Source organism: Micromonospora sp. DT46, from assembly GCF_049841735.1.
Lineage (GTDB): Bacteria > Actinomycetota > Actinomycetes > Mycobacteriales > Micromonosporaceae > Micromonospora > Micromonospora reichwaldensis.
Map to the genome: position 1 here is coordinate 1 of NZ_JBNCKW010000010.1, position 114,534 is coordinate 114,534.

100 protein-coding genes, 3 pseudogenes and 1 riboswitch (1 of these 104 only partly in view) are annotated in these 114,534 nt (G+C 74.9%); of the genes and pseudogenes, 70 read left to right on the top strand and 33 right to left on the bottom strand.

All coding sequences use genetic code 11. The features are described 5' to 3' along the window. Window positions 1-160 precede the first annotated feature (160 nt). Together ACLQ20_RS25620 and ACLQ20_RS25625 are read left to right on the top strand one after the other, a co-directional pair. The gene (locus ACLQ20_RS25620) at window positions 161-1,000 is read left to right on the top strand and encodes a DUF4081 domain-containing GNAT family N-acetyltransferase (protein ID WP_151456564.1); all 840 of its coding nucleotides are present in this window, start codon (window positions 161-163) and stop codon (window positions 998-1,000) included. Between the two features lie 181 nt (window positions 1,001-1,181). Beyond that, window positions 1,182-4,820: an ATP-binding cassette domain-containing protein gene (locus ACLQ20_RS25625; RefSeq protein WP_425857913.1), complete on the top strand. Its 3,639-nt coding sequence runs from the start codon at window positions 1,182-1,184 to the stop codon at window positions 4,818-4,820. 61 nt (window positions 4,821-4,881) lie between these two features. Here the strand turns inward: ACLQ20_RS25625 and ACLQ20_RS25630 are convergent, their stop codons facing one another. The 4 genes from ACLQ20_RS25630 to ACLQ20_RS25645 all read right to left on the bottom strand — a co-directional run bounded on the left by ACLQ20_RS25630 (window position 4,882) and on the right by ACLQ20_RS25645 (window position 9,170). Then, window positions 4,882-5,946: an NADH:flavin oxidoreductase/NADH oxidase gene (locus ACLQ20_RS25630; protein ID WP_425857914.1), complete on the bottom strand. Its 1,065-nt coding sequence runs from the start codon at window positions 5,944-5,946 to the stop codon at window positions 4,882-4,884. Between the two features lie 75 nt (window positions 5,947-6,021). After that, on the bottom strand, window positions 6,022-7,326 hold the full coding sequence (locus tag ACLQ20_RS25635) for a dicarboxylate/amino acid:cation symporter (RefSeq protein ID WP_425858005.1): 1,305 nt from the start codon (window positions 7,324-7,326) through the stop codon (window positions 6,022-6,024). A gap of 262 nt (window positions 7,327-7,588) precedes the next feature. Then, window positions 7,589-8,212, bottom strand: a complete 624-nt coding sequence (locus tag ACLQ20_RS25640) for a DUF998 domain-containing protein (RefSeq protein WP_425857915.1) — start codon at window positions 8,210-8,212, stop codon at window positions 7,589-7,591. Next, complete coding sequence (locus ACLQ20_RS25645; protein ID WP_425857916.1) at window positions 8,205-9,170, bottom strand: glutathione S-transferase family protein; 966 nt, start codon at window positions 9,168-9,170, stop codon at window positions 8,205-8,207. The genes ACLQ20_RS25640 and ACLQ20_RS25645 overlap by 8 nt, the downstream gene beginning before the upstream one ends. A 106-nt stretch (window positions 9,171-9,276) precedes the next feature. Here ACLQ20_RS25645 and pcaF point away from each other — a divergent pair, with 106 nt between their 5' ends. The 9 genes from pcaF (at window position 9,277) to ACLQ20_RS25690 (ending at window position 23,089) form a co-directional block, all read left to right on the top strand. After that, entirely contained in the window at window positions 9,277-10,482 is a 1,206-nt protein-coding gene (gene pcaF, locus ACLQ20_RS25650; RefSeq protein WP_425857917.1) for a 3-oxoadipyl-CoA thiolase, read from the top strand. A 287-nt stretch (window positions 10,483-10,769) separates the two neighbouring features. Beyond that, complete coding sequence (locus ACLQ20_RS25655) at window positions 10,770-11,588, top strand: SAM-dependent methyltransferase (RefSeq protein WP_327030796.1); 819 nt, start codon at window positions 10,770-10,772, stop codon at window positions 11,586-11,588. A gap of 4 nt (window positions 11,589-11,592) precedes the next feature. Further along, window positions 11,593-13,770: a putative bifunctional diguanylate cyclase/phosphodiesterase gene (locus ACLQ20_RS25660; RefSeq protein WP_425857918.1), complete on the top strand. Its 2,178-nt coding sequence runs from the start codon at window positions 11,593-11,595 to the stop codon at window positions 13,768-13,770. Next, window positions 13,767-14,267: a DUF456 domain-containing protein gene (locus ACLQ20_RS25665; RefSeq protein WP_425857919.1), complete on the top strand. Its 501-nt coding sequence runs from the start codon at window positions 13,767-13,769 to the stop codon at window positions 14,265-14,267. The genes ACLQ20_RS25660 and ACLQ20_RS25665 overlap by 4 nt, the downstream gene beginning before the upstream one ends. A gap of 615 nt (window positions 14,268-14,882) precedes the next feature. After that, window positions 14,883-16,244 carry a glutamine synthetase family protein gene (locus tag ACLQ20_RS25670; protein ID WP_151456925.1) on the top strand — a complete coding sequence of 454 codons (1,362 nt, stop codon included), beginning with the start codon at window positions 14,883-14,885 and terminating at the stop codon, window positions 16,242-16,244. A 19-nt stretch (window positions 16,245-16,263) separates the two neighbouring features. Then, window positions 16,264-17,619: an aldehyde dehydrogenase family protein gene (locus ACLQ20_RS25675; RefSeq protein WP_327030799.1), complete on the top strand. Its 1,356-nt coding sequence runs from the start codon at window positions 16,264-16,266 to the stop codon at window positions 17,617-17,619. A gap of 4 nt (window positions 17,620-17,623) precedes the next feature. Then, a complete protein-coding gene (locus tag ACLQ20_RS25680; RefSeq protein ID WP_151456923.1) occupies window positions 17,624-18,391 on the top strand; it encodes a 3-oxoacyl-ACP reductase in 768 nt (255 codons plus the stop codon). Next, the gene (locus ACLQ20_RS25685) at window positions 18,388-19,101 is read left to right on the top strand and encodes a gamma-glutamyl-gamma-aminobutyrate hydrolase family protein (RefSeq protein WP_151456922.1); all 714 of its coding nucleotides are present in this window, start codon (window positions 18,388-18,390) and stop codon (window positions 19,099-19,101) included. The genes ACLQ20_RS25680 and ACLQ20_RS25685 overlap by 4 nt, the downstream gene beginning before the upstream one ends. 319 nt (window positions 19,102-19,420) lie before the next feature. Continuing rightward, window positions 19,421-23,089 (top strand): SpoIIE family protein phosphatase, encoded by a 3,669-nt coding sequence (locus tag ACLQ20_RS25690; RefSeq protein ID WP_425857920.1) that lies wholly within the window; start codon window positions 19,421-19,423, stop codon window positions 23,087-23,089. Window positions 23,090-23,132: 43 nt separating this feature from the next. Here the strand turns inward: ACLQ20_RS25690 and ACLQ20_RS25695 are convergent, their stop codons facing one another. Beyond that, window positions 23,133-23,450 carry an STAS domain-containing protein gene (locus ACLQ20_RS25695; protein ID WP_327030802.1) on the bottom strand — a complete coding sequence of 106 codons (318 nt, stop codon included), beginning with the start codon at window positions 23,448-23,450 and terminating at the stop codon, window positions 23,133-23,135. Window positions 23,451-23,545: 95 nt separating this feature from the next. Between ACLQ20_RS25695 and map the strand changes: the two genes are divergently transcribed. Continuing rightward, a complete protein-coding gene (map, locus tag ACLQ20_RS25700; protein ID WP_425857921.1) occupies window positions 23,546-24,403 on the top strand; it encodes a type I methionyl aminopeptidase in 858 nt (285 codons plus the stop codon). Further along, window positions 24,400-25,116, top strand: a complete 717-nt coding sequence (locus ACLQ20_RS25705) for a VIT1/CCC1 transporter family protein (RefSeq protein WP_132232798.1) — start codon at window positions 24,400-24,402, stop codon at window positions 25,114-25,116. Before map ends, ACLQ20_RS25705 begins: the two co-directional genes overlap by 4 nt. Window positions 25,117-25,167: 51 nt before the next feature. Here ACLQ20_RS25705 and ACLQ20_RS25710 read toward each other — a convergent pair whose 3' ends face one another. The 7 genes from ACLQ20_RS25710 to ACLQ20_RS25740 form a co-directional block, all read right to left on the bottom strand. Then, window positions 25,168-25,893 (bottom strand): nucleotidyltransferase domain-containing protein, encoded by a 726-nt coding sequence (locus ACLQ20_RS25710; RefSeq protein ID WP_425857922.1) that lies wholly within the window; start codon window positions 25,891-25,893, stop codon window positions 25,168-25,170. 9 nt (window positions 25,894-25,902) lie between these two features. Further along, on the bottom strand, window positions 25,903-26,403 hold the full coding sequence (locus ACLQ20_RS25715) for a nitroreductase/quinone reductase family protein (protein WP_151455952.1): 501 nt from the start codon (window positions 26,401-26,403) through the stop codon (window positions 25,903-25,905). 28 nt (window positions 26,404-26,431) lie between these two features. After that, window positions 26,432-29,134: an FtsX-like permease family protein gene (locus tag ACLQ20_RS25720; protein ID WP_425857923.1), complete on the bottom strand. Its 2,703-nt coding sequence runs from the start codon at window positions 29,132-29,134 to the stop codon at window positions 26,432-26,434. Beyond that, the gene (locus tag ACLQ20_RS25725) at window positions 29,131-29,889 is read right to left on the bottom strand and encodes an ABC transporter ATP-binding protein (RefSeq protein WP_192581482.1); all 759 of its coding nucleotides are present in this window, start codon (window positions 29,887-29,889) and stop codon (window positions 29,131-29,133) included. Before ACLQ20_RS25725 ends, ACLQ20_RS25720 begins: the two co-directional genes overlap by 4 nt. Then, entirely contained in the window at window positions 29,886-30,473 is a 588-nt protein-coding gene (locus ACLQ20_RS25730; protein WP_151455950.1) for a PadR family transcriptional regulator, read from the bottom strand. The genes ACLQ20_RS25725 and ACLQ20_RS25730 overlap by 4 nt, the downstream gene beginning before the upstream one ends. Before the next feature lie 64 nt (window positions 30,474-30,537). Next, window positions 30,538-30,984 carry a ferritin-like domain-containing protein gene (locus tag ACLQ20_RS25735; RefSeq protein WP_151455949.1) on the bottom strand — a complete coding sequence of 149 codons (447 nt, stop codon included), beginning with the start codon at window positions 30,982-30,984 and terminating at the stop codon, window positions 30,538-30,540. Beyond that, window positions 30,981-31,430 (bottom strand): hypothetical protein, encoded by a 450-nt coding sequence (locus tag ACLQ20_RS25740; protein ID WP_151455957.1) that lies wholly within the window; start codon window positions 31,428-31,430, stop codon window positions 30,981-30,983. The genes ACLQ20_RS25735 and ACLQ20_RS25740 overlap by 4 nt, the downstream gene beginning before the upstream one ends. 229 nt (window positions 31,431-31,659) lie before the next feature. Here ACLQ20_RS25740 and rimP point away from each other — a divergent pair, with 229 nt between their 5' ends. The 10 genes from rimP (at window position 31,660) to ACLQ20_RS25790 (ending at window position 40,507) form a co-directional block, all read left to right on the top strand. Then, the gene (gene rimP / locus ACLQ20_RS25745; RefSeq protein ID WP_151455948.1) at window positions 31,660-32,361 is read left to right on the top strand and encodes a ribosome maturation factor RimP; all 702 of its coding nucleotides are present in this window, start codon (window positions 31,660-31,662) and stop codon (window positions 32,359-32,361) included. Continuing rightward, on the top strand, window positions 32,358-33,401 hold the full coding sequence (nusA, locus tag ACLQ20_RS25750; RefSeq protein ID WP_358117128.1) for a transcription termination factor NusA: 1,044 nt from the start codon (window positions 32,358-32,360) through the stop codon (window positions 33,399-33,401). Before rimP ends, nusA begins: the two co-directional genes overlap by 4 nt. 16 nt (window positions 33,402-33,417) lie before the next feature. After that, window positions 33,418-33,750 carry a YlxR family protein gene (locus ACLQ20_RS25755; protein ID WP_132232814.1) on the top strand — a complete coding sequence of 111 codons (333 nt, stop codon included), beginning with the start codon at window positions 33,418-33,420 and terminating at the stop codon, window positions 33,748-33,750. 93 nt (window positions 33,751-33,843) lie between these two features. Then, on the top strand, window positions 33,844-36,858 hold the full coding sequence (infB, locus tag ACLQ20_RS25760) for a translation initiation factor IF-2 (protein ID WP_327030808.1): 3,015 nt from the start codon (window positions 33,844-33,846) through the stop codon (window positions 36,856-36,858). 87 nt (window positions 36,859-36,945) lie between these two features. Continuing rightward, complete coding sequence (locus ACLQ20_RS25765; protein ID WP_091620728.1) at window positions 36,946-37,239, top strand: DUF503 domain-containing protein; 294 nt, start codon at window positions 36,946-36,948, stop codon at window positions 37,237-37,239. Between the two features lie 158 nt (window positions 37,240-37,397). Next, on the top strand, window positions 37,398-37,898 hold the full coding sequence (gene rbfA / locus ACLQ20_RS25770; RefSeq protein WP_358117123.1) for a 30S ribosome-binding factor RbfA: 501 nt from the start codon (window positions 37,398-37,400) through the stop codon (window positions 37,896-37,898). Then, entirely contained in the window at window positions 37,895-38,977 is a 1,083-nt protein-coding gene (locus ACLQ20_RS25775; protein ID WP_425857924.1) for a DHH family phosphoesterase, read from the top strand. The genes rbfA and ACLQ20_RS25775 overlap by 4 nt, the downstream gene beginning before the upstream one ends. 87 nt (window positions 38,978-39,064) lie before the next feature. Next, the gene (locus ACLQ20_RS25780; RefSeq protein WP_132232822.1) at window positions 39,065-39,472 is read left to right on the top strand and encodes a hypothetical protein; all 408 of its coding nucleotides are present in this window, start codon (window positions 39,065-39,067) and stop codon (window positions 39,470-39,472) included. Then, a complete protein-coding gene (locus ACLQ20_RS25785; protein ID WP_192581395.1) occupies window positions 39,472-39,681 on the top strand; it encodes a DUF6186 family protein in 210 nt (69 codons plus the stop codon). Before ACLQ20_RS25780 ends, ACLQ20_RS25785 begins: the two co-directional genes overlap by 1 nt. Window positions 39,682-40,276: 595 nt before the next feature. After that, on the top strand, window positions 40,277-40,507 hold the full coding sequence (locus ACLQ20_RS25790; RefSeq protein ID WP_327030811.1) for a hypothetical protein: 231 nt from the start codon (window positions 40,277-40,279) through the stop codon (window positions 40,505-40,507). Between the two features lie 383 nt (window positions 40,508-40,890). On the opposite strand, the gene ACLQ20_RS25795 is transcribed toward ACLQ20_RS25790, so the two are convergent. Then, the gene (locus tag ACLQ20_RS25795) at window positions 40,891-41,520 is read right to left on the bottom strand and encodes a TetR/AcrR family transcriptional regulator (protein ID WP_151454673.1); all 630 of its coding nucleotides are present in this window, start codon (window positions 41,518-41,520) and stop codon (window positions 40,891-40,893) included. Between the two features lie 61 nt (window positions 41,521-41,581). Between ACLQ20_RS25795 and ACLQ20_RS25800 the strand changes: the two genes are divergently transcribed. From ACLQ20_RS25800 to ACLQ20_RS25825, 6 genes are all read left to right on the top strand, one after another. After that, a complete protein-coding gene (locus ACLQ20_RS25800) occupies window positions 41,582-41,884 on the top strand; it encodes a hypothetical protein (RefSeq protein WP_151454672.1) in 303 nt (100 codons plus the stop codon). Next, complete coding sequence (locus ACLQ20_RS25805; RefSeq protein ID WP_425857925.1) at window positions 41,881-42,864, top strand: ATP-binding cassette domain-containing protein; 984 nt, start codon at window positions 41,881-41,883, stop codon at window positions 42,862-42,864. The genes ACLQ20_RS25800 and ACLQ20_RS25805 overlap by 4 nt, the downstream gene beginning before the upstream one ends. Further along, window positions 42,861-43,688, top strand: coding sequence for an ABC transporter permease (locus ACLQ20_RS25810; RefSeq protein WP_151454670.1), 828 nt, complete (start codon window positions 42,861-42,863; stop codon window positions 43,686-43,688). The genes ACLQ20_RS25805 and ACLQ20_RS25810 overlap by 4 nt, the downstream gene beginning before the upstream one ends. A gap of 73 nt (window positions 43,689-43,761) precedes the next feature. Beyond that, complete coding sequence (locus ACLQ20_RS25815; protein ID WP_425857926.1) at window positions 43,762-44,325, top strand: SAM-dependent methyltransferase; 564 nt, start codon at window positions 43,762-43,764, stop codon at window positions 44,323-44,325. A gap of 233 nt (window positions 44,326-44,558) precedes the next feature. Beyond that, window positions 44,559-45,509 (top strand): DMT family transporter, encoded by a 951-nt coding sequence (locus ACLQ20_RS25820; RefSeq protein ID WP_327030813.1) that lies wholly within the window; start codon window positions 44,559-44,561, stop codon window positions 45,507-45,509. A gap of 46 nt (window positions 45,510-45,555) precedes the next feature. Then, window positions 45,556-46,881: an MATE family efflux transporter gene (locus ACLQ20_RS25825; RefSeq protein WP_425857927.1), complete on the top strand. Its 1,326-nt coding sequence runs from the start codon at window positions 45,556-45,558 to the stop codon at window positions 46,879-46,881. Between the two features lie 3 nt (window positions 46,882-46,884). On the opposite strand, the gene ACLQ20_RS25830 is transcribed toward ACLQ20_RS25825, so the two are convergent. From ACLQ20_RS25830 to ACLQ20_RS25840, 3 genes are read right to left on the bottom strand one after another with little or no spacing between them, the layout of a single operon-like run. Next, on the bottom strand, window positions 46,885-47,967 hold the full coding sequence (locus tag ACLQ20_RS25830; protein WP_425857928.1) for a hypothetical protein: 1,083 nt from the start codon (window positions 47,965-47,967) through the stop codon (window positions 46,885-46,887). Window positions 47,968-47,977: 10 nt separating this feature from the next. After that, complete coding sequence (locus ACLQ20_RS25835) at window positions 47,978-48,277, bottom strand: hypothetical protein (RefSeq protein WP_151454666.1); 300 nt, start codon at window positions 48,275-48,277, stop codon at window positions 47,978-47,980. A 17-nt stretch (window positions 48,278-48,294) separates the two neighbouring features. Continuing rightward, a complete protein-coding gene (locus ACLQ20_RS25840; protein ID WP_327030816.1) occupies window positions 48,295-49,308 on the bottom strand; it encodes a hypothetical protein in 1,014 nt (337 codons plus the stop codon). A gap of 234 nt (window positions 49,309-49,542) precedes the next feature. Between ACLQ20_RS25840 and truB the strand changes: the two genes are divergently transcribed. The 7 genes from truB (at window position 49,543) to ACLQ20_RS25875 (ending at window position 57,397) form a co-directional block, all read left to right on the top strand. Next, complete coding sequence (gene truB, locus ACLQ20_RS25845) at window positions 49,543-50,427, top strand: tRNA pseudouridine(55) synthase TruB (protein ID WP_327030817.1); 885 nt, start codon at window positions 49,543-49,545, stop codon at window positions 50,425-50,427. A gap of 56 nt (window positions 50,428-50,483) precedes the next feature. Beyond that, complete coding sequence (locus ACLQ20_RS25850; protein ID WP_132232840.1) at window positions 50,484-51,413, top strand: bifunctional riboflavin kinase/FAD synthetase; 930 nt, start codon at window positions 50,484-50,486, stop codon at window positions 51,411-51,413. Between the two features lie 181 nt (window positions 51,414-51,594). Continuing rightward, a complete protein-coding gene (rpsO, locus tag ACLQ20_RS25855) occupies window positions 51,595-51,864 on the top strand; it encodes a 30S ribosomal protein S15 (protein ID WP_121396038.1) in 270 nt (89 codons plus the stop codon). A 226-nt stretch (window positions 51,865-52,090) separates the two neighbouring features. After that, a complete protein-coding gene (locus ACLQ20_RS25860; protein WP_327030818.1) occupies window positions 52,091-54,475 on the top strand; it encodes a polyribonucleotide nucleotidyltransferase in 2,385 nt (794 codons plus the stop codon). 49 nt (window positions 54,476-54,524) lie between these two features. Beyond that, complete coding sequence (locus tag ACLQ20_RS25865) at window positions 54,525-55,949, top strand: M16 family metallopeptidase (protein ID WP_327030819.1); 1,425 nt, start codon at window positions 54,525-54,527, stop codon at window positions 55,947-55,949. A 132-nt stretch (window positions 55,950-56,081) separates the two neighbouring features. Beyond that, window positions 56,082-56,855, top strand: coding sequence for a 4-hydroxy-tetrahydrodipicolinate reductase (dapB, locus tag ACLQ20_RS25870; protein ID WP_151454661.1), 774 nt, complete (start codon window positions 56,082-56,084; stop codon window positions 56,853-56,855). A 47-nt stretch (window positions 56,856-56,902) separates the two neighbouring features. After that, window positions 56,903-57,397, top strand: coding sequence for a GNAT family N-acetyltransferase (locus ACLQ20_RS25875; protein ID WP_327030820.1), 495 nt, complete (start codon window positions 56,903-56,905; stop codon window positions 57,395-57,397). Window positions 57,398-57,402: 5 nt separating this feature from the next. Here the strand turns inward: ACLQ20_RS25875 and ACLQ20_RS25880 are convergent, their stop codons facing one another. Together ACLQ20_RS25880 and ACLQ20_RS25885 are read right to left on the bottom strand one after the other, a co-directional pair. Beyond that, on the bottom strand, window positions 57,403-57,783 hold the full coding sequence (locus ACLQ20_RS25880; RefSeq protein WP_151454659.1) for a VOC family protein: 381 nt from the start codon (window positions 57,781-57,783) through the stop codon (window positions 57,403-57,405). A 229-nt stretch (window positions 57,784-58,012) separates the two neighbouring features. Then, a pseudogene (locus ACLQ20_RS25885) lies at window positions 58,013-58,585 on the bottom strand (GNAT family N-acetyltransferase); the annotation flags it as partial. 35 nt (window positions 58,586-58,620) lie between these two features. Between ACLQ20_RS25885 and ACLQ20_RS25890 the strand changes: the two are divergent. Beyond that, entirely contained in the window at window positions 58,621-59,928 is a 1,308-nt protein-coding gene (locus ACLQ20_RS25890; RefSeq protein WP_151454658.1) for a glycosyltransferase 87 family protein, read from the top strand. Here the strand turns inward: ACLQ20_RS25890 and ACLQ20_RS25895 are convergent. Continuing rightward, window positions 59,827-60,378, bottom strand: a complete 552-nt coding sequence (locus ACLQ20_RS25895; protein ID WP_151454657.1) for a GNAT family N-acetyltransferase — start codon at window positions 60,376-60,378, stop codon at window positions 59,827-59,829. The two genes, ACLQ20_RS25890 and ACLQ20_RS25895, sit on opposite strands and share 102 nt — an antisense overlap. A gap of 77 nt (window positions 60,379-60,455) precedes the next feature. On the opposite strand from ACLQ20_RS25895, the gene ACLQ20_RS25900 reads away from it, so the two are divergent. The 5 genes from ACLQ20_RS25900 to ACLQ20_RS25920 all read left to right on the top strand — a co-directional run bounded on the left by ACLQ20_RS25900 (window position 60,456) and on the right by ACLQ20_RS25920 (window position 66,395). Next, window positions 60,456-61,685 (top strand): winged helix-turn-helix domain-containing protein, encoded by a 1,230-nt coding sequence (locus ACLQ20_RS25900; protein WP_151454656.1) that lies wholly within the window; start codon window positions 60,456-60,458, stop codon window positions 61,683-61,685. Further along, window positions 61,682-62,374 carry a DUF2752 domain-containing protein gene (locus ACLQ20_RS25905; protein WP_425857929.1) on the top strand — a complete coding sequence of 231 codons (693 nt, stop codon included), beginning with the start codon at window positions 61,682-61,684 and terminating at the stop codon, window positions 62,372-62,374. Before ACLQ20_RS25900 ends, ACLQ20_RS25905 begins: the two co-directional genes overlap by 4 nt. Before the next feature lie 563 nt (window positions 62,375-62,937). Beyond that, window positions 62,938-63,681 carry an FAD-dependent thymidylate synthase gene (gene thyX / locus ACLQ20_RS25910; protein WP_151457408.1) on the top strand — a complete coding sequence of 248 codons (744 nt, stop codon included), beginning with the start codon at window positions 62,938-62,940 and terminating at the stop codon, window positions 63,679-63,681. A 46-nt stretch (window positions 63,682-63,727) separates the two neighbouring features. Next, a complete protein-coding gene (dapA, locus tag ACLQ20_RS25915) occupies window positions 63,728-64,654 on the top strand; it encodes a 4-hydroxy-tetrahydrodipicolinate synthase (protein WP_425857930.1) in 927 nt (308 codons plus the stop codon). A 52-nt stretch (window positions 64,655-64,706) separates the two neighbouring features. Beyond that, window positions 64,707-66,395, top strand: coding sequence for a ribonuclease J (locus tag ACLQ20_RS25920; RefSeq protein ID WP_425857931.1), 1,689 nt, complete (start codon window positions 64,707-64,709; stop codon window positions 66,393-66,395). A gap of 175 nt (window positions 66,396-66,570) precedes the next feature. Here ACLQ20_RS25920 and ACLQ20_RS25925 read toward each other — a convergent pair whose 3' ends face one another. The 4 genes from ACLQ20_RS25925 to ACLQ20_RS25940 form a co-directional block, all read right to left on the bottom strand. Then, complete coding sequence (locus ACLQ20_RS25925) at window positions 66,571-67,644, bottom strand: LPXTG cell wall anchor domain-containing protein (RefSeq protein ID WP_425857932.1); 1,074 nt, start codon at window positions 67,642-67,644, stop codon at window positions 66,571-66,573. Window positions 67,645-67,799: 155 nt separating this feature from the next. Then, entirely contained in the window at window positions 67,800-68,633 is an 834-nt protein-coding gene (locus ACLQ20_RS25930) for an isocitrate lyase/PEP mutase family protein (protein ID WP_358117080.1), read from the bottom strand. Between the two features lie 79 nt (window positions 68,634-68,712). After that, window positions 68,713-70,359, bottom strand: a complete 1,647-nt coding sequence (locus ACLQ20_RS25935) for a YbjN domain-containing protein (RefSeq protein WP_425857933.1) — start codon at window positions 70,357-70,359, stop codon at window positions 68,713-68,715. Then, window positions 70,356-70,835 carry a YbjN domain-containing protein gene (locus tag ACLQ20_RS25940; protein WP_151457194.1) on the bottom strand — a complete coding sequence of 160 codons (480 nt, stop codon included), beginning with the start codon at window positions 70,833-70,835 and terminating at the stop codon, window positions 70,356-70,358. The genes ACLQ20_RS25935 and ACLQ20_RS25940 overlap by 4 nt, the downstream gene beginning before the upstream one ends. A gap of 114 nt (window positions 70,836-70,949) precedes the next feature. On the opposite strand from ACLQ20_RS25940, the gene ACLQ20_RS25945 reads away from it, so the two are divergent. Continuing rightward, entirely contained in the window at window positions 70,950-73,400 is a 2,451-nt protein-coding gene (locus tag ACLQ20_RS25945) for a DNA translocase FtsK 4TM domain-containing protein (protein WP_425857934.1), read from the top strand. A 96-nt stretch (window positions 73,401-73,496) separates the two neighbouring features. Here the strand turns inward: ACLQ20_RS25945 and ACLQ20_RS25950 are convergent, their stop codons facing one another. Further along, window positions 73,497-73,739, bottom strand: a complete 243-nt coding sequence (locus tag ACLQ20_RS25950; protein WP_425857935.1) for a hypothetical protein — start codon at window positions 73,737-73,739, stop codon at window positions 73,497-73,499. Between the two features lie 90 nt (window positions 73,740-73,829). Next, window positions 73,830-74,144, bottom strand: coding sequence for a DMT family transporter (locus ACLQ20_RS25955; RefSeq protein ID WP_132232868.1), 315 nt, complete (start codon window positions 74,142-74,144; stop codon window positions 73,830-73,832). Between the two features lie 64 nt (window positions 74,145-74,208). Then, a riboswitch (guanidine-III (ykkC-III) riboswitch) is annotated at window positions 74,209-74,274 on the bottom strand. 89 nt (window positions 74,275-74,363) lie between these two features. Between ACLQ20_RS25955 and ACLQ20_RS25960 the strand changes: the two genes are divergently transcribed. The 7 genes from ACLQ20_RS25960 (at window position 74,364) to pspM (ending at window position 80,695) form a co-directional block, all read left to right on the top strand. Further along, window positions 74,364-75,287, top strand: coding sequence for an ornithine cyclodeaminase family protein (locus tag ACLQ20_RS25960; RefSeq protein ID WP_327030828.1), 924 nt, complete (start codon window positions 74,364-74,366; stop codon window positions 75,285-75,287). A gap of 73 nt (window positions 75,288-75,360) precedes the next feature. Beyond that, on the top strand, window positions 75,361-76,860 hold the full coding sequence (gene rimO / locus ACLQ20_RS25965; RefSeq protein WP_327030829.1) for a 30S ribosomal protein S12 methylthiotransferase RimO: 1,500 nt from the start codon (window positions 75,361-75,363) through the stop codon (window positions 76,858-76,860). A gap of 77 nt (window positions 76,861-76,937) precedes the next feature. After that, window positions 76,938-77,531, top strand: coding sequence for a CDP-diacylglycerol--glycerol-3-phosphate 3-phosphatidyltransferase (gene pgsA, locus ACLQ20_RS25970; RefSeq protein ID WP_192581643.1), 594 nt, complete (start codon window positions 76,938-76,940; stop codon window positions 77,529-77,531). A 114-nt stretch (window positions 77,532-77,645) separates the two neighbouring features. Continuing rightward, on the top strand, window positions 77,646-78,233 hold the full coding sequence (locus ACLQ20_RS25975; protein ID WP_151457871.1) for a CinA family protein: 588 nt from the start codon (window positions 77,646-77,648) through the stop codon (window positions 78,231-78,233). 145 nt (window positions 78,234-78,378) lie between these two features. After that, window positions 78,379-78,813 (top strand): helix-turn-helix domain-containing protein, encoded by a 435-nt coding sequence (locus ACLQ20_RS25980; RefSeq protein ID WP_151457765.1) that lies wholly within the window; start codon window positions 78,379-78,381, stop codon window positions 78,811-78,813. Between the two features lie 206 nt (window positions 78,814-79,019). Beyond that, window positions 79,020-79,892, top strand: coding sequence for a PspA/IM30 family protein (locus ACLQ20_RS25985; RefSeq protein ID WP_327030831.1), 873 nt, complete (start codon window positions 79,020-79,022; stop codon window positions 79,890-79,892). Between the two features lie 23 nt (window positions 79,893-79,915). Next, window positions 79,916-80,695, top strand: a complete 780-nt coding sequence (gene pspM, locus ACLQ20_RS25990; RefSeq protein ID WP_327030832.1) for a phage shock envelope stress response protein PspM — start codon at window positions 79,916-79,918, stop codon at window positions 80,693-80,695. A gap of 188 nt (window positions 80,696-80,883) precedes the next feature. Here the strand turns inward: pspM and ACLQ20_RS25995 are convergent, their stop codons facing one another. After that, window positions 80,884-84,528, bottom strand: a complete 3,645-nt coding sequence (locus tag ACLQ20_RS25995) for a hypothetical protein (RefSeq protein ID WP_425857936.1) — start codon at window positions 84,526-84,528, stop codon at window positions 80,884-80,886. A 266-nt stretch (window positions 84,529-84,794) separates the two neighbouring features. Then, window positions 84,795-85,736 (bottom strand): zinc finger domain-containing protein, encoded by a 942-nt coding sequence (locus tag ACLQ20_RS26000; protein ID WP_425857937.1) that lies wholly within the window; start codon window positions 85,734-85,736, stop codon window positions 84,795-84,797. A 110-nt stretch (window positions 85,737-85,846) separates the two neighbouring features. Between ACLQ20_RS26000 and ACLQ20_RS26005 the strand changes: the two genes are divergently transcribed. Continuing rightward, complete coding sequence (locus tag ACLQ20_RS26005) at window positions 85,847-87,052, top strand: hypothetical protein (RefSeq protein ID WP_425857938.1); 1,206 nt, start codon at window positions 85,847-85,849, stop codon at window positions 87,050-87,052. 111 nt (window positions 87,053-87,163) lie between these two features. Here ACLQ20_RS26005 and ACLQ20_RS26010 read toward each other — a convergent pair. After that, window positions 87,164-87,736: pseudogene (locus ACLQ20_RS26010) on the bottom strand (SAM hydrolase/SAM-dependent halogenase family protein); the annotation flags it as partial. Window positions 87,737-87,994: 258 nt separating this feature from the next. After that, window positions 87,995-88,360, bottom strand: a pseudogene (locus ACLQ20_RS26015) (GNAT family N-acetyltransferase); the annotation flags it as partial. Window positions 88,361-88,506: 146 nt separating this feature from the next. Here ACLQ20_RS26015 and ACLQ20_RS26020 point away from each other — a divergent pair. Beyond that, window positions 88,507-89,103 (top strand): hypothetical protein, encoded by a 597-nt coding sequence (locus tag ACLQ20_RS26020; protein ID WP_358117063.1) that lies wholly within the window; start codon window positions 88,507-88,509, stop codon window positions 89,101-89,103. A gap of 9 nt (window positions 89,104-89,112) precedes the next feature. Here the strand turns inward: ACLQ20_RS26020 and ACLQ20_RS26025 are convergent, their stop codons facing one another. Beyond that, a complete protein-coding gene (locus ACLQ20_RS26025) occupies window positions 89,113-93,708 on the bottom strand; it encodes an ATP-dependent helicase (RefSeq protein WP_425857939.1) in 4,596 nt (1,531 codons plus the stop codon). A gap of 172 nt (window positions 93,709-93,880) precedes the next feature. Between ACLQ20_RS26025 and ACLQ20_RS26030 the strand changes: the two genes are divergently transcribed. The 10 genes from ACLQ20_RS26030 (at window position 93,881) to ACLQ20_RS26075 (ending at window position 104,246) form a co-directional block, all read left to right on the top strand. Beyond that, a complete protein-coding gene (locus tag ACLQ20_RS26030) occupies window positions 93,881-94,267 on the top strand; it encodes a hypothetical protein (protein ID WP_425857940.1) in 387 nt (128 codons plus the stop codon). 256 nt (window positions 94,268-94,523) lie between these two features. Then, window positions 94,524-97,358 carry a Na+/H+ antiporter subunit A gene (locus ACLQ20_RS26035; RefSeq protein WP_425857941.1) on the top strand — a complete coding sequence of 945 codons (2,835 nt, stop codon included), beginning with the start codon at window positions 94,524-94,526 and terminating at the stop codon, window positions 97,356-97,358. Beyond that, window positions 97,355-97,834: a Na(+)/H(+) antiporter subunit C gene (locus ACLQ20_RS26040; protein WP_425857942.1), complete on the top strand. Its 480-nt coding sequence runs from the start codon at window positions 97,355-97,357 to the stop codon at window positions 97,832-97,834. The genes ACLQ20_RS26035 and ACLQ20_RS26040 overlap by 4 nt, the downstream gene beginning before the upstream one ends. Window positions 97,835-97,859: 25 nt before the next feature. Further along, window positions 97,860-99,365 carry a Na+/H+ antiporter subunit D gene (locus ACLQ20_RS26045; RefSeq protein WP_151453929.1) on the top strand — a complete coding sequence of 502 codons (1,506 nt, stop codon included), beginning with the start codon at window positions 97,860-97,862 and terminating at the stop codon, window positions 99,363-99,365. Continuing rightward, window positions 99,362-99,943, top strand: coding sequence for a Na+/H+ antiporter subunit E (locus ACLQ20_RS26050; protein WP_151453930.1), 582 nt, complete (start codon window positions 99,362-99,364; stop codon window positions 99,941-99,943). The genes ACLQ20_RS26045 and ACLQ20_RS26050 overlap by 4 nt, the downstream gene beginning before the upstream one ends. Next, a complete protein-coding gene (locus ACLQ20_RS26055) occupies window positions 99,940-100,209 on the top strand; it encodes a monovalent cation/H+ antiporter complex subunit F (protein WP_151453931.1) in 270 nt (89 codons plus the stop codon). The genes ACLQ20_RS26050 and ACLQ20_RS26055 overlap by 4 nt, the downstream gene beginning before the upstream one ends. Further along, complete coding sequence (gene mnhG / locus ACLQ20_RS26060; RefSeq protein ID WP_151453932.1) at window positions 100,209-100,574, top strand: monovalent cation/H(+) antiporter subunit G; 366 nt, start codon at window positions 100,209-100,211, stop codon at window positions 100,572-100,574. The genes ACLQ20_RS26055 and mnhG overlap by 1 nt, the downstream gene beginning before the upstream one ends. 167 nt (window positions 100,575-100,741) lie before the next feature. Then, window positions 100,742-102,091, top strand: coding sequence for a hemolysin family protein (locus tag ACLQ20_RS26065; protein ID WP_151453933.1), 1,350 nt, complete (start codon window positions 100,742-100,744; stop codon window positions 102,089-102,091). Next, entirely contained in the window at window positions 102,088-103,152 is a 1,065-nt protein-coding gene (locus ACLQ20_RS26070) for a hemolysin family protein (RefSeq protein ID WP_151453934.1), read from the top strand. Before ACLQ20_RS26065 ends, ACLQ20_RS26070 begins: the two co-directional genes overlap by 4 nt. Before the next feature lie 167 nt (window positions 103,153-103,319). Beyond that, window positions 103,320-104,246, top strand: coding sequence for a sporulation protein (locus tag ACLQ20_RS26075; RefSeq protein ID WP_327030844.1), 927 nt, complete (start codon window positions 103,320-103,322; stop codon window positions 104,244-104,246). Between the two features lie 91 nt (window positions 104,247-104,337). On the opposite strand, the gene leuE is transcribed toward ACLQ20_RS26075, so the two are convergent. Together leuE and ACLQ20_RS26085 are read right to left on the bottom strand one after the other, a co-directional pair. Continuing rightward, window positions 104,338-105,006, bottom strand: a complete 669-nt coding sequence (leuE, locus tag ACLQ20_RS26080; protein WP_311414232.1) for a leucine efflux protein LeuE — start codon at window positions 105,004-105,006, stop codon at window positions 104,338-104,340. After that, window positions 105,003-106,247 (bottom strand): bifunctional pyridoxamine 5'-phosphate oxidase family protein/GNAT family N-acetyltransferase, encoded by a 1,245-nt coding sequence (locus tag ACLQ20_RS26085; RefSeq protein ID WP_327030845.1) that lies wholly within the window; start codon window positions 106,245-106,247, stop codon window positions 105,003-105,005. The genes leuE and ACLQ20_RS26085 overlap by 4 nt, the downstream gene beginning before the upstream one ends. Window positions 106,248-106,281: 34 nt before the next feature. Between ACLQ20_RS26085 and ACLQ20_RS26090 the strand changes: the two genes are divergently transcribed. Together ACLQ20_RS26090 and ACLQ20_RS26095 are read left to right on the top strand one after the other, a co-directional pair. Then, a complete protein-coding gene (locus ACLQ20_RS26090; RefSeq protein WP_151453938.1) occupies window positions 106,282-107,622 on the top strand; it encodes an aminotransferase class I/II-fold pyridoxal phosphate-dependent enzyme in 1,341 nt (446 codons plus the stop codon). A gap of 148 nt (window positions 107,623-107,770) precedes the next feature. Beyond that, window positions 107,771-108,475 (top strand): UdgX family uracil-DNA binding protein, encoded by a 705-nt coding sequence (locus ACLQ20_RS26095; RefSeq protein WP_151453939.1) that lies wholly within the window; start codon window positions 107,771-107,773, stop codon window positions 108,473-108,475. Between the two features lie 25 nt (window positions 108,476-108,500). Here ACLQ20_RS26095 and ACLQ20_RS26100 read toward each other — a convergent pair whose 3' ends face one another. Continuing rightward, complete coding sequence (locus ACLQ20_RS26100; protein ID WP_327030847.1) at window positions 108,501-108,857, bottom strand: nuclear transport factor 2 family protein; 357 nt, start codon at window positions 108,855-108,857, stop codon at window positions 108,501-108,503. A 220-nt stretch (window positions 108,858-109,077) separates the two neighbouring features. Here ACLQ20_RS26100 and ACLQ20_RS26105 point away from each other — a divergent pair, with 220 nt between their 5' ends. The 6 genes from ACLQ20_RS26105 to ACLQ20_RS26130 form a co-directional block, all read left to right on the top strand. Continuing rightward, entirely contained in the window at window positions 109,078-110,220 is a 1,143-nt protein-coding gene (locus tag ACLQ20_RS26105; RefSeq protein WP_425857943.1) for an acyl-CoA dehydrogenase family protein, read from the top strand. A 78-nt stretch (window positions 110,221-110,298) separates the two neighbouring features. After that, complete coding sequence (locus tag ACLQ20_RS26110; RefSeq protein WP_425857944.1) at window positions 110,299-111,606, top strand: MFS transporter; 1,308 nt, start codon at window positions 110,299-110,301, stop codon at window positions 111,604-111,606. Window positions 111,607-111,610: 4 nt separating this feature from the next. After that, a complete protein-coding gene (locus ACLQ20_RS26115; protein ID WP_151453943.1) occupies window positions 111,611-111,811 on the top strand; it encodes a DUF3046 domain-containing protein in 201 nt (66 codons plus the stop codon). A 184-nt stretch (window positions 111,812-111,995) separates the two neighbouring features. Next, window positions 111,996-113,042 (top strand): recombinase RecA, encoded by a 1,047-nt coding sequence (gene recA, locus ACLQ20_RS26120; protein ID WP_311414238.1) that lies wholly within the window; start codon window positions 111,996-111,998, stop codon window positions 113,040-113,042. 14 nt (window positions 113,043-113,056) lie between these two features. Continuing rightward, entirely contained in the window at window positions 113,057-113,752 is a 696-nt protein-coding gene (locus ACLQ20_RS26125; protein ID WP_358117038.1) for a regulatory protein RecX, read from the top strand. Window positions 113,753-113,984: 232 nt separating this feature from the next. Next, window positions 113,985-114,534, top strand: the 5' portion of a protein-coding gene (locus ACLQ20_RS26130; protein ID WP_425857945.1) for a 3-keto-5-aminohexanoate cleavage protein. The gene runs 164 nt beyond the window's last position; 550 of the gene's 714 nt are visible here — the first part of the coding sequence; its start codon is at window positions 113,985-113,987; its stop codon lies off the right edge, out of view.

Below are 114,534 nucleotides of genomic sequence, written 5' to 3' on the forward strand. Positions count from 1 at the left end.
TGTTCGAGGAGCACGGCTTCCGCGACATCAAGATCTCGGTCAAGCACAACGACCCGGTGGTGATGATCCGGGCGTACGCTCCGCGTCGCCGCCACGGTGCAGGCGTCCCACTCGTCACTCGACCGGCGCGGCACGGGGCGGATCTGGCAGGCTGGTATCCGTGCTGACGGTGCCGGTACGCCAACTGGGGGAGTCGGAGCGCCGCGCGGTCGAGCGGCTGCTCGACCTCGACCCGTTCGCGGGCGCGCAGGTCGCCGAGCGGATCACGGCGCGTGGCCTGGCCTGGTGGCGTGCCGAGGGACGGGTGCTGGGCTACGGCAGCCGCCGCAACCTGGAGTCGATCTGCTGGCTCGGCGGCAACCTGACCCCCGTGCTCGCCACCGAGCCGGCCGTCGCCGCGTACGCCGACCTGCTCGCCGGCGAGGAGCGGCTCTGCTCGTCGATCGTGGGCCGGGCCGACGCGGTGCTCGGGCTCTGGGACCGCCTCTCCGCCGTCTGGGGGCCGGCCCGGGACGTACGCCCCAACCAGCCGTTGCTGGCGACCGACGCGCTGCCGGCGCTGCGGGCGGACCCGGAGGTGCGGCGGGTGCGCGCCAGCGAGGTCGACCGGCTCTTCCCGGCGGCGGTGGCGATGTACACCGAGGAGGTCGGCGTCTCGCCGCTCGCCGACGACGGCGGGCGCGGCTACCGGCGGCGGGTCACCGACCTGGTCCGGACCGGGCGGGCGTACGCCCGGTTCGTCGACGGCCGGGTGGTGTTCAAGGCCGAGCTGGCGGTGGTGACCCGCCGGACCGCCCAGGTGCAGGGCGTCTGGGTGGCCCCCGAGTGGCGGGGCCGGGGCATCGCGTCGGCGGCCATGGCGGCGGTGGTGCGCGACGCGCTGCTGCGGGTCGCCCCGACCGTCAGCCTCTACGTGAACGACTTCAACACGCCCGCCCGCCGGGTCTACGAGCGCTGCGGGTTCCGCCCCGTCGGCACGCTCGCCACCGTGCTCTTCTGAGCCACCCGTGCGGCGTCCGCTCTGAGTCACCCTTCGCGGCGTCCGCGCGGGGCGGCTCCCGGCCGGCGCGGCCCACGCACCGGCCTCCGGCCAGGTGAACGGCCGGTAAATGCGTTGAGCCGGCCGGCTCCACCGACCAGGCTGGATGCTCCGCCCCGGTCTGCGGAGAAGGGACTCCGTCATGCGTCTGCTCCGGGACCTGTGGGCCACCTCGCCCCGCCGAATGTCGATCGTGACCTGCCTGATCGTGCTCGGCGCCGGGGGTCAGGCCGCCGCCGCCGCGCTGGCCGGCCCCGTCCTGGTGCACCGCGCCGCCGGGTTCTTCGCGCTGCTCGCCGTGGCGCTGGTCGCCGCCGTCCTCACCGACCTCGCGGTGAGCCTGCTGATGGCCGGGCTGACCGCCGACTGGTCCGCCGACGTGCGGCGCCGGCTGTGCCGGGTCGCGCTCGGGCAGGACCTGCCGACCCTGGAGACCACCCCGGTCGGCGAGCTGCTCGACCGCATCGACGGCGACGTCTACCAGGTCGCCGCGGCGGTGCGCAACCAGGGCGTACGGATCGCGCAGGGCCTCGCCGCGGGCGTGCTGTCGACCGTCGTCGCCCTCGCGGTGTGGTGGCCGGCCGGCCTCGGGATGCTGCTGCTGACCGTGCTGCTGGCCGTCGGCCTGCGCAAGCCCACCGCGCGGATCGGCCCGGCCCGGATGGCCGAGGAGGAGGCCTGGTCCGACCTCGCCGCGGTGATGGAGGAGGCCATCCACGGCCAGGACGACGTACGCACCAGCCTGGCCCGGCCGTACGTGCTGCGCCTCTACGCCCGGCGGGCCGCCGAGGTGCTCAGTCGCGGGGTGCGCGTGTGGCGGATGTCCGCCCAGGTCACCACCGTGGCCGCCGGCGTCATCCGGGCCGGGATCGCGGCCGTGGTGCTCGGCGGCGCGTGGGCACTGGTCACCGGCCGGGTCGACGGCGCCCGGCTCACCGCGATCTGGCTGCTGGCCATCGGCTTCGGCATGACCGTCGAGCACGTCAGCCGGATGGTCCCCGAACTCCAGTACGCCCTCGGCGCCTGGGGGCGGGTGCAGCTGCTGGCGGGCTCCCGGCAGGAGCCCGTGGGCGGGGCCGCCCCGAACGAGGGCGACCTGGTGGTGCGGGGCCTCACCTTCCGCTACGGGGGCGCCGACGACGGGCGCGGCCCCGCGCTGCACGACGTCGACCTGACCTTCACCCGGGGCCGCTCGTACGCGCTGGTCGGCCGGACCGGCTCCGGCAAGTCCACCCTGGCGAAGGTGCTCACCCGGGCCGTCGACGTGCCGCCCGGCACGGTCTTCCTGGCCGGCGATGACGTGTGCGACCTCGACGTCGAGGCGCTGCGCCGGTGGATCGCCGTGGTGCCCCAGCGCACCGAGATCCTCGCCGGGACCCTCGCCGAGAACGTCGCGTTGTTCGATCCGGACCTGCTCGACGCCGCCGCCCGGGCGCTGCGCGAGCTGGGGCTCGACGGCTGGATCGCCGAGCTGCCCGCCGGCCTGGACACCCGGCTGGGCGACGGCGGGCACGTGCTCTCGGCGGGCCAGGAGCAGCTGGTCGCCTTCGCCCGGATCCTGGTGCGCGACCCGCACGTGGTGATCCTCGACGAGGCCACCGCCCGCCTCGACCCGGTGACCGAGGCGCGGGTGCAGCAGGCCACCGAACGGTTGCTACGGGACCGGATCGGCATCGTCATCGCCCACCGCCTCTCCTCCGTACGCCGCTGCGACGAGGTGGTGGTGATGGCCGACGGCGCGGTCGTGGAGGCCGGGCCGCTGGACTCCTCGGAACGCTTCGCCGAACTGCTCGCCACCAGCCACGCCACCGCGTACGCCCACGCGGCGCCGGGCGGTCGTTCCGGCGGGGTCGACCTGCTGACCGGCCCGTCGGACCCGTGGCCGACCACCGACCCGGACGAGGCCCTCCCACCGGCGACGCCCCCGGTCGGCCCGCCGGCCGTTCCGTCGGCCACGCCCACGGCCGTGCCGCCGGTCGGAGTCCCGGCCGCGCCGCCGGTCGGGGCGGTTCCCGCGACCCCGACGGAGCCGGTCGGGTCGGCCGACGGCCGGGCGGGTCAGGGCGGGTCCGCAGCCCCCGGGGAGCCGGAGACGACGTCCCCGCGGGGGCTGCGCGGACTGCGGGAGATCCTGCGGCTGTGCCTCAACGACGCGCGCTACGGGCTGGCCTCGCTGGCGTTGTTCCTGCTGCTCGTGCTCCTCGGGCTGGAGGGGCCGGTGCTGCCGTGGCTCTGGGCGGACGTGGTCGACGGCACCGGCGACCCGTGGAAGCCCGCGCTGGGGATCGTCGTCGGCCTGCTGGTGACCCTGCCGGTGCCGTACCTCAACGGACTGCGCTTCCCGCAGTGGTGGGTCCGGCAGATGCTGCGGATCAGCCTGCGCCTGGTGCACGGCCAGACCGGACCGCGCCGGGTCAGCCGGCACACGCCGGCGGAGGTGGTGGCCCAGGGCGGCGACACCGAGCGGGTGGTGCAGCTCGCCGACAACCTGATGGACCAGGGGCTCTCGCTGCTGCTCCTGGTCACGATGACCGCCGTCACCGGCAGTGTGGTGCCGGGGCTCTTCTTCGCGGGCACGATGCTCGTCTCCGGACTCGCCGCCACGCTGTTCGGCCCCCACCTGGAACGGTCGGCGCGGGCCACCGTCGCGGCGCGGGCCGCGTTCGCCACCGCACTGGTCTCCTCGCTGTCGGCCGCCCGTACGGTCAAACTCGCCGGGGCCACCCGCCCGGTGCTGGCCCACCTGGCCGACCTCGACGTGGTGCGCAGCGACCGGCAACGCCGGGAGATCTCCGTGCAGGTCTGGTCCCGCTCGACCCCGTCGCTGGTCAGCGGCCTGCTGCCGATCGGCGCGTGGGCGCTCTTCCTGGCCGGGCAGCTCTCGGCCGGCGCCACCCTGGTCGCGGTCGCAACCCTGGCCGCCGCCCGCTGGTTCGCATGGACGACGGCCTCGCTGATCTCGCAGATCCCGTCGGCGCGGGTGTGGACCCGGCGGACGGTGGCGATGACCGGCGTGGAGGCGTACTCGGCGGCGGTGCCGGGGGTGGACCTCGGCGCGGGGACCGCCCCGGCGCCCGTCGTGCCGCCCCGGCACCCGCTGCGCCGGCTGGAGCTGACCGGCTTCGGCGTCCGGCACAGCGACGGGACGGTGGCCGTACGCGACGTCGACCTGACGGTGGAACGCGGCCAGCTGGTGCTGGTCGTCGGGCCGGTCGGCTCGGGCAAGTCGTCGCTGCTGCGGGCGCTGGCCGGCATCGCCCCGCACACCGGCCGGCTGACCTGGAACGGCGACCCCGTCACCGAGCCGGAGCTGTTCCTGCGCCCCCACCAGGTGGGCTACGTCGGCCAGCTGCCCCGGGTGCTCTCCGGCACGGTGGCCGACAACATCACCCTCGGCCACCAGGTGGACGCCGCGGCGGCGGTGTCGACCGCCCAGCTCGACCACGACCTGGCGGCGGCCGGCGGCGGGCTCGGGCTGCTGATCGGGCACAAGGGCACCCGGCTCTCGGGCGGGCAGTTGCAGCGCCTCGCGCTGGCCCGGGCACTCGCCCCCCGTACCGAGCTGCTGGTGGCCGACGACGTCTCCTCGGCGCTGGACGTCACCACCGAGCTGGCGCTGTGGCAGGCGCTGCGCGAGCACGGCGTGACCGTGGTGGGTTCGACCTCGAAGCGCGCCGCCCTGGTCCGGGCCGACCACGTCGTGGTCCTCCGCTCCGGCACGGTCGCCGCCCAGGGCCCCTGGCGCGACCTGGAACCCCACTGGTCCCACCTGGCCGGCTGACCCACCCGCCCCACCCCCACCTGACGGACCGGGGACGGGGCGGGGGTGAGAGAGGGGCAGGTCAGGCGCGGGCGTACTGGGCGGGCCAGGTGGGGGTGGCGCCGAGCTTGGCGGCGGCCCGGTGCGGCCAGTACGGGTCCCGCAGGAGTTCCCGCCCGAGCAGGACCAGGTCGGCGTCGCCGGACGCGACGATCTCCTCGGCCTGCTCCGGCTCGACGATCAGGCCGACCGCGCCGGTGGCCACGCCCGCCTCCCGGCGTACCCGGGCGGCCAGCGGCACCTGGTAGCCGGGGCCGACCGGGATGGTCGCGGTGGCCGACGCGCCGCCCGACGAGCAGTCGACCAGGTCCACCCCGGCGGCGGCCAGTTCGCCGGCGAGCACCACGCTGTCCTCGGCCGTCCAGCCCGTCGGCTCCCAGTCGGTGGCCGAGATGCGGGTCAGTACGGGCACGTCCTCGCCGACCGCCGCACGGACCGCCCGCGCCACCTCCAGGGTGAGCCGCATCCGGCCGGCGCGGTCCCCGCCCCAGCCGTCGTCGCGGTGGTTCGTCAGCGGGGAGAGGAACTCGTGCAGCAGGTAGCCGTGCGCGGCGTGGATCTCCACTGCCGCGAACCCGGCGTCGACCGCCCGGCCGGCCGCCGCCGCGAACGCCTCGACGACGCCGGCGATGCCCGCCTCGTCCAGCGCGGTCGGCACCCGGTAGTCGGGCACGAACGGCGCGGACCCCGGGCCGACCGGGGTCCAGCCGCCCTCGGCGTCGGGCACCCCGCCCCGCCGGGACGCCCACGGGCGGTACGTCGAGGCCTTGAACCCGGCGTGCGCGAGCTGCACGACCGGCACCGCGCCGTGCGCGGCGACGAAGGCGGTCACCGGCCGCCAGGCGTCGACGTGCGCCCCGGACCAGAGCCCGGTGTCCTGCGGGCTGATCCGCCCCTCGGGCAGCACGGCGGTGGCCTCGGTCATCACCAGACCCGCGCCGCCGACCGCGCGGGCTCCCAGGTGCACCAGGTGCCAGTCGGTGGGCAGGCCGTCCGGGCCGGCGGTGTACTGGCACATCGGCGCCAGGGCGATCCGGTTGGGCAGGGTCACGCTGCGCAGGGTCAGCGGGGTGAACAGGACACTCATGCGGTCATCCTCTCGGACGCGGGGAGGACCCCGGGGCGGGGTCCTCCCCGACTCGTCGGGGCGCGCCGGGGTGGCTCAGGCCGGGACGGGGCTCAGCTCCTCAGCGCGGCGCGGGCCGTCGCCGTCGGCGTCCGCCGGGGCGAGCGGCGACCGTCGGCCCGCCGAGTCGTACGCGGCCCGGTCCAGGGTGCCCTCGCGGGCGGCGACGATCGTCGGCACCAGTGCCTGGCCGGCGACGTTGGTGGCGGTGCGGATCATGTCCAGGATCGGGTCGATCGCCAGCAGCAGACCGGCGCCGGCCAGCGGCAGGCCCAGCGTGCTCAGCGTCAGGGTGAGCATCACGATCGCGCCGGTCAGGCCGGCGGTGGCGGCCGAACCGACCACCGAGACGAAGGCGATCAGCAGGTAGTCGGTGACGCCGAGGTTCACCCCGAAGACCTGGGCGACGAAGATCGCGGCCAGCGCCGGGTAGATCGCCGCGCAGCCGTCCATCTTCGTGGTGGCGCCGAACGGCACCGCGAAGGAGGCGTACTCGCGGGGGACACCGAGGCGCTCGACCGAGCGCTGGGTCACGGGCATCGTGCCCACCGAGGAGCGGGAGACGAAGGCCAGCTCGATCGCGGGCCAGGCGCCGGCGAAGAAGCGCACCGGGTTGAGCCGGCCGGCGCCCACCAGCAGCAGCGGGTAGACCACGAACAGCACGATCGCGCAGCCGACGTAGACGGCTGTGGTGAACTTGGCGAGCGGGGCCACCAGGTCCCAGCCGTACGAGGCGACGGCGTTGCCGATCAGGCCGAGGGTGCCGATCGGGGCGAGCCGGATGACCCACCACAGGGCCTTCTGGACGATCTCCAGCAGCGCGCGGTTGATCGCCACGAACGGCTCCGCGGGCTCGCCGACCAGCAGCGCCGCCGCGCCGACGACGAGGGCCAGGAAGACGATCTGGAGCACGTTGCCGTCGACGAACGCGCCGACCGGGTTGGTCGGCACGATGCCGGTGAGGAAGTCGGTCCACGAGCCGGTCCTCGTGGGCGCGGTGGCGCCGGCGGTGTCGAGGGTGACGCCGCGGCCCGGGTCGGTGAGCAGGCCGAGCCCGATGCCGACGCCCACCGCGATCAGCGCGGTGACGCCGAACCAGAGCAGGGTCTTCAGGGCCAGCCGGGCGGCGTTGGCCACCCCGCGCAGGCTGACCACGCTGACCACGATGGCGGTGAAGACCAGCGGCGGTACGGCCAGCTTGAGCAGCTGGACGAAGAGGCCGCCGACGGTGTCGAGGGTGCTGGTGAGCCAGCTCAGGTCGTTGGCGCGGGCGAGGAAGCCGAGCGCCACGCCGAGGACGAGGCCGAGCAGGATCTGCACGGAGAAGGGGATCTTGCGCAGGGCGGAAGCCATGAGGGTGTGTCCCAGGGTCTGGAGGTCGGAACGGGGCAGCGTCAGGAGAGCGGCTGCGCCGGACAGACGCCGCTGGCCTGCAGTCGGAGGTCGACATACAGGCGCACGGTCAGGTGCCAGACGTTGGTCATCGCCGCCGAGGATAACGCCGGCCGTCGATGCTGCGGAAGGAGTGCCCTCGGTGACGCTCCTTACAGCAGGTGCACGAAGGGACCGATGCCCCATCTCAGGCGCTGCGAGGTGCCCCGGCTCACCGGCGGAGAGCGACGGCGGTCGCGGCGGCCGTGCCCCACAGGACGGCCACCAGCAGCAGCAGCCGCTCCAGGACGGCGATCAGGCCGCCGCGCCCCACGAAGAGCATGGCCACGGCGGTCGCGCCCGCCAGCGGAAGGGCCGCCGCCAGGGCCACCGCGGCCAGCCGGCGCAGCGCCGACGGCGCTGCCCGGGTGAGCATGATCGCCAGCATCGCGAAGACCACCGCGGCCACCGCGAGGATGCTCGCCGCGCCGTGCACCAGGTCCGCCGTGGTCGCCCGCTCGAACGGCGGCAGCGGGCAGCCGGCGCTGCACGACACCGCCCCGGAGACCAGCGCGAAGACGCTCCCGGCCGCGAGCAGCCCGGCCGCCGCCCGCAGCACCGGGGGCAGCGCCGCCGCGAGCAGCAGCAACCCGGCGGCCAGGGCGAAGACCCCGATCCGGTACGCCGGGGCGTACGCGCTGTCGGTGACGCCCGCCTCGCTGACGTACCCGGTCAGGCCCGGCCCCGGACCGGCGACCACGGCGACGGTCACCGCGACCGCGCCCGCGACGACGCAGGCGGCGGAGGCCGACGCGGCGGCGGCCCGGGGCGGGTCGGTCCGGCGCGGCTCAGCCACGCCCGTGCGGCGTGGTCCAGCCGGAGATGTCGGGGCCGAGCGGGACGATCCCCGTCGGGTTGATCGCCGCGTGGGTGCCGTAGTAGTGCCGCTTGATGTGGTCGAAGTCGACCGTCTCGCCGAAGCCCGGCGTCTGGAACAGGTCCCGCGCGTACGCCCAGAGCACCGGCAGTTCGGTGAGCTTCTGCCGGTTGCACTTGAAGTGACCGTGGTACGCCACGTCGAAGCGGACCAGGGTGGTGAAGAGCCGCACGTCGGCCTCGGTGATCGCGTCGCCCATCAGGTAGCGCCGGCCCGCCAGCCGCTCGGAGAGCGCGTCGAGCCGGGCGAACAGCGCGGTGAACGCCTCGTCGTACGCGGCCTGCGAGGTGGCGAAGCCGCACCGGTAGACCCCGTTGTTGACGTCCCGGTGGATCTCCGCCATCAGCGCGTCGATCTCCGGGCGGAGCTCGACCGGGTAGAGGTCCGGCGCCCCCGGCCCGTGCAGGCCCCGCCACTCGGTGGACAGGTCCAGGGTGAGCTGCGGATAGTCGTTCGTGACCACCCGGCCGGTGCGCGTGTCGACCAGCGCCGGCACCGTGACCCGCCCGGTGTAGTCGGGGTCGGTGGCCAGGTACGCCTCGGAGAGGAAGCCGATGCCGAGCACCGGGTCGAACCCGTCCGGGTCGAGGGCGAACCGCCAGCCCCGCTCGTCGCGGATCGGGTCGACCGTGCCGAGGGAGATCGCGTCCGCCAGGCCGAGCAGGCCGCGCACGATCCGGGCCCGGTGCGCCCACGGGCAGGCCCGGCACCAGATCAGCCGGTAACGGCCCGCCTCCAGCGGCCACCGGCCCTGCGCGTCCGGCCCGCCGCCGGGCGGGGAGTCGGAGTCCTGGGTGACCCGACCGGTGAACCGGTTGGGCTGGCGGACGAACTCACCGCCGCCACTGGTCTCTGCGCTGAACTGGGCCCGGGCCATGCCGCCAACCTATCCGCTGCGCGCGCGGATATCCTGGCGGCCGGGCGTCCCCGCGACCCGGAACCGCCCGCCCCCGCCCCTTCCCACCCCCCGAAGGATCGCGCTGATGACCGTGGCATACCTGGTGGCCGGTGTCCGCACCCCGATCGGCCGCTACGCCGGCGCCCTCGCCGGCGTCCGCCCCGACGACCTGGCCGCGCACGTGATCCGCGAACTGGTCGCCCGACACCCGTCGGTGGACTGGGCGCGGGTGGACGACGTGATCCTGGGCTGCGCCAACCAGGCCGGCGAGGACAACCGCAACGTGGCCCGGATGGCGGCGCTGCTCGGCGGGCTGCCCGAGGAGGTGCCCGGCAGCACGGTCAACCGGCTCTGCGGCTCCGGCCTGGACGCCCTCGCCACCGCGGCCCGCTCCGTCGTGGCCAGCGAGGCGGACCTCGTGGTGGCCGGCGGGGTGGAGAGCATGAGCCGCGCCCCGTTCGTGATGCCGAAGGCGAGCACCCCGTTCTCCCGCACCGCCGAGGTCTACGACACCACCATCGGCTGGCGGCTGGTCAACCCGCTGATGAAGAAGCACTGGGGCATCGACTCCATGCCGGAGACGGCGGAGAACGTCGCCGCCGCGTACGGCGTCGGCCGCGCCGAGCAGGACGAGTTCGCGTACCGGTCGCAGCAGCGGGCCGCGAAGGCACAGGCCGACGGCCGCTTCGCCGAGGAGATCGTGGGAGTGACCGTGCCGGCGGGGCGGCGCGAGACCAAGCTCGTCGAGGTCGACGAGCACCCCCGGGAGACCTCGCTGGAGAAGCTTGCCGCGCTGCCCACCCCGTTCCGCGAGGGCGGCACGGTGACCGCCGGCAACTCGTCGGGCGTCAACGACGGCGCGGTGGCGCTGCTGGTCGCCTCCGAGGCCGCCGTGGCCCGCTACGGCCTCACCCCGCTGGCCCGGGTCGCCGGCGCCGCCGCGGCCGGCGTACCGCCGCGGGTGATGGGCGTCGGGCCGGTGCCGGCCACCCGGAAGCTGCTCGACCGCCTCGGCCTCGGCCTCGACGCGGTCGACGTGATCGAGCTGAACGAGGCGTTCGCCGCGCAGTCCGTCGCGGTGCTGCGTGAGCTGGGCCTGCCGACCGACGCCGAGCACGTCAACCCGAACGGCGGGGCGATCGCGCTCGGGCACCCGCTCGGCGCCAGTGGCGCCCGGCTGGCGCTGACGGCCGCGCTGGAGCTGCGCCGCCGGGGCGGCCGGCGGGCGCTGGCCACCATGTGCGTCGGCGTGGGGCAGGGCATCTCGCTGCTGCTGGAGTCCGCCGGCTGACCCGGGGTCGGCCAGGGCGCCGCCGCTGCCCGCCCGGTCCGGGGGCTCCGATGCCGTGGGCGACGAGGGCTTGTCACCGGCGGGGGCGGAGCCGTGCCGGCGGCGGGTCCGTGACGGACATCCGACGGGCCGACGAAGTGGGTCATGGGACCTCCCGGAGCCGGCAGTACGCGGCCTAGAGTGGTGAGCACCACACGACCCGCGGGTCGGCCGGTGCCTCGCGTACCCCCACGTGACCGCGGCACCGGCTCCCTCCCGCACCGCGGCGACGACCATGAGGTGCAGCAGTGCAGATGCCGGACGGACTTCCCGCCGAGATCGACCTCTCCCGGCCGAGCGCGGCCCGGGTGTACGACTACTTCCTCGGCGGGGCGCACAACTTCGAGATCGACCGGCAGCTCGCCGAGCAGATCGCCGGCATGACCCCGAACCTGGCGGCGACCATGCGCGCCGGCCGGGAGTTCCTGCGTCGCGCCGTACGCACGCTGCTCGACGCCGGCATCGACCAGTTCCTCGACATCGGCTCCGGCATCCCCACCGTGGGCAACGTGCACGAGGTCGCCCAGACGGCCAATCCGAAGGCCCGGGTGGTCTACGTCGACATCGACCCGGTCGCGGTGGCGCACAGCCGGGAACTGCTCGCCGGCGACGAGCTGACCGGGGTGATCCACGGCGACCTGCGGGAGCCGGAGCGGATCCTGGCCGCAGCCCGTGACCTGGGGCTGCTCGACTTCAGCCGGCCGCTGGGCATCCTGCTCGCCGGGGTGGTGCACTTCGTCCGGGACGCCGACCGCCCCGGCGAGATCCTGGCCACCCTCCGGGCAGCCGCGGCCCCGGGCAGCCACCTGGTCGTCTCACACTCCACGTTCGAGGACCAGCCGCAGGAGATGCTCGACGCGCAGCGCCTCTCGGCGCGTACCGACACCGAGATCACGCTGCGCTCCCGGGCCGAGGTGACGAGCTTCTTCGGCGGCTGGACGCTCCTGGAGCCGGGTGTGGTGCACATGCCGCTGTGGCGCCCCGACTCGCCCTCCGACGTCGACGAGCACCCGGAGCGGTTCGGCGCCTTCGGCGGCGTCGCCCGGTACGACCAGCCCACCGCCTGAGCCCATGGCCGCCGTCCCGGAGCCCGGCGGCGACGACCTCAGCCGGTCGGGCGCGCAGTGGTACGCGGCCGAGTGGGCCAGGGCGGTGCGCCGGCTCGGTTTCGTGCCCCTCAGCGCGGCGGAGACCGAGCGCCTGCTGCACCTGCACACGGTCCGGCTGGCCCAGGCCCTGCTCGCCGAGCCCTTCTCGCCCCTGCCGGCCGAGGAGGTGGGGCGCGCGCTGGTCGAGGAGCACCTGACCGAGCCCCGGGTGCTCGACTGGTCGGTGCGGGCCCTCGGCGACCGGTTCGCCGCCCGGGTGGTGCCGGGCCGGGCCGACGGGGACGGGACGGCGCAACGGGTCGCGGCGTTGCAGGGCGCACTCGCCGCCGGCTTCGCCCGCGCCCTGCGCGACCGCACCTTCGCGCAGCAGGAGCGGATCGCCCGCTCGGCCTGGCAGGCCCGCGACGACGTGGAGCAGGCCCTGCGCGACAGCGAGGCCCGGTTCCGGGCCGTCTTCGTGGGGGCGGCCACGGGGATCGGCATCGCCGGTGTCGACGGCCAGATCATCGACGTCAACCAGGCGTTCGCGGACATGCTCGGCTACTCCATCGAGGAGCTGCGCGAGACCAACGTGGCCGCACTGTTCCATCCCGACGACGCGGCCGGGATGTGGGAGCTCTACCAGGAGCTGATCGAGGGCAAGCAGGACCGGGCCCGGGTGGAGAAGCGCTACTACCGCAAGGACGGCAGCGTGGTCTGGACGGACCTGTCCGTCTCGCTGATCCGCCACGACGACGGCCGGCCCCGGTTCACCGTCGCGATGATCGAGGACATCACCGAGCGGCACGAACTCCAGCAGCGGCTGCGCTTCCAGGCGCTGCACGACCCGCTCACCGGCCTGCCCAACCGGACGCTGTTCTTCGAGACGCTGGGCCGGGTCTTCGACGTCGCCGACGTCGCCCGACGGGTCGGGGTCTGCTTCCTCGACCTGGACGGCTTCAAGGCGGTCAACGACAGCCTCGGCCACGACCTCGGCGATCGGCTGCTCGTGGTGATCGCCAAGCGGCTGGCCGACTGCGTCGCGGGCCGCGGCCACCTCGTCGCCCGGATGGGCGGGGACGAGTTCGTCATCCTGGTCGACGACGGCGCCGGGATCGACGACGCGGTGGGTGTCGCCGAGCTGGCCCTGGCGGCGGTCTCCGCCCCGGTCCGCATCGGCGAGCAGCAGCTCGCGGTGTCGGCGAGCGTCGGGATCGTCGAGTGCCCGGTCGGCGGGACGAGCGCCTCGGAGCTGATGAAGGCCGCCGACACCACGCTCTACTGGGCGAAGGCGGAGGGCCGGGGCCGGTGGGCGGTCTACGACCCGGAGCGCGGCGCCCGGGACCTCGCCCGTTCCGCCCTGGCCGCCGGGCTGCCGGCCGCGCTGGACCGGGGCGAGTTCGTCGTGCACTACCAGCCGATCGTGTCCCTGGTCGAGGGCTCGATGCTGGCCGTGGAGGCGCTGGTCCGGTGGCAGCACCCGGAGCTGGGGCTGATCGGGCCGGACCGGTTCATCGGGCTCGCCGAGGAGACCGGCCTGATCGTCCGGCTCGGCGAGTGGGTGCTGCGGCAGGCCTGCCGGGACGCGGAGGCGTGGCGGCGCGAGTTCCCCCGGGCGCAGCTGGTGGTCAGCGTCAACCTGGCCGCCCGGCAGGCCGACGACCCGGGGATCGTGGACACCGTGGCCGACGCGCTGGCCTCCACCGGGCTGCCGGCGGATCTGCTGCAACTGGAGCTGACGGAGAGCGCGGTGATGGGCACCGCCGGGGAGCCGCTGCGGTCGCTGCACCGGCTGGCCGCCCTCGGCGTACGCATGGCGATCGACGACTTCGGCACCGGCTACTCCAACCTGGCGTACCTGCGCCGGCTGCCGATCCACTGCCTCAAGCTGGCCGGGCCGTTCGTCGAGGGCATCCGGGGTGAGGACGCCGAGGCGGTGCCCGACCACCGGGACGAACGGATCGTGGACGCGCTGGTGCGGCTGGCGCACGCGCTGGAGCTGTGGGTGACCGCCGAGGCGGTGGAGACCGGGGTGCAGGCCGAGCGGCTGCGCGCGCTGCGCTGCGACACCGGGCAGGGGCGCTTCTTCGGCCCGCCCGCACCGGCGGCGGAGATCACCGCCCGGCTACGTGGCGACGACGACCGGGGAGCGACGGCATGAGCCTGACGGACAGCGAGGCGGCGGTCGCCGTACTCGCCGGGTTGGCGATCCTCGCCGGGCTCGCCGGGGTGGTGGTGCCCGGCCTGCCGGCGCTGCCGCTGTGCTGGGGCGGGGTGCTGGTCTGGGCGATCTTCGGTGGCGCCGGGCCCGGCCGCTGGGCGGTGCTCGCCGCCGCGACCGTGGTCGCCGCGGGCGGCACCGTCGTCAAGTACGCCTGGCCGGGGCGGAACCTGAAACGCACCGGGGTGCCCACCTCGTCGCTGCTCGCCGGTGGGCTGCTGGGCCTGGTCGGCTTCTTCGTGGTCCCGGTGATCGGGCTGGTGCTCGGCTTCGTCGGCGGGGTGTGGGCGGCGGAGCGGCTGCGGTTGGGCGACTCCCGGCTGGCGTGGCCGGCGACGAAGCAGGCGGTCGCGGCGGCCGGCCTGTCCATGCTTGTCGAGTTCCTCGCCAGTCTGCTCGTCGCCGCGCTCTGGGTCGCCGGGCTGCTGCTCACCTGAGCAGACGCGGGCGGCCGCGCAGGATCGGACTAGTGCGGGGCCGGGCCGGTCGCTCGGTTCGTGCCGATGCGGGTGTGGTGCGGGCGGCGCGGGGCGGGCGTCGGGTACGGCGCAGCGCCGTACGGTGAGAGAGAGGTGACGTGCCCCGCGCCGCCGCGTGCCGGGCGGTCCGAGCGCCCGGCGGTGGCCCGTCGCGATCGGGCCTGGTCACGGGCTCAAGCATGCGGCGCACGCGCCGGCACGGCAACGCAATTTGCCCGGCTCGGCCGGCCTGCCCACCCGCGGTGGCGGCCTGCCCACCCGCGCGGTGCCGCCCTGCCCACCCGCGCGGTGCCGCCCCGCCCAGTTGCGGGCGCCGGGCGTGCCGGCCGGGGCCGCCGTGTGCCGTCTGGCCCCCTGTCGAGCTGCCCCACCGCACGGGGCAGCTCGACAGGGGCCGGTCGGACAGGGTGGGCGGCAAGGGCGGGCGGCAAGGGCGGACGGACAGAGACAGGGCGCAGGGGCGGACGCTGCGAGGCGGGCCCGGGTGCGTTCCGGGGCGGTTGCCGGGATGCCCGGCGGGGCATTGACGGTCGACCGGTTCAGCCAGTAGACCTTGGTGATGGAGGCCCGCCGATGAGGAAAGCTCCGCTCACGTTGGAACAGCTGCGGGTCGCCGTCGCAGAGGATGAGATCGACACCGTGGTGCTGGCCCTGGTCGACATGCAGGGCCGGTTGCAGGGCAAGCGGTTCCACGCGCCCTACTTCCTCGACCAGGTGGCCGCGCACGGCAGCGAGGGCTGCAACTACCTGCTCGCCGTCGACGTCGACATGAACACGGTCGACGGGTACGCGATGTCGAGCTGGGAACGCGGCTACGGCGACTTCGCCATGGTGCCGGACTTCGACACCCTGCGCCGGGTGCCCTGGCAGCCGGGCAGCGCGCTGCTCCTGGCCGACCTGGCCTGGTTGGACGGGTCCCCGGTGGTCGCCTCGCCCCGGCAGATCCTGCGCCGGCAGCTCGACCGGCTGGCCGCGCACGGGCTGACCGCGTACGCCGGCACCGAGCTGGAGTTCGTGCTGTTCCGCGACTCGTACGAGGAAGCCTGGCAGCGCGGCTACCGGGATCTGACCCCGGCCAACCAGTACAACGTGGACTACTCGCTGCTCGGCACCGCCCGGGTGGAGCCGCTGCTGCGCCGCATCCGGCGGGAGATGGCCGGGGCGGGGCTCACCCCGGAGAGCGCGAAGGGGGAGTGCAACCTCGGCCAGCACGAGATCGCCTTCCGCTACGACGAGGCGGTGGCCTGCGCCGACCACCACGTGATCTACAAGAACGGGGCGAAGGAGATCGCCGCCCAGGAGGGCATGTCGATCACCTTCATGGCCAAGCCGAACGCGCGCGAGGGCAACTCCTGCCACATCCACTTCTCGCTGCGCGACGCCGACGGCCGCTCGGCGATGCTCGGCGACGGGCCGGCGCACCTGTCGACGACCGGGCAGCGGGTGCTGGCCGGGCTGCTGGCCACGATGCGCGAGTTCAGCCTCCTGTTCGCCCCGAACATCAACTCGTACAAGCGCTACCAGCCCGGGTCGTTCGCCCCCACCGCGCTGCGCTGGGGCACGGACAACCGCACCTGCGCGCTGCGGCTGGTCGGGCACGGCCAGGGCATGCGGGTGGAGAACCGGGTGCCGGGGGCGGACGTGAACCCGTACCTGGCGATCGCGGCACTCGTCGCCGGCGCGGTGCACGGCATCGAGCGCGAGCTGGAACTGGGCGAGGAGTGCACCGGCAACGCGTACGACGACCCGGCCGCCGACCGGGTCCCCGGCACGCTCCGCGACGCCCTGGCCCTCTGGGAGGGCTCGACGGTGGCCGCCGAGGCGTTCGGCGACGAGGTGACGGCCCACTACGCCAACCAGGCGCGGATCGAGCTGACGGCCTTCGACGCCGCCGTGACGGACTGGGAGCTGATCCGTGGCTTCGAACGCCTCTGACGAGGGAGAGGGGTCAGGCTTGAGTGAGGTGGTGGATCCGGCCACCGGGGAGGTCGTGGGGTCCGTGCCCGCCACGTCGGTCGGGGAGGTCGACGCGGCGATCGCGCGGGCGGACGCGGCCTTCCGGCGCTGGCGGGCGGTGGCGCCGGGGGAGCGGGCGCGGGTGTTGCGGCGGTTCGCGGCGGTGGTCGACGCGCACCTGGAGGAGCTGGCGCGGCTGGAGGTGCGCAACTCCGGGCACACCATCGGCAACGCGCGGTGGGAGGCGGGCAACGTCCGCGACGTCCTCGACTACTACGCGGGCGCGCCCGAGCGGCTGACGGGGCGGCAGATCCCGGTGCCGGGCGGGCTGGACGTGACGTTCCACGAGCCGCTCGGCGTGGTCGGGGTGATCGTGCCGTGGAACTTCCCGATGCCCATCGCCGCCTGGGGCTTCGCGCCGGCGCTCGCCGCCGGGAACACCGTGGTGCTCAAGCCCGCCGAGCTGACCCCGCTGACGGCGCTGCGTCTGGCGGAGCTGGCGCGTGAGGCGGGCGTGCCCGACGACGTGTTCACCGTGCTGCCGGGCGCCGGGTCCGTGGTGGGGGAGCGGTTCGTCACCCATCCCGCCGTCCGCAAGGTCTGTTTCACCGGCTCCACGGAGGTGGGCACCCGGATCATGGCGGGCTGCGCCGCGCAGGTGAAGCGGCTGACCCTGGAGCTGGGCGGCAAGAGCGCCAACCTCGTCTTCGCCGACGCGGACCTGGAGCGGGCGGCGGCCACCGCCCCGTACGCCGTCTTCGACAACGCCGGCCAGGACTGCTGCGCCCGGTCGCGGATCCTGGTCCAGCGGCCGGTGTACGACCGGTTCCTGGAGCTGCTCGAACCGGCGGTGCGCGCGCTGCGGGTGGAGGACCCGGCCCGGGACACGGCCGAGATGGGCCCGTTGATCTCCGCCGCCCAGCGGGACCGGGTGGCCGGGTACGTCGACGGGGCGAAGATCGCCTTCGCCGGCTCCCGCCCCGACGGCCCCGGCTTCTGGTACGCCCCGACGGTGCTGCTCGCCGGATCGACGGCGGACCGGCACTGGCGGGAGGAGATCTTCGGCCCGGTCGTCTCGGTGCTCCCGTTCGACGACGAGGCCGACGCGATCCGCCTCGCCAACGACACCGAGTACGGCCTCTCCGGCTCGGTCTGGACGCGGGACGTGGGCCGGGCGGTGCGGGTGGCACGGGCCGTGGAGGCGGGCAACCTCAGCGTCAACTCGCACTCCTCGGTGCGCTACTGGACGCCGTTCGGCGGGATGAAGCGTTCCGGGCTGGGCCGCGAGCTGGGCCCCGACGCGTTGCACGCCTTCACGGACGTCAAGAACGTGTTCATCGCGACGGAGGAGTGATCAGGTGCGGGGTCGTCTTGAGGGCCGGGTGGCCGTGGTCACCGGAGCGGGCAGCGGGATCGGGCTGGCCACCGTGCGGCGGTTCGCCGCCGAGGGGGCCCGGGTGGTCTGCGTGGACGTCGACGCGGAGGCCGGCGGGCGGGCCGCCGAGGAGGTCGGCGGCGAGTTCGTCGCCACTGACGTCGCCGACGAGTCGGCCGTACGGGACCTCTTCGACGGGGTGGCCGAGCGGCACGGGCGCATCGACGTGGCGTTCAACAACGCCGGCATCTCCCCGCCGGAGGACGACTCCATCCTGACCACGGGGCTGGACGCCTGGGAGCGCGTGCTGCGGGTCAACACCACGAGCGTCTACCTCTGCTGCAAGCACGTCATCCCGCACATGCGCCGGCAGGGCAAGGGCTCGATCATCAACACCGCGTCGTTCGTGGCGCTGATGGGGGCGGCCACCTCGCAGATCGCGTACACGGCGAGCAAGGGCGGGGTGCTGGCGATGACCAGGGAGCTGGGCGTGCAGTTCGCCCGGGAGGGCATCCGGGTCAACGCGCTCTGCCCCGGCCCGGTCGCCACCCCGCTGCTGCTGGAGCTCTTCGCCGCCGACCCGGAGCGGGCCGCCCGCCGGCTGGTGCACGTGCCGATGGGACGGTTCGGCGAGCCGGAGGAGATCGCCGCCGCGGTGGCGTTCCTGGCCAGCGACGACTCGTCCTTCATGACCGCCGCGCAGTTCGTCGTCGACGGCGGTATCACCGGCGCGTACGTCACCCCGCTGTGAGCCGGCCACTGATCGGGATCACGGCGTACGTCGAGCCGGTCGGTTGGGGGGTGTGGCGGGACGTGCCGGCGGTGCTGCTGCCCGAGGCGTACGTCCGGGCGGTCACCGCGGCCGGGGGCCGGGCGGTGGTGCTGCCCCCGGACGACCGCGACGCGGACGTGCTGCGGGTGCTCGACGGGCTGGTCCTGGCCGGCGGCGCGGACGTCGACCCGGCCCGGTACGGCCAGCCGCCGGCGCCCCGCACCGAGAGCCGGCCCGGCCGCGACGCGGGCGAGCTGGCCCTGCTCACCGCGGCGCTCGACACCGACCTGCCGGTGCTCGGGGTCTGCCGGGGGATGCAACTGCTCGCCGTCGCCGCCGGCGGGGCGCTGCACCAGCATCTGCCGGACCTGGTGGGGCACGACCTGCACCGCCCCGCCCCCGGCGTCTACGGCGGGCACGGCGTGCGGTTCGCTCCGGCCAGCCTGGCCGCGACGGTGATGGCCGGGGTGGACCGGGTCAACTCCTACCACCACCAGGCGGTGGCCGACCCGGGCCGGCTGGCGGTGACCGGCTGGTCCGACGACGGGGTGGTCGAGGCGGTCGAGGATCCGCACCGGCCCTTCCTGCTGGGCGTGCAGTGGCACCCGGAGAACGAGCCCGATCCGCGACCGATCGCCGCCCTGGTCCGGGCCGCCCGGGAGGGCCGGGCCGGCCCGGCGCGTCGGTGACACGCTCCCCGCCACCGTAGCGACGGGCGGGTGGCGGTGTCGCACATCACAGTCGCCTCCCGGGGTGGTGTCCGCCCGAGGACGTATCGTCCCGTGCACGGGACTGAAGTGCCGCGCTGGTCCAGATTCGGGTGACCAGCCGTCCTGTGTGGACCCGGCCCGGCGACGCCGCGGTCGGGGGACGGCGGCCCGGTGCGGCGGACGTGAACAGCGCACGCCGGGCGGTATGCGTTACGTTGCTCGTCCGTCGGGGTACCAAGCGGGGCACGGCCGGTCGGATCACCGGGCCGAGGCGGTGACGGCCGGAGCGGGAGGAACTATGAGTTCGGCCCAGGGGGGCGTGGACGAGGGTTGCCCGTCCGAGGTGGGCCAGGAGGTTGATCTTCCCCCGTTGCTGGCTGCCGCCTTCGCCGGTGGCGGCGAGATGGGCGAGTTGATGGGCAGCCTCGACTGGTCCGGCCATCCGCTCGGCACCCCCGACCGGTGGCCACCGGCGCTCTGTTCGGCGATCGGCCTGATGCTCGCCTCCAGCGCGCAGATCGTCATGTTCTGGGGCGAGGACGAGCTCGCCTTCTACAACGACGCCTACCGTCCCACGATCGGTGGCAAGCACCCGGACGTGCTGGGCCAGCCGGCCCGCGAGCACTGGGCGGAGACCTGGAGCGTGCTCGGGCCGCTGCTGGAGGGCGTCCGGCGGGACAGCCGGTCGTACCGCGCGCAGGACCACCCCTTCCCGCTCGACCGGCGCGGCTTCCTGGAGGAGACGTACTTCGACGTCTCCTACGACCCGATCCTGGCCGCCGACGGCACCGTCGCCGGCGTCTTCTGCATCGTCAACGAGACCACGGGCAGGGTGGTCGGGGAGCGCCGGCTGCGGCTGCTGGCCGAGCTGGGCACCGACCTGGCCGAGGTGGACAGCAGGCCCGAGCTGGGCCGGGTCGCGGCGGCGGTGCTCGACCGGCACCGGCCGGACGTGCCGTTCTCGCTGGTGTACCTGCCCGACGAGGGCGGGAACCTGGTCCTGACCGGGTGCGGCGGTGTCGGCCCACGGGCGGTCGCCACGCCCCCGCCGGCGCGGCTCGCCGAGGTCACCGCCACCGGCACCGCCGCCACCGTCGCCGTCACGGACCTGCTCATCGAGGCTCCGGCCGACGCGACCGGTGAGGCGCTGGTGCTGCCGGTCACCGCCGGGAACGAGACCGTGGGCGCGCTGGCCGTCGGCGTCGCCCGCCGACAGCCGCTCACCGACGAGTACCGGGACTTCTTCGACCTGGTCGCCGCGCAGCTCTCCCGGGCCGTCGGGCGGCAGCAGGCGTACGAGCAGGAACGCACCCGCGCCGCCGAGCTGACCGCCCTGGACCGGGCCAAGACCAACTTCTTCGCCAACGTCAGCCACGAGTTCCGCACCCCGCTGACCCTGGTGCTCGGCCCGCTGGAGGACCTGCTGGCCGACCCGGCGCTGCCGGAGGCGTACACCGAACGGCTCGCCACCATGCACCGCAACGCGCTGCGGCTGCTCAAGCTGGTCAACACGGTGCTCGACTTCTCCCGGCTGGAGTCCGGGCGGCTGGCCGCCCGCTACCAGCCCACCGACCTCGCCGACTACACCGCCCGCCTGGCCAGCACGTTCCGGTCGGCCACCCAGCGGACCGGGCTACGCCTGGTCGTGGACTGCCCGCCGCTGCCGGCGCCGGTCTTCGTGGACCGGGACATGTGGGAGAAGGTCGTCCTCAACCTGGTCTCGAACGCGGTGAAGTTCACCTTCGACGGCGAGATCCGGGTGCGGATCCGCGCCGTCGACGGGGCCGCCCGGCTGGAGGTCACCGACACCGGCGTCGGCATCGTGCCGGAGGAACTGCCGCAGATCTTCGAACGCTTCCACCGGGTGCCCGGGGTGCGTTCGCGCAGCCACGAGGGCACCGGGATCGGCCTGGCACTGGTCCGCGAGCTGGTCGAGATGCACGGCGGCGAGGTGGCCGTGCGCAGCCGCGTCGACGAGGGCAGCACGTTCACCGTGACCGTTCCGTTCGGCGCCGGGCACCTGCCGGTCGAGCGGGTCGTAGACGCCGGCTCACCGGCGCAGGTCGAGCTGGCGCAGGCCGACCTCTACGTCGCGGAGACGGCGCTCTGGACCGGCGCCGCCGGGTCGGCCGACGGTGCCGGCTCGGCCCGGGGGACCGGCGCCGCCGGCCGGATCCTGGTCGCCGACGACAACGCCGACCTGCGTGAGCACGTCACCCGGCTGCTCTCCCCGTCCTGGGAGGTGGTCGCGGTCACCGACGGCGTGGAGGCGCTGCGGCACGCCGTCGACGGCTCGTTCGACCTGGTGCTGACCGACGTGATGATGCCCCGGCTCGACGGGTTCGGGCTGGTCGCCGCGTTGCGCGCGGATCCGCGTACCCGGCACCTGCCGATCGTGCTGCTCTCCGCCCGGGCCGGCTCCGCCGAGGAGGTCGCCGGGCTCGCGGTCGGCGCCGACGACTACCTCACCAAGCCCTTCTCCGGCCAGGAGCTGACCGCCCGGGTACGGGCCAACGTCGAACTGGGCCAGCTCCGCGGCCAGATCATCCGTGGGCTGCGGGCCCTGGCCGACGCGGCGGTCGCGGTCAACACCGCCCGCTCCACGGCCGACGTGCTCCAGGTCGCCGCGCGGCACGCCCTGAGCCTCGCCGAGGCCGCCCGGGTGGTGGTCTCCGCCACCGGGATGCGCTTCGAGGCCGACGGCGGCGGGCTGGCCTCGATCGAGCCGTCCTTCGTGCTGCCGCTGACCGGCACCGCCGGCGAGCGGCTCGGCGAGCTGCGGGTCTGGCGTCCGGACGGCGACGGGACCCACACCGACGAGGCCGCGCTCACCCAGCTCGCCCGGCTGGTCGGCGTGCGGCTGGAGAACGCCCAGCTCTACGAGGCCGAGCACCGCATCGCCACCACGCTCCAGCACAGCCTGCTGCCCCGGTCGCTGCCGCAGCTGCCGGGCGCCCTGGTGGCCAGCCGCTACCTGCCGGGCAGCGCCGACGTGGAGGTCGGCGGGGACTGGTACGACGTCGTCGCGCTCGGCGACGACGAGCTGGTGCTGGCGATCGGCGACGTGGTCGGCAAGGGCGTGCGGGCGGCCGCCGCGATGGGCCAGCTCCGCAACGCGCTGCGGGCGTACGTCCTGGAGGGCTTCGATCCCGGCGAGTCGCTGACCCGGCTCAACCGGCTCGTCGGCACCAACGAGGGCCGCTCCTTCGCGACGGTGTTCTGCCTGTGGTTCAGCCCTCGTACCGGCCGGATGCGGTACGCCAGCGCCGGGCACCCGTCCCCGCTGCTGATCCGAGGAGACGACGTGGCGTTCCTGCACGACCGGGCGCTCGGGCCGCCGGTCGGGGCGATCCCCGACACGGCCTACCGGACGGTCGAGGGGGAGCTGGCCGCCGGGAGCCGCCTGCTGCTCTACACCGACGGGCTGATCGAGGACCGGCAGCTCGGCATCGACGCCGCGCTGGCCACGCTGCGGCAGGACGCGGCCACCCCCGGCGAGCACGTGACCGATCTGATCGACGCCGTGGTGGAGCGGATCGCCGGGCGGCCGTTGCGCGACGACGTCGCCGTGCTCGCCCTGGAGGTGGCGGAACTCAACCGGTTCGCGCTGCGGCTGCCGGCCGATCCCACCCGGCTCAGCGTGCTGCGCAAGCGGCTGGAGGACTTCCTCGTCGCGCACAAGGTCAGCGAGACGGACCTGTTCGACCTGACCGTCGCCGTCTCAGAGGCGGCCGCCAACGCCATCGAGCATCCGGTCGAGCCGGCCGAGCCGACGATCGGCGTCGAGGTGACCATCTCCGATCGGACGGTGGTCGCCACGGTGCGCGACAGCGGCCGGTGGCGGGAGTCGACCGGATCGGGCTTCCGGGGGCGGGGACTGTCCCTCATCGAGGCGCTGGGGGAGCTGTCGGTGCACCGTACCGCCGAGGGGACCGAGGTGACGCTGCGCCGGCGGCTGGCGGACTGAGCGCGGCCGGCGGTCCTCCGGCGCGCGACCGGTCGTGCGGGGGTCAGGCCGGGCGGAGCCAGGCCTGGTCGGCCAGGCCGGAGATGTCCAGCACCCGGTGGACCTGCCGCGACGGCAGCACGGTGAGCGCGCCGGGAAACTGCTGGGCCAGCCGGACCACGGCGTGGATGGCCGCCGAGTCGAAGAAGGTGACCGCCCGCAGGTCGAGCGTCACCCGCTCGGCCGGCTCCCGCAGCGCGGTCTGGAACATGACGTCGGCGGTGGCCATGTCCACCTCGCCGGTGACCAGGACGCGGAGGTGGTCGCCGTCGACCTCCGCGGTGGCGGAGAAGACGGGAGACGTGCCATCCCCTTGATCCACGGAGCCACAATTGCACAGCGGACCGGGCACGGCAACAACCGCTCCGGCCGGGCGGTGGCGGGGGTCACCACCGGGCGCGGCGATAAACTCGCGTCATGACCGTCCGTGCGCCGCTGACCCCCGGCACGCTCACCCCGTTGCGGCCCGTGCCCGCCCACATCGTCCGCCCGGAGTACGTGGGCAAGAAGCGTCCCCAGGAGTGGCGCGGCTCCCACGTGCAGACCCCGGAGACCATCGAGAAGATGCGGGTCGCCGGTCGGCTCGCGGCGCAGGCCACCCAGCTCGCCGGCGAGCACTGCAAGCCGGGCGTGAGCACCGACGAGATCGACCGGGTCGTGCACGAGTTCCTCTGCGACCACGGCGCCTACCCGTCGACGCTGGGCTACCGGGGCTTCCCGAAGTCCTGCTGCACCAGCCTCAACGAGGTGATCTGCCACGGCATCCCCGACTCCACCGTGCTCGCCGACGGCGACATCATCAACGTCGACGTGACCGCGTACCTCGACGGGGTGCACGGCGACACGGACGCCACCTTCTGCGTGGGCGAGGTCGACGAGGAGGCCCGGCTGCTGGTCGACCGGACCCACGAGGCGATGATGCGCGGCATCCGCGCGGTCGCCCCGGGCCGCCAGATCAACGTGATCGGCCGGGTCATCGAGTCGTACGCGAAGCGCTTCGGCTACGGCGTCGTGCGTGACTTCACCGGCCACGGGATCGGCGAGGCGTTCCACAGCGGGCTCTACGTGCCGCACTACGACAGCCCCCGCCCCACGGACGTGATGGAGCCGGGGATGACCTTCACCATCGAGCCGATGATCACCCTTGGCACCCACGAGTACGACATGTGGGACGACGGCTGGACCGTGGTGACGAAGGACCGCAGGTGGACGGCCCAGTTCGAGCACACCATCGTGGTGACCGAGGACGGCCACGAGATCCTCACGCTGCCGTGACGGAGACCCCGGCGGCGCTGCGTGAGGCGCACCACGCGGACGTCTCCGGCGGTTGGCTGCGCCCCGCCGTCTTCGGGGCGATGGACGGGCTGGTCACCAACATCGCCCTGATCGCCGGGGTGGCGGGCGGCGGGGTGTCGCCGCGCAGCGTCGTGCTCACCGGCGTGGCCGGCCTGGTGGCCGGCGCCATCTCGATGGGGCTGGGGGAGTACACCAGCGTCCGCTCGGCGAACGAACAGGTCGCGGCCGAGGTCGCCAAGGAGCGCCGCGAGCTGGAGCGGCACCCCGAGGCGGAGGCGCGCGAGCTGGCCGAGGCGTGGGTCGCCCGGGGACTGCCGCCCGACCTGGCCATGGAGGTCGCCCAGGCCGTCCGGCGCAATCCGGAGGAGGCGCTGCGGGTGCACGTCCGGGAGGAGCTCGGCGTCGACCCGGACGAGCAGCCCAGCCCGTGGGCCGCCGCGATCTCGTCGTTCCTGTTCTTCTCGGTCGGGGCGCTGGTGCCGCTGCTGACGTACCTGTTCGGCGCGACGAGCCTGTGGCTGGCGCTCGCGGTCGGCGGGCTCGGGCTCTTCGTGGCCGGGGCGGTGGTCGCCCGGTTCACCGCCCGGCCCTGGTGGTCCGGCGGTCTGCGTCAGCTCCTGCTCGGCGCGGCGGCGGCCGGCGCCACGTATCTCGTCGGCACCCTCATCGGCGTGCAGGGCGGGCTCGGCTGACCTTCCCGCGCCGGCCCTCCCGGCGCCCGGCGGGCGCCGTCCGGCGCGCTGTCAGCCGTCGAGAAGGTCGTCGACCGTGCCGTCGACGGGGCGGCCCCGGGCCGCCAGCTCGGCCGCCTGGCGGGCCAGGACGACGCCCACCTCGGTCATGTCCGCGCCCGCCAGCCCCGTCCGGCGCACCGCGTCGCCCGGGTCGCGGAAGTAGGTGCGGCTGAGCAGGCCGGCGACCGTGGCCGCCGCCAGCCGCGCCTCGCCGAGCATCAGCAGCGCCTGGTCGGTCTCGTACCACTCGGCCAGCCGGGCGGCCCGGGCGTGCGCCGCCCCGCCCCGGTACCAGGCCCGGCGGGCCGCCGTGCTGAACTCGGCCGGCCGGGCCCGGGCCAGCCGGCCCAGGTGCTCGTCGCGCAGGGTGCGCAGCCAGCCGGTGGGGTCGTACAGCGCCCGGGTGCTGACGTAGCGGTCGGCGGTCAACGGCCAGAGCGGGGAGATCACCCGGGCCTGGCGCAGGTAGTCGTCGGCGCCGGCGACGGTCAGGTCGACCAGCACGCCGTCGACCCGCCGCGTCGCCGGGGACGGCCCGCCGCCGGGCCGGTACGTCACCACCAGCAGCCCGACCTCGCCGTCCCCGCCGCCGTCGTCGTCGCCGTGGGCGAGCGGGCCGTGCACCGCGACCGCCAGCACGTCGGCCGGGAACCGCCGGCGCACGGCGTCGGCGACCCGTTCGGCCACCGCCCACCGTGGATCGTCGGGGTGGGGTTCGCCGTCGGCGCCGGTCACCGCACCAGCCTATTCGCGGGCGGTCGGCCCGCCCGGCACGCCGCGCCCGGTGGGCACCAGCCGGAAGACGAGGATCTCCCGGCCGCCGGCCCGCTGGGCGTACGCGCGGTAGGCGGGCCACTCGGTGACCAGCAGCGTCCAGAGGCGGTCCCGTTCGGCGCCGGTGGCGACCTCGGCGCGCACCGGGACGCGGCGGCCCTTGACGGCCACCTCGGCGGCCGGATCGGCGCGCAGGTTCATCGCCCAGCCGGGCTGGTGGGTCTGGCCGAAGTTGGAGCCGACCACCACGTACGCGTCGCCGTCGGGCACGTAGAGCAGCGGATTGCTGCGCGGCTTGCCGGAGCGGCGGCCGGTGGTCGTGATGACCAGCGACGGGATGAGCCCGAGCGCGACCACCCGCCCCCGGGTGAGCCGCCCCACCATCCGGTCGGCGGGGACGAGCAGGCGGACGGCGGCGCCGAACCAGCGGTGGTGACCGACACGGCGGGTCAGGGCTCCCAGTACGGGCACGGCGACCAGTGTGCCCGCTCCCGGCCCGTCAGTCGAGACGTCGCTCGACCGGCAGCCGGGACCGGGTGAAGAAGCCCGCGCCGAGCATCGCGACCAGCGGCACCACCACCAGGACGCCGAGCGTGGTCCAGGGGACCACCACCGGGTACGGCTCCGTGACCGGCCACAGGGCGGCGTACCGGCGGTTGAGGGCGGTCAGGATGATCGACGCGGAGCCGAGGCCGGCGACGATGCCGAGCGCGGAGCCCAGTACGGCGATCACCCCGGACTGACAGAGCGAGAGCAGCCGGCGCAGTCCCGGGCCGGCGCCGACCGCCGCGAGGGTGGACAGGTCGGCCCGCCCCTCGGCCGCCGCCAGCCCGGTGGCGATGGCGGCGGCGCCCAGGGTGATCACCCCGGCGGCGGCGGCCAGCAGGAGCAGCAGCGGCCGCCCCGCGTCGCCCTGCGTGCCCCGGTCGATCTCGACCTGCGCGTGCAGCGGACGTACGGCGGCGACGAACCGGTCCTGCCGGTCCTCGTCGGGCACGCCGTCGGCGGCGATCGCCCAACCGAGCGGGTGGACGTCGAGGCCGAGCCGCCCGGCGGCCGCCGGGGAGAGCAACAGCCGGTCCGCCCCCAGCGCGGTGGGCAGCGGATACCCGGCGACGGTGGTGACGGCCTGGGGGTCGGGCCGGGCCTGCCCGGCGCGGGTCACCCGCACGTCGACCCGCCCGTCGCGCACGTAGCGCGGATCGGTCACGACCGCGCCGCCGGCCCGCAGCACGGCGGTGGCGGCGGCGACGTCGGCGGGGGCGGCGCCGGTGAGCGCCGGCAGGGCCGTCCCGTCGTCCACCAGGACGTGGAAGTACCGGCCGAGGTGCTCCTCGGGTTCCGCGCAGCGGGCGTCGGCGCGGGCGCGGCGCTGCTGCTCCGGGCTGAGCCTGTCGCCCGGCGTCCACGGGCAGACGCGCTCGGCGGGCAGCACCGGCGAGACCACGCACAGGTCGGTGGCCGTCCCGCACCGGGGCTCCGCCAGCGGCGCCACCGTCCGGACCCCCAGGTGGGCGCGCGCGGCCTCGCTGACCCCGGGCAGGTCGGGCAGGGTTTCCCCGTCCGACCCGGTGACCAGCACCGTGGTGGCCGGCAGGGCCGGCAGGTACATCGTGGCCGACCGGGCGTCGTCGCTGGCCAGGTACACCCCGATGGCGACGCTGCCGGCGACCGCGGCCATCACGGCGGAGATCGCGGGCGCGGTCGACGACCGGTTGCGGCTGGCGTCGCGCAGCGCGATCCGGGGCGCCAGCGGCAGCGACCGCCCGAGGCGGGCGAGCAGGCCGACCAGCGTCGGGGTGGCGAAGACCAGGCCCAGCTCGCCGAGGACGAGGCCGGCCAGGATGACCGCCGGCGCCGTCCGGGCCGCCCCGAACGCGGCCACCGCGGCCCCGGCGGCGGCCAGGACCGCCCCGACTGTCAACCAGCGTCGCCGGTGCGCCGGCGGGGTGCGCCGGCCGGCCAGCCCCGCCACCACGTCCTGCCGGGCGGCCGTCCAGGCCGGGGCCAGCGCGGCCAGCACCCCGGCCAGCACCGCGACGGCGGCGATCGCCGCGAGCGCCTCCGGCCACCAGCGGTACGCGCCGAAGCGCGCGCCGAAGAGGTGCTGCTCCACCAGGGAGCGGCCGGCGAACGCGGCGGCGACGCCCAGCGCGACCCCGAGGGCGGCGCCGACGGCACCCAGCACCACGCCGTCGGCCAGCACGATGCGGCGCAGGTGGGCGTCGTCCCCGCCCGCCACGGCGACCAGCGCGAGGTCCCGGCGCCGCCGCCGTACGCCGACCGCGAAGGCCGGCCCGACGAGCAGCACCACCTCCAGCAGCCCCAGCCCGCCGACGAGCACCGAGACGCTCATCCCCTCCACGTCCATGGTGGAGCGGCCGTACGGCGCGAACGTGACGGTGTCCGACGCCGGGGCGGGGACCCGGGCGTGCACCACGACGCCGTGGGCGTTGAGCCGGCGGAACAGCTCCTCGTCGGGGTCGCCGGGCAGGTCGACCAGCCAGCTCGTGCCCGGCTCGGCCTCCATCCGTCCCTCCGACGGGTGCAGCGTCACCACCGGGCCCAGGTCGTCGGGGTACTCGGCCACCCCGACCACCCGCCAGGAGCGGGCGCCGTCGCCGGACGTGACGGTGTCGCCGAGGCGGGCGTCGAGGCGGCGCAGGGCCGCCGGGCTGACCGCGATCTCGTCCGGCCCGGCCGGCGCCCGCCCCGAGTGGAACCGGACCAGCCCCCGCCCGAGCGGGTCGGTGAGGTCCACGGCGCGGCCCGTGAGCGTGTTGTCGACCCGCTCGCCGACCAGAGCGTCGAACGACACCCAGCGGCGCAGCGGGACCACCCGGCTCCCGGCCGGCAGCAGGGCGGCCACCTGCCCGGCGGTGACGGGCCCGGCCGAGGGACCGTCGTCCGGGTCGGTACGCCAGGTCTCGGCCCAGGTGCTCTGCGCGAGGGGGGTCCGCGTCACCCAGTTCAGCTCCGCGTCGGCCGCGCCGAGTTGGCGGTCGGCCCGCTCCACCGGGGTCAGCTCGGACATCCGCCAGCTCACCGCGGTGAAGCTCAGCACCAGCACCGGCAGCGTGATCATCGCGAGCACCAGCGCCGTACGCCCCCGGGCCCGCCGGGCCTCCCGCCGGGCGATCCGCAGCGCGGCCCACCAGGAACCGGCGGCCCGGGCGAGCCGGCCGCCCCGGCTCGCGCTCACCGACCGCTGCCGCTCAGCAGCTGCTCCACGCTGCCCAGCGGGGCCGTCGTGTCGACAAGCACCCCGTCGCGCAGGAAGACCACCCGGTCGGCCCAGGCGGCGTGGCGCGCCTCGTGGGTGACCAGCACGGCGGCGGCCCCGGCGTCGACGCGCCGGCGCAGCAGGTGCAGCACCGCCTCACCGGTCTGCGAGTCCAGCGCGCCGGTCGGTTCGTCGGCGAGCACCAGCCGGCGCTCCCCGACGAGCGCGCGGGCGATGGCCACCCGCTGCTGCTGCCCGCCGGAGAGCTGGTCGGGGAACCGGTCGGCCAGCGCGGTCAGGCCCACCTCGGACAGCGCGTCCAGCGCCAGGCGGCGGGCCCGGCGTACGCCCGTGCCGTCGAGTTCGAGGGGGAGGGCGACGTTCTCCACGGCGCTGAGGCTGCCGAGCAGGTTGAGGTCCTGGAAGACGTAGCCGATGCGGCGGCGCCGCACCTGGGCCAGCCGCCGCCGGTCGAGGGCACCGAGCGGCTCGCCCTCGACGTACACCTCGCCCGCGGTCGGGCCGTCCAGCCCGCCGGCCAGGGCGAGCAGGGTCGACTTCCCCGAGCCGGACGGTCCCATCACGGCGACGAGTTCCCCCGCGCGCACGGCGAGGCTCACCCCGCGCAGCGCGTGCACGGCCGCCGCGCCGGCGCCGTGGGTGCGGTGCACGTCACGCACGTCCAGCACCGGCGTGGTCGGGCTCCCGTCCGCCGGCCGGTTCCCCGTGCTCACCGTCGCGCCTCCTCGTCCGCCCGGTCCACCGCCTCGGCAGGCGTCGTCGGGACGCGGCCGGGCTCCGCCGGACGGTAGCGCACGAGGCTGGTCTCGCAGTGGTCCAGCCAGCGCACCTCGGCCTCGGCCTGGAAGACCATGGCGTCCAGCACCAGCCGCCACGGCAGGTCCTCGGGGCGGTCGCTGGCGTACTTCAACCGGGTCAACTCCTGCAACGTCCGCATGGTCGCGCTGCGCTGGGTCTGCACGACCGACCGGACGTCCACCCCGGGGGTGGTCAGCGCGAGGGCGAGCTTGATCGCCAGCTCGTCGCGGGGCCGGTCGGTGCGGCTGATCGGCGTGGCGAACCACAGGGCCAGGTCCGTCCGCCCGGCGTCGGTGATCTCGTACGGGCGCTGCCCCGTCTCGCTCTCGGGCAGCGACCGGACCAGCCCGTCCCGCTCCAGCCGGGACAGGGTGGTGTAGACCTGACCGATGTTCAGCGGCCAGGTCGAGCCGGTCGACTCCTCGAACGCGGCGCGCAGCTGGTAGCCGTACATCTGGCCGCGTTCGAGCAGGGCGAGCAGCCCGTGACGGATGGACATGGCAACGGAGTATGCATACCTGGTATGCGACCCGCAACCGGAGCGGGCGTCGAGGGTCGGCCGGTCAGGCGGGTCGGCCCGGGAACGGCACCGTCAGCGGGGTGATCCCGGCCGTCCGTCGCCAGCGGGTGGCCCGTACGGCGTACTCGACCAGGGCGGCCAGGGCCCTGTCCCGGTCGGCGCCGCTGGTGGCCGGCACCACCGCCCGCCAGAACGCGGCCGTGCGCTCCTCCACCTCGGCGGCCAGCCGCAGCGCGCTCGCCCGGTCGGTGACCGGGAACGGCAGCGTGTAGCCGGCCCGGTCCGGCGGGACGTTCCCGCCACCGGCGCTCAACTGCACGATCAGGTCGTCGCGGCGGCGCCGGTGCGCGGCCTCCGCCTCCTTCGCGGCGGTCCGGGCGGCGCCGGTGAGGCGTACCCCGATGGGCCCGTACGCCCAGATCGCGGCGTACTCGGCGGAGAGCACCGCGCCCAGCGCCCCGGCCGGCCCCGGCGGTGTGGGCGCGGTCACCTCAGCACCTCCACGTGCGTGGCCCGGGCGGCGGCGATCGAGGCGAGCAGCGCGGCCCGCTCCGCCGGCGCCGCCGCGCAGGCCCGGGTCGCCGCCTCCTGGGCGGCGCGTTCGTCCTCGCGCAGCGCGGCCCGTGCCGCCGCCGGGCCGCCCGGCGCGGCGGGCGTGGCCGCGGCGGACGCCGAGGGCAGCGGTACGCCGATGAGCCGGGCGAGTTCGGCCGCGTGCGCGCGGTGCGCCTCGGCGATCGGCGTGAGCAGGCCGGCGAGCGCGGGGTGCGCGGCGGCGGCGTCCCGGTGCCCGGCGGCGAGCCGGAGCGCCTCGTCGAGCAGCGGCGTGAGCGGATCCGGCCCGGGGGTGGGGTCGTCGTCGCGGCTCAGGAGGCCGCAACCGGTCAGCGGCGCCGCCGCTCCGCCGAGCGCCAGGAGCACCCCGGCGCGCAGCACCTTTCGCCGGGAATGCCCGGTTGCCTCGCCGCGTCGTGTCGTTCTGCCCGTCGCCACCGGACAAGTCAACACCATCACCGGCCGTACGTGGGCGACCGGCGTCGGTGCGCCGCCCGGCCCGCCGCGCGGCAGGCGCGTTACGCTCTGCGCAGCCACCGGCGCGTCAGCTCCGGTGGCGTGCCGGCATGGCGGCCGACCGGGTGCCGTCGATCAGCAGGAGGGTGCGGAGATGACGCAGCGTGGCCGTGCCACGAGGTCGACGGGTCCGGCGGGGAGACCCCGACGCGCCGACGCCCCACGGGGCGGGGAGCGTGCCGGCGGCCCGCGCGGCGACCTCGCCGCCCGGCGGGCCCGGCTGCGTGAGGTGATCGAGCCGGTGGTCGCCGGCGCCGGTTACGACCTGGAGGAACTCTCCGTCTCCCGCGCCGGCCGGCGGCACGTGGTGCGGGTGATCGTGGACGCCGACGGCGGGATCAACCTGGATGCCGTCGCCGAGGTCTCCCGGGCCGTCTCCGCGGCCCTCGACGCGGCCGAGGAGGCCTCCGGCGACCTCGTCGCCGGGGAGTACCAGCTGGAGGTCAGCTCCCCCGGCGTGGACCGGCCGCTCACCCTGCCCCGGCACTGGCGGCGCAACGTCGGCCGGCTGGTGAAGGTGACCGCCCGCGGCGCGGGCGCCCCGTCCGGCCAACCCGCCGGGCAGCCCACCGGCGACCGGCAGGTCACCGGCCGGGTGGTCGAGGCCGACGACGAGCGCGTGGTGCTGGAGACCGACGCCGGCCGCGCCACGTGGACGTACGCAGAGCTCGGCCCCGGCCGGGTGCAGGTCGAGTTCCACCGCCTCGACGAGATCGAGGAGACGGACGGACCCGACGACATGGACGACACCGACGACTTCGACGACGAAGATGATGTGGAGGACGAGGAGAGGTGAACATCGACCTCGCGGCGCTGCGCGCACTCGAGCGCGAGCGGGAGATCCCGTTCGACACGATCCTCGCGGCGATCGAGACCGCGCTGCTGACCGCCTACCGGCACACCGAGGGGGCGGAGTCGCACGCCCGGGTGGAGATCGACCGCAAGTCCGGCGCGGCCCTGGTCTACGCGCAGGAGTTGGACGACGACGGCACCGTCGTACGGGAGTGGGACGACACCCCGCACGACTTCGGGCGGATCGCCGCCATGACCGCCAAGCAGGTCATCCTCCAGCGACTGCGGGAGGCCACCGACGAGGTGCACTTCGGCGAGTACGTGGGCCGCGAGGGTGACCTGGTCACCGGCGTGGTGCAGGCGCACGAGACGCGCACCGAGAAGGGCATCGTCAGCGTCGACCTCGGCAAGCTGGAGGGGGTCCTGCCGCAGTCCGAGCAGGTGCCCGGCGAGCGCTACGCGCACGGCGAGCGGATCCGCTGCGTGGTGGTGCACGTGGCCAAGGGGATGCGCGGGCCGCAGATCACCCTCTCCCGGTCGCACCCGGCGCTGGTCAAGAAGCTCTTCGCGCTCGAGGTGCCGGAGATCGCCGACGGCACGGTCGAGATCGGCGCGATCGCACGTGAGGCGGGTCACCGTACGAAGATCGCGGTCCGCTCCACCACCCAGGGGGTCAACCCCAAGGGCGCCTGTATCGGCCCGATGGGGCAGCGGGTACGGGCCGTCATGAGCGAACTGCACGGCGAGAAGATCGACATCATCGACTGGTCGGACGACCCGGCGACGTTCGTCGGCAACGCCCTGTCGCCGGCCAAGGCCCTGCGGGTCGAGGTGGTCGACCTGGCCACCCGCACCGCCCGGGTCACCGTCCCGGACTTCCAGCTCTCCCTCGCCATCGGCCGGGAGGGGCAGAACGCCCGACTTGCGGCCCGGTTGACCGGTTGGCGGATCGACATCCGGTCCGACGCCGAGCAGTCCGGTGCCGCCGGCCGGGGCGCAGCTGATCACGTCCCGGAGCCGGGCGGCGCGATCTCGGGCTCCTAGGGGTAGACTTTCTCCAGTGGTACGACGCGCGCTGCCGGAACGCACCTGTGTGGGTTGCCGGCGACGTGCGCCGGCCAGCGAATTGCTGCGGATCGTCGCGGTCGGCGACGAGGCTGGTCACAGCCTTCGGCCCGATCCGGCCCGCAGGCTGCCGGGTCGGGGAGCGAACATGCACCCGGATCCGGCCTGCTTCGCGCAAGCGGTGCGGCGACGCGCTTTCGGGCGTGCGCTGCGCCTCACCGGGGTCCCCGACCACGGTGAGCTTGCGGAGCACGTCGATGCGCCAACCACTACGTCCGGTCAGCCCGACCGGGCGAGGGTCGCTAGCAGGGTAGGACGACCGACATGAGCACACGATGAAGTCCCTGAAATGACCAGGCTTCAAGTGCACGAGTGAGGTCGCTGCGGGTGCTGCCCGCACGACCTCGGAGTGAGGAGTGCAGTGGCAGGTAAGGCCCGCGTACACGAGCTTGCAAAAGAGCTCGGGGTCGAAAGCAAGACCGTTCTCGCCAAGCTCAAGGAGATGGGCGAGTTCGTGAAGTCCGCGTCCAGCACCGTCGAGGCGCCCGTCGCCCGACGGCTGCGTAGCGCATTCGTCGCCGGCGCCGGTTCTCCGGCACCAGCCGCCCCACCGGCGGCCGCCCCGGCGCCGACCCCGACCCCGACCTCGACGCCCTCCCCGGCCCCCGGTGGGCCCCGGGTCTCGGCCAAGCCGATGCCGCCCCGGCGGCCGGCCGCGCCGGCGCCCGGTCCCAAGCCCAAGGGCCCGGTGCCCGGTCCGCCGCAGCCCGCGGCCCCGGTCGCCAAGCCGGCGAGTGCCCACGACATCGAGGTGGCGGCCGCCGAGGCGCGTGCCGCCGCGCTGAAGGCTGAGCAGGAGGCGGCGGTCAAGGCCGCCCAGGCCGCTCGGCAGCAGCAGCGTGAGAACGTCCGCCGGGAGCCCCCGGCGGACGGTGGCAACCGTCCCGGTCCCCGACCGGGGCCGGGTGCCATGCCGCCCCGCCCGGGTTCCCCGGCCGCCGGTCGTCCCGGCACGCCGGCACCGGGTCCGGGTGGTCGTCCGGGCGGGCGTCCGCCGGCGCGCGGCGCCGGTAACAACCCGTTCGGCATCCAGGGCAGCCAGCAGCAGCAGCGGCCTCCGGCCGCCGGTCCGGGTGGCCCCCGGCCCAGCCCGGCCGGCATGCCGCCGCGTCCGAGCCCGGCCTCCATGCCGCCCCGTCCGAGCCCGGCCTCCATGCCGAGCCAGCGTCCCGCTACCGGTCGCCCCGGCCCCGGTGGCGCCGGTCGCGGTCCCGGTGGCGGCGCGGGTCGTCCCGGTGGCGGCGGCGGTGGCGGTGGCTTCCGCGGCGGTCCCGGTGGCGGCGGCGGTGGCGGTGGCTTCCGCGGCGGTCCCGGTGGCGGCGGCGGTGGCGGTGGCTACCGTGGCGGTCCCGGTGGCGGCGGCGGTGCGCCGGGCGGCGGTTTCCGTCCGGGTGCTCCGGCCGGCGGCGGCGGTCGTCCGGGTGGTGGCGGTCGTGGCCGTGGCGGCGGCGCCGCGGGTGCCTTCGGGCGTCCGGGTGGCCGGCCGACGCGCGGTCGCAAGTCCAAGAAGCAGCGCAGACAGGAGTTCGACAACCTGTCGGCCCCGACCATGAGCTCGGGTGCCCCCCGGGGTCAGGGTCAGGTCGTCCGGCTCTCCCGTGGCGCCTCGCTGTCGGACTTCGCCGACAAGATCAACGCCAACCCGGGTTCGCTGGTCCAGGAGATGTTCAACCTGGGCGAGATGGTCACGGCGACCCAGTCGTGCTCCGACGACACCCTGCTCCTGCTGGGTGAGCACCTCGGCTTCAACGTGCAGATCGTCAGCCCGGAGGACGAGGACCGCGAGCTGCTCGCGCAGTTCAACATCGACCTCGACGCCGAGGTCGCGGAGGACCGCCTGGTCGACCGTGCGCCGGTCGTGACCGTCATGGGTCACGTCGACCACGGTAAGACCAAGCTGCTCGACGCGATCCGCAAGGCGAACGTCGTGGCCGGCGAGGCGGGTGGCATCACCCAGCACATCGGTGCCTACCAGGTCCACGTGCCGCACGAGGGCGAGGACCGCGCGGTGACCTTCATCGACACCCCGGGTCACGAGGCGTTCACCGCCATGCGTGCCCGTGGTGCCCAGGTCACCGACATCGTGGTGCTCGTCGTCGCGGCCGACGACGGTGTCATGCCGCAGACGATCGAGGCGTTGAACCACGCCAAGGCGGCCGACGTGCCGATCGTGGTGGCGGTCAACAAGGTCGACAAGCCGGAGGCGAACCCGGACAAGGTCCGCCAGCAGCTGACCGAGTACGGCCTCGTCGCCGAGGAGTACGGCGGCGACACCATGTTCGTCAACGTGGCGGCGAAGCCGGGCATCGGCATCGACGAGCTGCTCGAGGCGGTCCTGCTGACCGCCGACGCGTCGCTGGAGCTGACCGCTCCGATCGACGGGCCGGCGCAGGGTGTGGCCATCGAGGCGCACCTGGACAAGGGCCGCGGTGCGGTGGCGACGGTGCTGGTGCAGAAGGGCACCCTGCGGGCGGGCGACTCCATCGTCGCCGGTGGGGCGCACGGCCGGGTCCGGGCGATGCTCGACGAGAACGGCAACCAGGTCGCCGAGGCAGGTCCGGCCCGTCCGGTCCTGGTGCTCGGTCTGACCGCGGTGCCCGGTGCCGGCGACACGTTCCTGGCGGCCGAGGACGACCGCACGGTGCGCCAGATCGCCGAGCAGCGGCAGGCACGGCGGCGGGCGGCGTCGTTCGCCAACTCCCGCGGCCGGGCCACTCTCGAGACGCTCATGGAGCAGCTCAAGGAGGGCGAGAAGACCTCGCTCAACCTGGTGCTCAAGGGCGACGTCTCCGGTTCCGTGGAGGCCCTCGAGGACGCGCTGTTCAACCTCGACATCCCGGAGGAGGTCCAGCTCAGGATCATCCACCGGGGCGTGGGCGCGATCACCGAGAGCGACGTCATGCTCGCGAGCGCGTCGTCCGAACCGGTCACGATCATCGGTTTCAACGTGCGGGCCGCCAACAAGGTCCGCGAGATCGCCGACCGCGAGGCTGTGGAGATCCGGTACTACACCGTGATCTACCAGGCCATCGAGGAGATCGAGGCCGCGCTCAAGGGCCTGCTCAAGCCGGAGTACGAGGAGGTCGAGCTGGGCACCGCGGAGATCCGCGACGTCTTCCGCTCGTCCAAGATCGGCAACATCTCCGGTTGCATCGTCCGGTCGGGCATCATCCGGCGCAACGCCAAGGCACGCCTGCTGCGGGACGGGTCGGTGGTGGCGGACAACCTCACCGTCAGCTCGCTCAAGCGGTTCAAGGACGACGCCACGGAGGTGCGCGAGGGCTTCGAGTGTGGTCTGACCCTGGGTGGTTACAACAACGTCCAGGTCGGCGACGTCATCGAGACCTTCGAGATGCGGGAGAAGGTTCGCGCCTGATCCGCTGAACCACTGATCAAGGGGTTTGCGCCGAAAGGCGTAAACCCCTTGATCATGTGGGGGGTCGTGCGGGTATCGTCCGGGGCGATGTTCACCGGAACCGCGGTCTTCGACCTGCTGCTGCCGGGCGACTCCCGGTCGCTCAAGGCCAAGAGATCATATGTACGGCCGATCGTGGCGGCGCTGCGCCGTTTCGAGGTGTCGGCCGCCGAAGTCGGAGCGCTCGACCTGCACGGTCGGGCCGAGATCGCCGTGGCCGTGGTGGCCGCCGAGGCGTCGCACGTCCGCGAGGTGCTGGACTCCTGCGAGCGCCTGGTGGCCGGCCGGCCGGAGACCGAGTTGCTCTCGGTGCGCCGGCGGCTGCACGGCGAAGAGGACTGACCCGGCGGCACCTGTCCGCCGGGTGGCCGGGACGGTGCCGGCGGCGCGCGGTGCGGGTGGCCGCGCGGGTAGTGTTTCGAGTTGTTGGGCCGTCGGCTCCGGGGCGCTCCGCGTCGCCGGGCGGCGGCCGGGAGCGGTACGCCGTGGAGGTGGCGAAGATGTCGGATCCGGCCAAGGTACGCCGGCACGCGGAGCGGGTGCGTGAACTGGTGGCGTCGGTGGTGCGCAGCCAGATCAAGGATCCCCGGCTCGGCATGATCACCATCACCGACGCCCGGATCACCGCCGACCTGCGCGACGCGACCGTCTTCTACACGGTGCTCGGCGACGCGGCGGCCCAGGCGGGCACGGCGGCGGCGCTGGAGAGCGCCAAGGGCATGCTGCGCAGCACCGTCGGCAAGGCGCTCGGGCTGCGGCACTCGCCGACGCTGACCTTCGTCCTGGACGACGTGCAGGATCAGGTCAAGCACATCGACGACCTGCTCGCCCAGGCCCGCAACGCCGACGCCGAGGTGCAGCGCATCGCCGCCCGGGCCGAGTACGCGGGCGAGCCCCAGCCGTACCGGCTGGACGAGGACGAGGACGAGGACGCCGACGAGGCGCGCGACGCCGACGAGGACGCCGAGGAGACCCCGCCCCGGGGCGGGGACCCGCGGTGACCGAGCCCTCCGGCGGCACGACCGGTGGCGCCCTCGCCGAGGTGCCACCACCGGTCGACTCCGGCCCGACCGAGGCGGATTGGGCCGCCGGCGTCGCGGCCGTACGGGATCTGCCGCCGGACGGGCGGGTGCTGCTGATCTGCCACGTCAACCCGGACGGGGACGCGCTGGGCAGCATGCTCGGCTTCGGGCTCGGGCTGCGTCGGCTGGGTGTGCGGCGGATGCAGGCGACCTTCCCCGGCCCGCCGGAGGTGCCGGAACCGTTCCGGGGGCTGCCCGGGCTCGACCTGCTGGTGCCGGCGACGGAGGCGTACCCGGACCCGGACCTGGTGATCTGCTTCGACGCGGCCAGCGAGTCGCGCCTCGGCGACCTGGTCGACCGGCTGGAGACCGCCGGCGCCGCGCTGGTGCTCGACCACCACGCGTCGAACACCCGCTTCGGCCGGATCAACCTGGTGGACCCGCACGCGGCGGCCACCTCGGTGGTCGCCGAGGGGCTGCTCGCCCGGCTCGGCGTCCCGCTGGACGCCGGGATCGCGGAGTGTCTCTACGTCGCCCTGAGCACCGACACCGGCTCGTTCCGGTTCGAGGCGACCACCCCGGCGGTGCACCAGCTGGCGTCCCGCCTGCTGGCGACCGGCATCCGGCCCGGTGACATCTCCCGCCGGGTCTTCGACACCCGGCCGTTCGGCGCCGTCCGCCTCTTCGGCGAGGTGCTCGGCCGGGCCCGTCTGGAACCCGCCGGGGCCGCCGGGCACGGTCTGGTGTGGACGTACGCGACCCAGGACGACCTGGCCCGTCACGACCAGCGCCCGTACGTGCTGGAGGCGCTGATCGACTCGGTCCGGTGCACCGCCGAGGCCGACGTGAGCTGCGTGGTCAAGCAGACGCCGACCGGCGACTGGGCGGTGTCGATGCGCAGCAAGGGTGCGGTCGACGTCAGTCGGGTGGCGGTCGCGCTGGGCGGCGGTGGGCACCGCTTCGCCGCCGGCTTCACCGGTTCGGGGACGGTCGACGAGGTCGTCGACCGGATCCGCGCGGAGCTCGACGGCGCGCTGACCGGCCCCGGCCGGCTCTGATCGGAAGGGCCCGGCACTCCGAAGATCAGGGAGAGCTCGGGGAGTGTCCGTCTTCCCGGTTGCGGCGAGTACGGGGAGAATCGCGGGATGGAACAGCCCCACGACCTCACCGTCGAGGCGCCCCGCGCCTGGGACCGTCCCGCCGTCACCGTGCCGGTGCTCGTCTGCCTCTCGCTGGTCGGCGGCCGGTTCCCGTCCTTCTCGACCGAGGCCAATCTCTGGACCCTCGGCACCGGCGGGGTGCTGATCTGGTTGGGCCTGAGCAACCGGGTGCCCCGGCGGCCCGCGCCACGCCGGCTGGGCACCCCGGCGGCCTGGTGGGCTCTGCCGGTGGTGGTCTTCGGGGTCTTCGAGGGGACCACGTTCGTGCTGGCGGCGGGGGACGACTTTCCCACCTTCTCGCGGCTGGCCGATCCGCTGCTGGAGGACCAGCTGGTCCGCTCGGCGGTCTGGCTGGGCTGGCTGTCGGCGTTCTGGGGGCTGGTGCGGCGATGATGCGGATGCTGGCCATCGGGGGCTTCCTGGTTTCCCTGGTGCTCTTCGCCGCCGTCGAGTGGGCGGCCCGCCGCGAGGGCTCGCGGATCCCCACGATCGGCGAGGTCTGCGCCTACGTGATGCGCTACGAGGTGGGCCCGGTGCCGGTCGGCCGGATCGGCCTGTTCGGCTTCTGGTGGTGGCTGGGCTGGCACTTCCTGGCCCGCTGACCGCGCCACCGCATCCCGTCGGGGACCCGTGACGCGCGCCGGCTCCGGACGAACGTGAGTCCAAATCGCGGGAACACCGGGCAGCATGTGGAACTGAACGATAGCTTGGGAATCGGCCGGCGTCGTGTGGCGGCGCTGGCCGTGGGCGGTGTCGCCGCACCCGGTGGCGCCTCCCTCCAGGGTCGGACCGACCCGGGCTCTCGCTGCCCACAGCCGCTCCGGTGACCCCGGACCGCTGCCGGGCGCGCAGCACGACCGCCCGTGAGGGCTGCCGCCGGTCGGCGGCCCACGCCCTGGAAGGGGACCACCATGCCGAGCAAGCCCAAGCCGCAGACCACCGACGAGGCCCGCGAGCAGATGCGCCGCGCGCTGCAGACCTCCATGGACACCCGTCAGTGACCGACGCCGACCGGCGGTGACGCCGCCGGCGTCCCGCGCCGACAGCGTCACCGCCCATCCGGCCCCGGTCGCGGCCGTCCGCCGCCCCCGGCCCGCGAGCGGCTTCCCGCCCGCAACGGTAGGTCGGACAACTACGCCGGTGCGCCCGCCGCCCGTCGGCCCCGGAATCGCGCAGCTCGGCCGTCACGGTCCCCGCGTGCGCCGGATCCCGGTCGTCGGCAGCGCGGGCGCCGGTAGGAGCACCCTGTCCCGCGAGGTCGCCCGCCGGCTCGGCCTGCCACTGATCCACCAGGACCGGCAGTACCGGCAGCCCGGCTGGCTTCCACAGATCCACCAGAACCGGCAGTGCTGGCAACCCGGCTGGGTGGCCCCGGGCGACGCCCGCTGGCGGGCCACGGTCGCCGAACCCGCCGACCGGCCGGCGTAGGTGCTGGACGGCGGCCACGAGGCACGCCCGGACTCCGACTGCCCCGTGCCGACCCGCTCGTCTTTCGCGACCTCGGCCGGCTGCTCTGCCTCGGCCGGCTGCTCTGCCGCCGCCGGGCGCACCGCGCCACGGGCCGTCCCGACCGCCCGCAGGCTGGCCGGAGACGACCGACGTCGAGTTCCTCCGGTACGTGTGGCGCTGTCCCCGCCGGTCCCGTCCGCGGCTGCTCACCGCGATCGCCACACACTCGCCGGCGCTCCCGGCTCCGCACCCGCGCCGAGGCGCGCCCGCTGGCTCGACCCCCTACCCCCGGCCTGAGCGTCCGCGTCTCCGGCTTGGTCGTCCAGTCTCCCGGCCCGAGCGTCCGCGTCTCCGGCCCGGCGTCAGTCGCAGAGCTGTGCGCGCAGCGTGTCGTGGGCCCACTGTTGCCAGCGTTCCGGCGTCCATCCCCGGTCGCGGACGAAGAGGAGATACAGCTCGGGACTCAGCAGCCCGAAGAGCACGTCGGCGGCGTCCTCGACGGAGAGCCGCGCCCGGGCTCCGGGTTTGGCCAGGAGGCTGCGCGCCGCGGCGGTCTGGACCTCGAGGCGCGGATCGCTGTCCTGCTGCCACAGGCCGGCCAGGCTCGGGTCCTGCCCGCCGGCGGCACGCAGGACGTCCATGATCGGCGCGACCCGCTGGAGCACCTCGCAGGTGCCGCGCACGTGCGCCCGTAGCTGCGCCTCTGCGGTGTCGGCCGCGACGGCGTCGAGGAACCAGGCTCGCTGCAACGTGGGAACCGGTTCGTCGTCGCCGGCGATGGTGACGTCGACCAGTTCCTTGAGCAGCGAGGGCTTGTTGCCGAAGGCGAAGTAGATGGTCTGCACGGAGACGCCGGCGCGCTCGGCGACGCCCTGCAGGGTCGTCGCCCCGTAACCCTGGTCGACGAACAGTTCGTACGCCGCCTGGAGGATCCGTCGCCGGGTCTGCCGCGACCGCTCGCCCTTCTTGCCGGCGCTCTTGACCAGTTGCATGGCCTTACTGTAACACTAGAGTCGCACTCTAAAAACCAGCTCTAGAGGAAGGCTCAAGGGTATGACTCTCATCCGGACGACCAGGTTCACGGCCGAGCCGGCCGACGCCGACACCGTGCTGGCGCGGCGCGCGAAGCTCCTCGAGGCGATCCGGGCGGCGTACGACGGCCCGACCGAGACCCGACTGGTCCGCGTCGACGAGCGGACCTGGGTGGACATGTGGCGGTGGGACTCGCCCGAGACCCTGCGGGCGGCGCTCGCGGGCGCCCCGGGCCTGCCGGAGGCCGCCGCGGCGTTCGCCGTCGCCCGCGACGTCACCGCCGAGCAGGGCGACCTGGTCGACGAGGACGTCTGGGCCCGATGACGTCCTCAAGCCACCTGGCCGTCGAAGCCTCGGGCCTGGTGAAGACCTTCGGCGCGACGCGGGCCGTCGACGGCATCGACCTGAGCATCCCCGCCGGCTCGGTGTACGGGTTCCTCGGTCCCAACGGCGCCGGCAAGACGACCACCATCCGCATGCTGGCCACGCTGCTGCGCCCCGACGCGGGCACCGCATCGGTGTTCGGCCACGACGTGGTCCGCGACGCCGTCGCGGTACGCGACCGGATCGGCCTGACCGGCCAGTACGCCTCGCTCGACGAGGGCCTCACCGCCCGCGAGAACCTCGTCCTGCTCGGCCGGCTGCACGGCCACCGCCCGGGGGACGCCGCGAGCCGGGCCGAGGAACTGCTGGCCGCGTTCGCCCTGGCCGGGGCGGCCGACCGGCTGGTCAGGACGTACTCCGGCGGCATGCGGCGCCGGCTGGACATCGCCGCCGGCCTCGTCGTGACGCCCGACCTGCTGTTCCTGGACGAACCCACCACCGGGCTCGACCCGCGCAGCCGCAGCGACGTGTGGGGCGTCGTGCGGGCGCTCGTCGCCGAGGGCACCACGGTCCTGCTGACCACCCAGTACCTCGACGAGGCGGACCAGTTGGCCGACCGCATCGCCGTCATCGACCACGGCGCCGTCGTCGCCGAGGGCGCCAGCAGCGAACTCAAGGCGTCGGTCGGCGGCGGGACGCTGCACGTGCGGCTGGCCGACCCGGACGACCGGGTCACCGCCGACCGGCTGCTGACCGAGGCGCTCGGCGGGCCCGTGACGCCGGCCCCCGATCTCGCGGCCCTGACCGTCCAGGTGCCGACGGACACCGGTGCGGCGCTACGCGCGCTGACCGAGCTGGCACGGGCCCGGATCGCGGTGACCGAGTTCGGTCTCGGGCAGCCGAGCCTGGACGAGGTGTTCCTGGCGCTGACGGGCCACCCGAGCACCGTGGACGCGGCCGCGAGGGGGAAGACCGGATGACCGCGCCCGTCGCCGTCGCCGCCGCCCGGCCGTCGCCCGGGGCGCTCGCCAGGCGTCCACGTCCTGCCCGGGCGGGCACGCTGAGCACCTGCCTGACGTTCGGCCGACGGGCCCTGCTGAAGATCAGGCGTACCCCTGTCCAACTCTTCGACGTCGCCGTCCATCCGGTGGTGTTCACCGTGATGTTCACGTACCTGTTCGGCGGCGCGGTCGGCGGCTCGACCGGCAGGTACGTCGGCTACCTGGTCCCGGGGATCCTCGTCATGACGCTCCTGGTGACCACCGCCACCACCGGTGCCGCTCTGAGCGTCGACGTCGCCAGCGGCGTCTACGACCGGTTCCGCACGCTCTCGATCCGGCCCGTCGCCCCGCTCGTCGGGGCCCTCCTCGGCGACGTGGTGCGCTACCTGCTCGCCTCGGCGGTGGTCGTGGGGCTCGGCCTCGCGCTCGGTTTCCGCCCGGGCGGCGGCGTCGTCGGTGTGGCCGCCGCCGTGCTGCTCGTCGTGGCCTTCAGCGTGAGCCTGTCCTGGGTGTGGACGGCGCTGGCGTTGCTCATGCGCTCGCCGGGTGCCGTGCTCGGGGTGACCCAGGCCGTGCTGTATCCGCTCTCCTTCTTCAGCAACGTCTTCATCACCCCGGCGACCCTGCCCGGGCCGCTGCGCGCCTTCGTCGACGTCAACCCGGTCACCCACCTGGTGACCGCCGCCCGGGAACTCATGGCCGGGGCCCTGCCCGGCCGGCAGATCGGCTGGATCCTCGTCGCCTGCGTCGCCCTGACGGCGGTCTTCGCGCCACTGTCGGTACGCCTGCTCCGCACCAGATGATCCGCGCGGGCGAGAACGCCGCACGGTCTGCGGCGTTCTCTCCCGCGCGCCAACCCGAACCGGAAGGCCGTCGATGACCGACCCGAAGAAGACCGACGAGTGTCTCGCGACCGGGGCGACGATCCCCGTGACCCCGATCGGGCGGGTTCACAACGGGCGGGTGGACCCGGGCGAGTCGGACCACTGGGGCGACGTGGTGAGCACCATCGTGGTCGAGCCGCGCTTCGGGGAGGCATGTCTCACCGGGCTCGCCGACTTCTCCCACGTGGAGGCGGTCTTCTTCTTCGACCGCCTCGCCGAACGGGAGGACTACCGGCCGCTGTCGCGGCCTCGCGGCCGGGTCGACCTGCCCGAGGTCGGGGTGTTCGCCGACCGCGGTCCGCGACGGCCCAACCGGATCGGCTGCACCGTCTGCGAAGTCGTCTCGGCAGGCGGCCGAAAGCTGCGGGTACGCGGGCTGGACGCGGTCGACGGCACGCCGGTCCTCGACGTCAAGCCGGTGATGCGGCAGTTCCTCCCGGAAGGTGTCCGGCAACCGGAGTGGGTCGACCGCCTGATGGCGGAGTACTTCGGCGGCCAGCCCGAGCCGCCGACGGGCACCGAAACCCCGGGGCACGCCGGGACGGTGCTGCGCTAGGGTGCGGGCATGAGGCCGTTCCAGGGCGTTCTGCCCCCGCCGCGCTCCTGACCGGAGCGCCCCACCACCGGTCGCGTCCCCGCGTGCGGCGACTGCGGCCGGTCCTCCGCACGGCGGCCCGCCTGACCGGGGCCGCAGAACCCAGGTGGTAACGCCTGCCTCTTCTTCGTCGTGCGTGCGCTCCGACAGACGTCGTCCCCTGTCAGCGTCTCGATCCGCCCTGGAGCGCACCTGTGTCCCGAACGTCTCTGTCTGGCCCCTCCGCGTCCCCGTCCATTCCGCACCCGCGCCGCGGCCCGGCCGGCGTACGCCGAGGGCTGCTGTACGTCACCGGCGCCGCCGTGCTCTGGGGCACCACCGGCGTCGCCGTGCAGCTCGTCCGCGAGTCCACCACGCTCACCCCGACGGCCATCGGGTTCCACCGTCTCGCCATCGGCGCGCTGGTGCTGGTCGCCCTGCTCGCGCGCCGCCTCGGGCCGGTGCTCGCGGCGCTGCGGTCGGAACCGGTCGCCCTCGTCGGCGTCGGGATCGGGCTCGGGGGCTACCAGGCGTTGTACTTCCTCGCCGTCGCGTCGGGCGGCGTCGGGGTGGCCACGGTGGTCAGCCTGGGGCTCGCCCCGGTCCTCATCTTCGGCTGGGAGTCGCTGCGCGCGCGGCGGCTGCCCGGGCGGACGATGCTGGGTGCCCTGGTGGCGGGCGTCCTCGGCCTCGTGCTGATCACGGTGTCGGTCGGGGAGCCGGGCACGACCGCGCCGCGGCCGCTGCTCGGGCTGCTCGCGGCGTTCGGCTCGGGGGTGGGCTACGCCGCCAGCACGGTGCTGAGCCGGCACGCCGCACAGCGCGTCGCGCCGATGACGCTCACCACCGTGTCGGCGGCGGTCGGCGCGTTGGCGCTGGCCCCGATCGCGCTGGCCGAGGGGGTCGGCGTCCCGGCCCGGCTCGCGCCGATCGGCCTGCTGCTCCACCTCGGGGTGGTCACCACGGCGGTGGCGTACGCCCTGTTCTACGCCGGGTTGCGCAGCATCACCGGCAGCGCCGCCGCGCTGGCCACGCTGGCGGAGCCGCTCACCGCCGTGCTGCTCGCGGGCTGGATCGTGGGTGAGTCGCTGCCCGTGCCGGTGCTCGTCGGGGGAGTGCTCCTGCTCGGTGCGGTGACCGTCGTCCACCTCTCTCCTGGTAAGTAACCATGCTGCTTGCGATCCTTACCTAGCCGTGCCAGGATCGGCGGCGATGAGCCAATCCGTCGCCTTTGAAACCCGCGCCGTCGCGCCCCGCCGGATCGCCGCGCTGGCCCTGCCGGCGCTGGTGGTGCTGGCCGCCGAACCCATCTACGTGCTCGTGGACACGGCGGTGGTGGGGCACCTCGGCCGGGTGCCGCTGGCCGCCCTCGCCGTCGGCGGCACGGTGCTGACGCTCATCGCCTGGCTCGGCACGGTGGTCGCGTACGGCACCACGGGGCGGTCGGCCCGACGGTTCGGGGCGGGCGACCGGGCGTCCGCCGTCGCCGAGGGCGTGCAGGCGTCCTGGTTGGCCCTCGGGGTGGGGGTGCTGGTCGCGCTCGGCATGCAGATCGGCGGCGGGGCGTTGGCGCGTACCCTCGCCGGAGGCCCCGGCGAGGTGGCCGACGCCGCCGCGCAGTGGCTGCGGGTCGCGGCGCTCGGCGCGCCCGGGCTCCTGCTCGCCGCCGCCGGCAACGGCTGGCTGCGCGGCGTGCAGGACATGCGCCGCCCGCTGATGTTCGTGCTCGGCCCGAACGTGCTCTCCGCCGTGCTCTGCCCGGTGCTGGTCTACCCGGCCGGGCTCGGACTGGTCGGCTCCGCCGTGGCCAACGTGATCGCGCAGAGCATCGGCGGGGTGCTCTTCGCCGGGGCGCTGGTCGCCGAACGGGTCTCGCTGCGCCCCCGCCCGAGGCTGATCGGGCAGCAGTTGGCGCTCAGCCGGGACCTGCTGATCCGGGGCGTCGCGTTCCAGGCCAGCTTCCTCTCCGCCACCGCCGTCGCCGCCCGCTTCGGGGCCGCCGCCGTCGGCGCGCACCAGATCGCCCTGCAACTGTGGTTCTTCACCGCCCTGGTGCTCGACGCGCTCGCCATCGCCGCCCAGTCCCTGATCGGCGCCGCCCTCGGGGCCGGCGAGGACGCCGCGGCCCGGCACCTGGCCCGCCGGATCGCGCTGCTCGGCGGCGCCTGCGGCGTGGCGTTCGCCGTGCTCGTCGCCGCCGGCGCCGGCGTGGTCCCCGGCTGGTTCAGCTCCGATCCGCAGGTACGCGAGCAGGCCATGCTCGCCTGGCCGTGGTTCGTGGCGATGCTGCCGCTGGCCGGTGTCGTGTTCGCCCTCGACGGCGTGCTGATCGGCGCGGGCGACGTCCGCTACCTGCGCAACCTCACCCTCCTGGCCGCGCTCGGCGGCTTCCTGCCCGCCATCTGGCTGGCGTACGGGCTCGACCTCGGCCTCGGCGGCATCTGGGCGGGCCTCACGCTCTTCGTGGTGCTCCGGCTGGTGGCCCTGCTGCTGCGGCTGCGCTCCGGGGCCTGGGCCGTGGTCGGCGCGGTGCGCTGAGCCTCAGCACCTCGAGGTGGACGCCATCGGGGCGGCCAGGTCGAAGAAGTCGCCCGGATCACCACCCGGCACGCGAGGGCCGTGCAGGTCCGGCAGCCACTGCATCACGTTCACCCAGCCGTCGCGCAGCCAGGCGCAGTCGGCGTTCCAGGTGACGGCTTTCGCGGACGCCAACCAGAGCCCTCGGGACGACGCCGGAACGTCCTTCGGGTGCGGCACCTGCCAGACCACCCGGTCCCGGACCGCCACCAGGCCGGCGCCGGCCGGCGCCCGGCGCATCACGTCGAACGGGTACGCCCAGACGAACTCGGTGGTCACCTCCAGCAGGCGGACTCCGGCCACCGTCCTGGCGCGGTGGCTGATCCGTCCCTGCGCGCGGATGTCGTACTCCCAGTCCGCCTGGGATCCGATCCTCGTGGCGACGTGCAGGAAACGCGAGTTGTCGAAGTGCGGCCGCATCTCCGCGCGGGAGTCTGGCGCCAGCAGGCCGAGGAAGGGTTCGGTGTCGCCGACCAGCATCGCGGTCTCCAGCCGGCTCTCGATGAGCGCCTTCCGTACCGAGTCGAGCGCGGCGCGTACCTGGACCTTGTCGAACGGACCCTGGGCGGTGGCCGCAGGCAGGACGATCGCCTTCTCCCGGAGGGCGAAGGACGCCGCCGGGGTGCCGGCGAAGAGATCGCGTGGGGTGCCGACGGCGCTGATCGGCTCGGGCATCGCGCTCGCGCTCGGTGCGACGGTCGCCGTGCGACGCCAGTCGGCCACCTGAACGACCATCCAGCCGGCCGCGACGATCATCAGCAGCGCCAGTGCGAACGCGAGGCCGACTGCCAGCGGGCCGTTGTGCCGGGCCTGGAAGAAGCGCACCCGGTCCAGCCCGGTCGGCTGGTGTTCCGGCCCCGGCGACCGCATCCAGTCGGGCAGCCGCACCGGCTCGGCCTCGGCGAACAGGACCTCTCGCCGCCCCTCGGCCGCACTGGCGGGAGGCTGCTGGTCGGCGGCCGGCGGCCCGTCGGCGGCGGAGGGGCGTTCGGCCGGCGGCGCCTGATCGGCGGTCCCGGGAGTGCCGGCGTGCGGGTCGGTGTGCATCGGGTCCGCCTCAGAGCGTGTCGCGCAGGGTCAGGTAGAGCCAGTAGAAGAGCCCGGCGACCAGGGCGAACGTCGCCGTCGCGGTGACGAGGAACACGACCACCGAGATCATCGGGCGGGACTCGGTAAGCCTGTCGCGGTCCCGCCACCGCCACAGCGACCGCCGGGCCGCACGCAGCACGGGCAGCCGCTCGACGAGGTCGGTGACGCGACGGCCGAGGGTCCGTCGCGGTGGTGTGGGGTTACGCATCCAGTCCGGGAGGTCGACCCGGGCGTGGTGGTCGTGCGCGCGTCGTGTGTCGGGCGTCATGAGTGCTCCGGTCCGGGTCAGCAGGTGTCTGCGACGTCCAGCGAACGATCGGGGTCGAACACCGCGTCCGGGTCCTCCGTGTCGACCGGAAGGCCGTAGCTCGGGGCGCCGAGATCCAGCAGACCCTTGTCGAACTTCGCGCAGTCCATGTTCGAGGCGTACGAGTCCGCCTCCCAGAGCCAGAGCCCGACGCCCGCCTTCGCGACGTCGTCGGGATGCGGCACGTGCCAGACGACGGTGTCGTGGACGACCACCACACCGGCGCCCGGAGTGGGGTCGAGGGTGCGGAACGCGTACGCCCAGACGAAGTTGGTGGTGATCTCCAGCACCCGGATGCCGTCGCTGTCCCGGGTCGCCCGGTAGGTGACCCGTCCCTTGACCCGGGGCTGGTCGGCGGTCAGCCGGGCACCCGGGGCCAGCCGGGTCGCGTACGTGGCGAAGGAGTCGTCACGGAAGTCGGCTCGCATGCTCGAGCGGGTCGCGGGAGCGAACATCCGCACGAACCGGTCCAGCTCCCCGCCGGCCAGGAACTTCCGGTCCAGCCGGGCGAGCAGCATCGCCGCGCGGACGTCCGCGAGGGCCGCCGCCACCTCGGTGGCGCTGAACGCACCTGTCCGCCGGGCGGGCGGCAGCGTGATCCCGGCCGCCCCCTTGGCGAAGGCCGCCGCCGGGGTGCCCGCGAAGTTGTCGGCGGGCGATGCGGGCGTGGCGGGCTTCGTGTCGCTCGTCGCGGAGACGCCCGGTGGCGGGCTGGTCGTCGGGTAGCCGCGCGGCGTCTCCCCGGCCCGTCGCCACAGGTCGAACCACCCCACGCCGAGCAGGAGTACGAGGACCAGTCCGCCCCCGACCACGGCGGTGACCGCCCGGGTGTGCTCCTCCCAGAACAGGCGGAGCCGTTCCAGGGCGCCGACCGGATGCTCCTCGGCCGGCTGGCGCAGCCACTCCGGAACCTGCCCCGGCTCGTCGCCGGACGCCAGGGGAGCCGGCCGGCTCGGCGGGGACGGCTCGTCCACCGGTGGGGGACTGGTCATCGGCATGTCCTTGGTGAACGGTCCGTCGAGGGCGCATGATCTTCGCACCCGGGCCGCCCGGGACGTGATCCCGTACGCCCCCGCCGCCGTGATCCCGCCCGAGTGGCTGACGGCACATCGGCCGACCATCGGAGGCGGCCTCCGCCGCCGCGCGGAGCGGCGAGCGGCTCCGGTGCCGCTGCGGACGTACGGCGGCGGCGGGGCGTCCGGCCCGGTCTGGCAGGCTTGGGTGTCGTGAGCACAGACGGTCTGATCGTGGTCGACAAGCCCGGCGGCATGACGTCGCACGACGTGGTGGCGCGCATCCGCCGGTTGGCGCGCACCCGCCGGGTGGGGCACGGCGGCACCCTCGACCCGATGGCCACCGGCGTCCTGGTGATCGGGGTCGGCCGGGCCACCCGCCTGCTCACCTACGTGATCGGCGCGCACAAGAGCTACACGGCCACCGTCCGGCTCGGCCAGGCCACCGTCACCGACGACGCCGAGGGCGACGTGATCGCCACCACCCCGGCCGGCCAGGTCACCGACGAGGCGGTCCGGGCGGCCCTGGCCGCGCAGACCGGGGAGATCGACCAGGTGCCGAGCGCGGTCAGCGCCATCAAGGTCGACGGGCAGCGGGCGTACAAGCGGGTGCGCGAGGGGGAGAGCGTCGAGCTGCCCGCCCGCCGGGTCACCGTGTCCCGGCTGGAGCTGCTGGCGGTACGCCGCGACGCGCCCGACGTCGTCGACGTGGACATCGACGTGACCTGCTCCTCCGGCACGTACATCCGGGCGATCGCCCGGGACGCGGGCCTGGCGCTCGGGGTGGGCGGGCACCTGACGGCGCTGCGCCGTACCGCCGTCGGGAACTTCGCCCTCGCGGAGGCCGCCACCCTCGACCAGCTGGAGCAGCGCGCCCCAGAGGTGGTGAACCTACCGCTGGCGGCGGCGGCCGACCGGTTCTTCCCGCGCCGCGACGCCGGCGCCGACGAGGCGAAGGTGCTCTCCCACGGCGGTCCGCTCGACCCGGTGGGAATCGCCGGCCCCTACGCGGTCTTCGGCCCCGACGGCGGGCTGATCGCTATCGTCAGCGAGCGGGACGGCCGGGCCCGCGCGGAGATCGTGCTCGCCCCCGCCTGACGGGAGCGAGGGACGGCGGCCGGTGCGGGCCGCCGCGGAGGCAGGGGAGGAGCGGCATGCAGCGGTGGCGGGGGTACGACGCGGCGCCCGGCGGCTGGGGGCGGTCGGTCGTCACCATCGGCGTCTTCGACGGTGTGCACAAGGGACACCAGGCGACCATCGGGCACGCCGTGTCCCGGGCCCGCGAGCTGGGCGTGCAGTCGGTGGTGGTCACCTTCGACCCGCACCCGGCCGAGGTGGTGCGCCCCGGTTCGCACCCGGCGGTGCTCACCGAGACCGCCCGCAAGGCCGAGCTGATCGAGGCGCTCGGCGTGGACGTCCTCTGCGTGGTGCCGTTCACCCCGGAGTTCTCCCGGCTGCCCGCCGAGGCGTTCGTGCACGACATCCTGGTCGAGCACCTGCACGCCGCGCTGGTCGTGGTGGGCGACAACTTCCGCTTCGGGCACAAGGCCGCCGGCGACGTGGCGCTGCTGGAGCGGCTCGGGCGCACGTTCGGCTTCGCCGTGGAGGGCGCCCCGCTGGTCGCCGAGGCGGGCACGGTCTACTCCTCCACGTACATCCGCTCCTGCGTCGACGCGGGGGACGTGACGGCGGCGGCCGCCGCGCTCGGCCGCCCGCACCGGGTGGAGGGCGTGGTGGTGCGCGGCGACCAGCGCGGCCGCGAGCTGGGCTTCCCCACGGCCAACCTGCTCTGCCACCGGTACGCGGCGGTGCCCGCCGACGGCGTCTACGCCGCCCGGCTGGTGCGCCGGGGCCACGCCGAGCCCCTGGCGGCGGCGGTGTCGGTGGGCACCAACCCGACCTTCTCCGGCCGGGAGCGGCGGGTGGAGGCGTACGTGCTCGACTTCACCGGCGACCTCTACGGCGAGCGGCTGGCGCTGGACTTCGTGGCGCACCTGCGCGGGCAGATCCGCTACGACGCGATCGAGCCGCTGATCGCCCAGATGAACCAGGACGTCGAGCGGACCCGGCGCGTGCTCGGCTGACCGCGTCGCGGCCCTTGACAGGCCGCCGCCCGGCAGGGCTGGTAGTCTGGCGGGGACGTCGGCTGACCGACGTGGGGCCTCGCGTGCCTGCACGACGCCGCGGGTGCGAGGTACCGGTCCGTTTCCGGTCCACTGACCGATCCGACGGACATCATCGAACAACCCACGAAACAGGGAGAACATGGCGCTCGACCAGGAAGCCAAGGCCAAGATCCGCGCGGAGTACGCGACCGCCGACGGCGACACCGGTTCGCCGGAGGTGCAGGTCGCGGTCCTCACCAAGCGGATCGCCGAGCTGACGGAGCACCTGAAGGTGCACAAGCACGACCACCACAGCCGCCGTGGGCTGCTGCTGCTGGTCGGCCGCCGCCGTCGGCTGCTCAACTACGTCCAGAAGAAGGACATCAACCGCTACCGGTCGCTCATCGAGCGGCTCGGTCTGCGCCGGTGACGTGACGGGGGAGTGGCCCGACCGGGCCGCTCCCCCGCTTCGCCGCCACACGAAAACCGGGCCGCGCGACCACCTGAAAAGGGAGCCGGTCAGCGTACCGGTCTCCGGTAGTGGCCCCCGGACACCCCGGCCTCGCGCCGGCCATCCGGGCGCTTCGATCGAAGACCGGCCGTCTGAGCAGCTCCCCGCGTCGTGGGCCCCCGATGCGAAGGAGCACGACAGCACCATGACCGAGACCAACCTCGGCACCGAATCCCGCACCGCCGTGATCGACAACGGGTCCTTCGGCACCCGTGAGATCACCTTCTCCACCGGCCGGCTGGCCCGTCAGGCCGCCGGCTCCGTCGTCGCCCAGCTCGGCGAGACGGTCGTCCTCTCCGCCACCACCGCCGGCAAGCAGCCGAAGGAGCAGTTCGACTTCTTCCCGCTGACCGTCGACGTCGAGGAGCGGATGTACGCCGCGGGCCGCATCCCCGGCTCGTTCTTCCGCCGCGAGGGCCGCCCCAGCGAGGACGCGATCCTCACCTGCCGGCTGATCGACCGGCCGCTGCGCCCGTCGTTCGTCAAGGGCCTGCGCAACGAGGTCCAGGTCGTCGAGACCATCCTCGCGCTCGACCCGCAGCACCCCTACGACGTCGTGGCGATCAACGCCGCCTCGATGTCGACCAAGCTCTCCGGCCTGCCGTTCTCCGGCCCGATCGGGGCGACCCGGGTCGCGCACATCGACGGCCAGTGGGTCGCCTTCCCGACCCTGGAGGAGCTGGCCCGGGCCACCTTCGACATGGTCGTGGCCGGCCGCTCGCTTCCGGACGGCGACGTCGCGATCATGATGGTCGAGGCCGAGGCGACGCCGCACGCCGTGACCCTGATCGCGGGCGGCGCGACCGCGCCGACCGAGGAGATCGTGGCCAGCGGCCTGGAGGCCGCGAAGCCGGCGATCCGTGAGCTGTGCCGCGCGCAGAGCGAGCTGGCCGAGGTGGCCGCCAAGCCCGTCGCCGAGTTCCCGGTGTTCCTGGACTACCAGGACGACGTCTACGAGGCGGTGGCCGACCTGGCCCGCGCCGAGGTCGCCGAGGCCCTCCAGATCGCCGGCAAGGCCGACCGCGAGGAGGCCCTCGACCGCATCAAGGCCAAGGTCGCCGAGGAGCTCGGCGGTCGCTTCGAGGGCCGCGAGAAGGAGCTCAGCGCCGCCTTCCGGTCGCTCACCAAGTCCGAGGTGCGCAACCGGGTGCTGCGCGAGCAGGTCCGCATCGACGGCCGCGGCCCGCGCGACATCCGCCCGCTGACCGCCGAGGTCGGCGTGCTGCCCCGGGTGCACGGCTCGGCGCTGTTCGAGCGTGGCGAGACCCAGATCCTGGGCGTCACCACGCTGAACATGCTGCGCATGGAGCAGATGGTGGACACCCTGTCCCCGGAGAACCGCAAGCGCTACATGCACAACTACAACTTCCCGCCGTACTCGACCGGTGAGACCGGCCGGGTCGGCTCGCCGAAGCGGCGCGAGATCGGCCACGGCGCGCTCGCCGAGCGGGCGCTGATCCCGGTGCTGCCGTCGCGCGAGGAGTTCCCGTACGCCATCCGGCAGGTCTCCGAGGCGCTCGGCTCCAACGGCTCCACCTCGATGGGCTCGGTCTGCGCCTCGACGCTGGGCCTGCTCTCCGCCGGTGTGCCGCTGAAGGCGCCGGTGGCCGGCATCGCCATGGGGCTCATCTCGGACGAGGTGGACGGCAAGACCGAGTACGTGACGCTGACCGACATCCTCGGTGCCGAGGACGCGTTCGGCGACATGGACTTCAAGGTCGCCGGCACGCCGGAGTTCGTCACCGCGCTCCAGCTCGACACCAAGCTCAACGGCATCCCGTCTGACGTGCTGGCCGCCGCGCTGCAGCAGGCGTACGAGGCCCGGCAGACCATCCTCGGCGTGATGCAGGCGGCGATCGAGGCCCCGGCCGAGATGTCGGAGTACGCCCCGCGGGTCACCACCGTCAAGATCCCGGTCGACAAGATCGGCATGGTGATCGGCCCGAAGGGGCAGACCATCAACGCGATCCAGGACGAGACCGGCGCCGAGATCTCCATCGAGGACGACGGCACGATCTACGTCGGCGCCACCAACGGCCCGTCGGCCCAGGCGGCGGTGGACCGGATCAACGGCATCGCCAACCCGACGCTGCCGAAGGCCGGGGAGCGCTTCCTCGGCACGGTGGTCAAGACCGCCGCGTTCGGCGCGTTCATCTCGCTGCTGCCGGGCCGCGACGGCCTGCTGCACATCTCCAAGGTGGGCGACGGCAAGCGGGTCGAGAAGGTCGAGGACTTCCTCAACGTCGGCGACCGGGTCGAGGTCGAGATCGCGGACATCGACGCCCGCGGCAAGATCTACCTGGACAAGGTCCGCCCGGAGGGCGCCGAGGCGCCGGCCGCCGGCGAGGCCGCTGGCGGCGAGCGTCCGGCCGGCCGGGACCGGGACGACCGGGCTCCGCGCGACCGGGGCGACCGTGAGCGCGGCGGCGACCGGGGCGGTCGTGGCCCGGGCGGCGGCGAGCGCGGCGAGGGCGGCGGCGAGGGTGGCGAGGGCGGCGAGCGTCCGCGCCGCCGCACCCGGCGCAGCTGACGCACCGCACCATCGCATCACCCACCCCTCGTCGATCTGGGAGCAACACGTGAGTCGGGCCGTCAGCGCGCCGTTTCCGCCGGATCGACGGGGGGTGGCGTCCGCGCCGGGCCCCGCAGGGGCCGCGCACCGGGGCACCGGGACGGCCCGCTCCGGCGGCGCCTCCCGGGCGGTGACCCGCACCATCAGCGACGACCCGCTGGGCGGCACGGTACGCCGTACCGTGCTGCCCAGCGGGCTGCGCGTGCTCACCGAGGCGATCCCGGCGATGCGCAGCGTCTCGTTCGGCGTCTGGGTCGCGGTCGGCTCGCGCGACGAGACGGGCCCGCAGGCCGGCGCGGCGCACTTCCTGGAGCACCTGCTCTTCAAGGGCACCAACAAGCGCAGCGCGCTTGAGATCTCCGCGGAGATCGAGGCGGTGGGCGGCGAGACCAACGCCTTCACCACCAAGGAATACACCTGCTACTACGCCCGCGTGCTGGACGAGGACCTGCCGCTGGCCATCGACGTCATGTGCGACGCGGTCGCCGACTCGCTGCTCGAGCCGGCCGACGTGGAGACCGAGCGGGGCGTGATCCTCGAAGAGATCGCCATGCACGACGACGAGCCCGGCGACGAGGTGCACGACCTCTTCGCCCGTGCCGCCTACGGCGACCACCCGCTGGGTCGGCTGATCTCCGGCACCGAGGAGACCGTCACGCCGATGACCCGGCGGCAGATCCAGGGCTTCTACCGCCGCCACTACACCCCGCCGCGGATCGTCGTCGCCGCCGCCGGCAACCTCGACCACGCCACGGTGGTCAAGCTGGTCCGCCAGGCGCTGCGCGGCACCCCGCTGGACACCGACCCGGCGACGCCCGCGCCGCACCGGTCGGCCACCCCGGCCGTACGCACGAAGCCCGCCACCACGCTGGTGGAGCCGAAGGAGACCGAGCAGGCGCACGTCATCCTCGGCTGCCCCGGCATCGACCGGCTCGACGAGCGGCGCTTCGCGCTCGGCGTGCTCAACAACATCCTCGGCGGCGGCATGTCGAGCCGGCTGTTCCAGGAGATCCGCGAGCGGCGCGGCCTCGCCTACTCGGTCTACTCCTACGCCAGCCAGTACGCCGACAGCGGCCTCTTCGCCGTCTACGCCGGCTGCGCCCCGGGCAAGGTCGACGAGGTGCTGGAGCTGACCCGGACCGAACTGGCCCGGGTGGCCGCCGACGGCCTGACCGAGGCCGAGGTGGCCCGCGGCAAGGGGATGAGCAAGGGCTCGTTCGTGCTGGGGCTGGAGGACACGGGCTCGCGGATGAGCCGGCTGGCCAAGGGTGAGCTGCTCTACGGCCACCTGATGCCGGTCGACGAGCTGCTCGCCCGGGTCGACGCGGTCACCGTGGCGGACGTCAACACCCTGGCCGCCGAGCTGCTGAGCCGGCCGATGTCGCTGGCCGTGGTCGGCCCGTTCGGCGCGAACGACTTCGCCGCGCGCTGACCCGTCCCGCACTCCTGCCCGGCGCCCCGGATGCGCACGTCCCGGCGGCTGACGGTCCGCCCGGATGCCCACGTCCCGGCGGCTGACGGTCCGCCCGGATACGCGCGTCCCGATTGGGATAGGTTGTGCCCCGTGACTGACGAGCAGGAGAAGAGCCCGGACGAGCTGATCCGGGTCGGCGTGCTGGGCGCCCGGGGCCGGATGGGCGTCGAGGTGTGCCGGGCCGTGGACGCCGCCGCCGACATGGAGCTGGTGGCCATGGTCGACGAGGGCGACGGCCTGTTCGCCGCGTCCGACGCCGGGGCCGAGGTGGTCGTCGACTTCACCACCCCCGACGTCGTCATGGACCACCTGCACTGGTGCATCGACCAGGGCATCAACGCGGTGGTCGGCACCACCGGCTTCACCGAGCAGCGGCTGGAGCGGGTGCGTGGCTGGCTGGCCCACAAGCCCGGGGTGGGTGTGGTGATCGCCCCCAACTTCGGCATCGGCGCGGTGCTGATGATGCAGTTCGCCGCCCGCGCCGCCCGGCACTTCGAGTCGGTCGAGATCGTCGAGCAGCACCATCCCCGCAAGCTGGACGCCCCCAGCGGCACCGCCACGCACACCGCGCGGCTGGTCGCGGCCGCGCGCGCCGAGGCCGGGCTCGGACCGGTGCCGGACGCCACCAAGGACGAGGTCGCGGGCGCCCGGGGCGCCGACATCGACGGGGTACGCGTGCACGCCGTGCGCGCCACCGGCCTCGTCGCCCACCAGGAGGTGCTCTTCGGCACCGTGGGGGAGACGTTGACCATCCGGCACGACTCGTACGACCGGGTCTCGTTCATGCCCGGCGTGCTGCTGGCCGTCCGCGCGGTCCGCACCCGGCCCGGGCTGACCGTCGGCCTGGACGCCCTGCTCGACTGACGGGCAAACTCTTTGCGGCGTATCCGGACGATCCCTAGGATGCCCGGATGATCAATTCTGGACTCTCCGACCGGGCCGGGCGTCAGGTGACCCTGCGCCCGGTGGACGACGACAACTGGCGGGCGGTGGCCGACGTCGCCCCGCGCGACGACCAGCGCGGGTGGGTGGCGGCGCTGGCCGCCCGCTACCTGCTGCTGACCATGCGCTCCGACGTGTGGACCTCACTGGCGGTGTACGCGGACGAGACCGTCGTCGGGCACGTCATGTGGGGCGTCGACGACGACGGGTCCCGGTGGATCGGTGGCATGGTGGTCGACGCTGCCGAACAGGAGCGGGGCGTCGGGCGGGCGGTCGTGCGCACCCTGGCCGCGTGGCTGGGCGCCCAGGACGGCGGTCACCCCGTCCGGCTCTCCTACCACCCCGACAACACCCAGGCCGCCCGCCTCTACACGAGCCTCGGCTTCGTGCCCACCGGGGCGATGGAGGACGAGGAACTGGTCGTCGAGCTCGTTGCGCCCGCCCAGGGCTCGCCGCGCGCCTGACCGGGTCAGCCTTCCTGGATCACCGACAGGATGTTGCCGGCCGGGTCGGTGAACCACGCGATCGTCGGCCCGTTGCCGCGCATGACGCCCTTGTCGTCCTGGGGCATCCCGGGGTAGTGCGCGAACCGCACCCCGCGCGCGGTCAGCTCGTCGACGGCCCGGTCGACGTCGTCGACGGGGAAGTTGAGCACCGTGTGGGCCGCGGGGGTGTGGTCCGCCTTCGGGTAGACCATCACGTCCCGGCCCCCGGCGAGGTGCAACGTCAGCAGGCCGCCCATGGCGTCGTCGCGCGACACCCGCAGGCCGAGCGTGTCGGCGTAGAACCGTTCGGCCCGGCCGGGGTCGTCCACCGAGAAACTGCTCCACGCCATCGTGTCCGCGAACATGTCGATGCCTCCCTCTCGTGGACGCCGCCACCACGACCATGGGGTCACGGTAGGCGACACCCCCGACAGTGTCCGGCGGATCGCCGGCACCGGCGGGCCGGAAAGCGCGGCCCGGTGCGATCCGGGTCGTGACCGTCGGGCCAGGTCAGTCCCCGGGCGTCGCCGGTGTCGGTGACGACGCACCCGGCGTCAGATCCGGGAGCGTCGCCTCGGTGGGCGTCGCGTCCGCCGGATCCGCGTCCCCCGGCACCGCCACGTGCAGCCGCACCTGCGGGACGAGCATGTCCTCCACGTCCAGCGCGCGGGCCGCGCCGTCGAGCTCCCAGCCGGTGCTGGTGAGGAACTTCCGGGTCGCCGCGTCGCCGTCGAAGGCCCAGGCCAGCGCGCGGGTGAACCCGTCGGCACGCCACAGGTCGACGGTCGCGGCGAGCAGCCGGCTGCCGTGCCCCCGCCGGCCCCAGCGCGGCTCCACCAGCAGGTCCGTCACCGCGGCGACGTCCGGCCCGAGGACCTCCGCCGGCTCACCCGGGGCGAGCGCCTCGGCGTCGGCCGGACCGGAGGCGGCGAACCCCACCAGATAGGATTGCTCGGCCTGTTCGACGGCGACCAGCACCCGATGGGCGCCGGAGGGCGGCTCCTGCACGGCCGCGCTCCACCGCCTGGCGAGCCACGCCTCGTCCAGGTTGTCGAGCACGTGCCGGGGCAGGATCCGGCGATAGGCGACCCGCCAGGTCGCGAGTTGGATGCGTGCGATCTCGCCGGCGTCTTCCGGACGCGCCGGGCGGACGTACCCGAGAGCCATGGGACCGAAGCCTACGCAGGGCGAGGGAGGCGATGGTGGCGCAGGGTCCCCCACGGACCGTCCGGCAGGTCGTCGGCGTCGTCACGCTCGCCGTCGCGGTGACCGCCTTCCTGTCCGTCGCGGCCGTCCGGCACGGCTTCTTCGACCTCAAGGTCTACTACGGCGCGCTGACCTGGTGGGTGCACGACGGCGGGGAGATCTACGACTTCCTCAAGCCCGGCACCCAGTACGGCTTCACGTACCCGCCCTTCGCCGCCCTGGTCATGCTGCCGATGGCGTACCTGCCGTGGTGGGCGGCGATCGCGGTGAGCGTGGCCGCCAGCGTGGTGGTCACCGCCGTGCTGTTCTGGTGGCTGATCGACCCGGTCTCCCGCCGCTCCGGCTGGACCCGCTGGTTCGCCCTCGCCGTGGCGCTCTGCCTGGCCGCCGCGTACGAGCCGATGCGCGAGACAATCAACTTCGGCCAGGTCAACATGCTGCTGCTCTTCCTGGTCGCGATCGACCTGCTCCGGCTGCTGCCGGCCGGCAACCGCTGGGCGGGCGTGGGCATCGGCCTGGCCACCGCGATCAAGCTGACCCCGGGCATCTTCATCGTCTACCTGCTGGTCACCCGCCGCTGGCGCGCCGCGGTCACCTCGATGGCCACCGCGGCCAGTGTGACGCTGCTGGCCGCCGCGCTCTTTCCCGACGCCTCGCGGGAGTTCTGGACGGAGGCGCTGTGGAACACCGGCCGGGTGGGTGAGCTGGCGTTCGTCTCCAACCAGTCGCTGCGCGGCGTGGTCGCCCGGCTCAACCCGGAACATCCGAGCACCCTGGCCTGGCTGGCGCTGGTGCTCGCCACGCTGGCGCTGTGGGCCTGGCGCTCCCGTGCCGCCGTGGCCGCCGGCGACGAGGCGACCGGCCTGGCGCTGACGGGCGCGGTGATGTGCCTGGTCAGCCCGGTCACCTGGGTGCACCACCTGGTCTGGCTGCTGCCCGCGCTGATCCTGCTGGTCGACAACGGGATGGCCGCGCCCGCCGGCAGCCGCCGGCGCCGCGTCCTGCTGGGCGCCGCGATCGTCGGGTACGGCTTCCTGATCAGCCGGATCGTCTGGGCCTGGGAGAAGGACTTCACCGGGCTCGACGGCTTCCTCGGCAGCAACACCTACGTCTGGATCAGTCTGGCGCTGCTGGCGTTCCTGCCGGTCCGGCGGGTGGGCGACACCGACCCGGTCGACCGGCCCCGGGAGAGGCCCGCCGGGTCAGCCGTCGAGGCGGCCGGCGTACCGCAGCTCGACCAGCCCGACCGGCGGGCGCCCGCCGGCCAGCGGCACCGGGTAGGTCGACCGCTCACCGTCCGGTGACAACCCGGCCCGCTCGTAGAACCGGCGGGCCCGGTGGTTGGCCTCCAGGACCCAGAGCCGGTAGTCCGACCAGCCCCGGGCGACCAGCCCGTCGCGCGCCGCGGCCAGCAGCGCCCGCGCCGTGCCGTCGCCCCAGCGGGTCGGCTCGACGTACATCGCCACGACCTCGCCGTGCGCGGCGTCGAGGTCGCCACGGTCCTGGTTGTTGCGGTACGGGCCGAACGTGGTGAACCCGGCCAGCCTCTCGTCGACCTCGGCGAGCAGGGTGGTGAACGGGTGTTCCGGGTCGGCGGTGCCGAGGTCCCGGCGGCGCTGCGCCCAGGCCGTGACGTTGAGCCGCCGGAGCACCTCCTCGGGCATGATCCCGGCGTAGCCGGCCTGCCAGCCGTGGATGTGCACCCGGGCGACCGCCTCGGCGTCGTCGGGCTCCTCGCGGCGGATCGTGAGCATGCGTCCGTTCTATGCCCCGGCGGGTGACGGGTCCAGCGTCCGCACCGGTGTCGTACCTGTGGATTAGGGTCCCGACGATGGCCGCACCGGAATCGCTCTCGCTCGCCCAGGCACGTCGGGTGGCGCTCGCCGCCCAGGGCTTCGCCGATCCCGCGCCCACGGGCGTGCCCACCCGCCGGCACCTGCGTCGGGTGCTCGACCGGGTCGGGCTGATCCAGATGGACTCGGTGAACGTGCTGCAACGGGCGCACTACCTGCCGCTCTACAGCCGGCTCGGGCCCTACCCGACCGCGTTGCTCGACGACGCCGCCTACCGCCGCCCGCGGGAGCTGTTCGAATACTGGGGCCACGAGGCGTCGCTGGTGCCCGTCGGGCTGCATCCGGCGCTGCGCTGGCGGATGGCCCGGGCCCGCTCGGAGTCCTGGGGCGGGATGCGGCGGATCGCCCAGGAGCAGCCCGACCTGGTCGCCTGGGTCCGCGACGAGGTGGCCGCCCGGGGGCCGCTCACGGCCGCCGAGATCGAGCACGACGCGCCCCGGGAGACCGGCAACTGGGGGTGGAACTGGTCGGCGGTCAAGCGGGCGCTGGAGTTCCTGTTCTGGGCGGGGGAGGTGACGGCCGCCGACCGCACCACGTCGTTCGCGCGCCGCTACGACCTGCCGGAGCGGGTGCTGCCGGCCGCCGTGCTCGACGCGCCGACGCCGACCGACGCGGAGGCCCACCGCGCGCTGGTGGGCATCGCCGCGCGGTCGCTCGGGGTGGCCGCGGAGCCGGAGCTGCGCGACTACTTCCGGCTGCCGGTGGCGGGGGCCCGGCAGGCCATCGCCGAACTGGTCGAGGCGGGCGAGTTGCTGCCGGTCGCCGTGCAGGGCTGGCGGCGGCCCGCCTGGCTGCACGCCGGGGCGCGGCTGCCCCGCTGGGTGCGCGGCAACACCCTGGTCAGCCCGTTCGACCCGGTGGTCTGGGAGCGGGCCCGCACCGAGCGGCTCTTCGACTTCAGCTACCGCATCGAGATCTACGTGCCGGCGCCGCAGCGGGTGCACGGCTACTACGTGCTGCCGTTCCTGCAGGGGGAGCGGTTCACCGCCCGGGTCGACCTGAAGGCCGACCGGAAGGCCCGTGTGCTGCTGGTGCCGGCTGCCTGGGGCGAGCCGGGCGTCGACCGGGGCGAGACCGCGCTGGCGCTGGCCGCCGAGCTGCACCGCCTCGCCGGCTGGCTGGGCCTGGACGCGGTGGCTCCGCCCGCCGCCGGCGACCTGGCCGCCCCGCTGGCCGCGGCGCTGGCGGGCGTGGCCGGTGTACGGTGAGCGACGTGACGAGCGTTGACGGACCGGCCTCCCCGCCGCATCCGCAGACGGGTGGGCTCGACGCCCCGCCCCAGGCGGGCCCGGCCGCACCGGCCGACGGGCGGCCCACGGACCAGGCGCCGCCCCACCCGGGTCCGCCCTATCCGCCCCACCCGGGTGCGCCCCATCCGGATCAGCCCTGCCCCGGGGCGGCCTATCCGGGTTCGCCCTATCCGGGGGCGGCGGCCTACCCCGTCGCCGAGCCGGACCGGCTCACCCGCTTCGTCGTCCGCCTCTACGAGCGCTCCCCGCGCTGGGCGGTGCCGCTGGCCGCGCTCGGCTGTGTCGCCGCCGGCATCGGCTACGCGCTGATCAGCGACCCCACCCGCTCGGCGCCCGACGCCGCGCCGACCTGCCTGCTCAAGCTCACCACGGGGCTGGACTGCCCGGGCTGCGGCGGCACCCGCGCGCTCTGGTACGTGCTGCACGCCGACCTGCCGGCCGCCGCCCGGCACCACTTCCTCTTCGTCTTCGCGCTGCCCTTCCTGGCCTATCTCTTCGTCGCGTGGGCGGGCCGGCAGGCGTTCGGCTGGCGCCTGCCCGAGCTGCGGATCAGCTCCCGGGTGATCGGCGTCTTCCTGGCCGCCTGGCTGGCCTTCACGATCCTGCGCAACCTGCCCTGGGCACCCTTCACCTCCCTCTACGTCTGAGCCCAGCCGGCCGCCCTGCCCGCGTCACCGGCCGCTCGCCCTGCCTGCGTCGCCGGCCGCGCCGGGCGTCACCGTAGGAGGCCGGGACGCCTCAGCCGTCTCGGGGTGTGCGTCCTGTCGAGCTGAGTCGTTTACGACATCACGCCGCCAAGGCCCTTCGCTCTGCGGTCGGGCCGATTGGCGGCGGGTGTGGCCGGTCGTGGTGCGCGCTGAGGCCGCACTCGGTCGGGCTTGCCGGCGGCGGGGCGTCCGACCGAGGTCGCTCCCGAGCGCCCGCGGTCGGCCCGGCGTTTCCACGACTCGTCGCTGCTCGCCGATGTCGTGAACGATTCAGCTCGACAGCGCGCGGGAGGGGACGCCGGCCGGCCGTGCGCCAGGCCCGGCGTCCGACAGCGGAACGATGCGCGCCCCGCGTGTTCGATCACCCGGCCGCGTGTTCGACAGCTCAGCCGGGTGATCGACAGCGCACCGTCATCGGCATTGCACCGTGATCGACGTTGCACCGGGCGAGCCTGGCTTGGGCGGGCCGGGGCCACGCCACTACAGTCCCAGGAATGCCGGAGATGGTGCAGCCCCAGGTCAAGCTCGTCGCGTGGACGCACTTCGAGGCCCCCGACGACGTGCCGTGGTCGACCGACGCCGAGGGCGGCCAGGCGCTCGCGGAGTTCGCCGGCCGGGCCTGCTACCAGAGCTGGAAGAAGCCGAACCCGGCCACCGCCACCAACGCCGGCTACCTCGCGCACATCCTGGAGGTCGGCCACCTGAGCGTGCTGGAGCACGGCTCGGTCAGCTTCTACTTCAGCGGGGTCTCCCGCTCGTTCACCCACGAGCTGATCCGGCACCGGCACTTCTCGTACTCGCAGCTCTCCCAGCGGTACGTGCCGGAGCGCGACGCCGCCATGGTCGAGCCCTCGGTGATCGCCGACGACCCGGAGCTGCACAAGAAGTTCGTGGAGGCCGCCGAGGCGAGCGTGCGCGCGTACAACGAGCTGCTGGAGGGGCTGGAGCGGCGCTTCGCCGACGTGGAGAACGCCACGCTGCGGCGCAAGCAGGCCCGCCAGGCGGCCCGCGCGGTGCTGCCCAACGCCACCGAGACGCGCATCGTCGTCACCGGCAACTACCGGGCCTGGCGGCACTTCATCGCCATGCGCGCGACGGAGCACGCCGACGTGGAGATCCGCGAGCTGGCGGTGGAGTGCCTGCGCCAGCTCCAGGGCGTCGCCCCGAACGTCTTCGCCGACTTCGTCATCTCGGCCCTGCCCGACGGCACCGAGGTGGCGGCGAGCCCGCACGCCGAGCTGTCCTGAGGGCTTCCCCGGCGGGGCGCCGGTGGTCGTCCGCTAGGTTGGTGGCATGACGCACGACCACCCTGACACGCCCGCCCGGGCGGTGTCCCGCCCCTTCGGGCGAGTCCTCACGGCCATGGTGACCCCGTTCACCGCCGACGGCTCGCTCGACCTCGACGGCGCCGCGCGGCTCGCCAGCTACCTGGTCGACGAGCAGGGCAACGACGCGCTGGTGGTCAACGGCACCACCGGCGAGTCGCCGACCACCACCGAGGCCGAGAAGGAACAGCTGATCCGGGCCGTGGTGGAGGCCGTCGGTGACCGCGCCAAGGTCGTCGCCGGGGTCGGCACCAACGACACCCGGCACACCATCGAGCTCTCCACGGCCGCCGAGAAGGCGGGCGCGCACGGCCTGCTCGTGGTCACGCCCTACTACAACAAGCCGCCGCAGAGCGGCCTGCTGCGGCACTTCACCGCCGTCGCGGACGCCACCGGGCTGCCGGTGATGCTCTACGACATCCCGCACCGGGCGGGCGTCCCGATCGACACCGAGACGATGGTGCGCCTGGCCGAACACGCCCGGATCGTCGCGGTGAAGGACGCCAAGGGCGACCTGACCGCCACGAGCTGGGTCACCAGCCGGACGAACCTCGCCTTCTACAGCGGCGAGGACGCGCTCACCCTGCCTTCGCTGGCCGTGGGCGGCGTGGGCGTGGTCGGCACCTCGACCCACTTCACCGGTGCGCTCACCAAGCAGATGATCGAGGCGTACGACGCGGGGGACACCGCCGCCGCGCTGACCCTGCACCGGCGGCTGCTGCCGCTGTTCACCGGCATCTTCCGTACCCAGGGCGTGATCCTGGTGAAGGCGGGCCTGGCGGCCGCCGGGAAGCCTGCCGGGCCGGTGCGTTCGCCGCTGGTCGACGCGACCGACGACGAGATCGCCCAGCTCCGCGCCGACAGCGCGGCGGCAGGCGTGGAACTTTCCGAATGACCGAACGACACGACGGACGCCGAGTGACGGCGTCGCAGAATGAGGTGGACGCGTGACCGAGGCGCACTTCGAGACGGAACTGCCCCCGCCGCTGCCGGAGGGTGGGCTGCGGATCATCCCGCTCGGCGGGCTCGGCGCCATCGGTCGCAACATGACCGTCTTCGAGTACGACGGCAAGCTGCTGGTGGTCGACTGCGGGGTGCTCTTCCCCGACGTGGAGCAGCCCGGGGTCGACCTGATCCTGCCCGACTTCGGTCCGATCCTGGACCGGCTCGACGACGTCCAGGCGATCGTGCTGACCCACGGCCACGAGGACCACATCGGCGCGGTTCCCTACCTGCTCGCGCACAAGCCCGACATTCCGCTGGTCGGCTCCCAGTTCACCCTCGCTCTGGTCGAGGCGAAGCTCGCCGAGCGGCGGATCCAGCCCTACACGCTGACCGTGCGGGAGGGCGGCCGGGAGCGGCTCGGCCCGTTCGAGTGCGAGTTCTTCGCGGTCAACCACTCGATCCCCGACGCGCTCGCGGTGGCCATCCGCACGCCGGCCGGCCTGGTGCTGCACACCGGCGACTTCAAGATGGACCAGCTCCCGTTGGACGGTCGGATCACCGACCTGGCCGGGTTCGCCCGGCTCGGCGCCGAGGGCGTGGACCTGCTGCTCTCGGACTCCACCAACGCGGAGATCCCCGGCTTCGTCACGCCCGAGCGGGAGATCGGGCCGGTGCTCGACTCGATCTTCGCGAAGGCCAAGGGGCGGATCATCGTCGCGTCGTTCGCCTCGCACGTGCACCGGGTGCAGCAGGTGTTCGACTCCGCGGGCGAGCACGGCCGCAAGGTCGCCCTGATCGGCCGGTCCATGGTCCGCAACATGGGCATCGCTCGCGACCTCGGGCTGCTCAACATCCCGGCCGGGCTGGTCGTCGGGCTGGAAGAGGCGACGACCCTGCCGCCCGAGCAGATCGTGCTGATGTCCACCGGTTCGCAGGGCGAGCCGATGAGCGCCCTGGGGCGGATGGCCAGCGGCGACCACCGGCACATCACCATCGCCCCCGGCGACACCGTGGTGCTCGCCTCCTCGCTGGTGCCCGGCAACGAGACCTCGGTCTACCGGGTGATCAACCGACTGGCCCGGGCCGGCGCTGTGGTGGTGCACAAGGACGTGGCCAAGGTGCACGTCTCGGGCCACGCCCCCGCCGGCGAGCTGCTCTACCTGCTCAACGTGGTCCGCCCGAGCAACCTGATGCCGGTGCACGGCGAGTGGCGGCACCTGCGCGCGCACGCCCGGCTCGGCATCGAGTCCGGCGTCGCCGCCGACCGGGTGGTGCTCTGCGAGGACGGCGACGTCGTCGACCTCGTCGAGGGCCGGGCCAGCCTGGTCGGTCACGTGAAGAGCCGCTACGTCTACGTCGACGGCCTCGCCGTCGGCGACGTCAGCGAGTCGCTGCTCACCGAGCGCCGGATCCTCGGCGACGGCGGATTCATCGCCACCACCGTGGTGGTCGACTCGGTCACCGGCAAGGTGGTGGGCGGCCCGACCCTGTCGGCGAAGGGCTTCTCCGAGGACCCGGAGGCGTTCAACCCGGTGATCCCGCTGGTCACCGAGGCCCTGAACCGGGCGGCCTCCGACGGCATCACCGATCCGCACCAGCTCCAGCAGATCGTCCGGCGCACCGTGGGACGGTGGGTGAACGACGCGTACCGCCGTCGGCCCATGATCGTCCCCACCGTCGTCGAGGTCTGACCCCGCGCCGCCGCGACGCCCGCCCGCACCCCGTGTGCCGGCGGGCGTCGCCGTGTGGCGGGCCGGTCCGGGGGCGCACCCCTGCGGCACCGCGACCGGCCGGCCGCCGACATCCCCGTGCACGTCGGCGACCGACCCGGAGCCCATCCGGAGGACCGGCCCCGGCCAGCGGAACTCAGCGGCGGCCGAGCCGGCGGCGCAGCAGCAGCAGGCCGGCCCCGAGGGCTAGCAGCGCCGCACCGAACAGGGCGTACGTGGTGCCGGCCGGACCGGTGCGGGGCAGCCTGGCCCCGTCCCCGGCGGGCGTCGCCGGAGCCGACGTGGCGCTCGGAGCCGACGTGGCGCTCGGCGTGGACGTGACGCTCGGCGTCGCCGCCGGCGGAGTCGTCGGGGCGCCGCCCCCCGTGCCGCCTGGCACGGGCACGGTGACCGAGGTGTCCTTGTTGGTGTACCGGTTGGTGGGCGCGAGATACAGGCGGATGCTCCCCGCCCTCTCGCTGACCGCGAGGCGGATGTGCACCGTGTCCGTGGCGCCCGCCTTCAGCTCGCCGGACCGGATGATCTCGCAGCCCTTGCCGGCCATCCGACCGCTGTCCGAGCACAGCGGCCAGATCACCTGCACACCCTTCGGGGGGACGAGGTTCAGCGAGTAGCCGCCGAGGGTGAAGGTGCCGGTGTTGCGTACCCGGGCCGTCACCCCCATCGACGCGTCGACGACCGGGCTGGCGGTGGCCCGCAGCCGCAGCGACGTCCGGTCCGGCCAGTTGACGCGGAAGTCGGTGGGGCCCTCCGTGCCACCGGCGGCGTCCCGGCCGGCGACGGATCCCCAGCTGCTCACGCCGAAGACCGGCTCGGCCGCCGTCGCCCTCAGCGCCAGCCGGTACACCTGCCGACCACCGGCCGGCACCTGCGTGCCACCGCAGACCCAGGTCTGGGGCGACCCGGCGCCGCGGCAGTCGCCACCCGAGGTCACGGTCAGCCCGGCCGGCAGACGCAGGACGAAGAAGCCCTTCGCCGCCGCCTTTCCGACGTTGCTGACGGAGACCTCCAGGGGCCCCGCCGGGTGCCACGGGTCGCCGCTGAGGAAGACCAGATCCGGCCGGGCGACGATGGTCGGCTCGGCGGTCGTGGTCGGGGTGGGTGTGGGGTCGTGTGCCGACGCGGGCGGGGCGGGGGCGACCAGCGCCAACAGGGCGGGGGCCAGCAGGGCGGTGGCCGCCACGGCGCCGGCGCGGAACGGATGCGTCATCGTGAACTCCCGGGACTCGGTGTCGGTGATGGAGAGACCACCCGGACCAGCCTCCGGTTGCACGATGTCGGAAGCCCGTCAGGGCGGCTCGGCGTACCCGTCGGCCGCGTCCACGGTCGTGTCGAGCAGGCCGGCGAGTCGCCGGCCGGCCCGCGTCAGGCCAGCAGCGCGTTCAACTCGCCGTAGCCCATCGCGCCGGCCAGCGAGTCGTACGACCCGGAGCGCAGCGCCTCCGTGGCGGCCCGGCGGACCAGCCCGTACGCGGCCTCGGCGAGCGCCGAGCCGAGGCTGACCCGGGCCACGCCAAGCCCCGCCAGCGTGGCGACGGGAAGCCCACCCGGCCCGGTGAGCACGTTGACCGGCCCCTCGATGCCGGCGACCAGCGCGCCGATGGTCTCGGCGTCGGCCACGCCCGGCACGAAGATCCCGTCCGCGCCCGCCGCCCGGTACGCGACCGCGCGGCGCAGCGTCTCCGCCAGCCGTTCCGCCGGGTCGCCCACCGCCCGCAGGAACACGTCGGTGCGGGCGTTGACGAAGAGCCGCACCCCCGCCGCGTCCGCCGCCTCCCGGGCGGCCCGGATCCGGGCGCACTGCTCGTCGACCGGGCGCAGCGGGGACGTCCCGGCCGGCGCGGCGTCCTCGATGTTCACGCCGACCGCGCCGGCGGCCAGCACGCCGGTCACGGTGTGGGCGACCCCGGCCGGGTCGGCGGCGTACCCGCTCTCGATGTCCGCGGTGACCGGGACGGTGACGGCGGCGGCGACCCGGGCGACCACCGCCAGGGCGCGCTCGCGGTCCAGTTCGTCCCCGTCCGGGACGCCCAGGCTCCACGAGACGCCGGCGCTGGTGGTGGCGACCGCCGCCGCGCCGCAGTCGGCCACGATCCGGGCGCTCGCCACGTCCCAGGCGTTGGGCAGGACGAGCGGGGCGCCGGGGCGGTGCAGGGAGTGCAGGAGCAGGGCGGTGCGCTGGTGGTGCGTCGTCGTCATGGTGCCAGTCCAGCAGGGCGGCAGGAGATCGTCCGGCGGGTTTCGGACCTCACCGGTGAGCCGCCGCCCGGCCCGGCAGTCAGGGCAGGGCGGCGACCGCCTCGGCGTACGCGACGGCGGTGTCCACGGCCGCGTCGAGCAGGACCGTGAGCTGGGCCGGGGCCACCCCGTGCGCCAGGTCGGTGGCGACGTGACCGGCCAGCAGCAGCTCGCCCTCCCGCTCGTGCACGTACGCCTTCGGCAGCAGCCGGTCGTGGTTCCAGGCGTTGCAGAAGGCGTACGCCTCCGCGAGCCGGTCGGCCGGCAGCCGGCGGTTCGCCACGGACCGGGCCTGGAGGATCTCGCCCCGCTCGCCGGCGCGCCGGAACTGGATCAGCGCCTCGCCCCACCGGCCCGTGACGGCGCCACGGTCGTCCACCGCGTACCGGTCCCCGCGCCGGTCCAGCTCGGCGGTGATCATCGCCAGGCTCAGCGGGCGTGGCTCCCCGTCCGGCAGGACGTCGTCGGGCGGGTCGTCGGCGTCGTCGGCGTCGTCGTCGGGCGGCAGGGGCACCGGTGCGGCGGCCGGCCGTTCGGCCAGCCAGGACGCGATCCGGCCGGACTGGTGGCCGGTGCCGTTGCGGGCGTCGAAGCTGCCGGCCAGCGCGGTTGCCACCCCGAGCAGGGTGGCGCCCAGCGTGGCCACGTCGAGCTCGGCGGCCGGCCGCACCCCGTACGCCGGGCGGTGCACCGTCCGCCCGCCGAGCCCCGCCTCCACGGCGAGGGCGCAGACCAGCGCACCGGCGGCGGCGAACTCCATCGCGGACAGGTCGTCGTGCGGCCGGTCCAGCCGGGGCAGCTGCTCGGCGAGGACATCGACGCCCCGGGCGGGGTGCCCGGCCAGCGCGCACCACCGCAGGTGGGTCGCGAGCAGCGGGAAGGCGGCCCGCTCCCGCCGGTGCCGCCGGTACGCCCGCACGTGCGCCTCGGCCGCCCGCTCCGGCTGGCCGGCCCGCAGCCACGACAGCAGCCCGGCGACCAGCGTCCGCTCTGGCTGCTCGGTGCAGTCGACGTCGCCGTGCGGGGAGTCGGGCAGGGCGGCCAGCGCGGCCCGGTGGTCGCCCCAGCCGGCGAGCAGTTCCGCCCGTCGGGCCGCCGCGCAGTCCGGGCAGCCGCCGACCGGCCCCGGATCGGCCGTCGACCAGCGGTCGTACCACCGCCGGGCGGTGGGCTCGTCGCCGAGGTGGTCGGCGATGCGGCAGCGCAGCTCGGCGACCACCGCCGGGTCGTCGGCGGCGCGCGCGGCGAGGTCGTCCAGCATGGCCCGGGCCTGGTCCAGCCCGACCCGGGGCGAGCCGAGCAGGGCCTCGACCGCGTACCGCCGGTAGCGTCGCAGCGGCTCGGCCTGGTCTTCGGCCAGCAGGTCGGGGCGGCGCTCCACCGTGGCGAGGCAGCGGCGCACCGGCTCGACCAGCCGCCACCGCTGCCCGTGCAGGAGGTACGCCTCGATGAGCGCGATCCGGGCCGCCAGCGCCGTCCGGTCGTCGCCCGTGGCGTCGGCGTGCGCCGCGATCCGTTCCAGCTCGGTGCTGCGGGCCTCGCCGTCGGGGGTGTCGCGGGCGTCGGCGAGCGCTTCGGCCAGCGCGGGGTCGGACCCCCGGCCCCCGCGCCGCAGCCCGCTCCACCAGCCGGGCAGCCCGAACGGGTCGAGGCCGCGACCGGCCAGGTCACCGCCGCGGCCCGTCACGCCACCACCCCGCCGGGCAGCCGGGCCACCTCGGTGGCGAGCTGGCAGCCGGTGGCGATGCCGCAGTCGAGCAACTGGTCGAGCTGGTGCGCGGTGACGCCGCGTTCCAGGTCGGTGATGACCTCGCCGCAGATCCGGGCCCGCCCGTCGTCCTCGACGTGCACGAAGGCCTTCGGCCAGAGCCGGTCGTGGTTCCACGCGTTGCAGAAGGCGTGCAACGCCGGCACGTACTCGATGGGGAACGCCGGCGCGGTCAGGGTGCGGACCTGGAGCAGTTCCCCGTTGGCGCCGGGGCGCAGGAACCAGATCAGGCTGTCGTCCCAGCGGCCGACCAGGTCGCCGTCGGCGTCGGCCTGGACCCGGTATCCCCGGCTGTGCAGCACGGCGGCGATCAGCTCGCCGGTCAGCGGTTCCAGCGTCCCCGGGTGCCCGGCCAGGTGGCCGTCCCGACCGTCCTCGGTTCCCGGCGACGCCATGGGGGCAACCCTTCTGAGGCAGATATCACGTGACGCGGCGGGGCCCGCGCTGCGACACGCGGACACGACCCGGAAAGGCGGCGATCTGCCGGGTCACGCCATTAGGTTGATGCTATGGCGGGCCGTACCTCTCAGGCGAGCCGGCGGCGCGGCGCGTCGCCGCGTGGCACCACGAACAGTCGTGCCCGTCAGCCGGCGAAGAAGGCCGGCCGGGCGGCACCCCGGCGGCGGCCGGCGGCCCGGTCCGGCCCGGGCCCGATGGTCGGGCAGGCGGTCCGCGCACTGTGGATGGGGATGGCGCACGGTCTCGGCTGGGCGTTCCGGCAGGCCGGCTCCGCCCGGGGGCTCGACCCGGAGCAGCGCCGCGACGGCGCGGGCCTGCTGGTCTTCGGAATCGCCCTGCTCAGCGCGGTGGCCCTCTGGTTCTCCGGCGCCGGCCCGGTGGGCGCGCGGCTGGCCGACACCTTCCGCCTCTTCCTCGGGGCGATCTCGGTCGTGGTGCCGGTACTGCTGATGATCGGCGCCTGGCGGCTGATGCGCGAGCCCGTCGATCCCGAGCACCGCGGCCGGGGCCTGGTCGGCTGGACCTCGATGCTGGTCGCCACCGCCGCGATGCTGCACATCGGACAGGACCCGGCCGACGCGGGCCAGCGCGACTTCGCCGGCGGCCTGGTCGGCGCCGGCGTCGGCAGCCTGATGGAGCGGGCGGTCACCGCCTGGGTGGCCGTGCCGCTGCTGATCCTGCTGCTGGTCTTCGGCCTGCTGGTGGTCACCGCGACCCCGATCAACAAGGTCCCGGAGCGGCTCGGCCTGCTGTTCGGCACCCGGATCGCCCCGCCGGTGGTGGAGGAGGAGACGGACGAGGAGCCCGCCCGGCCGGCGCCCCGTAAGCGCCCGGCGAAGCGGGCGGCCCCGCCGCCGCCCGACCCGGCGGAGTTCGACGACGACCTCGACGGGGTGGACCTCCAGGAGACCCTGGTGCTGCCCCGCAAGCCCCCGGGCCGGGTTCCGGCCACCCGCAAGCCGGCGGAGCCGCCGGAGCACTCGCCCGCCCCGACGCGGGCCGAGCAGCTCGCGCTGACCGGGCTGGCGGGCGACTACACGCTGCCGCCGGCGAACATCCTCGGCAGTGGCGCGGCCCCGAAGTCCCGGAGCAAGGCCAACGACGAGGTGATCGTCGCGCTCACCGGCGTCTTCGAGCAGTTCGGTGTGGACGCGGCCGTCACCGGGTTCACCCGCGGGCCGACCGTCACCCGCTACGAGGTGGAGCTGGGCCCGGGCGTCAAGGTCGAGCGGATCACCCAGCTCTCCCGCAACATCGCGTACGCGGTGAAGTCGCCGGACGTGCGGATCCTCAGCCCGATCCCGGGCAAGAGCGCGGTCGGGGTGGAGATCCCGAACACCGACCCGGAGAACGTGGCGCTCGGCGACGTGTTGCGGTCGCGGGCCGCCACCAGCGACCACCATCCGATGGTGGTGGCGCTCGGCAAGGACATCGAGGGCGGCTACGTGGTGGCCAACCTCGCCAAGATGCCGCACATCCTGATCGCCGGCGCGACGGGCGCGGGCAAGTCGTCCTGCCTGAACTCGCTGCTGGTGTCCATCCTCACCCGGGCCACGCCGGACGAGGTGCGGCTGCTGCTGATCGACCCGAAGCGGGTCGAGATGACGGGCTACGAGGGCATCCCGCACCTGGTCACCCCGATCGTGACCAACGCGAAGAAGGCGGCCGACTCGCTGGAGTGGGTCGTCCGCGAGATGGACATGCGCTACGACGACCTCGCCGCCAACGGGGTCCGGCACATCGACGACTTCAACCGCAAGGTGCGCAACGGCGAGATCAAGGCGCCGCCGGGCAGCGAGCGGGAGATGCGCCCGTACCCGTACCTGCTGGTGATCGTGGACGAGCTGGCCGACCTGATGATGGTCGCCCCGCGCGACGTGGAGGACTCGGTCGTCCGGATCACCCAGCTCGCCCGCGCGGCCGGCATCCACCTGGTGCTGGCCACCCAACGCCCGTCGGTCGACGTGGTCACCGGCCTGATCAAGGCCAACGTGCCGTCCCGCCTGGCGTTCGCCACCTCCTCGCTGGCCGACTCGCGGGTCATTCTCGACCAGCCGGGCGCGGAGAAGCTGCTGGGCCGCGGCGACGGCCTGTTCCTGCCGATGGGCGCCTCGAAGCCGATCCGGATCCAGGGCGCCTGGGTGACCGAGCGCGAGATCGCCGACGTGGTGAAGTTCTGCAAGGACCAGCGCGAGCCGGAGTTCCGCCCGGACGTGCTCGTCGCGCCGGACGCCGGCAAGAAGAAGATCGACGAGGAGATCGGCGACGACCTCGACCTGCTGGTGCAGGCGGTCGAGCTGGTGGTCACCTCGCAGTTCGGCTCGACCTCGATGCTCCAGCGCAAGCTGCGAGTCGGCTTCGCCAAGGCGGGGCGGCTGATGGACCTGATGGAGACCCGGGGCGTGGTCGGCCCGTCGGAGGGGTCCAAGGCCCGCGACGTGCTGGTCAAGCCGGACGAGCTGGAGGAGGTCCTGGTCGGCCTGCGCGGCGGCGAGGACTAGGACTCCGGCCACACACGCGATGGGCCCGCCGGCCGGACACGCGACGGGCCCGCCGGCACGCCGGCGGGCCCGGTCTCCGCTGGGGGAGCGGCGGGGTCAGTTGTTGACGAGGGCGTTGATGAGCAGGCTGACCACGATGGCGGCCACGTTGGCGGCGGCGGCGTACCAGCCGAGCGGCTTGTCACCGAGCACGGCGCCGACGATGCCCAGGACCAGCCCGATCACGCCGAAGATGAGCGGGTTGAGCAGAAGCGCGAGGACCGCGAACACGAAGCCCACGATGGTGCAGATGCGGGCGGCGTTGGTGCGCGGGCGGGCGGTCGAGTGCATGTTGGCCATGTCTGCCTCCGTGGGTGAGAGCCTTTCCGGTGCCAGGCACAGCTCTACCCACTGTGGTCGTCCGTCACGCCTCGCCCCTGTGGACGCCGGTCAGTGGAAGACCTTCAGGCCGACGACGCCGGCGACCACCAGCAGTAGGCAGGCTATCCGGGGCAGGCTGGCCGGCTCGTTCAGCGCGAGCATCCCGACCAGGGCGGTGCCGACCGCCCCGATGCCGACCCAGACGACGTAGCCGGTGCCGACCGGGATCTCGCGCAGCGCGTACGCCAGGCCGGCCATGCTGAGCACCAGGGTCACCACGAAGACCAGCGACGGGACGAGCCGGGTGAAGCCGGCGCTGCGGTCGAGGGCGATCGCCCACGCGGTCTCGAGAAGTCCGGAGACCACCAGCACGATCCAGGCCATGGAAGATCACCTCTGCGTAGGCGCCCGGACCAGCGGGCCGGGAGGAGTGGGTTCGGTACACACACGCGGGGCGTCTTGGCCTGACCGGGTACGCCCACCACTCGTCCGGGGCGACCTCGGGCCGCCACGACCGACGGTAGCACCGGCCGGGCGGCTTCCGGGGTGAGCCGGGCCACCACGGGTTGACGTGAACCTCGCTTCAACTTGCAGTATCGGGGTATGCCGCTGCTCTTCTCCGATCCCGAGGTCGCCGCCGCGCTGGACGCCCCCACCACGGTCGCCGCGATGCGGGACGCCCTGCTCGCCGCGTACGCCGGCCGCCTGGTGTCCCCGCCCCGGGCCGCCGCGCCGCTGGGCGGGGGACGGATGGTGCTCACCGCCGGCCACCTCACCGGCGAGTGGTACGGCTACCGCTCGTACGACACGTTCGGGCACCCGGAGAGCGAGCAGGTGGTCGTGCTGCACGACGGGCGCACCGGGGCGGTCCGGGCGGTGGCGGTCGGCGAGGAGCTGGGCTCCCGGCGTACCGGCGGGCTCGGCGGGGTCGCCGTGGACGCCCTGGCCCGGCCGGACGCCGCCACCCTGGGCGTGATCGGCTCCGGCGGGCAGGCGTGGACCCAGGTCTGGGCCGCCGCCGCCGTCCGCCCGCTGCGCGAGGTCACCGTGCACAGCCGCTCCGTCGCCCGGCGGGAGTCGTTCGCCGCCCGGGTCCGCGCCGAGCTGGGCGTGCCGGCGCGGGCGGTGGACTCGGCGCGGGCCGCCGTCCGGGACCGCGACGTCGTGGTGCTCGCCACCACCGCCGTCGGCCCCGTGCTCGACGCCGCCGACCTGGCCCCCGGCACCCACGTGAACACGGTCGGCTTCAAGCAGGTCGACCGGCACGAGTTCGGCACCGACCTGCTGGACGCCGCCGACCTGCTGGTCACCGACTCGCCGGCGCAGGCGGCCGCGTACGACCCGCCGATGCTGGCGACGCTGCCCGCGTACGCCGGGCGGTTGCGCGACCTGGGCGCGGTGCTGGCCGGCGCCGTCCCCGGCCGGACCGGCGCGGACCAGGTGTCGGTCTTCTGCTCGACCGGCCTGGCCGGCACGGAGGTCTTCCTGCTCGACCGGCTGGTCGGGGTGGGCGCGGCGGCGGTCTGAGCCGGTCGTGGCCACCGGGAGCGCGTGGCGGCCCGCCGTTGGCGGCGGCCGGCCGCGCGCCCGGTACCCTCGGATGGTGTCTGCCACCTCCCCTTCCCCCGCCGACGGCCGCCGTGTCGCCCTGCTGACCCTGGGCTGTGCCCGCAACGAGGTCGACTCGGAGGAGCTGGCCGCCCGGCTGCACGCCGACGGCTGGCAGGTCACCACCGACGGCGAGGGCGCCGACGTGGTGGTCGTGAACACGTGCGGCTTCGTGGAGAAGGCGAAGCAGGACTCCATCCAGACCCTGCTGGCCGCCGCCGACACCGGCGCCAAGGTGGTCGCCGCCGGCTGCATGGCCGAGCGGTACGGCCGCGAGCTGGCCGACAGCCTCCCCGAGGCGCAGGCGGTGCTGAGCTTCGACGACTACCCGGACATCGCCGCCCGGCTGGACGCGGTGGTGGCCGGCGAGCGGATCGGCGCGCACACCCCGCGCGACCGGCGCGAGCTGCTGCCCCTCACCCCCGTCTCCCGGCGGGACAGCGGGGTGTCGCTGCCCGGCCACGGCACCCCGGTCCGGGGCGTCACCGAGACCGACGAGCACACCCCGGCCCACCTGCGCCAGGTGCTGCGCCACCGGCTCGACACCGGCCCGGTCGCCTCGCTCAAGCTGGCCAGCGGCTGCGACCGGCGCTGCGCGTTCTGCGCCATCCCCGCCTTCCGCGGCGCCTTCGTCTCCCGTACGCCGGACGAGCTGCTCGCCGAGGCGGAGTGGCTGGCCAAGACCGGCGTCCGCGAGCTGGTGCTGGTCAGCGAGAACTCGACCTCCTACGGCAAGGACCTGGGCGACCCCCGGGCGCTGGAGAAGCTGCTGCCCCAGCTCGCCGCGATCGACGGCATCGTCCGGGTACGGGCGAGCTACCTCCAGCCGGCCGAGACCCGGCCCGGCCTGGTCGAGGCGATCGCCACCACGCCCGGCGTGGCGCCCTACTTCGACCTGTCGTTCCAGCACTCCAGCGAGCCGGTGCTGCGCCGGATGCGCCGTTTCGGCTCCACCGAGCGGTTCCTGGAGCTGCTGGCGAGCGCCCGCGCGCTGGCCCCGGCTGCGGGCGCACGGAGCAACTTCATCGTCGGCTTCCCGGGCGAGACGCGCGGCGACTACCAGGAGCTGGTCCGGTTCCTGACCGAGGCGCGGCTCGACGCGATCGGCGTGTTCGACTACAGCGACGAGGACGGCACCGAGGCCGCCGGGCTGCCCGGCAAGGTCTCCGCCGCCACCGTCAAGCGTCGCTACGACAAGCTCAGCGCGCTCGCCGACGAGCTCTGCTCGCAGCGCGCCGAGGAACGCCTGGGCTCCACGGTCGAGGTGCTGGTCGACTCGGTCGACGACGGCGTGGTCGAGGGGCGGGCGGCCCACCAGGCCCCCGAGGTCGACGGCTCGACCACCCTCGTCGCCCCGGCCGACGGCGGGGTGGACCTGGCCGCGCTGCGCCCCGGCGACCTGGTGCGGGCGACGGTGACCAGCACCGAGGGAGTGGACCTGGTGGCGGTCCCGGATGAGATGATCTCGGCGGCGCCCGGCGCAACACGGTGACGGCGGGCCCGGACGGAGCGGGGGAGCCACGTGGTGGGGTGCCAGGTACGCCACGGCCGCCGGAGCGGGGCGCGGCGGTGACCGGGGCGACGGAATCGACGCCCGCGCCGGTGGTGGCCGGCGTACCGGTGATGAACGCGGCCAACGCGCTCACCGCGCTGCGGCTGGTCCTGGTGCCGGTCTTCGCGGCGTCCGTGGTCGCCTCCGCCATGGACCACGCCGGCTGGCGGATGGTCGCCTGCCTGATCTTCGCCGTCGCCTCGGCGACCGACCTGGTCGACGGCTGGATCGCCCGCCGGTTCGCCCTCGTCACCTCGGTGGGCAAGGTCGCCGACCCGATCGCGGACAAGGCGCTCACCGGTGCGGCGCTGCTGCTGCTCTCCTGGTACGACCAGCTGCCCTGGTGGGTGACCGCCGTGATCCTCGTCCGCGAGCTGGGCATCACCGCGCTGCGCTTCTGGGTGATCCGCCACGGCGTGATCGCGGCCAGCCGGGGCGGCAAGATCAAGACTGCGCTCCAGATCCTGGCCATCACGTGGTACCTGTGGCCCATGCCGGCCGTGCTCGCCGCCGTCGGCCCGTGGATCATGGCCGCCGCGGTCGGCGTCACGCTGGTCACCGGCTTCGACTACGTCGCGCAGGCCCTCCGGCTGCGCCGCCCCGCCGCCTGACCCGGCGCCCGTACCGCCCGTCCTCTCCCGCCCCGGCCCCGCCCTCTCCCGCCCGGAGCCGCGCCCGTCGGGAAGGATGAGTAGGGCCGGCGGGGCGGGGAAAGGATCCGGGACATGGACAGTGACGCTGACGGAACGCGGCCGGCCGGCAGCCCGGCGGCCGGCGTGGTGCACAGCCTCTCGGAACGGCACGAGACCCTGGCCACCGTCGAGTCGCTCACGGGCGGCCTGCTGGCCGCCTCGATCGTGGAGATCGCCGGGGTGAGCGGCATCTACCGGGGCGGCCTGGTGGTCTACGCCACCGAGCTCAAGTCGCTGCTCGCCGACGTACCCGAGGATCTGCTGGCCGACCGGGGGCCGGTCGACCCGGACGTGGCGGTGGCCCTCGCCGAGGGCGGACGGCGCCGCTGCGGAGCCGACTGGGGCCTGGCCACCACCGGGGTGGCCGGTCCCGAACCGCAGGACGGCAAGCCGGTCGGGCTGGTCTACGTCGCGGTGGCAGGGCCGTCCGGCACCGAGGTCCGGCAGCTCGACCTGGACGGCGGTCGCGACCACGTCCGCTCGGCCGCGGTCGTCGAGGCGTTGCGGCTGCTCGCCGCGCGGATCCACCAGACCGACGCCGCCGGGGCGGCGGGGTCCGACAGCCGGGCAACCGGGGCCGACGGCGGGCGGACCGACGCGGCCGGCGCGGGCCGCCGCTGACGGCCTTCCCAGGATCCGAGGGGCGGGGTGGGATGTCGTGGGGGCCCGCAACGGGTACGGTTGCGGGAAGGCTCCGACGACCGGTCCGGCTCGACGTGCCGGACAGGCCGCCTGGAAGAGTGGTGTCCCTCAGGGGGAGGTGCGAATGGTCCTGCTACGCCGCGTGATCGGTGACGCACTGCGGGCGCGCCGGCAGGGGCAGCACCGCACCCTGCGCGAGGTCTCCTCCGCCGCCAACGTCAGCCTCGGCTACCTCTCCGAGATCGAACGCGGCCAGAAGGAGCCCTCCAGCGAGCTGCTGGCCGCGATCTGCGACGCCCTCGGTGCGCGCCTGTCCGAGCTGCTGCGTGAGGTCAGCGACACCGTCGCCCTCGCCGAGCAGATGCCCGGCGTGCTGGTGCCGGTGCAGGACGAGCCGGCCGCGCCCGTCACCGTCCGCAGGAGCACGGGTCGGGGCGTCCACCAGGTCAGCTCGGACGGCACGGTCGCCGTCCAGGTCCGCCAGGACTCCCCGCTCAAGGCCACCCTGCGCAGCTCCCGGGTCCGGGGCAGCGAGCGCGACGTGGTCTGCGCCGCCTGATCCACTCCCTCTTCCTCGCCACGTGGTCGCCCTCGACGCCGCCGCGTACCCTTGATCGCGGACGGCGTCGGCGCTCGCTTCGCTCGCCGGTACGGATGCCCCGGTGGCGTCCGGCTGGGACGATGGAGCCACTGCCGCGCCGGAGCCGGCCGGGAGCACCCGGCGCGGTCCAGGCGGAGCGACGCTACTGAGGGGACAACGCAAAGATGGCGAACCCGTTCGTCAAGGGGTGGAAGTACCTGATGGCGCTCTTCGGCGCCAGGATCGACGAGCACGCCGATCCGAAGGTGCAGATCCAGCAGGCCATCGAGGAGGCCCAGCGCCAGCACCAGGCGCTGGTTCAGCAGGCCGCCGCCGTGATCGGCAACCAGCGGCAGCTGGAGATGAAGCTGTCCCGTCAGATGACCGAGGTCGAGCGGTTGCAGGCCAACGCCCGCCAGGCCCTGGTCCTCGCCGACCAGGCCCGCGCCCGCGGCGACGAGGCCGAGGCCGGCCGCTACGAGCAGTCCGCACAGGTCCTGGCGACCCAGCTGGTCTCGGCCGAGCAGGCCACGGAGGACCTCAAGACCCTGCACGACCAGGCGCTCGCCGCCGCCGCCCAGGCCCGCCGGGCGGTCGAGAACAACTCGATGATCCTCCAGCAGAAGCTCGCCGAGCGCACCAAGCTGCTCAGCCAGCTCGAGCAGGCCAAGATGCAGGAGAGCGTGGCCCGCTCGCTGGAGTCGATGTCGTCGCTGACCGCCCCCGCCAACACGCCCTCGCTCGACGAGGTGCGCGACCGCATCGAGCAGCGGTACGCCACGGCGATGGGCCGCGCCGAGCTGGCCGGCAACTCCGTCGAGGGCCGCATGCTGGAGATCCAGAAGTCGACCCTGGACTCGGCCGGCTCGTCCCGCCTGGAGCAGATCCGGTCGAGCATGGCCGGCGAGCAGCTCGGCGGCAAGCAGGAACGACCGGCCGCGGAGCAGGCCCAGCCCGCCGCGCCGGCCGCCGACCCGGCGGCCGCCGCCCGGCTGAACGAGATCCGGGCCAGCATGGGCCGGGAACGTGGCACCGGAGACACCACCGCCGCCGGCTGAGCGGCCGGTTCGAGGAGGCAGAGGTGGCAGACGAGCGCACGCGGTACTTCCGGCGCCTGAGTCGGTTGCGGGGTTCCGCACGCCGGTGGAGCGTCACGGCCGGCGGCCTGGGCGGCGCCGCCGCCGTGCTGACCCCGTACGCCGGGCTCGGGCTGCCCGACGCGGCGTGGGCGGCCGGGGCGGGCGGCGCGCTGGTGCTCGCCGCCTGGCGCTGGATCGACCTGCGGGCGCTGGCGGCCCAGCCGGCGCCGCCGCCGCTCGACCCGGCCGAGGCCGCCGCCCGGTCGCGCGCCAAGCTGGTGGCCGCCGTGGAGCGGCTCCCCGTCGGCCCCGGCGTGCTGGCCGAGGTCCGCCGGGTGCGCTCCCGGGTGGCGCTGCGCGGCACCAGCGCCGCCGAGCCGTGGGCCCGGCTGGACCGGGCCGCCCTGACCCTCGCCGGGATGACCGGCCGGCTCACGGGGCTCGCCTCGCCGGCCGTGCTGGAGGCCGCCGAGGCAGACCGGTCGCTGCGGGACCTGGCCGACCGGGTGGCCAGCGTCGAGCGCACCCTGCGGCTCGCCCCGGCCGAGTCCCGGCCGCCGCTGGCCGAGGCGCACCGGGCCCTGACCGCGCAGCTGGAGCAGGGCGTCACCGCGTACGAGCGGCTCGTCGTGGCCGCTGCCGGCTACGTTGCCGGGGAAGCCCACCCCGACGCCGCGCACCCGGCCGCCTCCCGGCTCACCGAGGCGACCGACCTGCTGCACGGCGTCGCCACGGCCCTGACCGAACTCCGCGGCGTCGGCGCCCCCCTCCGCACCCCCTGACCCCGCCCCGCCCCTCCGAGTGCCTCGCCCCTCCGAGTGCCTCGCCCCTCCGAGTGCCCCGTCCCTCCTGCACGGTCGATCATGCAGTTGTGGTGCCGGCTCGGTACCTGTTCGGGCGTTTTGCACCCCACCACAACTGCATGATCGACGCGGCGCGGCGCGGGGACACGGCCGCGGGGGAGCGGGGGTCAGGGGGGTGTGGTCACCGGGACAGGGCCGGTGAACGGGGAGCTGCCGACGACGTTGAACGACCGGATCCGGTAGTGGTAGGTGACGCCGCGCGCCAGCCCGGTGTTGGTGAAGCCCCGGCCGGTGACGGTGAAGGTCGCCACCTCCAGGCCGAACGCCGGGTCCAGCGCCCGCTGCACGATGAACCCCGCGCCCGGTGCGGCCGGCGTGCTCGCCGCCCAGGCGAGGATCACCGTCGCCGTGTCCGGCCCGGGTGCCGTCGCGGTGGCGGTCACCCCCGTGGGCGGGCCCGGCGCCGGCGGGGTGGTCGCCCGGGCAACCGTCGACCAGGCCGACGAGGCGCCGAGATAGGTGGTCCGCACCCGGTAGTAGTACGTGGTGTCGGGGGCGACGGCGATGTCGAGATGGTTGTCGCCGACGCCGATCGCGGTGGTGCCCGGCCCGCTGCTGAACGTCGGGTTGGTGGCCCGCTGCACGTCGATCCCGGTCGCGAAGGAGCGGTTGGCCCAGCGCAGCGCGATCCGCAGCGGCGCGGCCGGCGGGATCGCCGCGGTCAGCCCGGCCGGCGCGGCGAGATGCACCGAGGCCGGCACGCTGTTGGACCACGTGGAGCAGCTCACCGCGTTCTCCGCCCGGATCCGGTAGTGGTAGGTCACCCCGGGGATGACGCTGGCGTCGGTGTAGCGGGTCGCCGTGGCCGCCACCGTGATCGCCGTGAGGCCCGCCGTGAAGGCGGCGTCGGTGGCCCGCTGGAGCTGGTGGCTGGTGGCCGGTGGTCGGCTCCCGTTGCCCGTCCAGGTCAGCGCGATCGCGGGCAGCGCGGTGGCCGAGCCGGGGGCGGGGGTCGCGGTCAGCCCGGTCGGTGCCCGGGGCGACACCCGCAGCACCAGCGGCCGGATCATGCCCTGGTCCCGGTGGCCACCGAGCTGGCTGTGCCAGTGGTACTCCCAACCGAGGTTGACGAGCTGGTTCACCACGACCGCGGGTCGGCCGTCGACCGGGCTGACCGGGGTCGAGCCGGTCCGGGCGCCCGCCGGCCGTAGCGGGTCGAGCAGCCGTACGCTGTCGCCGATCTTGAACGGCAGAGGCGGCGCGACCGGCCGGAGCGCGACGATCACGTCCTCGCGCGGGTCGACCCGGACGACCTGCTTCCAGCCCCGCTCCGCCGGGTGCGGCGGCCGGGTGGCACCGTCCCAGCCGACCCGGCCGACCAGCTGCACGTCGCAGCCGGTGAACCGCACCGGCTGGGTCTGCCGGCTGTTGCCGCGGATCCGCCAGAGTTGGGTGCCGTCGCCGGGCCCGCCCACCGCGACGGCCGGATCGCTGACGTGCAGCACCTCCGTGGCCGGGTCGGTCGGCCCGAGCGGCAGGACGGTGGGAGAGAGCGGCCCGGCGTGCGGGTGCCCGACGCCGAGCCGGCCGACGAGCCGGCCGTGGTCCGGTTCGAAGACCTGCTGCACCGCCTTGACCTCCAGCGGCAGGAGCACCGGGGCGGCGGAGCCGGCCGGGACGAAGCTGACCGTCGCGGCGTGCACCGGGACCACCGTGTCGCGCGCGGTCCGGGTGCCGAACGCCACGTCGTACGCCGGCTGCGGCACGATCGGCGGGCGCTGGCTGGCCGCGTACGCCTCGGGCAGGCGCTCGCGCAGCCGCGCCAGGTCGTACGGCGGCGCCGGGGTGCCGGCGACCCGGAACTGGAGCAGGGTGCGGGTGTTCGGACCGTACCCGGGGCGGGTCGGCGGCGCCCCGCCCTCGGCGCTGCGGTCCGGGGCGCCGGTGTGGTGGTCGGCGCGTGGGTCGAAGCCGGGCAGCGGGGCCGGGCAGTCGTTGTAGAGGATCAGCGTGCCGCCGGGCGCGACGGTGGAGAAGTCCACCAGCACGTCGGCCGCCTCCCCCGGGGCGAGCAGCAGCGCGTGCGCGTCGACGTTGAGCACGGTCGGGTCGCGCCGGTCGTACCGGTAGCTGACCGGCCGGTTCGGCACCACCACCGGCGCGGGCAGCAGGCCGCACTCGTTGCCGATCTGGACGAGCTCCGGGCCGGCGGCGCGCGGGTCCGGGACCCCGCCGTCGCGCCCGTCCGTCGGCCAGCCGGCGGGCCGCTCCGGCGCGCGTACCGCCTCCACCGTCGGCACCTCGCCGGCGTCGGCGTCGGCAAGCCCGCCGTCCGGGTCCCACATCGGCCCGTCGGAGCGAGCCCGGTAGAGCTGGAGGTTCAGACCGCGGTCCAGGCAGGCGTTGAGGATCCGGAACCGGTACGTCCTCGGCTCGACCTCCAGGTACGGGTACGCGATCCCGTTGACCAGCACGGTGTCGCCGAACGCGTCCGGCACCGCCGAGGGGTGCGGGACGCCGGGCGCGAGCGGCGGCTCGTCGGGGTCGGCGACGGGGTCGTGGTGCGGGTTCGGCACGGGGTCCGCCCGGTGCCGCGTACCGCCGTGCTCCCGCTGCCCGGCGTCGTCGCCCGTGCGCGACCACGGACCGTAGTCCCACCGGCCGGTCGGGTTCGTTCCGTCGGCCCGGTGCGGGTTCTGCCGGGGCTGGTAGACGTGCGGGTGCCAGAGGCTGCCCCGGGAGCCCCAGCGGTCCCGGTCCCACGTCGGGTCCTCCCCGGCGAGCTGGGCGTCCTCCGGCACGAACGTCTTGTCCTCGATCACCAGGGGCAGCTGGTCGGCGGGGAGCACCTCGTCGGCGACGAGCCGCTCCTCGGCGGGGTCGGTGAGCAGGTAGAGGGCGACCTGGCCGGAGTAGACGGTGAGCCGGGCCAGGCCGACGGTGTTGTCGTGGAACCAGCACAGCCGCCCGCTCTGCTCGTTCGGGTAGTAGAGCGTGGTGGCGCCCGCGCCGGGCGGCGGCATGTCGGGCACGTGGGTCAGGCCGGGCCCCGTCGGGTAGGGGGTGATCTCCCCGGCCGGCGTCACCCACTGCCAGGGGTTGCCGGCGCTGGTCCAGCCGGTGTGCGCGCCCGCCAGCCGCAGCACCGCCCGGTTCTGCGGGTAGGGCGCCGGGCCGTCGAGCGGGCCGGCCCCGGCGCCGTCGACGGTCGGGTCGACCGGCAGGAAGAGTTCGCCGGAGCGGCCGGTGGGGAGCTGGTTGATGAACTTGACCCGGACCGGCCGGCCGCGCCGGGCCAGGATGAGCGGGCCGAGGTGCCAGGGGCGCCCCGCCGGCGCGACCGTGTTGTGCCCGTGGGCGTCCGTGCCGAGGTTGAGCTGCCGGTAGCCGCGCAGCCGGGTCGCCGGCAGGTCCCGGTGCAGCCGCTGCGCGTACTGCTCCAGGCCGATCTCGTAGTAGTCGCAGCCCGGATAGCTGACGGTGTCCGGCACCGCCACCGGCAGGTGGGCGCCCAGCTCGGTGCGGCCGAGCGCGCCGGGGCGGGGCAGCGCGTCGACGAACTTGCGGATGCCGGTGCCGGGCAGCACGCAGCCGTCGGCGTCGACCACCGGCAGCGGGCTGCGGGCCTGGTTCGGCAGCGGACCGAAGTAGCGCGGGACGGCGGCCGGGTCGAGGCTGGCCGGCGCGGCGACCGGCTCGGCCGCGCGCCGGGCCGCCGGCACGGGACCCGCCCCGGTCCCGTCGGCGTCGTGCTCGGCGCGGGCGCTCGCCCGCTCCGCCCACGGGATCCGGAGTCTGCGGAACAGCTCCATGGCTCTCCCCGGTGTCCGGGCGCGGCGGCCGCCACGTCGGCGTGGCGGACCGGTCGCGCGTCGCTGACGATGCGTGAGGAGTCAACCGCAGCATGCGACCTCGACGCCGATGTTAGGAAGTACCCAATCGTCCGTATCCGTGGCAAGGACGCGACTCGCCGCCCTGCCGGCGGAGTGTCCCGCCCGACACGCCGGCCGGGTGGCTGCGGGTGGCTACCCGCCATGCGCGACGCAGGACACGCGCGTGTCGCACCGGCCCGGCCGGGTCAGTCGGCGGCACGCTCCGGCTGGCAGACCGGGCACCAGTAGGTGACCCGCTCGCCCAGTTCCTCCTTGCGGATCGCGGTGCCGCACCGCCGGCAGGGCTGGGCGCGCCGGCCGTAGACGTAGCTGGTCTGCCCCCGGCGCAGCGATCCGGTGGTGCTCTGCGTCCAGCGGCCCCGGTTCGCCGCGAGCAGCTTCTGCGCGAGGGCGACGGTGCCGGCGAGGTCCGGCACCGCGCGCACCGGGGTCCACGGCGAGACGCCGCGCAGGAAGAGCACCTCGCACTTGTAGAGGTTGCCGACGCCGGCCAGGTTGCGCTGGTCCAGCAGCGCCTCGGAGATGGTGACGTCCGGGTCGGCGGCCAACCGGCGCACCGCCTCCGCCGGATCCCAGTCCGTGCCGAGCAGGTCGGGGCCGAGGTGCCCGACGAGCGACTCCTCCTCGGCGGTCGGCACCAGCGCCAACTCGTGCAGGTGGTAGCCGACGGCGACCGCCCGCGCGCTGCGCAGCACGACCCGGATCAGGTGCGCCGGCCGGGCCGCCCAGCGTTCCCCGGGCGCGTACGCCCGCCAGGCGCCGTCCATCCGCAGGTGCGAGTGCAGCGTCCAGCGCGCCCCGCCGTCGTCTCCCGGGGCTGCGTCCCCGGCCGCACCGCCGCCCTGCGCCGGGGCCGTGCCGCCCTGCGCCGAGGCCGTGCCGCCCTGCGCCGAGGCCGTGCCGCCCTGCGGTGTGATCGGGGCGTCGGGCGGTGGCGTGGCGTGCGGTGGGGCGGTGAGCCGCAGCAGCAGGTGCTTGCCCCGGCTGGCCGACTCCCGCACCGTCCAGCCGGCGAGGTCGGTCGCGGCGAGTTGCGGCACCCGGAAGTCGCTGCCGGTCAGGCGGGCGCCGGCCAGGGCACGGTGCAGTACGCGGGCGGTGTTCCAGACGGTGTCGCCTTCGGGCACCCGTCCATCCTTCCTCGTCCGAGCCGAATTCGCATGTGTCGCTATTTGTATGGTGGTTCCTGTCGATCTACCGACAAGGGCACGATCAGGGAGTTCTGAGGAGAATGCCCATGATTCTGCCCCAACGTCGCGCCCGTACCGCCGCCCTGACCGTCATCCTCGCCCTCGCCCTCGTACCCGCCCCGAGCCCCGCGATCGCTGCCGCTGGCGGCGAACGGTGGAGCACCGACCTCTCCCGCGTCGACGCCGACGACGTCAACGTCCGGCACACCCGCGCCGGGCTCCGCCTGGCCGACCCCCGCCCCGCGCGGTCCCGCGCGCCCCGCAGCGCGGTCGCCGAGGGGATCTTCCTCGCGTCGCCGCGCACCCTGGCCCGGCCGGCCACCCGGATCCGCGCGGCCGTCGACGCCCGCACCGCCGCCGGCGGCACCGCCGAGGCCCAGGTGCGGGGCTGGCGGGCGGCGGGCTGGACCGAGTGGCGCGAGGCCACCGGCGGGGCGGTCTTCGACCGGCCGGTCACCCGCGTGCAGACCCGGGTGGTGCTCACCGCGAGCCGGCCGGGCGCGACCGCGGAGGTGCGCGCCGTGCGACTCACCGCCGACACCGCCGCCGCCGTCGCCGCCTCGCCCGGCCTCACCTACCGGGTGTACGCGACGCGGATCGGGCTGGTCGGCGAGGTGACCGCCAACGGGCACACGATCGTGACCGGGGACCACTTCGTCGCGCTGCCGTCCCGGCGCGCCCTGGCCCCGGCGAACACCGGCGACTACACCGTGCGGGTCTGCACCACCACGGGCAGTCGCTGCGAGTACGCCCCGGTCTGGGACGTCGGCCCGTGGAACACCCGGGACGACTACTGGAACCTCAGCGCCGTCCGGGAGAACTGGAAGGACCTTCCGCAGGGCCGGCCGCAGGCACAGGCGGCCTACCAGGACGGCTACAACGGCGGGCGGGACCAGTTCGGGCGGGTGGTGTTGAACCCGGCCGGCGTCGACCTCGCCGACGGCACCTTCTGGGACGGGTTGCAGCTCACCACCAACGCCTGGGTGGACGTGGCGTACCTGTGGACCGGCGGCGGCCCGCGTGGCGTGGTCGGCGACGGTCCGCTCAACATCCGCGCAGGCGCCGGCACGGGGTACGCGGTGCGCGGCCTGGCCGCCCGGTACGCCAACGTGCCGATCGAGTGCTACGTGACCGGGCAGACCGTCGCCGGCCCGTACCGGACCACCAACCGGTGGAACCGCCTCACCGGCGGCCAGTACGTCAGCCACGCGTACGTCTCGGCGGTCTACGGCGGCACCGTGCCGCTCTGCTGACCACCACCCGCGTACGCCCGCCGGGCCGGCTGGCTCCGGTCCGGCCCGGCGCCCGGGTCGCCCGTCCGACACCTCGTCCGGCCGACCCGCTGCTCAGCCGGCCGTGATGTGCAGCAGGTCGGCCGGCGCCGCCAGTTGGACGTTGCCGAAGTGGTCGACGGTCAGCACCTCGGCCGTGAACCCGTCCGCCTCGCGCCGGAGCACCGGCGCCGGCAGCCGAACCAGGGACTCCGGGTCGACCGCCGGGCCGACCCCGGACAGCGGTGCGCCGAGCGCCAGCCGCGCGGCGACCGGCGCGAAGACGTCCCGGCCGTGGAACGTGCGGGACACCTCGGGTGCGAGCCACTCCGGGTCGGTCAGCCCGACGGCCGCGGTCACCCCGCCCAGCGCCTCGGCGGCCTCCACCAGCAGGCCGTTGTCCGGCCCCACCAGCAGCCCGCGGGGCGTGGCCAGCGCGACGCCCCGCCGGCTGGTGCCCACGCCCGGGTCGACGACGGCCACGTGCACCCCCTGCGGCAGGTGCGGCACGGCCTGCGCGAGCACCGCCGCGCCCCGGCGTACGTCGGCCGGCGGGACAAGGTGGGTCACGTCGACGACCCGGGCCTCCGGCGCCAGCCGCGCGATCACCCCGTGGCAGGCGGCGACGAATCCGTCGGCGAGGCCGTAGTCGGTGGTCAGCGAGATCCACGGGGCGCGGGCGGTGCCGGCGGGCGGGCCGGCGACGACCTGCCGACCGTGGACCGGGCGGCCGGCGGCGACCCGTCCCTCGGCGGTGAGGGGCAGGTCCGGGACCGGTCCGTCGGCGGTGAGGGGCAGTTCCAGGACCAACTCGTCGTGCAGCGGGATGCCGTCCTCGCCGACCACCGGGATGCTCGGCTTGAGCCGGCGGGCCCGGTCCACCGCGCCCCGGTCCACGCGCACCAGCCGCAGCCCGCGCCGCTGGTAGAAGCGCAGCGCCCGCAGGTTGTCGTTCGTGGTGACGAGCCAGAGCCGGGCCCGGCCGCCGGCCCGGGCCACCTCGCCGGCCGCCGCCAGCAGCGCCGTGCCGACGCCGCCGCCGGGCGTCGCGGCCACCACGCTGACCACCTCCAGCCCGTCGGCGTCGTCGTGGTGGGCGAGCACCCCGACGACCGCCCCGGCCCCGTCGGTCGCCACCAGCGCGGGCAGCGTACGCAGGTCGTACCGGGTGTCGTGGGCGACGACGTACGGCCCGCCCCACTCGCGTTCGTGCAGCGCGTCCACGGCCGCCCGGTCCCCGGCCCGCGCCGGCCGGACGGTCACCCCGTCCGCCCCGTCCACCACGGTCATCGTCGGCTCCCCTCGTCGACCGGTCGGGATCGTACCGACGCCGGCAGACCGCCCCGGTCGACCGGGGCGGTCTGGCAGAAATGGGACAGCCGCACTGACCGACCGGCCACTGCCGGGACGGGATCCGGTTGGGCAGACTGCCAGGGGTGACCAACCGGAGCCTGCCCGCCGTCGCGGTGCTCGTGATCGCCGCCGCCCTCACCGCCGCCTGCGGCGACGACGCGGAGGACCGGCGCGCCGCGCCGCCGGCCGCCACGGCGTCGACCCCGGCCGACGTGCCGACCCCGGGCCCGACCGGCGCGGCGGAGGCCACGGCGACGCCCGCCGCCCCGCCGAGCGCCCGGCCGACGGGGGCGGGTCCGGCGGGTCCGAGCGCCGGCGGGCCCACCCAGCGCCGCCCCGCCAGCCCGCCGCCGGTCCAGCTGCCGGTCCGCCCGACCGGGACGCCCGGCGCGCGGCAGGTCGTCGACGCGTTCAAGGCCGCCGGGCTGAAGGTGCCGAACCCCCGGGACCGGTCGGTCGAGTGCGGCCCGGACGGGCTCGGCCTGGGCTGCTCCGAACTGGTCGCGACCGACGCCGTCACCGTGTACGTCTTCCCCGACGAGACCAGCGCCAGCGACATCGCCGAGACGTGGGGCGGCCAGTCGTTCCGGCGGGGCACGGTGGTGCTCAACTACCTGGAGGCGAAGACCCCCGCCGCCGATCGCGCCAGGTACGAGAAGGTCCTCACGGGCCTGCGCTGACGGCGCGGGTCAGCCGCGCAGGCGCAGGCCGCGCGGGGTGGCCCGGAAGCCGGCGGCGGTGAGGGCGTCGCGCAGCGGCGAGGAGCGCACCGCCTCGCCGTCGGCCCGCTCCACCGACATCGCGCCCAACGCGCCGGAGTGGACCGCGTCGGCGAGCGCCTTCCCGGCCGCCGTCAGCAGGTCGGTGTCGTCGGTGAAGGAGAGGATCGTCCGCCCGCCGCGTTCGACGTAGAGCACCAGGTCGCCGGCGACCAGCACCACCACGGCGCCGGCCTTGCGCCCCGCCCGGTGCCCGGTCGCCGGGGCCGCCCCGTCGCCCGAGTCGACCACCCGCTCCGGCCAGGACAGCGCCGCACCGTACGGGCTGGCCGGGTCGGTCGCGGCGAGCACCAGGGTGGGCCCGCCACGCCCCCGCCCGCCGTCGGCCGGCTCGGCCAGCGCCCGGATCCGGTCCACCGCCCCCGGCACCGCGAACTGCGCCGCGCCCAGCCCCTCGACGAAGTAGCCCCGCCGGGCCGCGCCGCGCTCCTCCAGCGCGGAGAGCACCGGATAGACCGCGGCGAAGCCGCCGGTCACCTGCTCGGCCATGACCGCGCCCCGGGTCACCACGCCGTGCCGTTCGAGCAGCACGTCGGCCAGGGCGGCGGCGCGCCGGGTCGGGTCGGTGTCGCGCTCCGGCAGGCGGGACCAGCGGCCGGCCACGGTCGGCGGGCCCCCACGCGTCGGCAGGGCCACCCGCCCGGGGCGCCGGTAACGGGTGCGCGGCGCGGTGGCACGGGACCGGTGCGCCCCGCCGCCGCCGAGTGCCGCGCGCAGCGGCGCGAGGGTGTCGTTGGTGAGGTGACCGGCCCACACCAGGTCCCAGACGACGGCGGTCAGCGCGGCGTCGTCGGTCGAGCCGACCCGGTCGGAGAGCGACCGGAAGAACAGCGCCTGCCCGTCGCCGAGCGCGTCCAGCACCGCGTCGTGCAGCGGGGTGCGGGTGAGCGCCTCGTCGGGCGGGGCGAGCAGCAGCGGCGCGACGTCCGCGTAGGCCAGGGTGACCCAGCCGTCCCCGCCGGAGATGGCCCCGGAACCGGCCCAGAGCACCTCGCCGCTGGCGCAGAGCTCGTCGAGCTGGGCGGGGGAGTAGTCGGCGACCCGGCCGGGCAGCACCAGCCGTTCCAGCGCGGACGCCGGCACCGCTGCGCCCTGCAACTGCTCCACGGCGGCGGCCAGCGCCTCCACCCCCCGCGCGGACGAGCCGACCTGCTGCCAGCGGGGCAGGAACGCGGCCAGCGCGCGGGGCGGCACCGGCTCGATCTCCCGGCGCAGCGCGGCCAGGGACCGGCGGCGCAGCAGCCGCAGCACCTCCGCATCACACCACTGGCTGCCGGCAGTGTCGGGGGTGAACTCGCCGGCCACCACCCGACCGGTGGCGGCGAGCCGGCGCAGCGTCTGCTCGACCACGAAGACGCCGAGCCCGAAGCGGGCCGCGCAGGTGGCGGCGGCGAACGGCCCGTGCGTACGCGCGTAGCGGGCGACCAGGTCGCCGAGCGGATCGGCCACCGGGGCCAGGTAGGCCTCGGCCACCCCGACCGGCAGGGCCACGCCGAGGGCGTCGCGCAGCCGGGCCGCGTCCTCGACGCCCACCCAGCGCTCCTCGCCGGCGACGCGTACGCGCAGCACCCGGCGGGCCGCCGCCAGCTCGGTCAGCCACGCGGGGGAGGCGCCCCGCTCGGCCAGCTCCGCCTCCGACAGGTCGCCGACCACGCGGAGCAGCTCGACCACGTCCTCCGCGTCGCGCGGGCGGCGCTGCTCGGTCAGCCAGCGCAGCTGCCGCTCGGTCTCGGCCAGCACCGCCGGATCGAGCAGCTCCCGCAGGTCGACCCGGCCGAGCAGCTCGCCGAGCAGGGTCGAGTCCAGCGCCAGCGCGGCGGCCCGGCGTTCGGCCAGCGGCGCGTCGCCCTCGTAGAGGAAGGCGCCGACGTAGCCGAAGAGCAGCGACCGGGCGAACGGCGACGGCTGGGCGGTCTCCACCTCGACCAGGCGCACCTTGCGGGCGGCCAGGTCGCGCATCAGCTCGGCCAGCGCGGGCTGGTCGAAGACGTCCTGGAGGCACTCCCGGGCGGCCTCCAGGGTGACCGGGAAGTCGGCGTACTCGCGGGCGACGTCGAGCAGCTGGGCGGCGCGTTGCCGCTGCTGCCACAGCGGCTGGCGGCGGCGCGGGTCGCGGCGGGGCAGCAGCAGCGACCGGGCGGCGCACTCGCGGAACCGGGACGCGAAGAGCGCGGACGTGCCGACCGACTCCTCGACGAGCTGGGCGATCTCCTCGGGCTCGAAGACCACCACGTCGGCGCCGGGCGGCTCGTCCGCCGTGTCCGGCAGGCGGACCACGATGCCGTCGTCGGACGGCATCACCTGGGCGTCCACGCCGTAGCGCTCGGCGAGCCGGCGGCCGATGGCCAGCGCCCACGGCCCGTTGACCCGGGCGCCGAGCACGCTGTGCACGGCCAGCCGCCAGTCGCCCAGCTCGTCGCGGAACCGCTCGACCACGACGGTGCGGTCGTCGGGCAGGGACCGGGTGGCGGCGCGCTGCTCGCGCAGGTAGGCCATCAGGTTTCCCGCGGCCCAGTCGTCCAGCCCGCCGGCCCGCAGCGCGGCGACCGCCGTCTCGTCGCTCTGCCGCAGCAGCGAACGCACCCGGGCGCCGATGGCTCGGCCCAGCTCGACGGGGCGGCCGAGCTGGTCGCCCTTCCAGAACGGCATCTTCGCCGCCTGCCCGGGGGCCGGGGAGACCAGCACCCGGTCGGGGGTGATCTCCTCGATCCGCCAGGACGACGAGCCGAGCAGGAAGACGTCGCCGACGCGGGACTCGTAGACCATCTCCTCGTCCAGCTCGCCGACCCGGGCGGCCCGCTCGGCCCCCGCCAGGAAGACGCCGAAGAGGCCCCGGTCGGGGATCGTGCCGCCGCTGGTCACCGCGAGCCGCTGCGCGCCGGGACGGCCGGTGAGCGTGTCGGTGGCGCGGTCCCAGACCAGCCGGGGCCGCAGCTCGGCGAACGCGGTGGACGGGTAGCGGCCGGAGAGCATGTCGAGCACGGCGTGCAGCGCCGAGTCGGGCAGCTCGGCGAAGGGCGCCGCCCGGCGTACGAGCACGGCCAGGTCACCGACGCGCCACGGCTCCAACGCCACCATGGCGACGATCTGCTGGGCCAGCACGTCGAGCGGGTTGCGCGGGTGGTGCAGCTCCTCGATCGCGCCCTCGGCCATCCGCTCGGCCACCACGGTGCACGACAGCAGGTCACCCCGGTGCTTGGGGAAGACCACCCCGCGGGAGACCGCGCCGACCTGGTGCCCGGCCCGGCCCACCCGTTGCAGGCCGGCGGCCACGCTGGGCGGCGCCTCGATCTGCACCACCAGGTCGACGGCGCCCATGTCGATGCCCAGCTCCAGGCTGGAGGTCGCCACCACGGCGGGCAGCTGGCCGGACTTGAGCGCCTCCTCGATGTGCTTGCGCTCCTCCCGGGAGACGCTGCCGTGGTGGGCGCGGGCGATCACCGCCGGCGCGCCGGTCGCCGCGCCGGCCTGCGCCATCAGCTCCGCCGGCGTGCGGCCGACGCGCACCGGCCCTTCGGGGCCGCCCCACTCCTGCGCGCCGCGCGGCGACGGCGTGGGCCCGCCGGCCAGCTCCTCGCCGGCCAGCTCGTTGAGCCGGGCGCAGAGGCGCTCGGCCGAACGCCGGGAATTGGTGAAGACGATGGTCGAGCGGTGTGCCCTGACCAGGGAGAAGACGCGTTCCTCCACCGCCGGCCAGATGGACGCCCGGCGCGCGCCGAGGCCGCCGAGGTCGTCCTCCGGCGGCTCCTGCTCGTCGAGGCGGGTCATGTCCTCCACCGGCACCTGGACGCTGACCTCGATCGTCTTGGCGGTGGGCGGCGCGACCACGTCGACGGGGCGGGCGCCGCCGAGGAAACGGGCGCACGCGTCGACGGGCCGGACGGTGGCGGAGAGGCCGATCCGCTGTGCCGGGGCCGGCAGCAGCTCGTCGAGGCGTTCCAGGGAGAGCGCGAGGTGGGCGCCGCGTTTGGTGCCGGCGACCGCGTGCACCTCGTCGAGGATCACCGTCTCGACGCCGCGCAGGGAGTCGCGGGCGGCGGAGGTCAGCAGCAGGAACAGCGACTCGGGTGTGGTGATGAGGATGTCCGGCGGGGTGCGGGCGAAGGCCCGCCGCTCGTCGGCGGGGGTGTCGCCGGTGCGCATTCCCACGGTGATCTCCGGCGGGGCGACGCCGAGCCGGGTGGCGGCCTGGCGGATGCCCGTGAGGGGAGTGCGCAGGTTGCGCTCGACGTCGACCGCGAGCGCCTTGAGCGGGCTGACGTAGAGCACCCGGCACCGCTGCCGGGGGTCGGCCGGGGCGGGCTCGCGGGCGAGCCGGTCGAGCGACCAGAGGAACGCGGCCAGCGTCTTGCCCGAGCCGGTGGGGGCCACCACCAGCGCGCTGCGCCCGGCGGAGACGGAGCCCCAGGCGCCGGTCTGGGCGGCGGTGGGCGCGGCGAAGGCGGCGCCGAACCACTCCCGGGTGGCCGCGCCGAAACCCGCCATCGCATCCGTCACGCCATCCATCCTGCCCCGGCGGTGTGACATCGGGGCTCTGGGCGGAGGGCCATTGCCCCGCTCCGGCTCATACGCGATGTTTGCGCGTTCAATCCGTTAAGTCTTACTTAACTGCTTGCTTGTGCCCCACAACATAAAGTAACTTCACCCGGAGCGTCGACCCGGGGTGGAGGAGATCGGATTGACCGTCGAGCAGCGGAGCTTCGAGCCCGGCACCGACGTGCTCATCCGCAAGGTCGACGGTCACCTCGCTGCCGTCCGCACCGGGCTGTCCGGCCCGGAGCTGGAGCTGGCCGAGCGGCTCGCCGCCGCGCTGCGGGAGCTGGTCGCCTCCACCGCGCAGGCCAGCGCGGTCGACCGGGGGCAGGTCCGGGCCGCGGTGCACTACTTCGTGCTGCGCCGGGAGAGCCGGGGCCGGTTGCTGCCGGTGCGCTCCCTCGCCGCCGCCCAGCGGGTGGTCAACAAGGTCGTGGTCCAGCTCGGCCGCCCCGACCTGCTGGTGGAGCCCCGTCGCGAGCGCCCCGCCCGGGAGCCCGTCGCCCCCACCGTCGACGTCGCCGTCGGCTGACGGCCGCCCCTCCGCCGGCGCCCGGCCGCCCTCCCGCCTCCGCCCCGGCCAGCTGCCCGCCTGCGCCCGGCCGCCCCTCCGTGTCGCCCCTCGGCTGACGGCTGGCCGGCCGTCTCGGGGCCGGCTACCCGGACGCGGGCGACAACGGGACGAATTCGCGCAAAACCGCCCGCCGGGCGACGATCTGGCGTGTGATCGCACCTAGGTGCCGTCCCACCTCCGGCGCGCGCCGCAGCCACCTCGACCGGGAGCGCGGGTGCTCGTACTGCTGATCCTCCACTTCGTGGCGGCCCTCGTCGCGCCGCTGCTCGTCCGGTGGTGGGGTCCCCGCGCCTGCTACCCGCTGGCGCTGGCGCCGGCGGCGGCGTTCGGTTGGGCGCTGGCCCGCACGCCCGCCGTCCACGACGGCGGCGCGGTGGTCGAGACGTACCCGTGGATCGGCCAGCTCGGCGTCGACCTGGCGCTGCGGCTGACCACCCTGTCCTGGCTGATGACCCTGCTCGTCGGTGGCGTCGGCGCGCTGGTCCTGGTCTACAGCGCCCACTACTTCGGTCGGGAGTCCGCCGGCGTGGCCCGGTTCGCGGCCGTGCTGGTGGCCTTCGCGGGGGCGATGCTCGGCCTGGTCCTCGCCGACGACCTGCTGCTGCTCTACGTCTGCTGGGAACTCACCACGATCTTCTCGTACCTGCTGATCGGGCACAGCACCGAGCGGCGCTCCAGCCGGTGGGCGGCGGCGCAGGCGCTGACCGTGACCACGTTCGGCGGGCTGGCGATGCTGGTGGGCTTCATCATGCTCGGCGGGCACGCCGGCACCTACCGCTGGTCGGAGATCACGGCAGCCCCGCTGCCGGGCGGGGCGTACCTCGTCACGGCGGTCGTGCTGATCCTCACCGGGGCACTGTCCAAGTCGGCGGTGCTGCCGTTCAGCTCGTGGCTGCCGGTGGCGATGGCGGCGCCGACACCGGTGAGCGCGTACCTGCACGCCGCCGCGATGGTGAAGGCCGGCGTCTACCTGATCGCGCTGCTCGCCCCGGTGCTGGCGGCTGCCGGCCCGTGGCGGCCGGTGGTCGTGGTCGCCGGCCTGGCGACCATGCTGACCGGGGGCTGGGCGGCGCTGCGGCAGACCGACCTGAAGCTGCTGCTGGCGTACGGCACGGTCAGCCAGCTCGGCCTGATCGCGGTGGCCGTCGGGGCCGGCACCCCGGACACCGCCCTCGCCGGGGTGGCGATGCTGCTGGCGCACGCCCTGTTCAAGGCGCCGCTCTTCCTCGTCGTCGGCATCATCGACCACGGCGCCGGCACCCGCGACCTGCGGGAGCTGTCCGGGCTGGGGCGCCGGGCGCCGCTGCTCGTCACCGTGACGGTGCTCGCCGCCGCCTCGATGGCCGGGCTGCCGCCGCTGGTCGGCTTCGTCGCCAAGGAGGCCGTGCTGGCCGCCTTCACCGACCGGCCCGCCGTCGTCGCCGTGCTGGTGGTGGGCACCGCGCTCACCGTCGCCTACAGCGCCCGCTTCGTCTGGGGCGCGTTCGCCACCCGGCCGGGCGTGGAACCGGCCGTGCTCGGGCGGATCCCCGCGTCGATGCTCGCCCCGCCGGCCCTGTTGGCCGCCGTCGGGCTGGCCGCCGGCCCGGCCGCCGGGATCCTCGACGGCCTGCTCCGCCCGTACGCCGAGTCGTTCGGCGTCGTCGGCAAGGACCTGGCGCTCTGGCACGGCCTCAGCCCCGCGCTCGGCCTCTCCGCGCTGGCCGTGGCCGGCGGCGCGGCGCTGTTCGCGCTGCGCGGCCCGCTCGCGCCGGTGCTGGCCCGGCTGCACGTCCCGGTCAGCGGCAACCAGGGGTACGAGTGGCTCATCCGCCGCTTCGACCGGCTGGCCATGAGGGTCACCGGCGCGACCCAGCGGGGCTCGCTGCCGCAGTACCTCGGCGTCATCCTGGTCGTGCTCGTCCTGGTGCCCGGCGGGGCGATGCTGGCCACCCGTCCGTGGCGGGAACGGATCGCCCTCTGGGACAGCCCGGTGCAGGTCGTGGTGGTGGCGGTGGTGACCGTCGCGGCGGTGCTGGCGGTGGGCGCCCGCCGGCGGCTGACGGCGATGCTGCTGGTGGGCATGACGGGTTACGGCACGGCGATGCTCTTCGTGGTCTACGGCGCGCCGGACCTGGCACTGACCCAGTTCCTCGTCGAGACCGCCACCATCGCGGTGTTCGTGCTGGTGCTGCGCCGGCTGCCGGAACGGTTCTCGGCCCGCCCCAGACGCCCGAAGTGGGCGCGTCGGACAATCGGGCTGGTGGTCGGCGTGGTGGTCGGCGGACTGGCCCTGACCGCCGCCTCGGCCAGGCGGGCGCCCACCATCTCCGCCGAGTTCCCGGACCTGGCCGTCACCCACGGCTACGGCCGCAACGTGGTCAACGTGACCCTGGTCGACATCCGGGCCTGGGACACGATGGGCGAGCTGTCGGTGCTGGTGGTGGCCGCGACCGGCGTGGCCAGCCTGGTCTTCCAGCGCTCCCGGACCGGGCCCCGCCCGCGCCGCCCGGAGCGGCCGAACCGGGTGCAGCGGCCGGGGCACCGGGTCTGGCTGCGCGGCGGGTCGACCCTGCACGAGCGGCAGCGTTCGATCGTGCTCGAGGTGGTGACCCGCCTGGTCTTCCACACGGTGGTGGTCTTCTCCCTGTTCCTGCTCTTCGCCGGCCACAACGCGCCGGGCGGCGGTTTCGCCGGCGGCCTGGTGGCGAGCCTTGCGCTGGCCGTGCGCTACCTGGCCGGCGGCCGCTACGAGCTGGCCGAGGCCGCCCCGGTCGGCGCCGGCACGGTGCTCGGCGCCGGCCTCTTCGTCTCGATCGGCACCGGCGCCGTCGCCCTGTTCGCGGGCGGCACGGTGCTCGAGAGCGCCCGGATCAACCTGTGGCTGCCGGTGATCGGGGACTTCTACCTGGTCACGTCCCTCTTCTTCGACGTGGGCGTCTACCTGGTCGTGGTCGGGCTGGTGCTGGACATCCTGCGCAGCCTCGGCGCCGAGGTGGACCGGCACATCGAGGCGGCCGGCGCGTCCGGGGGCGGCCTGCGGGTCGACGGGCAGGGGGAGCGGACGTGAGGACGGGCGGCGCGGGACCGACCCTGGTGCTGGTCGTCGCCGCCGGGGTGCTGGTCGGCTGCGGGGTCACCCTGCTGCTGGAACGCAGCCTGACCCGGATCCTGCTCGGCGTCATCCTGCTCGGCAACGGGGTGAACGCGCTCATCCTGCTCGGCGGGCGCTCGGGTGCCGCCCCGGTGGTCGGCACGGCGCCCCCCGGCACCTTGAGCGACGCGCTGCCGCAGGCCATGATCCTCACCGCCATCGTGATCACCTTCGGGCTGACCGCGTTCCTGCTGGCGGTGAGCTACCGCAGCTGGTACCTCACGGGCGACGACGAGGTCCCCGACGACATCGAGGACCGGCAGATCAGGCATGCGGTCGAGCGCAGCGAACTGACCGCCGCCGACCTCGGCGGCGAGGGCCCGGACGCCGACCCCGAGCAGGTCGACCCGGAGCCGCCGCGCCGGCTCCACCGCGGGGACGGCCCCGGATGACCGGGTACGCGGGACGGGGCGCCCGATGAGCTGGCTCGTGCCGCTGCCCGTGGTGGTGCCGCTGCTGGGCGCGGCGCTGACCCTGCTGCTGGCCCGGTGGCCCGGGGCGCAACGGGTCGTCAGCGTGGCCTGCCTGACCGCCACGCTGGCGGTGGCGGCGGTGCTGCTGGTGCAGGCGTACCGGCACGGGCCGGTGGTGGTCCAGGTCGGCGGGTGGTCGGCGCCGGTGGGCATCGTGCTGGTCGCGGACCAGCTCGCCGCGTTGATGCTGGTGGTCTCCTCGGCGGTGACCCTGTGCGTGCTGCTCTACTCCGTCGGCCAGGGTCAGGGGGACTTCGGCGAGACCGTCCCGGTGACCATCTACCACCCCACCTACCTGGTGCTGACCGCCGGCGTGACCAACGCGTTCCTCGCCGGCGACCTGTTCAACCTCTTCGTCGGCTTCGAGATCCTGCTGGCCGCGAGCTTCGTGCTGATCACCCTCGGTGGCACCGAGACCCGGATCCGCACCGGCTCGACGTACGTGGTGGTCAGCATCCTGTCCTCGATGATCTTCCTCGCCTCGGTGGGGCTGGTGTACGCGGCCACCGGCACCCTGAACATGGCCCAGTTGGCGCACCGGCTGGACGCGCTGCCCGACGGCGTACGGCTGACCCTTGAGCTGATGCTGCTGCTCGCCTTCGGGGTCAAGGCGGCGGTCTTCCCGCTCTCGGCCTGGTTGCCGGACAGCTACCCGACGGCGCCGGCCCCCGTCACGGCGGTCTTCGCCGGCCTGCTCACCAAGGTCGGCGTGTACGCGATCATCCGCACCGAGACGCTGCTCTTTCCCGGCGGCCACGTCTCCGGCCTGCTGATGGTGGTGGCCGGGCTGACCATGGTGGTCGGCATCCTCGGCGCGGTCGCCCAGTCCGACATGAAGCGGCTCTTCTCGTTCACCCTGGTCAGCCACATCGGCTACATGATCTTCGGAGTGGGGCTGAGCACCGTCGCCGGGCTCTCCGGCGCGATCTTCTACGTGGTGCACCACATCACCATCCAGACCACGCTGTTCCTGGTCGCCGGCCTCGTCGAGGAGCGGGCCGGCAGCACCGACCTGCGCCGCATCGGCGGGCTGGCCCGGGCCGCCCCGCTGCTCGGCGTCCTCTTCTTCGTCCCCGCCATGAACCTCGCCGGGATTCCGCCCTTCTCCGGGTTCCTCGGCAAGCTCGGCCTGCTCCAGGCCGGCGTCGCGGCCGGCGAGCCGCTGCCCGGCGTGCTGGTCGCGGCGGGGACGGTGACGAGCCTGCTCACCCTCTACGTGGCCTCGCGGGTGTGGAACATCGCCTTCTGGCGCGCCCCCCGGCTGGCCACCACCGAGCCGGTCGTCCACCTGCCGGCGCTGATGGTCGGCGCGACGATCGCGCTGGTCGGGCTGGGGCTGGCGCTGACCGTCGTCGCCGGGCCGCTGTTCGACGTCACCGCCGACGCGGCGGTCGACCTGCGCGAGCGCACCCCGTACATCCGTTCCGTGCTGCCGGTCGGTGTCCCGTGACCCCGGCCTCCGGGGCGCCGCCGCGCGGGCGGGGGCGGCGGCGCGACCGACTGATCGCCTTCGGCTGGCTGGTGCTGGTCTGGAGCCTGCTCTGGGGGGACTTCTCGTGGGGCAACCTCGCGGGCGGGACGCTGGTGGCCGGTGCCGTGCTGCTGTTCTTCCCGCTGCCGCCGGTGAGCTTCGGCGGCCGGCTGCGCCCCGGGCCGCTGGTCGTCTTCGCAGTGCGCTTCGTCGGCGAACTGGTCAGCGCCAGCGCGCACGTCGCCCGGGTCGCGGTGCAGCCCGGCTACCGGCCCCGGGGGGCGATCATCGCGGTCCGCCTGCGGGTGCGTACCGACCTGAACCTGGCGCTCACCGCCGAGGCGATCTCGTTGGTGCCGGGCACGCTGATCGTCGAGGTGGACCGGGACGTCGGAGTCCTCTACGTGCACGTGTTCGACACCCACGGCCCGCAGGACCTGCGCGGCAGCCGGCAGCGGATCCTCGCCGTCGAGCGGCGGCTCGTCCGCGCGGTCGGCTCCGACGCCGAGGTGCGCCGGGTCAGCGCCGATCCCGTCGAGAGGGGACCCGAACCGTGATCACGTTCCTCGCCGCCACCCTCACCGTCCTGTTCTCGGTGACCGCGTTGCTGGCCCTGATCCGGCTCTACCGCGGGCCGTCGCTGATCGACCGGGTGGTCGCGGCCGACATGCTGCTCGCCACCATGGTGGGCGCGGTGGGCGCGGAGGCCGCGGTGAACCGCCACGCCACCACCCTGCCGGTGCTGGTGGCGCTGTCCATGCTCGGTTTCGTCGGGTCGGTGTCGCTGGTCCGCTTCGCCGTGCGCGAGGACGGGGAGGCCTGATGTGGGGCACGCTGGCCGACTGGCTGGGCGGGGGCTGCCTGGTGGCCGGCGCCCTGCTGAGCCTCGCCGCCGGGATCGGGGTGCTGCGCTTCCCGGGCACCCTGGACCGGATGCACGCCGCGACCAAGCCGCAGGTGCTCGGGGTGCTGCTCCTGCTGCTCGGCGTGGCGCTGCGCCTGCGTACCCCGGCCGACCTGGGCATGGTGGCGCTGGTCGGGATCTTCCAACTGGCCACCGCCCCCGTGGCGGCCCAGATGATCGGCCGGGCCGCGTACCGGGCCGGCCGGGTCGAGCCGGGTCTGCTCGACGCCGACGAGCTCGCGTCCGCCGACCGCCGTGCGGGTGGCGGGGGCGGTCCGTCCTGACCCGCGCGGACGTCGAGGGGCCTTCGGCACACCTTCAGCGGCTATCCAGCCGATCCCGATAAAATGGGCCGCATGATCGACTCTTCTGCCCAGGAGGGCAGCAGTAGCCAGCCGGGTCGTGCCCGGCGTATCCCGACCCCGACGACCCCGGGAGCCCTGAGCGACCCGTGTTGATCGTCGTTGGTCTTCTACTCATCATCGTTCTCACCGTCGCCACGGGTTACTTCGTGGCCCAGGAGTTCGGCTACGTCGCCGTGGACCGGGGCCGGCTCAAGCAGCTGGCCGACGACGGCGACAAGGCCGCCGCCCGGGCGCTGGAGGTGACCGCGAGGCTGTCGTTCATGCTCTCCGGCGCGCAGCTCGGCATCACCGTCACCGCCCTGCTGGTCGGTTACGTCGCCGAGCCGTTCCTCGGTGCCGGGCTGGCCGAGCTGCTCGGGGTGGCCGGCGTCTCCACGGCCGTCAGTTTCCCGCTCTCGGTCGCCCTGGCCCTGACCCTCGCCACCGTGGTGCAGATGGTCCTCGGCGAGCTGGCCCCGAAGAACCTCGCCATCGCCCGGCCCGAGCCCCTCGCGAAGGCCCTGAGCAGCTCCACCCTGATCTACCTCAAGGTCGCCGGTCCGCTGATCAAGCTCTTCGACCGGGCCGCGGTCCGGCTGCTGCGCCGCGTCGGCATCGAGCCGATCGAGGAGCTGCCCAGCGGCGCCACCCCGCAGGACCTGGAACAGATCATCGCCGAGTCCCGCCAGGAGGGGCACCTCACCGACGAGATGTCCACGCTGCTCGACCGGGGGCTCGACTTCCGGGGGCTGACCGCGGGCGAGGTCATGGTGCCCCGCGTCGACGTGCACACCGTACGCGCGCACGAGCCGCTCAGCCGGGTGGTCGAGCTGCTCGACACCGGCAAGTCCCGCTTCCCCGTACGCGGCACCGAGGGCGTCGACGACCTCGTCGGCGTCGTCGGCATCGCCGACGTGCTCGGCGTACCCCCGGAGCGGCGCGCGAGCACCCCGGTCAGCGCGGTCGCCGGCCCTCCGCTCCTGGTTCCGGAGACCCTGCCGCTGCCGACGGTGCTGGACCGGCTGCGCTCCGGCCACCGGCAGCTCGCCTGCGTGGTCGACGAGTACGGCGGCTTCGCCGGCGTGATCACGCTGGAGGACATCGCCGAGGAACTCGTCGGCCCGATCCGGGACGAGGACGACCCGCCGGAGCGCGCCCCGGCCCGCCAGGAGGACGGCTCCTGGGTGGTGCCGGCCCGCTGGCGCATCGACGAGGTGGCCGACAGCACCGGCATCTCGCTGCCCGAGGCGCCGGAGTACGACACGCTCTCCGGCCTGGTCATGCGGGAGCTGGGGCGGGTCCCCGAGGTCGGTGACCGGCTGGAGATCAGCCTGCCGGCCGACGGCGAGGACGGCGCGGAGGAACCGCGCGCCCTGGTCGAGGTGCTGGCCGTCGACCGGCACGTGGCCGACTCGGTCCGACTGCGGATCGCCGAGCCCGGGGAGGTGTCCGCATGAGCCCCGGCATCGCACTCTTCACGTCGGTGATCCTGCTGGCGTTGAACGGCTTCTTCGTGGCCGCCGAGTTCGCCCTGGTGGCCAGCAAGCGTTACCGGCTGGAGCACGCGGCCGCCGGAGGCGGCCGGGCCGCCCGGGCCGCGCTCGACGGCGTACGCGAGCTGTCCCTGATGCTCGCCGGCGCGCAGCTCGGCATCACGCTCTGCACCCTGGGGCTCGGCGCGCTCGCCGAGCCGGCGATCGAGCACCTGCTGAGCCCGCTGCTGCACGCGGTCGGGCTGCCGACCGCCGCGAGTCACGTGATCGCGCTGATCTTCGCGCTGAGTCTCGTCACCTTCCTGCACCTGGTGGTCGGGGAGATGGCGCCGAAGTCCTGGGCGATCACCCACCCGGAGCGCTCGGCAGTGCTGCTGGCGCTGCCGTTCCGCGCCTTCGCGCGGGTCGCCCGCCCGTTGCTGTCGGTGATGAACGCCCTGGCCAACGCGATGCTGCGGCTGGTCAAGGTCAACCCGCAGGACCAGCTCGCCCAGGTGCACGGCCCGGACGAGCTGCGCATGCTGCTGGAGCAGTCGCGCGAGCACGGGCTGCTGGGCGCGGAGCAGCACCAGATGCTGACCAGCATGCTGGAGTTGCAGGGCACCACGGTGGCTCAGGTGATGGAGCCGTTCGACCAGATGGTGACGGTGCGCCGGGACGAGGGCGCCGACCGGATCGAGCAGGTCAGCCGGGACAGCGGCCGGTCGCGGCTGGCCGTGCTGGACGCCAACGGCGATGTCTGCGGCCTGGTCCACGTCCGGGAGGCGGTGCGGGCCACCACCACGGGGCGTGCGGTCACCGCCGGCGACCTGATGACCAACGCCCTCACCCTGCCGGCCTCGGCGTCGGTCAGCGACGCCGTGGCGGAGATGCGCGCCCGGCAGTCCCAGCTCGCGCTGGTGCGCAACGGTGGCGGGCCGACCCGGCCGGTCGGGTTCGTCGCGCTGGAGGACCTGCTGGAGGAGGTCATCGGCGAGTTCGACGACGAGACCGACCCGGTGCCGCGCGGTCGACGCATGAGGTGAAACCGGATAGGTGGCCGCTCTTCGTCGAAGTCGGGGCGGCCACCCGCCGGGTCCGCGACGATGGAGGTGGCCCCACCCGCCGGGTCGGCGACGCCAGGGGTGACCCCACGCGCGGGGTCGGCGGCCGTGGGTGGCAGGGCCGGCCCAGTCGTGGACGGGGGAGTGCCGTGCGGTTGACGGGGGTGTCGCCCGAGTCCGGCTGGACCGGGCTGTCGGTGCGGACCGCCCTGGCCAACGCGAGCACCCGTCCCGGGCTGCGGCTGCCGGGGCGGGTCACCGTCGTCGCGGGCTCCACCGACGTACCCGTCCTGCACGTCCGGCTCGGCCTGGTCACCACGGCCGAGCCGGACGACCCGGAGGCGCCCCGTCGGCTGGTGCAGTTCCACCAGGCGACGGTGGCCGACGCGTTCGTGCTGCGGGCCGGGCGGGGCCGGTCGATCCCGTTCGAGTTCCCGCTGCCGTGGGAGACCCCGGTGACCGTGTTCGGCGGGGTGCCCCTGCTCAGCCTGCGGATGGGGCTGCGTACGGAGGTGGCGGTCGAGCCCCGCCTCGACCAGGGCGCGATGGTGCCGGTCTTCGTGCATCCGCTGCCCACCCAGGCGCACGTCCTGGCGGCCCTCGACACGCTCGGCTTCAGCATGCGCCAGGCCGGCCTGGTTGACGGGCGGCTGCCGGGGGTGGCGCAGACCCTGCCGCTGCACCAGCGGCTGGGCTACTGGGTGGCGCCGCTCTACGCCGGGCCGATCACCGAGCTGGAGCTGATCTTCATCGCCGAGCCGGCCGGCCTGGAGGTGATCCTCTGGCTGGACCGGCGGCTGGCCCTGGCCGGGATCACCCACCAGAGCATCAGCCGGTTCCGGGTCTGGCACGTCGGCGCCGACCAGCGGGACTGGATCGCGACCGTGGACGCCTGGCTGCGTACGGCGATCAACCGGCACGCCGCGGCCGCCGCGCACGCCGACTGGTCCGCGACCCTCTCCGGGTCGGCGCACGTCAGCCGCCCGCCGGACGAGCCGATCCACCCCGGCTTCGGCCTGGGCGGCACGGCCGGCGGAGCCGGCGTCGGCGGCTCCGGCGGCGGTGACGGCACCTGACGCTCCGGTGGCGGTGACGGCACCTGACGCTCCGGTGGCGGTGACGGCACCTGACGCTCCGGTGGCGGTGACGGCACCTGACCGGACCGGGTCAGGCGGTGGCGGTGGCCAGCTTGAGGCTGAAGCCCAGGAAGAGCGCGGCGACGCCCGTGGTGGCGCCGGCGGCCAGGCGGTGGCGCCGACGGAACTGGGCCGCCAGGAACGTGCCCGTGAAGATCAGCGCGGTCAGGTAGAGCGCGCTGGTGACCTGGGCGATCAGCCCGAGCAGCAGGAACGACAGCGCCGGCCAGGCGTAACCCGGGTCCACGAACTGGATGAAGAACGAGACGAAGAAGAGGATCGCCTTCGGGTTGAGCAGGCTGATCACCAGCGCCTTGCGGAAGGGGCTGCGCAGCGCCGCCGGCTCCGCGGCGTCGATGAGCCGCGGGGTGGCCGGGTCGTTGCGGGTCCGCCAGCGTCGCCACGCGCCGCGCAGCATCGTCAACCCCACATAGCCGAGGTACGCGGCGCCAGCGTACTTGATCACCAGGAAGAGCGGCGGGTAAGCCTGGACCAGCGACGCCACGCCGGCGGCGGAGAGGAACATGAGTATCCCGTCGCCGACGAAGACCCCGCCGGCCGCCCGGTAGCCGGTCGCCACGCCCCGCTGCGCGGCGGTGGAGAGCACGAAGAGGGAGTTGGGCCCGGGCAGCAGAACGATCGCCACGGTGCCCAGCACGTACGTCCAGATGTCGGTGATGCCCAGCACGCCCGCCATCATGGGGCCACGGGTGCCGTCCGGCGAAGCCTTTCCCGGAGCGTGACCTGTGCGTTCGGCCACTCGTCGACGATCATCGAATACTGCACGGTGTCCCGCCAGGAGCCGTCCGGGCGGAGCCGGTGCCGGCGCAGCACCCCCTCGCGGGACGCGCCGAGGCGCTCGATGGCCCGCTGCGAGCGCTCGTTGCGGACGTCGGTGTGCCAGACCACCCGCTCCGCGCCCAGTTCCTCGAAGGCGCGGGTGAGCAGCAGCAGCTTCGCCTCGGTGTTGATCGCGGTGCGCCACCAGGGCCGGCCCAGGTAGGTGTAGCCGATCGCCACCGCCCGGCGCTCCGGGTCCACCTCGTAGAAGGAGGTGGTGCCGACCACCGCCCCGGTCACCGCGCAGCGCTGCACCCAGGGCACCCGCTCGCCCCGCCGGTGTGCGGCCAGCGCGGTGGCGATCCCGTCGGCGGTGCCGGCGACGTCGGCCGGCTGCGGGCTGCCCAGGTACCGCCAGACCTCCGGGTCGGCGGTCGCGGCGTGCAGCTCGTCGGCGTGCGCGAGGTCGAGCGGTTCCAGCAGCACGTGCTCCCCGCGCAGCACCGCCGGGTCGAGCCACGGCGACGTCCGCTCCCGCAGGTACGCCGGCACCGGCACGCCCACCCCGGCGTCGGGCTCGGGCAGCCCGGCGGTCAGCCGCAGCGGCACCACGCCGGCCCAGTGCGGCAGGGCGAGGTCGGTCTCCTCGTCGCGTACGCCGCCGGTGCGGGCGCGCACCGACACCTCCCGCAGCGGCAGGGCCAGCACGGCCGTCTCGGCCAGCTCCCGGCGCGACGGCGGACGGCTGTCGGCGCTGCGCCCGGCGGCGGCCTTCTCCACCAGGGCGGTCAGCATCCGCAGCTTCTCCCGCTGGTCGGTGACCAGGCGGGCGGTGCCGTGGGCGACCACCGAGCGGTAGTTGGCGCTGTGGTGGAACTGCGAGCGGCCGTAGACGAGGCCGTCGAGCAGGGTGACGGCGACGCAGACCGGCAGTCCGTCGCCCCGGGCGGCGAGCAGTGGCCGGCTGCCGGTGGAGCCGTGCAGATAGAGGGTGTCGCCGACGCGGACGTGCAGGGTGGGCAGCACCCGGGGTTCGCCGTCGACCGTGAACCCGAGCGCGCAGTCGTACGCCTCGTCGAGGATCGCGTGCGCGGCGGCCTCGTCGTAGCTCATCCGTTCCCGGGAGCGGCTGGCGGTGGTCCGGTCGGTGGGTGCGTACATGGCTCGACCTTTGTTCTAGTACAATCCCTGATTTGTGTCAGCACGCTATCAGGTGGCCGGTACGACGGCCGCCGAGATTTCGGCCAGCATCGAATCGGGCATCCGCTCCGCCGCCCTCGCCCCCGGCGACGCGCTGCCCCCGGTGCGGGAGCTCGCCGCCCAACTCGCGGTGAGCCCGGCCACCGCGGCCCGGGCCTACCAGGAGCTGCGCCAGCGCGGCCTGGTGGTCACCGCCGGCCGGCACGGCACCCGGGTCCGGCCCCGGCCGCCGGTGGCGTCCCGCCGCTCCGCGCTGCGCCCGCCGACCGCCCCCGGCCTGCGCGACCTCTCCCGGGGCGAGCCGGACGTGCGGCTGCTGCCGCCCCTCGGGGCGCACCTCGCCGGCCTCGCCGCCGTCGCGGGGGAGCCGGTCGGCTACCCCGCGGCCGGGGTGCTGCCCGAACTGGCCGAGGCGGCCCGCGAGCGGCTGGCCGCCGACGGCGTACCGGCGACGGAGCTGACCGTCACCGGCGGCGCGCTGGACGGCATCGAGCGGCTGCTCGGCGCGCACCTACGCCCCGGCGACGCGGTCGCGGTCGAGGACCCGGGCTGGGCCAACCTGCTCGACCTGGTCGCCGCGCTCGGGCTGCGGCCGATCGGCGTGCCGGTCGACGACGACGGTCCGCTGGTCGCCGGGGTCGCCGCCGCGCTCGCCGCCGGCGCACGGGCGCTGATCGTGACGAGCCGGGCCCAGAACCCCACCGGCGCGGCGGTCTCCCCCGAGCGGGCCGGGGAGCTGCGCGCCCTGCTCGCCGGCCGGTCCGACCTGCTGCTGATCGAGGACGACCACGCCGCCGAGCTGGCCCGCGTACCGCTGCACCCGCTCGCCGGGGCGACCCCGGCGTGGGCCTTCGTCCGCTCGGTGAGCAAGCCGTTCGGCCCCGACCTGCGGCTGGCCGTGCTGGTCGGCGACGAGACCACCGTGGCCCGGGTGGCCGGCCGGGCCCGGGTCGGCGCCGGCTGGGTCTCCACCGTGCTGCAACGGCTCGTCCTGGCGCTCTGGCGGGACCCCGCCGTGGCTGAGCTGGTGGACCGGGCCGCCGGCAGCTACGAGCGGCGGCGCACGGGGCTGATCGACGCGCTCGCCGGCCACGGCCTGGTCGCCCACGGCCGCAGCGGCATCAACGTCTGGCTGCCGGTCGACGACGAGACCAGCGTGCTGACCGCGCTGCGCGACGCCGGCTGGGCGGTCGCGCCCGGCGCGCTGCACCGGATCGCCGGCCCGCCGGCGCTGCGGATCACCGTCAGCTCGCTCGACGAGGCGGAGATCCCGGACCTGGCCGAGGCCGTGGCCCGGGCCGTCCGGCCCACCCCCGCCGCCGGCTTCACGGCGTGAGCGGGGAGCCTGCCGCGACCCCGGACGGCCCGGGGTGGGCGACGCCGCGTCGGCACTCCGCCCACACCGTCCACTTTGTGCGCACCGGCGTGTCCCTCCCGGCGGGTCCCCGCGCGTGTTCCCTCCCGCACCGGGTAGAACAGTCGCCATGGCCGAGCAGACCGAGACCGCGCCGGGCGCGCAGAAGTTCATCCCGCCGCGCGCCGACACCCTCGACGACCTGCGCGCCGCCGCCGCCGGCTGCCGGGGCTGCGAGCTCCACCGGGACGCCTCGCAGACCGTCTTCGGTCGCGGCGACGCCGGCGCCCGGGTGGTCTTCGTCGGCGAGCAGCCCGGCGACCTGGAGGACCAGAAGGGCCTGCCGTTCGTCGGCCCCGCCGGCCGGCTGCTGCGCAGGGCGGTCGACGACGCCCGGCTCGACCCCGGCCACATCTACCTCACCAACGCCGTGAAGCACTTCCGCTTCGAGCTGCGCGGCAAGCGACGCATCCACCAGACCCCGGACCGGGTGCACGTCACCGCCTGCCGGCCCTGGCTGGTCGCCGAGTTTGCCCAGCTCCGCCCGGAGATCGTGGTGGTGCTCGGCGCCACCGCCGCAAAGGCCCTGCTCGGCCCGACGTTCCGGGTCACCCGCCAGCGCGGCGAGCTGCTGCCCTGGCCGGAGTCGGCCCAGCACCCGGAGGACTTCCGGCGGGTGCCGGTGGACTCCGCGGGCGCCGTCGCGGACGCCCCGCCGGCCCGGCTGCTGGCCACCATCCACCCGTCCGCCGTGCTGCGCGCCGACGACCAGGACAAGGCGTACGAGGGGTTGGTCGCCGACCTCACCGTGGCCGCCCGCGCCCTCGCCGGCTGACCGGCCGGTGCCCGCCGGTCGGCGGTCAGTCCGGCGTCGTGATCTTGCCGTGGACGTCCTTGGCGACGATCCGCCCGTCGCGCACCCGGTAGACGTCCAGCCCGCGCAGCACCGTACCGTCCTCGGCCGGCGCCCACGCCCACTCGCAGACCGCCCGCTCGCCGTCCGCCCACACCGCCCCCAGGGCCGGGCCTGGTCCCGGACCGAGCTGGCTGGCGAGGACCGCGCGCACCGCGTCGCGCCCCCGCACCGTGCCGGCCGGCCCGTCCCAGGCGCTGGGACAGTACGTGACGTCCTCGCTCAGGAAGCCGACGACCGCGTCGAGGTCCCCCCGCTCCCAGGCCGCGTTGAACTCCTCCACCAATCCCCGTGCGTCGGTCACGCCCGCACAGTAACCCTCCGCCGCCCGGCTCGCGGGAGCCCCCAAGGCGAATCTTGGGACAGTTGCCGTTCGCCGCGAGCGGCAACTGTCCAAGATTCGCCTTGGCCCGACCGGCGGACGGCCGGTTGGGCCGCGGCAGCGTCGGTGGCGGCGTACGCAGCGTGTGCGCCGGGTGGGCGGCCCCTGGGCAGGGCGGGTGAGCGGTGCCACACTTGCCGCCATGGAGCAGCATCTCTACGAGCGCGACCACGAGGAGTTCCGCGAGCTGTGCCGCGAGTTCCTGACCCGCGAGGCGGTGCCCCACCACGAGCGCTGGGAGGCCGACGGCATCGTCGACCGCGAGGTGTGGCGCCGGGCCGGGGCGGCCGGCCTGCTGGGCATGGACGTCGATGCGGAGTACGGCGGCGGCGGGCAGCGGGACTTCCGGTTCAACGCCGTGCTGGACGAGGAGATCGTCGCCAGCGGCTGCACGGGGCTCGGCTTCGGCCTGCACAACGACGTGGTGGCGCCGTACCTGACCGAGCTGACCACCGACGAGCAGCGCAAGCGCTGGCTGCCCGGGTTCTGCTCCGGCGACCTGGTCACCGCGATCGCGATGAGCGAGCCCGGCGCCGGCTCCGACCTGGCCGGGATCCGCACGAGCGCGGTCCGCGACGGCGACGGTTGGGTGCTCAACGGCCAGAAGACCTTCATCACCAACGGGGAGATGGCCGACCTGGTGGTCGTGGTCGTGCGTACCGCCCCGGAGCAGGGCGCGCACGGGGTGAGCCTGATCGCGGTGGAGAGCGGCACCCCCGGCTTCTCCCGGGGCCGACGGCTGGCCAAGGTCGGGCTCAAGGCCAACGACACCGCCGAGTTGTTCTTCGACGACTGCCGGGTGCCGGCGGAGAACCTGATCGGCACCGAGAACCACGGCTTCTACCACCTGATGGCCAACCTGCCCCGGGAGCGGCTCAGCATCGCGGTAGTCGCGGTGGTCGCCGCCGAGCGGCTGCTCGCCGTCACCCTCGACTACGCCCGCTCCCGGCAGGCGTTCGGCCGACCGATCGGCGCGTTCCAGCACAACCGCTTCCTGCTGGCCGAGCTGGACACCGAGGTCACCATCGCCCGTACCTTCGTCAACCACTGCGTCGCGGAGTACGGCGCCGGCCGGCTCTCGGTCACCGACGCGGCCAAGGCGAAGTGGTGGACCACCGAGCTGCAGAACAAGGTCGCCGACCGCTGCGTGCAGCTGCACGGCGGCTACGGCTACATGCTGGAGTACCCGGTGGCGAAGGCGTGGCTGGACGGGCGGGTGCAGACGATCTACGGCGGCACCACCGAGATCATGAAGGAGATCATCGGCCGGGGCCTCGGGTTGTAACGTCGACGGGCTGCCGGGTGGCGGGGCGGGTGCGCAAGGATGAGATGGCACCTCGCCCCTTACCTCGAAGGAGCCGCCATGGCCACCGACCTCGCCGCGCCGCTCGCCGCGGCCGACGTCGCGCCCATCCAGCGGCGTACCCTGCGGCTGCTCTTCGTCACCCAGATCGTCGGCGGGATCGGGGTGACCATCGGCGTCGCCGTCGGGGCGTTGCTCGCCTCCGACGTCGCCGGCACCGCCGTCGCGGGCCTGGTCAGCAGCGCCGCCGTGGTGGGCGGGGCGTTGCTCGCCGTGCCGGTCACCCGGATCATGACCGTGCGTGGCCGACGGCCCGGCCTGGTCGTCGCGTACCTCACCGGCGCGGCCGGCGGCGCCCTGGTGGTCCTCGCCGCGGTGACCCGCTGGGTCCCGCTGCTCTTCCTCGGCATGCTCCTGTTCGGCGGCGGCAGCGCGGCCAACCTCCAGGCCCGCTACACGGCGGTGGACCTGGCCGAGCCGGCGCGCCGGGGCCGCCAGCTCTCGTTGATCGTCTGGGCCACCACCATCGGCGCGGTCGCCGCGCCGAACTTCGCCTCGCTCGCCGACCGCACCACCAGCGGCTGGGGGCTGCCGACGCTGGCCGGTCCGTTCGCGTTCAGCGCCGTCGCGCTCGTGCTGGCCGCCGGGGCGATCCTGGCGTTGCTGCGGCCGGACCCGCTGCTCACGGCGCGCCGGCTGGCGGCGGCCGGCACCCCGGCGGCCCCCGTCGTCGCGCCGGCGCCGACCGCCCGGCGCGGTGCGGGCATGCGGGCCGCCTGGGCGGTGGTACGCGCGCGGCCGGCCGCCCGGCTCGGCATCGTCGCGGTGGCGGTCGGCCACCTGGTCATGGTCGCGGTGATGGTGATGACCCCGGTGCGCCTGCACGAGTGGCACGACGACGCCGACGTGCTGCGGGTGGTCGGTCTCGTGCTGAGCCTGCACATCGCCGGCATGTACGCCCTCGCCCCGGTGGCGGGCTGGCCCACCGACCGGGTCGGTCGCCGGGCGGTGATCCTCGGTGGCGTCGGGCTGCTGCTCACGGCGTGCGCGGTCGCCGGCACGGCCGGGCACCACACGGCCTGGCTCTCGGTCGGGTTGTTCCTGCTCGGCCTGGGCTGGTCGGGGACCATGGTCGCGGGCTCGACGCTGCTGTCGGAGTCCGTGCCGGTGGGGATCCGGCCGAGCGTGCAGGGGCTCTCCGACCTGACCATGGGGCTCGCCGGTGCCGCCGCCGGGGCGGTCAGCGGGTTTGTCGTGGAGGCGGCCGGTTATCCGGTGCTCACCGGGCTCGCGGCGGTCGCGGTGGTGCCCCTGGTGACGCTAGCGTTGCGGCCGGTGCCGGTGGGGGCACCGGACGAGGAGGACTGATCACGTGCGGCTGACCGACTTCTGGACCCGGCTCGAGGAGGCGTTCGGCCCCGGCTACGCGGCCAGCATCGCCCGCGACCAGGTGCTCTCCCAGCTCGGCGGGCGGACCGTCGAGCAGGCCCTGGCGTCGGGTGAGCAGACCCACGTGGTGTGGCGCGCGGTCTGCGCCGCCTATCCCGACCGGGTGCCCGCGCGACTACGCTGAGCAGCCGTTTCGCGGCTTCCGCGTGTCGCTTGTCGCCTCGTACACCTGTTCGGCTATTGTCCACAGCGGGGTGCTCGTCCACAGCTCACGGCCGGTCGGCTGGTTTTCTGTCGGACCCAGCGCCTAGCGTGTCCGCGTGACGCGAAGCTCAGGAAAGACGCCGGCGAAGGCAGGGGTGGCAAACATGGCCGCAGGGCCCGACCGGGAGAAGGCACTCGACCTTGCTCTCGCTCAGATCGACAAGCAGTTCGGCAAGGGTTCGGTGATGCGGCTGGGAGAGCGTCCGGTCGTTCAGACCTCGGTGATTCCGACGGGTTCGATCGCGCTCGACGTGGCGCTCGGCGTGGGCGGTCTGCCCCGGGGCCGGGTCGTCGAGATCTACGGCCCGGAGTCCAGCGGTAAGACCACGGTGGCCCTGCACGCGGTGGCCAACGCCCAGCGGGCCGGCGGCATCGCCGCCTTCGTCGACGCCGAGCACGCGCTCGACCCGGAATACGCCAAGGCCCTCGGCGTCGACACCGACTCCCTGCTGGTCTCCCAGCCGGACACCGGCGAGCAGGCGCTGGAGATCGTGGACATGCTGGTCCGCTCCGGCGCGATCGACATCATCGTGATCGACTCGGTGGCGGCCCTGGTGCCGCGCGCCGAGATCGAGGGCGAGATGGGCGACAGCCACGTGGGCCTCCAGGCCCGGCTGATGAGCCAGGCGCTGCGGAAGATCACCGGTGTGCTCAACAACACCGGCACCACGGCGATCTTCATCAACCAGCTCCGCGAGAAGATCGGCGTGATGTTCGGCAGCCCCGAGACCACCACGGGCGGCCGGGCGCTGAAGTTCTACGCCTCGGTCCGGCTCGACGTGCGCCGCATCGAGAGCCTCAAGGACGGCACCGACGTGGTCGGCAACCGCACCCGGTGCAAGGTCGTGAAGAACAAGGTCGCGGCGCCGTTCAAGCAGGCCGAGTTCGACATCATGTACGGCAAGGGCATCTCCCGCGAGGGCTCGCTGATCGACGTGGGCGTGGAGCAGGCGATCATCCGCAAGTCCGGCGCCTGGTACACGTACGACGGCGACCAGCTCGGCCAGGGCAAGGAGAAGGCCCGGGAGTTCCTCAAGGAAAACCCGGATGTCGCCGCCGAGATCGAGAAGAAGATCCTCGAGAAGCTCGGCGTCGGGGTGGGCGCGGGCGACGCCGCCGGTGGCCCGGAGCTGCCGCCGGTCGACTTCTGACCGGTCCCTGACCCGTGGCAGGACGACGCGCCCGCACCGGGCGGGGCTGGGATGCCAGCCCCGCCCGCGCGGGTGACGACAGCGCGCCCCGGCCCCGTCGGGCCCGGCGCGGCCGTACCGACGACACCGACCCCGAGGCGCCCCCGGCCCCGCCGCGCGACGAGGCCGAGCTGGCGCGGGAGATCTGCCTGCGCCAGCTGGCCGTCCGGCCCCGCACCCGGGCCGAGCTGGCCGGGGCGCTGGCGAAGCGAGGCGTCTCCGACGAGATCTCGGCGGAGGTGCTCGACCGCTACGACGAGGTCGGCATCATCGACGATGCCGCCTTCGCCCGGGCCTGGGTGTCGAGCCGGCACTCCGGCCGGGGTCTGTCCCGCCGTGCGCTCGCCAACGAGCTGCGCCAGCGCGGGGTGGACGGCGAGGTCGCGAGCGAGGCGCTCGGCACGCTGGACGAGGAGACCGAGGCCGAGACCGCCCGCGCCCTGGTCGAGCGGAAGCTGCGCACCGCCCGGGGCGAGCCGGACGCGGTCTTCCGGCGGCTGGTGGCCATGCTGGCCCGCAAGGGCTACCCGCCGGGCGTGGCGATCCGGGCGGTGAAGGACGCGCTCGCGGCGCAGAGCGCCGAGGCGGCCGAGTTCGCCGAGCAGATCGACGCGGACGCGCTCGCCGACGCCGAGGGCGAGCTGGACCGGGACAACCGCTCCCCCGGGTGAGCGGAGCACCGGCTCGCGGAAAGGGCCCGCTGCTGAAGGAGCGTCGCGACGGGCTGCGGAGCCCGGCGGTAGGACGCCGCGCTGGAGGCGTGGCGGCAGGGCCGCAGCCCTGGCGGTGGGACCTCGTGCTGGGGGCGCGTCGCGACGGAGCGCTGAGATCGTCGGTGAGGCCCGTGTCGGAGGCGTGTGGCGGCAGGGCCGCTGAGCCCGGCGGTGGGCGGGGGGAGACTTCGTGTTGAAGGCGTGCCTCAACGGGGCCCGAGGGCGTGACGAGCATCCGGCGGTGCCGGTCACCCCGGCCGAGCTGGCGGCCGACGCGGCCCGCTGCGCAGGGCTCGGCGCAGGGGCGGTGCACGTGCATCCCCGGGACGCCGCCGGCCGCGAGTCCCTGCACCCACTGGTGGTCGCCGCCGCGCTGGACGCGATCCGGGCCGCCCGGCCGGGGCTGCCGGTGGGAGTGAGCACCGGAGCCTGGATCGAGGCGCAGCCGGCCGCCCGGGTGGCCGCGGTCCGGGCCTGGACCGTGCTGCCCGACTTCGCCTCGGTCAACGCTCACGAGCCGGGCGCGGAGGCGGTGGCGACGGCGCTGCACGAGCGGGGCGTCATGGTCGAGGCGGGACTCTGGACGGTCGACGCGGTCGAGGCGTACGCGCGGTGGCGGGTGCCGGCCGGGCGGATCCTGATCGAGTGCATGGCCGAGGACCGGACGGTGGCGCTTGCGGACGCCGCCGCGATGCTGGCCGCGCTGCCCTCCGATGCGGCCGGGAGCCCACCGGTCCTGC

Coding starts and splice junctions, on each gene's coding strand:
- ACLQ20_RS25625 (WP_425857913.1), top strand. CDS start 1,182: ATGCGTCTGCTCCGGGACCTGTGGGCCACCTCGCCCCGCCGAATGTCG.
- ACLQ20_RS25630 (WP_425857914.1), bottom strand. CDS start 5,946: ATGAGTGTCCTGTTCACCCCGCTGACCCTGCGCAGCGTGACCCTGCCC.
- ACLQ20_RS25645 (WP_425857916.1), bottom strand. CDS start 9,170: ATGGCCCGGGCCCAGTTCAGCGCAGAGACCAGTGGCGGCGGTGAGTTC.
- pcaF (WP_425857917.1), top strand. CDS start 9,277: ATGACCGTGGCATACCTGGTGGCCGGTGTCCGCACCCCGATCGGCCGC.
- ACLQ20_RS25660 (WP_425857918.1), top strand. CDS start 11,593: ATGGCCGCCGTCCCGGAGCCCGGCGGCGACGACCTCAGCCGGTCGGGC.
- ACLQ20_RS25665 (WP_425857919.1), top strand. CDS start 13,767: ATGAGCCTGACGGACAGCGAGGCGGCGGTCGCCGTACTCGCCGGGTTG.
- ACLQ20_RS25670 (WP_151456925.1), top strand. CDS start 14,883: ATGAGGAAAGCTCCGCTCACGTTGGAACAGCTGCGGGTCGCCGTCGCA.
- ACLQ20_RS25690 (WP_425857920.1), top strand. CDS start 19,421: ATGAGTTCGGCCCAGGGGGGCGTGGACGAGGGTTGCCCGTCCGAGGTG.
- map (WP_425857921.1), top strand. CDS start 23,546: ATGACCGTCCGTGCGCCGCTGACCCCCGGCACGCTCACCCCGTTGCGG.
- ACLQ20_RS25730 (WP_151455950.1), bottom strand. CDS start 30,473: ATGTCCATCCGTCACGGGCTGCTCGCCCTGCTCGAACGCGGCCAGATG.
- rimP (WP_151455948.1), top strand. CDS start 31,660: ATGACGCAGCGTGGCCGTGCCACGAGGTCGACGGGTCCGGCGGGGAGA.
- ACLQ20_RS25765 (WP_091620728.1), top strand. CDS start 36,946: ATGTTCACCGGAACCGCGGTCTTCGACCTGCTGCTGCCGGGCGACTCC.
- rbfA (WP_358117123.1), top strand. CDS start 37,398: ATGTCGGATCCGGCCAAGGTACGCCGGCACGCGGAGCGGGTGCGTGAA.
- ACLQ20_RS25780 (WP_132232822.1), top strand. CDS start 39,065: ATGGAACAGCCCCACGACCTCACCGTCGAGGCGCCCCGCGCCTGGGAC.
- ACLQ20_RS25785 (WP_192581395.1), top strand. CDS start 39,472: ATGCGGATGCTGGCCATCGGGGGCTTCCTGGTTTCCCTGGTGCTCTTC.
- ACLQ20_RS25795 (WP_151454673.1), bottom strand. CDS start 41,520: ATGCAACTGGTCAAGAGCGCCGGCAAGAAGGGCGAGCGGTCGCGGCAG.
- ACLQ20_RS25800 (WP_151454672.1), top strand. CDS start 41,582: ATGACTCTCATCCGGACGACCAGGTTCACGGCCGAGCCGGCCGACGCC.
- ACLQ20_RS25805 (WP_425857925.1), top strand. CDS start 41,881: ATGACGTCCTCAAGCCACCTGGCCGTCGAAGCCTCGGGCCTGGTGAAG.
- ACLQ20_RS25810 (WP_151454670.1), top strand. CDS start 42,861: ATGACCGCGCCCGTCGCCGTCGCCGCCGCCCGGCCGTCGCCCGGGGCG.
- ACLQ20_RS25815 (WP_425857926.1), top strand. CDS start 43,762: ATGACCGACCCGAAGAAGACCGACGAGTGTCTCGCGACCGGGGCGACG.
- ACLQ20_RS25825 (WP_425857927.1), top strand. CDS start 45,556: ATGAGCCAATCCGTCGCCTTTGAAACCCGCGCCGTCGCGCCCCGCCGG.
- ACLQ20_RS25830 (WP_425857928.1), bottom strand. CDS start 47,967: ATGCACACCGACCCGCACGCCGGCACTCCCGGGACCGCCGATCAGGCG.
- ACLQ20_RS25835 (WP_151454666.1), bottom strand. CDS start 48,277: ATGACGCCCGACACACGACGCGCGCACGACCACCACGCCCGGGTCGAC.
- ACLQ20_RS25840 (WP_327030816.1), bottom strand. CDS start 49,308: ATGACCAGTCCCCCACCGGTGGACGAGCCGTCCCCGCCGAGCCGGCCG.
- ACLQ20_RS25850 (WP_132232840.1), top strand. CDS start 50,484: ATGCAGCGGTGGCGGGGGTACGACGCGGCGCCCGGCGGCTGGGGGCGG.
- rpsO (WP_121396038.1), top strand. CDS start 51,595: ATGGCGCTCGACCAGGAAGCCAAGGCCAAGATCCGCGCGGAGTACGCG.
- ACLQ20_RS25860 (WP_327030818.1), top strand. CDS start 52,091: ATGACCGAGACCAACCTCGGCACCGAATCCCGCACCGCCGTGATCGAC.
- ACLQ20_RS25875 (WP_327030820.1), top strand. CDS start 56,903: ATGATCAATTCTGGACTCTCCGACCGGGCCGGGCGTCAGGTGACCCTG.
- ACLQ20_RS25880 (WP_151454659.1), bottom strand. CDS start 57,783: ATGTTCGCGGACACGATGGCGTGGAGCAGTTTCTCGGTGGACGACCCC.
- ACLQ20_RS25895 (WP_151454657.1), bottom strand. CDS start 60,378: ATGCTCACGATCCGCCGCGAGGAGCCCGACGACGCCGAGGCGGTCGCC.
- ACLQ20_RS25900 (WP_151454656.1), top strand. CDS start 60,456: ATGGCCGCACCGGAATCGCTCTCGCTCGCCCAGGCACGTCGGGTGGCG.
- thyX (WP_151457408.1), top strand. CDS start 62,938: ATGGTGCAGCCCCAGGTCAAGCTCGTCGCGTGGACGCACTTCGAGGCC.
- dapA (WP_425857930.1), top strand. CDS start 63,728: ATGACGCACGACCACCCTGACACGCCCGCCCGGGCGGTGTCCCGCCCC.
- ACLQ20_RS25925 (WP_425857932.1), bottom strand. CDS start 67,644: ATGACGCATCCGTTCCGCGCCGGCGCCGTGGCGGCCACCGCCCTGCTG.
- ACLQ20_RS25930 (WP_358117080.1), bottom strand. CDS start 68,633: ATGACGACGACGCACCACCAGCGCACCGCCCTGCTCCTGCACTCCCTG.
- ACLQ20_RS25940 (WP_151457194.1), bottom strand. CDS start 70,835: ATGGCGTCGCCGGGAACCGAGGACGGTCGGGACGGCCACCTGGCCGGG.
- ACLQ20_RS25945 (WP_425857934.1), top strand. CDS start 70,950: ATGGCGGGCCGTACCTCTCAGGCGAGCCGGCGGCGCGGCGCGTCGCCG.
- ACLQ20_RS25950 (WP_425857935.1), bottom strand. CDS start 73,739: ATGGCCAACATGCACTCGACCGCCCGCCCGCGCACCAACGCCGCCCGC.
- ACLQ20_RS25955 (WP_132232868.1), bottom strand. CDS start 74,144: ATGGCCTGGATCGTGCTGGTGGTCTCCGGACTTCTCGAGACCGCGTGG.
- ACLQ20_RS25960 (WP_327030828.1), top strand. CDS start 74,364: ATGCCGCTGCTCTTCTCCGATCCCGAGGTCGCCGCCGCGCTGGACGCC.
- rimO (WP_327030829.1), top strand. CDS start 75,361: ATGGTGTCTGCCACCTCCCCTTCCCCCGCCGACGGCCGCCGTGTCGCC.
- ACLQ20_RS25975 (WP_151457871.1), top strand. CDS start 77,646: ATGGACAGTGACGCTGACGGAACGCGGCCGGCCGGCAGCCCGGCGGCC.
- ACLQ20_RS25980 (WP_151457765.1), top strand. CDS start 78,379: ATGGTCCTGCTACGCCGCGTGATCGGTGACGCACTGCGGGCGCGCCGG.
- ACLQ20_RS25985 (WP_327030831.1), top strand. CDS start 79,020: ATGGCGAACCCGTTCGTCAAGGGGTGGAAGTACCTGATGGCGCTCTTC.
- ACLQ20_RS25995 (WP_425857936.1), bottom strand. CDS start 84,528: ATGGAGCTGTTCCGCAGACTCCGGATCCCGTGGGCGGAGCGGGCGAGC.
- ACLQ20_RS26005 (WP_425857938.1), top strand. CDS start 85,847: ATGATTCTGCCCCAACGTCGCGCCCGTACCGCCGCCCTGACCGTCATC.
- ACLQ20_RS26025 (WP_425857939.1), bottom strand. CDS start 93,708: ATGGATGGCGTGACGGATGCGATGGCGGGTTTCGGCGCGGCCACCCGG.
- ACLQ20_RS26045 (WP_151453929.1), top strand. CDS start 97,860: ATGAGCTGGCTCGTGCCGCTGCCCGTGGTGGTGCCGCTGCTGGGCGCG.
- mnhG (WP_151453932.1), top strand. CDS start 100,209: ATGTGGGGCACGCTGGCCGACTGGCTGGGCGGGGGCTGCCTGGTGGCC.
- ACLQ20_RS26070 (WP_151453934.1), top strand. CDS start 102,088: ATGAGCCCCGGCATCGCACTCTTCACGTCGGTGATCCTGCTGGCGTTG.
- leuE (WP_311414232.1), bottom strand. CDS start 105,006: ATGATGGCGGGCGTGCTGGGCATCACCGACATCTGGACGTACGTGCTG.
- ACLQ20_RS26085 (WP_327030845.1), bottom strand. CDS start 106,247: ATGTACGCACCCACCGACCGGACCACCGCCAGCCGCTCCCGGGAACGG.
- ACLQ20_RS26095 (WP_151453939.1), top strand. CDS start 107,771: ATGGCCGAGCAGACCGAGACCGCGCCGGGCGCGCAGAAGTTCATCCCG.
- ACLQ20_RS26105 (WP_425857943.1), top strand. CDS start 109,078: ATGGAGCAGCATCTCTACGAGCGCGACCACGAGGAGTTCCGCGAGCTG.
- ACLQ20_RS26110 (WP_425857944.1), top strand. CDS start 110,299: ATGGCCACCGACCTCGCCGCGCCGCTCGCCGCGGCCGACGTCGCGCCC.
- recA (WP_311414238.1), top strand. CDS start 111,996: ATGGCCGCAGGGCCCGACCGGGAGAAGGCACTCGACCTTGCTCTCGCT.